At 63.7% G+C, this 93,556-nt stretch carries 89 protein-coding genes; 57 read left to right on the top strand and 32 right to left on the bottom strand.

The features are described from left to right. Nucleotides 1-77: 77 nt before the first annotated feature. Together QBK88_RS20070 and QBK88_RS20075 are read right to left on the bottom strand one after the other, a co-directional pair. Entirely contained in the window at nucleotides 78-428 is a 351-nt protein-coding gene (locus QBK88_RS20070) for an MmcQ/YjbR family DNA-binding protein (protein ID WP_277963480.1), read from the bottom strand. After that, nucleotides 428-1,336 (bottom strand): LysR substrate-binding domain-containing protein, encoded by a 909-nt coding sequence (locus QBK88_RS20075; protein WP_277963409.1) that lies wholly within the window; start codon nucleotides 1,334-1,336, stop codon nucleotides 428-430. The genes QBK88_RS20070 and QBK88_RS20075 overlap by 1 nt, the downstream gene beginning before the upstream one ends. Nucleotides 1,337-1,468: 132 nt before the next feature. On the opposite strand from QBK88_RS20075, the gene QBK88_RS20080 reads away from it, so the two are divergent. Both QBK88_RS20080 and QBK88_RS20085 read left to right on the top strand, forming a co-directional pair. Beyond that, entirely contained in the window at nucleotides 1,469-2,032 is a 564-nt protein-coding gene (locus QBK88_RS20080; protein ID WP_268141009.1) for an FMN-dependent NADH-azoreductase, read from the top strand. Nucleotides 2,033-2,245: 213 nt separating this feature from the next. Then, a complete protein-coding gene (locus QBK88_RS20085; protein WP_277963410.1) occupies nucleotides 2,246-3,283 on the top strand; it encodes a dienelactone hydrolase in 1,038 nt (345 codons plus the stop codon). Here the strand turns inward: QBK88_RS20085 and QBK88_RS20090 are convergent. The 3 genes from QBK88_RS20090 to QBK88_RS20100 all read right to left on the bottom strand — a co-directional run bounded on the left by QBK88_RS20090 (nucleotide 3,277) and on the right by QBK88_RS20100 (nucleotide 7,281). Continuing rightward, nucleotides 3,277-4,476: an MFS transporter gene (locus tag QBK88_RS20090; protein WP_277963411.1), complete on the bottom strand. Its 1,200-nt coding sequence runs from the start codon at nucleotides 4,474-4,476 to the stop codon at nucleotides 3,277-3,279. The two genes, QBK88_RS20085 and QBK88_RS20090, sit on opposite strands and share 7 nt — an antisense overlap. 206 nt (nucleotides 4,477-4,682) lie before the next feature. Continuing rightward, entirely contained in the window at nucleotides 4,683-6,269 is a 1,587-nt protein-coding gene (locus QBK88_RS20095) for an ABC-F family ATPase (protein ID WP_277963412.1), read from the bottom strand. Nucleotides 6,270-6,603: 334 nt separating this feature from the next. Further along, nucleotides 6,604-7,281: a S24 family peptidase gene (locus tag QBK88_RS20100; RefSeq protein ID WP_277963413.1), complete on the bottom strand. Its 678-nt coding sequence runs from the start codon at nucleotides 7,279-7,281 to the stop codon at nucleotides 6,604-6,606. A gap of 222 nt (nucleotides 7,282-7,503) precedes the next feature. On the opposite strand from QBK88_RS20100, the gene QBK88_RS20105 reads away from it, so the two are divergent. The 7 genes from QBK88_RS20105 to QBK88_RS20135 all read left to right on the top strand — a co-directional run bounded on the left by QBK88_RS20105 (nucleotide 7,504) and on the right by QBK88_RS20135 (nucleotide 15,717). Next, the gene (locus tag QBK88_RS20105; RefSeq protein ID WP_277963414.1) at nucleotides 7,504-8,238 is read left to right on the top strand and encodes a hypothetical protein; all 735 of its coding nucleotides are present in this window, start codon (nucleotides 7,504-7,506) and stop codon (nucleotides 8,236-8,238) included. A 587-nt stretch (nucleotides 8,239-8,825) separates the two neighbouring features. Beyond that, nucleotides 8,826-10,010, top strand: coding sequence for a hypothetical protein (locus QBK88_RS20110; protein WP_277963415.1), 1,185 nt, complete (start codon nucleotides 8,826-8,828; stop codon nucleotides 10,008-10,010). Next, nucleotides 10,003-10,620 carry a CDP-alcohol phosphatidyltransferase family protein gene (locus QBK88_RS20115; RefSeq protein WP_277963416.1) on the top strand — a complete coding sequence of 206 codons (618 nt, stop codon included), beginning with the start codon at nucleotides 10,003-10,005 and terminating at the stop codon, nucleotides 10,618-10,620. Before QBK88_RS20110 ends, QBK88_RS20115 begins: the two co-directional genes overlap by 8 nt. A 15-nt stretch (nucleotides 10,621-10,635) precedes the next feature. Then, on the top strand, nucleotides 10,636-11,946 hold the full coding sequence (locus tag QBK88_RS20120; RefSeq protein WP_277963417.1) for an ATP-grasp domain-containing protein: 1,311 nt from the start codon (nucleotides 10,636-10,638) through the stop codon (nucleotides 11,944-11,946). 89 nt (nucleotides 11,947-12,035) lie between these two features. Continuing rightward, nucleotides 12,036-14,396, top strand: coding sequence for a PEP-utilizing enzyme (locus QBK88_RS20125; protein WP_277963418.1), 2,361 nt, complete (start codon nucleotides 12,036-12,038; stop codon nucleotides 14,394-14,396). Then, on the top strand, nucleotides 14,393-14,995 hold the full coding sequence (locus QBK88_RS20130; protein WP_277963419.1) for a gamma-glutamyl-gamma-aminobutyrate hydrolase family protein: 603 nt from the start codon (nucleotides 14,393-14,395) through the stop codon (nucleotides 14,993-14,995). Before QBK88_RS20125 ends, QBK88_RS20130 begins: the two co-directional genes overlap by 4 nt. Continuing rightward, complete coding sequence (locus QBK88_RS20135; protein ID WP_277963420.1) at nucleotides 14,992-15,717, top strand: phosphocholine cytidylyltransferase family protein; 726 nt, start codon at nucleotides 14,992-14,994, stop codon at nucleotides 15,715-15,717. The genes QBK88_RS20130 and QBK88_RS20135 overlap by 4 nt, the downstream gene beginning before the upstream one ends. Nucleotides 15,718-16,094: 377 nt before the next feature. On the opposite strand, the gene QBK88_RS20140 is transcribed toward QBK88_RS20135, so the two are convergent. Beyond that, nucleotides 16,095-17,204: an acyltransferase family protein gene (locus QBK88_RS20140; RefSeq protein WP_277963421.1), complete on the bottom strand. Its 1,110-nt coding sequence runs from the start codon at nucleotides 17,202-17,204 to the stop codon at nucleotides 16,095-16,097. A 206-nt stretch (nucleotides 17,205-17,410) separates the two neighbouring features. Between QBK88_RS20140 and QBK88_RS20145 the strand changes: the two genes are divergently transcribed. From QBK88_RS20145 to QBK88_RS20155, 3 genes are all read left to right on the top strand, one after another. Further along, a complete protein-coding gene (locus QBK88_RS20145; RefSeq protein ID WP_277963422.1) occupies nucleotides 17,411-17,608 on the top strand; it encodes a hypothetical protein in 198 nt (65 codons plus the stop codon). Nucleotides 17,609-18,153: 545 nt separating this feature from the next. Then, complete coding sequence (locus QBK88_RS20150) at nucleotides 18,154-18,987, top strand: oxidoreductase (RefSeq protein ID WP_277963423.1); 834 nt, start codon at nucleotides 18,154-18,156, stop codon at nucleotides 18,985-18,987. Between the two features lie 22 nt (nucleotides 18,988-19,009). Then, nucleotides 19,010-19,948, top strand: a complete 939-nt coding sequence (locus QBK88_RS20155) for an AraC family transcriptional regulator (RefSeq protein ID WP_277963481.1) — start codon at nucleotides 19,010-19,012, stop codon at nucleotides 19,946-19,948. 5 nt (nucleotides 19,949-19,953) lie between these two features. On the opposite strand, the gene QBK88_RS20160 is transcribed toward QBK88_RS20155, so the two are convergent. The 3 genes from QBK88_RS20160 to QBK88_RS20170 form a co-directional block, all read right to left on the bottom strand. Next, nucleotides 19,954-20,274, bottom strand: a complete 321-nt coding sequence (locus QBK88_RS20160) for a hypothetical protein (RefSeq protein WP_277963424.1) — start codon at nucleotides 20,272-20,274, stop codon at nucleotides 19,954-19,956. A 77-nt stretch (nucleotides 20,275-20,351) separates the two neighbouring features. Further along, a complete protein-coding gene (locus QBK88_RS20165) occupies nucleotides 20,352-20,672 on the bottom strand; it encodes a hypothetical protein (protein WP_277963425.1) in 321 nt (106 codons plus the stop codon). A gap of 39 nt (nucleotides 20,673-20,711) precedes the next feature. Continuing rightward, complete coding sequence (locus QBK88_RS20170) at nucleotides 20,712-21,407, bottom strand: SOS response-associated peptidase family protein (RefSeq protein ID WP_277963426.1); 696 nt, start codon at nucleotides 21,405-21,407, stop codon at nucleotides 20,712-20,714. Nucleotides 21,408-21,503: 96 nt separating this feature from the next. Between QBK88_RS20170 and QBK88_RS20175 the strand changes: the two genes are divergently transcribed. Then, nucleotides 21,504-22,697: a DUF2252 family protein gene (locus QBK88_RS20175; RefSeq protein ID WP_277963427.1), complete on the top strand. Its 1,194-nt coding sequence runs from the start codon at nucleotides 21,504-21,506 to the stop codon at nucleotides 22,695-22,697. 106 nt (nucleotides 22,698-22,803) lie between these two features. Here the strand turns inward: QBK88_RS20175 and QBK88_RS20180 are convergent, their stop codons facing one another. Continuing rightward, on the bottom strand, nucleotides 22,804-23,703 hold the full coding sequence (locus QBK88_RS20180) for an SDR family oxidoreductase (protein WP_277963428.1): 900 nt from the start codon (nucleotides 23,701-23,703) through the stop codon (nucleotides 22,804-22,806). A 171-nt stretch (nucleotides 23,704-23,874) separates the two neighbouring features. On the opposite strand from QBK88_RS20180, the gene QBK88_RS20185 reads away from it, so the two are divergent. After that, nucleotides 23,875-24,543, top strand: coding sequence for a glycosyltransferase (locus QBK88_RS20185; RefSeq protein ID WP_277963429.1), 669 nt, complete (start codon nucleotides 23,875-23,877; stop codon nucleotides 24,541-24,543). Nucleotides 24,544-24,591: 48 nt separating this feature from the next. Here the strand turns inward: QBK88_RS20185 and QBK88_RS20190 are convergent, their stop codons facing one another. The 4 genes from QBK88_RS20190 to QBK88_RS20205 form a co-directional block, all read right to left on the bottom strand. Continuing rightward, nucleotides 24,592-24,804 (bottom strand): hypothetical protein, encoded by a 213-nt coding sequence (locus QBK88_RS20190; protein ID WP_268151489.1) that lies wholly within the window; start codon nucleotides 24,802-24,804, stop codon nucleotides 24,592-24,594. 66 nt (nucleotides 24,805-24,870) lie between these two features. Next, complete coding sequence (locus tag QBK88_RS20195) at nucleotides 24,871-26,211, bottom strand: OprD family porin (RefSeq protein WP_268141039.1); 1,341 nt, start codon at nucleotides 26,209-26,211, stop codon at nucleotides 24,871-24,873. Nucleotides 26,212-26,273: 62 nt separating this feature from the next. Further along, nucleotides 26,274-27,815: an MFS transporter gene (locus tag QBK88_RS20200; protein WP_277963430.1), complete on the bottom strand. Its 1,542-nt coding sequence runs from the start codon at nucleotides 27,813-27,815 to the stop codon at nucleotides 26,274-26,276. A gap of 10 nt (nucleotides 27,816-27,825) precedes the next feature. Further along, the gene (locus QBK88_RS20205; protein WP_277963431.1) at nucleotides 27,826-29,034 is read right to left on the bottom strand and encodes an aspartate transaminase; all 1,209 of its coding nucleotides are present in this window, start codon (nucleotides 29,032-29,034) and stop codon (nucleotides 27,826-27,828) included. Between the two features lie 701 nt (nucleotides 29,035-29,735). Here QBK88_RS20205 and nac point away from each other — a divergent pair. From nac to QBK88_RS20265, 12 genes are all read left to right on the top strand, one after another. After that, complete coding sequence (gene nac / locus QBK88_RS20210) at nucleotides 29,736-30,653, top strand: nitrogen assimilation transcriptional regulator NAC (protein WP_277963432.1); 918 nt, start codon at nucleotides 29,736-29,738, stop codon at nucleotides 30,651-30,653. 101 nt (nucleotides 30,654-30,754) lie between these two features. Beyond that, a complete protein-coding gene (locus QBK88_RS20215) occupies nucleotides 30,755-31,177 on the top strand; it encodes an acetyl-CoA carboxylase biotin carboxyl carrier protein subunit (protein ID WP_277963433.1) in 423 nt (140 codons plus the stop codon). 1 nt (nucleotide 31,178) lies between these two features. After that, on the top strand, nucleotides 31,179-32,531 hold the full coding sequence (accC, locus tag QBK88_RS20220) for an acetyl-CoA carboxylase biotin carboxylase subunit (protein ID WP_277963434.1): 1,353 nt from the start codon (nucleotides 31,179-31,181) through the stop codon (nucleotides 32,529-32,531). After that, complete coding sequence (gene pxpB / locus QBK88_RS20225; RefSeq protein ID WP_277963435.1) at nucleotides 32,528-33,199, top strand: 5-oxoprolinase subunit PxpB; 672 nt, start codon at nucleotides 32,528-32,530, stop codon at nucleotides 33,197-33,199. Before accC ends, pxpB begins: the two co-directional genes overlap by 4 nt. Further along, nucleotides 33,196-34,155 carry a 5-oxoprolinase subunit C family protein gene (locus QBK88_RS20230; RefSeq protein WP_277963436.1) on the top strand — a complete coding sequence of 320 codons (960 nt, stop codon included), beginning with the start codon at nucleotides 33,196-33,198 and terminating at the stop codon, nucleotides 34,153-34,155. Before pxpB ends, QBK88_RS20230 begins: the two co-directional genes overlap by 4 nt. An 11-nt stretch (nucleotides 34,156-34,166) precedes the next feature. Continuing rightward, nucleotides 34,167-34,571 (top strand): biotin/lipoyl-containing protein, encoded by a 405-nt coding sequence (locus tag QBK88_RS20235; RefSeq protein WP_277963437.1) that lies wholly within the window; start codon nucleotides 34,167-34,169, stop codon nucleotides 34,569-34,571. An 11-nt stretch (nucleotides 34,572-34,582) separates the two neighbouring features. Continuing rightward, nucleotides 34,583-35,353: a 5-oxoprolinase subunit PxpA gene (locus QBK88_RS20240; protein WP_277963438.1), complete on the top strand. Its 771-nt coding sequence runs from the start codon at nucleotides 34,583-34,585 to the stop codon at nucleotides 35,351-35,353. A 93-nt stretch (nucleotides 35,354-35,446) separates the two neighbouring features. After that, nucleotides 35,447-36,199, top strand: a complete 753-nt coding sequence (locus tag QBK88_RS20245) for an SDR family oxidoreductase (protein WP_277963439.1) — start codon at nucleotides 35,447-35,449, stop codon at nucleotides 36,197-36,199. A gap of 109 nt (nucleotides 36,200-36,308) precedes the next feature. After that, on the top strand, nucleotides 36,309-37,010 hold the full coding sequence (locus QBK88_RS20250) for an amino acid ABC transporter permease (RefSeq protein WP_158153308.1): 702 nt from the start codon (nucleotides 36,309-36,311) through the stop codon (nucleotides 37,008-37,010). A 6-nt stretch (nucleotides 37,011-37,016) separates the two neighbouring features. Further along, nucleotides 37,017-37,760, top strand: a complete 744-nt coding sequence (locus tag QBK88_RS20255; protein ID WP_277963440.1) for an amino acid ABC transporter permease — start codon at nucleotides 37,017-37,019, stop codon at nucleotides 37,758-37,760. 23 nt (nucleotides 37,761-37,783) lie between these two features. Further along, nucleotides 37,784-38,512 (top strand): amino acid ABC transporter ATP-binding protein, encoded by a 729-nt coding sequence (locus QBK88_RS20260; protein WP_277963482.1) that lies wholly within the window; start codon nucleotides 37,784-37,786, stop codon nucleotides 38,510-38,512. A gap of 24 nt (nucleotides 38,513-38,536) precedes the next feature. Beyond that, nucleotides 38,537-39,370: an ABC transporter substrate-binding protein gene (locus tag QBK88_RS20265; RefSeq protein WP_268141063.1), complete on the top strand. Its 834-nt coding sequence runs from the start codon at nucleotides 38,537-38,539 to the stop codon at nucleotides 39,368-39,370. Between the two features lie 117 nt (nucleotides 39,371-39,487). Here the strand turns inward: QBK88_RS20265 and QBK88_RS20270 are convergent, their stop codons facing one another. Next, nucleotides 39,488-39,622, bottom strand: coding sequence for a hypothetical protein (locus QBK88_RS20270; protein WP_267903662.1), 135 nt, complete (start codon nucleotides 39,620-39,622; stop codon nucleotides 39,488-39,490). A 152-nt stretch (nucleotides 39,623-39,774) separates the two neighbouring features. Between QBK88_RS20270 and QBK88_RS20275 the strand changes: the two genes are divergently transcribed. Then, nucleotides 39,775-40,926 carry an aldose epimerase family protein gene (locus QBK88_RS20275; RefSeq protein ID WP_277963441.1) on the top strand — a complete coding sequence of 384 codons (1,152 nt, stop codon included), beginning with the start codon at nucleotides 39,775-39,777 and terminating at the stop codon, nucleotides 40,924-40,926. 51 nt (nucleotides 40,927-40,977) lie between these two features. Continuing rightward, complete coding sequence (locus tag QBK88_RS20280; protein WP_277963442.1) at nucleotides 40,978-41,388, top strand: cupin domain-containing protein; 411 nt, start codon at nucleotides 40,978-40,980, stop codon at nucleotides 41,386-41,388. 55 nt (nucleotides 41,389-41,443) lie between these two features. On the opposite strand, the gene QBK88_RS20285 is transcribed toward QBK88_RS20280, so the two are convergent. Beyond that, a complete protein-coding gene (locus QBK88_RS20285; protein WP_277963443.1) occupies nucleotides 41,444-42,118 on the bottom strand; it encodes an MgtC/SapB family protein in 675 nt (224 codons plus the stop codon). A 188-nt stretch (nucleotides 42,119-42,306) separates the two neighbouring features. Between QBK88_RS20285 and QBK88_RS20290 the strand changes: the two genes are divergently transcribed. Further along, nucleotides 42,307-43,482 (top strand): GGDEF domain-containing protein, encoded by a 1,176-nt coding sequence (locus tag QBK88_RS20290; RefSeq protein ID WP_277963444.1) that lies wholly within the window; start codon nucleotides 42,307-42,309, stop codon nucleotides 43,480-43,482. On the opposite strand, the gene QBK88_RS20295 is transcribed toward QBK88_RS20290, so the two are convergent. Then, nucleotides 43,469-44,362: a LysR family transcriptional regulator gene (locus tag QBK88_RS20295; RefSeq protein ID WP_277963445.1), complete on the bottom strand. Its 894-nt coding sequence runs from the start codon at nucleotides 44,360-44,362 to the stop codon at nucleotides 43,469-43,471. The two genes, QBK88_RS20290 and QBK88_RS20295, sit on opposite strands and share 14 nt — an antisense overlap. A 99-nt stretch (nucleotides 44,363-44,461) precedes the next feature. Between QBK88_RS20295 and QBK88_RS20300 the strand changes: the two genes are divergently transcribed. Together QBK88_RS20300 and QBK88_RS20305 are read left to right on the top strand one after the other, a co-directional pair. Continuing rightward, nucleotides 44,462-45,187: an SDR family oxidoreductase gene (locus QBK88_RS20300; protein WP_277963446.1), complete on the top strand. Its 726-nt coding sequence runs from the start codon at nucleotides 44,462-44,464 to the stop codon at nucleotides 45,185-45,187. A gap of 190 nt (nucleotides 45,188-45,377) precedes the next feature. Next, a complete protein-coding gene (locus QBK88_RS20305) occupies nucleotides 45,378-46,370 on the top strand; it encodes an AraC family transcriptional regulator (RefSeq protein ID WP_277963447.1) in 993 nt (330 codons plus the stop codon). Here the strand turns inward: QBK88_RS20305 and QBK88_RS20310 are convergent. Beyond that, nucleotides 46,358-48,280 carry a tyrosine-protein phosphatase gene (locus tag QBK88_RS20310; protein ID WP_277963448.1) on the bottom strand — a complete coding sequence of 641 codons (1,923 nt, stop codon included), beginning with the start codon at nucleotides 48,278-48,280 and terminating at the stop codon, nucleotides 46,358-46,360. The genes QBK88_RS20305 and QBK88_RS20310 overlap by 13 nt on opposite strands. A gap of 177 nt (nucleotides 48,281-48,457) precedes the next feature. Continuing rightward, a complete protein-coding gene (locus tag QBK88_RS20315; RefSeq protein WP_277963449.1) occupies nucleotides 48,458-49,507 on the bottom strand; it encodes a DNA topoisomerase IB in 1,050 nt (349 codons plus the stop codon). A gap of 212 nt (nucleotides 49,508-49,719) precedes the next feature. Here QBK88_RS20315 and QBK88_RS20320 point away from each other — a divergent pair, with 212 nt between their 5' ends. Both QBK88_RS20320 and QBK88_RS20325 read left to right on the top strand, forming a co-directional pair. After that, nucleotides 49,720-50,346, top strand: coding sequence for a response regulator transcription factor (locus QBK88_RS20320; protein ID WP_268141082.1), 627 nt, complete (start codon nucleotides 49,720-49,722; stop codon nucleotides 50,344-50,346). 10 nt (nucleotides 50,347-50,356) lie between these two features. Further along, the gene (locus tag QBK88_RS20325; RefSeq protein WP_277963450.1) at nucleotides 50,357-53,956 is read left to right on the top strand and encodes a transporter substrate-binding domain-containing protein; all 3,600 of its coding nucleotides are present in this window, start codon (nucleotides 50,357-50,359) and stop codon (nucleotides 53,954-53,956) included. Nucleotides 53,957-53,998: 42 nt separating this feature from the next. On the opposite strand, the gene QBK88_RS20330 is transcribed toward QBK88_RS20325, so the two are convergent. Next, the gene (locus tag QBK88_RS20330) at nucleotides 53,999-54,265 is read right to left on the bottom strand and encodes a hypothetical protein (RefSeq protein WP_277963451.1); all 267 of its coding nucleotides are present in this window, start codon (nucleotides 54,263-54,265) and stop codon (nucleotides 53,999-54,001) included. Nucleotides 54,266-54,479: 214 nt separating this feature from the next. Between QBK88_RS20330 and mhpT the strand changes: the two genes are divergently transcribed. The 4 genes from mhpT (at nucleotide 54,480) to QBK88_RS20350 (ending at nucleotide 60,143) form a co-directional block, all read left to right on the top strand. Beyond that, nucleotides 54,480-55,691, top strand: a complete 1,212-nt coding sequence (gene mhpT / locus QBK88_RS20335; RefSeq protein ID WP_277963452.1) for a 3-(3-hydroxy-phenyl)propionate transporter MhpT — start codon at nucleotides 54,480-54,482, stop codon at nucleotides 55,689-55,691. A 91-nt stretch (nucleotides 55,692-55,782) separates the two neighbouring features. Beyond that, nucleotides 55,783-56,613 carry a p-hydroxycinnamoyl CoA hydratase/lyase gene (locus QBK88_RS20340; RefSeq protein ID WP_277963453.1) on the top strand — a complete coding sequence of 277 codons (831 nt, stop codon included), beginning with the start codon at nucleotides 55,783-55,785 and terminating at the stop codon, nucleotides 56,611-56,613. A 141-nt stretch (nucleotides 56,614-56,754) separates the two neighbouring features. Beyond that, nucleotides 56,755-58,203: an aldehyde dehydrogenase gene (locus tag QBK88_RS20345; protein ID WP_277963454.1), complete on the top strand. Its 1,449-nt coding sequence runs from the start codon at nucleotides 56,755-56,757 to the stop codon at nucleotides 58,201-58,203. A 110-nt stretch (nucleotides 58,204-58,313) separates the two neighbouring features. Continuing rightward, a complete protein-coding gene (locus tag QBK88_RS20350) occupies nucleotides 58,314-60,143 on the top strand; it encodes a feruloyl-CoA synthase (RefSeq protein WP_277963483.1) in 1,830 nt (609 codons plus the stop codon). A gap of 638 nt (nucleotides 60,144-60,781) precedes the next feature. Here QBK88_RS20350 and QBK88_RS20355 read toward each other — a convergent pair. From QBK88_RS20355 to QBK88_RS20370, 4 genes are all read right to left on the bottom strand, one after another. Continuing rightward, on the bottom strand, nucleotides 60,782-61,243 hold the full coding sequence (locus QBK88_RS20355) for a MarR family transcriptional regulator (protein ID WP_277963455.1): 462 nt from the start codon (nucleotides 61,241-61,243) through the stop codon (nucleotides 60,782-60,784). A 181-nt stretch (nucleotides 61,244-61,424) separates the two neighbouring features. Further along, nucleotides 61,425-62,312: a LysR substrate-binding domain-containing protein gene (locus tag QBK88_RS20360; protein ID WP_277963456.1), complete on the bottom strand. Its 888-nt coding sequence runs from the start codon at nucleotides 62,310-62,312 to the stop codon at nucleotides 61,425-61,427. A 68-nt stretch (nucleotides 62,313-62,380) separates the two neighbouring features. Continuing rightward, entirely contained in the window at nucleotides 62,381-62,638 is a 258-nt protein-coding gene (locus tag QBK88_RS20365) for a hypothetical protein (protein WP_277963457.1), read from the bottom strand. Between the two features lie 36 nt (nucleotides 62,639-62,674). Then, nucleotides 62,675-62,839, bottom strand: coding sequence for a hypothetical protein (locus QBK88_RS20370; protein WP_268141100.1), 165 nt, complete (start codon nucleotides 62,837-62,839; stop codon nucleotides 62,675-62,677). 281 nt (nucleotides 62,840-63,120) lie between these two features. Here QBK88_RS20370 and QBK88_RS20375 point away from each other — a divergent pair, with 281 nt between their 5' ends. Next, the gene (locus tag QBK88_RS20375) at nucleotides 63,121-63,537 is read left to right on the top strand and encodes a PACE efflux transporter (RefSeq protein ID WP_277963458.1); all 417 of its coding nucleotides are present in this window, start codon (nucleotides 63,121-63,123) and stop codon (nucleotides 63,535-63,537) included. A gap of 129 nt (nucleotides 63,538-63,666) precedes the next feature. Here the strand turns inward: QBK88_RS20375 and QBK88_RS20380 are convergent, their stop codons facing one another. Continuing rightward, entirely contained in the window at nucleotides 63,667-63,828 is a 162-nt protein-coding gene (locus QBK88_RS20380) for a DUF2986 domain-containing protein (protein WP_268141105.1), read from the bottom strand. A gap of 24 nt (nucleotides 63,829-63,852) precedes the next feature. Next, complete coding sequence (locus QBK88_RS20385; protein WP_277963459.1) at nucleotides 63,853-64,101, bottom strand: hypothetical protein; 249 nt, start codon at nucleotides 64,099-64,101, stop codon at nucleotides 63,853-63,855. Between the two features lie 198 nt (nucleotides 64,102-64,299). Between QBK88_RS20385 and QBK88_RS20390 the strand changes: the two genes are divergently transcribed. Both QBK88_RS20390 and QBK88_RS20395 read left to right on the top strand, forming a co-directional pair. Next, nucleotides 64,300-64,731: a DNA methylase gene (locus tag QBK88_RS20390; RefSeq protein WP_268141109.1), complete on the top strand. Its 432-nt coding sequence runs from the start codon at nucleotides 64,300-64,302 to the stop codon at nucleotides 64,729-64,731. Then, nucleotides 64,728-65,477 (top strand): DUF72 domain-containing protein, encoded by a 750-nt coding sequence (locus tag QBK88_RS20395; protein WP_277963460.1) that lies wholly within the window; start codon nucleotides 64,728-64,730, stop codon nucleotides 65,475-65,477. Before QBK88_RS20390 ends, QBK88_RS20395 begins: the two co-directional genes overlap by 4 nt. 80 nt (nucleotides 65,478-65,557) lie before the next feature. On the opposite strand, the gene QBK88_RS20400 is transcribed toward QBK88_RS20395, so the two are convergent. Then, nucleotides 65,558-66,940, bottom strand: coding sequence for an MFS transporter (locus QBK88_RS20400; RefSeq protein ID WP_277963461.1), 1,383 nt, complete (start codon nucleotides 66,938-66,940; stop codon nucleotides 65,558-65,560). Nucleotides 66,941-67,034: 94 nt separating this feature from the next. Between QBK88_RS20400 and QBK88_RS20405 the strand changes: the two genes are divergently transcribed. After that, complete coding sequence (locus QBK88_RS20405) at nucleotides 67,035-67,901, top strand: LysR family transcriptional regulator (protein ID WP_277963462.1); 867 nt, start codon at nucleotides 67,035-67,037, stop codon at nucleotides 67,899-67,901. 161 nt (nucleotides 67,902-68,062) lie between these two features. Next, nucleotides 68,063-69,280, top strand: coding sequence for a GGDEF domain-containing protein (locus QBK88_RS20410; protein WP_277963463.1), 1,218 nt, complete (start codon nucleotides 68,063-68,065; stop codon nucleotides 69,278-69,280). Between the two features lie 27 nt (nucleotides 69,281-69,307). Here QBK88_RS20410 and QBK88_RS20415 read toward each other — a convergent pair whose 3' ends face one another. The 4 genes from QBK88_RS20415 to QBK88_RS20430 all read right to left on the bottom strand — a co-directional run bounded on the left by QBK88_RS20415 (nucleotide 69,308) and on the right by QBK88_RS20430 (nucleotide 73,978). Further along, nucleotides 69,308-70,411: an MBL fold metallo-hydrolase gene (locus QBK88_RS20415; RefSeq protein WP_277963464.1), complete on the bottom strand. Its 1,104-nt coding sequence runs from the start codon at nucleotides 70,409-70,411 to the stop codon at nucleotides 69,308-69,310. 198 nt (nucleotides 70,412-70,609) lie between these two features. Continuing rightward, the gene (gene poxB / locus QBK88_RS20420; RefSeq protein ID WP_277963465.1) at nucleotides 70,610-72,328 is read right to left on the bottom strand and encodes a ubiquinone-dependent pyruvate dehydrogenase; all 1,719 of its coding nucleotides are present in this window, start codon (nucleotides 72,326-72,328) and stop codon (nucleotides 70,610-70,612) included. Nucleotides 72,329-72,425: 97 nt separating this feature from the next. Further along, nucleotides 72,426-73,130, bottom strand: a complete 705-nt coding sequence (locus tag QBK88_RS20425; protein ID WP_277963466.1) for a cupin domain-containing protein — start codon at nucleotides 73,128-73,130, stop codon at nucleotides 72,426-72,428. A gap of 17 nt (nucleotides 73,131-73,147) precedes the next feature. Further along, entirely contained in the window at nucleotides 73,148-73,978 is an 831-nt protein-coding gene (locus QBK88_RS20430; RefSeq protein WP_277963467.1) for a GNAT family N-acetyltransferase, read from the bottom strand. 594 nt (nucleotides 73,979-74,572) lie between these two features. On the opposite strand from QBK88_RS20430, the gene QBK88_RS20435 reads away from it, so the two are divergent. From QBK88_RS20435 to QBK88_RS20485, 11 genes are all read left to right on the top strand, one after another. Further along, on the top strand, nucleotides 74,573-75,244 hold the full coding sequence (locus QBK88_RS20435) for a haloacid dehalogenase type II (RefSeq protein WP_158153294.1): 672 nt from the start codon (nucleotides 74,573-74,575) through the stop codon (nucleotides 75,242-75,244). 58 nt (nucleotides 75,245-75,302) lie between these two features. Further along, a complete protein-coding gene (locus QBK88_RS20440; RefSeq protein ID WP_277963468.1) occupies nucleotides 75,303-76,577 on the top strand; it encodes an NAD(P)/FAD-dependent oxidoreductase in 1,275 nt (424 codons plus the stop codon). A gap of 81 nt (nucleotides 76,578-76,658) precedes the next feature. Continuing rightward, a complete protein-coding gene (locus tag QBK88_RS20445; protein ID WP_277963469.1) occupies nucleotides 76,659-78,302 on the top strand; it encodes an ABC transporter substrate-binding protein in 1,644 nt (547 codons plus the stop codon). 84 nt (nucleotides 78,303-78,386) lie between these two features. Beyond that, nucleotides 78,387-79,343 (top strand): ABC transporter permease, encoded by a 957-nt coding sequence (locus QBK88_RS20450; protein WP_158153291.1) that lies wholly within the window; start codon nucleotides 78,387-78,389, stop codon nucleotides 79,341-79,343. Continuing rightward, nucleotides 79,340-80,200, top strand: a complete 861-nt coding sequence (locus tag QBK88_RS20455; protein WP_277963470.1) for an ABC transporter permease — start codon at nucleotides 79,340-79,342, stop codon at nucleotides 80,198-80,200. The genes QBK88_RS20450 and QBK88_RS20455 overlap by 4 nt, the downstream gene beginning before the upstream one ends. Further along, nucleotides 80,201-82,045, top strand: a complete 1,845-nt coding sequence (locus QBK88_RS20460) for an ABC transporter ATP-binding protein (protein ID WP_277963471.1) — start codon at nucleotides 80,201-80,203, stop codon at nucleotides 82,043-82,045. Then, nucleotides 82,042-82,350 carry a (2Fe-2S)-binding protein gene (locus QBK88_RS20465; protein ID WP_158153288.1) on the top strand — a complete coding sequence of 103 codons (309 nt, stop codon included), beginning with the start codon at nucleotides 82,042-82,044 and terminating at the stop codon, nucleotides 82,348-82,350. The genes QBK88_RS20460 and QBK88_RS20465 overlap by 4 nt, the downstream gene beginning before the upstream one ends. Beyond that, nucleotides 82,332-83,708 carry an NAD(P)/FAD-dependent oxidoreductase gene (locus tag QBK88_RS20470; RefSeq protein ID WP_277963472.1) on the top strand — a complete coding sequence of 459 codons (1,377 nt, stop codon included), beginning with the start codon at nucleotides 82,332-82,334 and terminating at the stop codon, nucleotides 83,706-83,708. The genes QBK88_RS20465 and QBK88_RS20470 overlap by 19 nt, the downstream gene beginning before the upstream one ends. Further along, entirely contained in the window at nucleotides 83,705-84,874 is a 1,170-nt protein-coding gene (locus tag QBK88_RS20475; RefSeq protein ID WP_277963473.1) for an FAD-dependent oxidoreductase, read from the top strand. Before QBK88_RS20470 ends, QBK88_RS20475 begins: the two co-directional genes overlap by 4 nt. Before the next feature lie 148 nt (nucleotides 84,875-85,022). After that, nucleotides 85,023-86,180 carry an acetylornithine deacetylase gene (gene argE / locus QBK88_RS20480; protein WP_277963474.1) on the top strand — a complete coding sequence of 386 codons (1,158 nt, stop codon included), beginning with the start codon at nucleotides 85,023-85,025 and terminating at the stop codon, nucleotides 86,178-86,180. A gap of 125 nt (nucleotides 86,181-86,305) precedes the next feature. Beyond that, nucleotides 86,306-87,763 carry an NAD-dependent succinate-semialdehyde dehydrogenase gene (locus QBK88_RS20485; protein WP_277963475.1) on the top strand — a complete coding sequence of 486 codons (1,458 nt, stop codon included), beginning with the start codon at nucleotides 86,306-86,308 and terminating at the stop codon, nucleotides 87,761-87,763. 41 nt (nucleotides 87,764-87,804) lie between these two features. On the opposite strand, the gene QBK88_RS20490 is transcribed toward QBK88_RS20485, so the two are convergent. Further along, nucleotides 87,805-88,731: a 2-hydroxyacid dehydrogenase gene (locus QBK88_RS20490; RefSeq protein ID WP_277963476.1), complete on the bottom strand. Its 927-nt coding sequence runs from the start codon at nucleotides 88,729-88,731 to the stop codon at nucleotides 87,805-87,807. Between the two features lie 219 nt (nucleotides 88,732-88,950). On the opposite strand from QBK88_RS20490, the gene gabT reads away from it, so the two are divergent. From gabT to QBK88_RS20510, 4 genes are all read left to right on the top strand, one after another. Continuing rightward, nucleotides 88,951-90,246: a 4-aminobutyrate--2-oxoglutarate transaminase gene (gene gabT / locus QBK88_RS20495; protein WP_277963477.1), complete on the top strand. Its 1,296-nt coding sequence runs from the start codon at nucleotides 88,951-88,953 to the stop codon at nucleotides 90,244-90,246. Between the two features lie 65 nt (nucleotides 90,247-90,311). Further along, complete coding sequence (locus QBK88_RS20500; protein WP_277963478.1) at nucleotides 90,312-90,953, top strand: 2-haloalkanoic acid dehalogenase; 642 nt, start codon at nucleotides 90,312-90,314, stop codon at nucleotides 90,951-90,953. A 45-nt stretch (nucleotides 90,954-90,998) separates the two neighbouring features. Continuing rightward, a complete protein-coding gene (locus tag QBK88_RS20505; RefSeq protein ID WP_158153280.1) occupies nucleotides 90,999-91,487 on the top strand; it encodes an Lrp/AsnC family transcriptional regulator in 489 nt (162 codons plus the stop codon). Nucleotides 91,488-91,608: 121 nt separating this feature from the next. Beyond that, nucleotides 91,609-93,078: an aldehyde dehydrogenase family protein gene (locus QBK88_RS20510; RefSeq protein WP_277963479.1), complete on the top strand. Its 1,470-nt coding sequence runs from the start codon at nucleotides 91,609-91,611 to the stop codon at nucleotides 93,076-93,078. Nucleotides 93,079-93,556 lie beyond the last annotated feature (478 nt).

Genomic DNA, 93,556 nt, shown 5'->3' on the forward strand with positions numbered 1-93,556 from the left:
GGACCGGGCGAAGCTCGGGAAGGGCGCGCTGGGGTCTGCCCGCGATACCGCGTCGCGTGGCTCCAGGGTGCTTGGCCCTACAGGTCCAGCAGCATTCCCACCTGCGCCTTCTTCGGTAACCGCCGCACTACCAGTTGATGCGAGCGGCGCAGCAAGTCCTGCACTTCCTCATCCCCTACCGGCAACGGTAACGCCAGGCTCACCCAACCAGCCCGCGCCAGGTACGGCGCCGGGCGAATGCCCGGACGGTCGACGTAGCCCAGGAACAGCTCTTTGTCGACCTTCAGGGACAGGCTGTCACCGGCCAGGCCAAACACTGCGAACATCTTGGTCTGTGCAACGGACAACACGCGAATGCCGCCCCATTTATAGTCTTCCCGGGCCCCGGGCAGGCTCAGGCAGAAGTCGGCCAGTTGCTGTTCGTTCATCATATGTAGCGCTCCCCGCATTCTTCCAGGCTTTTGACCAGGTGGTCGATCCAGGCGCGCACCGCCGGCAACACCCCGCGCCGGTGCGGGTATACCGCTTGCAGCCAGCCATTGCTCAAGGACCAGTCGGGCAGCAACTGCACCAGTTCACCGCTGGCCAGTTCGGCTTCACAGTGCATGATCGGCAACAGGGTGAAACCCAGGCCGGCTATGGCCGTGGCCTTGCGCACCACAAAATCTTCAATCCCCAGGCGCGCTTCCAGCACCAGGTCGCGCTTGTTGCCCTGTTCGTCCAGCAGACGCAGGTGGACCATGCGGTCGGCTTCCAGGGCACCGAGCACGGGAAGGGCCACCAGGTCGTCGGGGCTGGCAATGGTGTTGCCGGCCAGCAAGGCGGGGCTGGCCACCAGTACCGTGCGCGCTTCGCGCAGGCGGCGGGTGACCAGGCCCGGGTCTTCGTCACCCGGTTCGCGCACACGCAACGCCACGTCGATGCCCTCGGTAATCAGATCCACCCGGCGGTTGAGCAACACCATGTCCAACTGCACGTGGGGGTACTCGTGCAGAAAACTGCTGATGACCTTGGGCAAAAATTCGTGGGCCAGGCCCACCGGGCACGACACCCTCAGGCGGCCACGCGGTTCGCTGGACAGGCTGGCGACTACCTCGTCCGCCATTTCCGCCTCCAGCAGCATCGCCTGGCAGTGGCGCAGATAACGCTCGCCCACGCTGGTGAGTTTCAGTTGCCGGGTGGTGCGTTGCAGCAAGCGCGCGCCCAGGCGGTCCTCCAGCTCGGCAATACGCCGTGACAAGCGTGACTTGGGCACCCCCAACTGGCGCCCAGCCGCGGCGAAGCCCTGAGCTTCGACCACCTTGGCGAAATAATAGAGGTCGTTGAGGTCCTGCATGGCCGTTGCCCTGATCGTCTCATGAGTGGGACAATCTAACGCAAACTCACGGACTAATCATCTATTCCATATCCCGGTAGGATGATCTCCATTCCAGCTGCCCCGGCGGCCTTTTCCAACAGGAGATTCCCCATGAAACTGTTGCACATCGATTCCAGCATCCTCGGCGACAATTCCGCTTCCCGTCAGTTGAGCCAGGCCGTGGTTCAATCCTTCGCTGGCGCTGACGTCACCTACCGTGACCTGGCCACCGACGCCCTGACGCACTTCTCCTCGGCCACCCTGGCTGGCGGCGAAGTGGAAGCCAAACTGTCGGCGGACACCTTGAGCGAATTCCTGGCCGCCGACGTCGTCGTGATCGGCGCGCCGATGTACAACTTTTCGATCCCGACTCAACTGAAGGCCTGGATCGACCGCATCTGTGTGGCCGGCACCACGTTCCGTTACACCGAAGCCGGCCCTGAAGGCCTGTGCGGTGGCAAGAAAGTCGTCATCGTTTCCACTTCCGGCGGCATCCACGCTGGCCAGCCAAGCGGTGTGGCCCACGAAGAGTTCCTGAAAGTGCTGCTGGGCTTCATCGGCATCACCGACATCGAAATCGTCCGCGCCGAAGGCCTGGCCTACGGTGAAGAAGTTCGTGCCAAGGCGCTGGCTGGCGCCCAAGCTAAGATCGATTCGAAGCTGTTCGCTGCCTGATAGATCGAAATACGCTGAACCCGCGCCGCCCGTGGCTGCTCAAAGCAGTCACGGGCGGCGTTTTTTGTGTGTCATGAAAAGTTGGCCCGCGTTATGCTTATGCAACACTGATCAACCTTTCACTCGGTGGGCGCGCGTACGGGACGTACACTAAGCGCACTGCGGTAGCAGCGAAAGGTTCCTATTCAGGCGGGTGGCAAAGGTGGGCATCCCATGATGCGTCTTTGTGCGAATATTCTCATGTGCGTGGCCCTTGGCCTGATTTCAGTGCAGGCTTCGGCCGCGCCGCCCGCTCACTGGAGCGTGGGTTTCCATCGCCTGACCTTTCTCGACCCCCTGGACCATCAGCCCATGCAGGCGCTGGCGTTCTACCCGTCGAACCAGCGCGAGCAGCTGACCCGTATCGAGAACTACAAGGTCGAGGCGACCGAGGATGCACGCATCGCCATGGGCCGCTACCCCATGCTGATGCTGTCCCATGGCAACGCCGGCACCCCCCTGGCGCTGCATGACCTGATCACCTCGCTGACCCGCAAGGGTTTCGTGGTGGTGGCGGTCTACCACCCAGGCGACAATTGGAAGGACCATAGCCGTCTGGGCGCGGTGAGCAACCTCTACGGTCGCCCCCTGCAGATCTCCCAGGCCATTACGTCCGCCTTGGCTGAGCCGATGCTGTCGCCTTTCATCGACCCGGACCAGATTGGCGTGATCGGCTACTCGGCCGGCGGGGAAACGGCGCTGATCCTCTCCGGCGCTCGGCCAAACCTGGACCGCCTGCGCAAGTACTGCGCCGAGTTTCCCAATGACGCCGATGCCTGCCAGACCCATGGCGAATTGCTGGTGGACCGTGACGACCTGCGCCCCGCAGCGGACGCGCGGGTCAAGGCGTTGCTGCTGATGGCGCCATTGGGCCTGATGTTCAACCGCGAGACCTTGTCACAGGTACACGTGCCCACGCTGATCTACAGCGGTGACAACGACAAGCTGCTGGCCCTGGACAAGAACGCCGCCGCGCTGGCGCGCAAGCTGCCCATGGTCTCGGACTACAAGGTGTTGGCCGGCGCCGGACACTTCGTGTTCATGGCCCCTTGCGATGATGAGCAGAAAGCCGCCATGCCGGGCCTGTGCAACGATGCTGACGGGGTCAACCGTGAAGACATCCACCGCGACCTGGTGCGCCAGGCCGGGCACTTCTTCACCCAGACCCTCAGCGAACCGAGCCACGCAGGTATGCAGACGGCTGATCAGTGACCCGCGCGGCGAGTTCGCCGCGCTAGCAGCAGCACCAATCCCAGGCCGCTGATGGCCAATAGCGCGGCGAAGCAGAAAATCCAGCGATAACCCAAGTGCAGGGCAATCGCCCCCATCAGCGGCCCGGCCAGCGCTAGGGCCAGGTCGAAGAAAACCGCGAACGCGCTCAGCCCTGCCCCTCGACTGGTACTGGGCACCTGGCTGATCGCCAGCACGCCCAGCGCCGGGTACACCAGCGACAGGCCGAAACCCGCCAGGCTGGCCCCCAGCAGGGTGAAGGCAGTGGAGGGCGCCAACCACACCAGCCCCAGCCCCACGGCCTCCGTGGCCATGCAAGCGAGTGCCACGGTGAAGCCGCCCAGGCGGTTGATGGCATTGATGAACAGCAGTCGGGCGATAATGAAGCTCACCCCGAAAGCGGTCAGGCAGAAGGCTGCGCCGGTCCAGCCGCGGTCCAGGTAGTACAGGGTAATGAAAGTCGTCAGGGTGCCGTAACCGATGGAGGCCAGCGTCAGGCTCACCCCATACGGCGCGACCCTGCCGAAAGCGGCCCAGAACGGCAGGCGCTCACCGCGTACCAGGGGGGCGGAGGTCTTGCGACGAATGCACAGCAAACCCACGGCCGCCAATACCGTCAACGCCAGCCCCAGGCTGTTGAACCCGCCAAGGTCTACCATCCATACGCCCAGCGGCGCCCCCAGGGCCACCGCGCCGTAGGACGCGATGCCGCTCCAGGAAATCACCCGTGCCGTGTGCTCGGCGCCCACCTCGTTGATGCCCCAGGCATTGGTGGCAACGCCAACCAGGCCCTGGGCAGCCCCCAGCAACAGGCGCGCGACGATCAGCACTCCCAGGCTGATCGCGGGGTCGCCATGCAGCAGCGTCGCCGCCAGGGTCAGTACGCCGCTGCCGCCGACCCCGATCAACCCCAGCACCACCGTGCGCTTGGTGCCAAGGCCATCGGCGGCGCGCCCGGCCAGCGGACGACTGAGCAGCGTCGCCAGGTACTGCGACCCGATGACCAGGCCCGCGATGACCGCGCTGAAGCCCAACTGGTCATGGACATAGCTGGGCAGCACCGCGATCGGCAGGCCGATGCAGAAGAAGGCGATGAAGGTATAGAAAACGATCGAAACGATCTTCAGGGTGACACTGGAGGTGCTGGGCGCAGGTGGCTGTTGGGCGGCAGTCATGGCGGCTCGTTCGCGGGCGGGCGGTTGGAGGTCCGGTCATGATGGCGGGGCAGGGCGGGAAATGGAAGCCGGGGTGAAGCAGTGGTGTGCCTGACGCCGCGCGGCGTGTGCGACGCGGCCAGGTCCGTGTAGCGGACCCGGCCGCATCGGGCCGCGTGTGGTGCAAATGATGCGCCGCAGCGCGGGTGGCCGCTACACGTCGGCTTTTAGAACGTCACGCCCTGGCTGCGCAGGTAGTCGTCGTAAGTACCGCTGAAGTCCACCACGCCGCTTTCGCTCAGCTCGATGATGCGGGTAGCCAGCGACGACACGAACTCGCGGTCGTGGCTGACGAAGATCAGCGTGCCCGGGTAGTTTTCCAGCGCCAGGTTCAACGCCTCGATCGACTCCATGTCCAAGTGGTTGGTCGGTTCGTCCATGATCAGCACGTTGGGCTTTTGCAGGGTCAGTTTGCCGAACAGCATGCGGCCTTGCTCACCACCGGAAATCACCTTAACCGACTTCAGGATCTCGTCGTTGGAGAACAGCATGCGGCCCAGGGTGCCACGAATCATCTGCTCGCCCTGAGTCCACTGGCCCATCCAGTCGAACAGGCTGACGTCGTCTTCGAAGTCATGGGCGTGGTCCTGGGCGTAGTAACCCAGCTCCGCGCTCTCGGTCCACTTCACCGCACCGGCGTCCGGTGCCAGCTCGCCCACCAGGGTGCGCAGCAGGGTAGTCTTGCCGATACCGTTCGGGCCGATGATCGCCACGCGCTCGCCGGCTTCCACGGTAAAGCTGAAGTTCTTGAACAGGGTCTTGCCGTCGAAGCCCTTGGACAGTTGTTCCAGGGTCACCGCCTGGCGGTGCAGCTTCTTGGTCTGTTCGAAGCGGATGAACGGGCTCACGCGGCTCGACGGCTTGACTTCGGCCAGCTGGATCTTGTCGATCTGCTTGGCGCGGGAAGTGGCCTGCTTGGCTTTCGAGGCGTTGGCCGAGAACCGGCTGACGAAGGTCTGCAGCTCGGAGATCTGCGCCTTCTTCTTGGCGTTGTCCGCCAGCAACTGCTCGCGAGACTGCGTGGCCGCGGTCATGTACTCGTCGTAGTTGCCCGGGAACAGGCGCAGCTCACCGTAGTCCAGGTCAGCCATGTGGGTGCACACGCTGTTGAGGAAGTGACGGTCGTGGGAAATGATGATCATGGTGCTGTTACGCGCCGTGAGAATGTTTTCCAGCCAGCGGATGGTGTTGATGTCCAGGTGGTTGGTCGGTTCGTCGAGCAGCAGCACTTCCGGGTCCGAGAACAGCGCCTGGGCCAGCAGCACCCGCAGCTTCCAGCCTGGCGCCACTTCGGTCATCGGGCCGAAATGCTGTTCCAGCGGAATACCCAGGCCCAGCAGCAGCTCACCGGCGCGTGATTCGGCGGTGTAGCCGTCCATCTCGGCGAACTCGGTTTCCAGCTCGGCCACGGCCATGCCGTCTTCTTCGCTCATTTCCGGCAGCGAGTAGATGCGATCACGCTCGGCCTTGACCTTCCACAGTTCCTCATGGCCCATGATCACGGTGTCGATCACGGTGAACTGCTCATAGGCGAACTGATCCTGGCGCAGCTTGCCAAGGCGCACGTTCGGCTCCAGCATCACCTGGCCGCCGGACGGCTCCAGGTCGCCGCCGAGGATTTTCATGAAGGTCGACTTGCCGCAACCGTTGGCGCCGATCAGGCCGTAACGGTTGCCGCCGTTGAACTTGACCGAAACGTTCTCGAACAGCGGCTTGGCGCCGAACTGCATGGTGATGTTAGCTGTGGAGATCAAAGGGCTTACCTATCAATAACTTGGGGCGCAAACGCCACCGGCAGCATGCGGCCATGAGGTCGAGCTGCGGGGAAGGTGGATGCGGGAGTCAAACCGGACTGGCGCTATTGTCTCATAGGTAGGGCGCGAGGTGTATGGCGGTCTGCGCATCATTGGCCTTGGTTTGCCCGCGGCAGGGCGGAGCTGATTGATGAAACGTGATCGAACCAGTAAGCGCCTCTGCGCAGGTGGCAAGTGCCCGCTACTACCGCGATCAAGCCATTCATGCATTTAAAGCCTTTCATGGCTTGATGGTGTGAGCCAGGCTGGAGCGCGAATCTGCTCTATCAAGCCTTCAACGGAGCCCGAAGGGGCGGCGATCCATCCAGCTACCGATGCACACGCCGCAAATAATGGCGCCGTTGGACATTTTGGCAATCCGTTCAGGATATTCGGGGTTGAGGGCCAGTAGGTACAGCCCATCGTCGCCGTCTTGAAGTCGCTTGAAAGTCGTCTTGCCATCCGGCGTCCTTACCACGATGTCATCATCGTGCTCGGCTTGCACTGCGGAGTCGAGCTGAATGATCTCGCCATTCATATACTCTGGCCACATCCCACCCCCGCGCACCTTGAGGCAAAAAGTCGTCGCGGTAGTAGCGAAGGGCGACTCCAGCCATTGTTCCACATCCTCGCCAGGAATCTGGTTGACGGGGCCCGTCAAGGTACTCAAGGTCGCCCACGAGATAAGGGGCACCAGCCCCGAATCGCACCGGGTGTCACGGTTGACGACGTGCAGTTCGCTCAGGCGATCGATCAAGCGTGGGTCGAGTAAATCCCCTGGCTTCAATTTGAATACGGTCGAAAGGTCCTGCACGGTGCCGATCTTCGCTTCTGTCTCAGCCCTCAAGATCCGCCCGATCGTGGTTTGGCCCACCCCTGAACGTTCCTCGAGCTTTGGCTGAGTCGCCACGTCAGGCCGAGTCGCCATCAGGTATTTCAAGTTGTCAGCGAGCACCTGTTCAATTGTCGTCATTAAATGCTACCGGTCAATGAATCCTCGAATTCTGCCATTAACGGCTAGGCATTTACATCTTGACCTGGCAAGCCCTGTGTGGCTAGTTAGCTGTATGCGGCTAGATTTGGCTTCTGAATACTCTCTGAGGCATCCGCTGGGTGATTCGGCAATGCCATGTCGAGTCTGATCAAAGGGGTACCGGGTGCGAGTGGATGATCCGGGCAAGCATGGGAAGGCAGCATGATCTATTCAAGCGTACTCAACGCAGTTATCTCGGTCCTGGCGGCTGAGACGATCAATAACGTCAGCACGCAAGCGTGGCAGAAGGCTTATAACTCGCAGGACGAGGATAGCGGGAGCGACAGGGTGTCCCTGGTGCGCTCATGCAGGAGGGGCGTCATAGACCGTACTCAGGTGGATTCCTGGGTGGGAGCTCGGCTGCGTCACAACCTTCAGCCTGCGCTTTGGCACGCCTTGGTGGCGCGTTACAGCACCCGTCGAAGCCATAAGGTCGAGGCCATTGGGGTTCTCCATTCAGTTTTGGCGCCAAAGGTGCCTGCCGCAATTTCGACGCTCTTCCTTTACAAGGCCATAACGGCTTGGGCAATCCCGAAGCTGGCGGGCGCTCGGCCGAAAGCTGCGACCGCCCAGTCAATTGCTCTGCCACTTGGCGTGCCCGTGTGGAGACGTGAAGCGGTAATCAAGGCAGCGGTAGCGGCCGCGCGGGCAAATGACGTTAAAGAACAGTCCAGGTCTTCCGATGCGATTGTGCTCAAGCACAGTTTTTATGACATGAATACTTGGGATAACACTGGTAAACCCGAGTCAACGCGTCGCCGTTGGCGAAAGCTGATCAACGATGCCGCGTCGGAGTTGGTAAGTGAGGCTCTTGTCTGCGCTGAAGATATTCTCAAAACGGAGGGAGTGTTGATACATGAGGTTACAGGTAGTGTGTTGACTGGCGTGAGCGAATGAGCGAAATTATTCCCATGATGTCATTTTTGTGTGTGAGCAGGCATCGTCGTACTCATCAACCCAGCCAAGGCTGGGTTTTTTATTGGCTGAAGTTTGGCTTCAATTTTTTCAACGGTCGTATGAGCTGCCGCTTGTTCCCTTGCCTGTGAAACATTAAACCTTGCTCGGGGATGAGAAATAGCGATGGTGAGTTGTAGGGCGAGTTGTGTTTGATCTGCTGAGGGCCAAGCTCAATTTATCATGCTGTCTGACGTTGGTGTTACCGATTCTTTCCAATCTGTCGAACGTACTTCCCATTGGAGAAATTCCAGCACTCATTGTAGATGACGCTATACCCCCGATGGGCACAGCTTTAAGCAACTCCATGCTGCGAGACTGCATGCAAATCGAAGCGCGCTCAGGGTGGCGCTAGATTCATAATATTTTAAGTCGAATGTTAATTAACGTGCTCTCGAGTCGGGGTGTGGGATCCTGAATGGATGGGCGAGTAGGATTTTTCCACGGCAGCTTATTGCGGTTGTGAGAGAGGTGGAAATTATATGTCTTGTCCAGGGTCATCTAAGGGGCTTACGGTTCTTGTTTGGATCGTGAATCTGTGCGCTATCTGTGCCTCCACGCTAAGTTATGTTTATCTCTCATATTATACTTACAAGGAAACCGGCAGTCTGCTTTATTCGCAGATCGTGCTATTTTCACCTATGGTATTGCCGGTGCTATTCGTTGGCCAGATTTACAGGCTATCCGATCGGGTGTCTCCGCGAACACTATTGCTTTTATCCAATATCCTGGCATTGCTGGTGGTGGTTGTGGTTTATTCGGTGCTTTCCACTGTCGTGCTTGTTGCGGTGCTGGGAGGTGTCGCTATTGGCACCCTGGACGCGTTGCAGCGGGTGGGTAGAATCGTTGCAATAAAATCCTATTTTAGTTCCGCGAATGTGGAATCCACCATTCCGCTTACGCTGACGGCACAGTTCATTGCTGGCGGGGTTGCCGGGGGGACGATGACACTGGTCAAAGGCGATATGATGCCCTCTCACGCATTGGCAATGACTGCTTTGTTATTCTCCATTGCCTCTGTCGCATCTTTTTTGTTGCCTCGAGCCGAACGCCTGACTGCTACCATCATTCCCGCGCCTCACGCTGGAATGCTTGAAACATTTGCGAGCCTGATGAAATCCAATCCGCCGCTGCGCCGCAGTTTTTGGCATTTCATTATTTTTGTCAGCATTTATCAGGGTTTCTTCAATGTGTCACGGATTGTTTTGCCTGCGTACGTGCTGGGTTTGTCGGAGGGATATGTAGGTGCGCTGCAAGCGGTCAATAGCGTGGCCGCTCTAATTGGTGCAGTTCTTTACTATAAGCTGACCAAGGGTGGTCGAAGTATTGCACCCTTTTCCATGGCGGTCGTCAGCGCAATGTTCATGATGTTGGCTGCCTATGGTGGGGGATTGTCCAGCAGTTACGCAGCCTATTTTCTCTATATATTCTTCTTTGAGTTGGCTTTTTTCAAACTGCAGTCTGACGTGCTGCTGGCAACGCCGTCCACTGCCATGCCGCTGGTCGCGTCCGTCCAGTATGCGGGAGTTTATGCTGGCATGATTTTGACAATATTTGTCGGGTCGTTATTAGTCGAATATCGTGGGCTATTGTGGACTAGCGTCATCTTTGCCGGATTTTACCTGGTGACGGGTCTGCTGCGTCCGTTTGGCTTGAGCCGGTCAAGCAATCTGGCCAATAAGTGGTCACGCGTCGAGCGGGATGAGGATGCTTAAGATTACTGGTGTTTTTCCGTTTCTAAGGTTTTTCGACTTGGCCAACGCTGTGACAGTAATGAATGTAGCCTTGTCTTTTGCAGTGGTGTATGTAGCGTACTTAGGGCTGTTTTCCTGGTCTGCTGGTATGATGTGCCTGGCGACGATACTGGATTTCGTCGATGGGCATATTGCAAGAAGTTGGCTAGCCTACGATGCACCTCGGCGCGCGTTTGGCAAGCATCTTGATAGTTTTGCCGATTTATTGAATTTCAGTGTTGCGCCAGCGCTTGTTCTGTTTCTTCTGATTCCTTTGCCTTTAGCAGTATTGGCTGGCTCTGCCTTGGTACTGTCCGGTGTGTTGCGCCTTGCAGTTTTTGCCATCAAGGACTCGGATGCCCCGGTCGGGTATTGCGGTTTGCCAACTACCTATTCAGGCATCCTCCTGGCGCTTGCTTTTCAGTCAGTGGCGGCAGCAAAGGCCAATGCTACTAGTGTGCTGATACTGATGTTGCTCATTGCCATTCTTCAGGTAACAAATCTGAAGCTGCCGAAATTCAAGGCCATTCCTACCGTGGGTTTCATTGCGACTGTATTTTTCATGAGCAGCTTTTTCCTCCACTACACATAACCATATGGGAATTTTATGAAGCATGTCGTTTTCGTCGATAGCACAGTTAGCGGCCTACTCGCGTTCGAGGCGGCGAAGCGTTTGGGCTGTCACGTAACCTTTGTTCATCAGCGCGATAGATCATTTTTAACGATATCAATCGAGGGGGATTTCTCTAGGGTTGAGTCATACCTACAATATGTTGACGAATATATTCGCGTCGATTCGCTTGAGGGCGAAGAGTTTCACGATCTGCTAGCAAGGCTTAACGCCATGCGGAAAATAGATGCGCTGATATCGACGTCCGAAGCGGCGATCGTTGCCGTTGCGCGAGAGGCTGAGCTATTGGGTACGCGCTACCCAAGCCATGAAAGCCTTTGCCGCGCAGTCTACAAAAATCGTCTACGTGAAACCTTACGCACCAACAACGTACGCTCTCCCGACTTTCAAGTCTTGACACAGTGTCAATTGGTCCAAGGCGTCGTTCCGCGGTTAGCGTTGCCGTTCGTAGTCAAACCCACGCGTGGCTTTTCGAAACAATTTTCAGCGGTCTGCCTCACCCAGCAAGATTTCGACACATTCGCCGAAAATATCCGCCAGGCTCGCACTCATTCCGATCCAGTAATAAATGCTCTGGTGAGTAATGAATACCTGATCGAGCAATACATAAGCGGTACGCTGCACTCTGCCGAAGTTATCGTTCAGGAGGGTGTAGTGTCGTGCTACGCCACGACCATTCGTTTTAGAGCCGATTACAATGAAATCCTCGAGATGACTGCAACCATGCCATCGGGTCTGGACAAGTCCGCCTGCGAGGAAATAAAAGCCTACGTTCAGCAGGTATTCACTGCGTTGAAACTGGATACAGGTCTGTATCATGTCGAGTTGCTCCGGGACGAATCCGGCCCATGGCTCGTAGAGATCAATGCGCGGATGATGGGCAGTGTCGCGCCACAGATGTACCGTATGCTGACAGGTATTGATCCATTTGAAATACTGATCCGTCTGCACTTGGGAGAGGTTATCAAGATTGACGATTCACTGATTGATACGGCAGGTACCGTAGTCACGATAGCCTCACGACGGGGCGGACGAATTGCTGATAATTATGAACCGGAAATGCTGCAGCTACTGCTGAATAAATATCAGATAACGTTCTGTACCGCCCATGTAGTCGCGGGCCAGCAGGTCAGTGTTTATACCGGTAATATCGGAACTATCGGTCATGCAATTGTGTTCGATAGTTGTCCTTATGCTGCCGCTAAAAAGGGTAACCGCTTTCTGGCTGAACTGTCGTTGCTATATGGCAACGAGTTGGCGAAATATAATGGACCTGAACTTGGGTAAGTCAGACCGGGCGAGATATAATTTGTATAGAGCCTAGCGAGCATCGTAGCGCATAACTGAACGAGACTACTAAAATCGAGGCATGGCCAATGCAGTCGAGACCTTTAGCCGATAGATTCGAATTTTCAAGCAAAGCTGGGACATTGGAGCGCCTTTCCCCGCTCCTTAAAACAGGCCGCGTGTTGCCATTACACCGCTTCACGGTCCGTAACTGGCGCAGAAGTCCGCACGCAATTCTAAACTATTGTGCTCAGCGTTTTGGAAGTCAGCTATTGATCGTGCGCTCCAGTAGTTTGTCCGAAGATCAGAATGGACGCTCTGGAGCCGGGATGTACGCTTCGGTTGGTAATGTGCGCGGAGTCGTGGCATTGAATGAGGCCATTGAGCGGGTGATCCGCTCTTACGGACAAACCAATGATTTGGATGAAGTGCTCATCCAGAACATGGCAACTGGAATAACGGCCTCGGGTGTCGCGATGACTCGCGATCCGGAAACCGGCCTGCCTTACTACGTAGTCGATTATGTGCCGGGGGACGGGACCGGTGGCGTCACGGCCGGGGCCAATACTGTCCACTCGTTCGCGGCACTCAAATCTCATGATAGTCCAGAACCTCCGGCGCTTAATGGGTTGTTTGCCTTGCTGGCAGAAGTAGAGCAACTGACTGACCATGACGCGCTGGACATAGAGTTCGCAATCACACAGGGCGGGCCCCTGCTATTTCAAGTACGCCCGATGACGGGTAAAGGTGTAGTGGATATTGATGCTCAAGCCGACCTGACGTTGCTATCTATCCTGAGCTCGGAAGTGGTCCTGCTTGAAGGGTTGGTCCAAAAGGGCCGAGAGCCCGACCATGGTTCCACCGCCTTTTTGGGGATGATGCCCGACTGGAATCCCGCCGAGATGATCGGGGTCAAGCCTCGTCCGTTAGCCTATTCCCTTTATAAAGAGCTTATCACCGATGTGAATTGGGCATCAGCGCGGTTCCGCTATGGCTATCGCGACATGCGCAATACGCCATTGATGTATCAGTTCGGTGGGACACCGTATATTTGCATCCCCTATAGCGTGGAGTCGTTCGTTCCAGCAGCGCTGCCATTGTCTATCGTCAGATCGGTAGTGGCGGAATGTTGTAAGCATCTGGCCTGCCACCAGGCGTTGCACGACAAGATTGAATTCTCAATTATTCCCACCTGCTTTACCCCGCAACTGGCGGCGTTGCCTGCCGCATCAGTTCCAGCTTTCCGTGGGTTGAATGCGGCACAGCATACGCTATACCTAGCTGGGCTGAAGAGCGTAACTGAGAATATCTTAAGCTCCAATGGGCCATTTTTTTCGGACCTCACTCGAATTCCCCGTATTGAACAAAAAGTCGAAAGGCAGGCTTTCCAGCAGCAGACTGAGGATCCGCTTCAACAGTTACGTCATGCCGTAGCCGACGCAAAGGTAGTCGCGGAAGTTTTCTCCGGCGTTGCACGAGCCGCTTTTGTAGCTACCGCAATCATCAAGTCGTTGGAGACCATGCAGCGGATACCAGCAGGTTTCACTGACTCGCTAATCGGTGGCGTCTGTACTGTAGGCCGTAAGATGGCCGGCGACTTCCAAGTACTGAATAAAGAAGCGTTCTTGCTCCTGCACGGCCATATACGTCCTGGCACATATGATTTGCGCGTGGCTCGATACGATGAAACTCCAGACGCCTATTTCGACTGGCACGCGCCGCTCCAGCGGGCCTATCGGGACGAGGAGCCGCTGCTGATCACTGGTGAAATAAGAACTGCTGTGCAACAGGCCTTCGATGAGTGCCGACTCTGCGTATCCGCCGATCACTTTTTCATATTTCTTGACGCCGCTATTGCAGCTCGGGAAAAGGTCAAATATTTGTACGGTGCTTTCGTTTCGCAAGCTCTCAAGGCGCTCGGGAGTTGGGGGGAAGGGTACAATATAAGTCGCGAGGAAATGAGTTTCTCAACGCTTGACGACTTTATCGGAACCCTTGAAGAGGCACAGTTGGGGATGATTCGGGATCGTATTTTCAGCAATCGTACACGCTGGCAGTCCACTCAAGGTATCCGGACCCCCGTTATTGTTTGCAAATCTCAAGATTTGCTATCTCACACTATCGAAATATGCAACCCAAACTTTATCACCCGCAGTACGACTGAAGCGCCAGTTGCGGTATTGCGGCCAGAGGACGCTAGCAAGCGAGAGATCGAAGGCTGTATTGTACTGATCGAGTGTGCCGACCCTGGTTTTGACTGGATTTTCACTCATCGAATCGCGGGGTTCATCACGGCTTATGGCGGAGAGAACTCTCATATGTCGATTCGTGCTCGTGAGTTTGATATCCCTGCTGCAATTGGCATCGGGGAGGCAAGGTTTCATAGCTTGTCATCAACTAAAAAGTTAATTCTCGATTGTGCTGAGCGGCGTATCCAGGTGCTATTATGATCATTATAGCCGTCAGTATGCTACGGCTTTTCGATACGACCAGAGGCGAGTGGAGGGACGCGATTGACGAGCGCTGGACATCCTTTTTGTCTGAGTGTGGCGTGTTGCCCCTTTACATACCCAATGATGCGTCCGTCAGTTACCAACTGTTGGAGCAACTTCAGCCGCAAGGTGTGCTGTTGACCGGAGGAGGGAGTTGTCGTGTGCTGTCGGGTATTGCTGACGCGCGAGATGAAACCGAATCAATGCTGTTGGGATGGGCTGCAGACCGTCGTCTGCCAGTCCTGGGAGTTTGTCGTGGAATGCAGGTGATGCTCAGCCTTTCAGGGGCAACACTAGTGCCCGTCGCTTCCCACGTAGGCGCTCATAGCGTTCTCCATAAGGGTGCTATTCGTCGTGTAAATTCATTTCATAATTATGGATTTTACGCTACGCCGCCTGGCTATGAAGTCGAGGCTATCAGTGAGGACGGTGTAATCGAAGCCGTCAGTAACCTAAGCGTGCGTCATAGCGCCGTGATGTGGCACCCAGAACGCAACCGGTATTGGGATAGCGATGACCTTGCGTTGGTTCGGCAGCTTTATGGAGTTTCACTATGAAAGCGATCATTCTTGCTGCTGGACGTGGTAGCCGCCTGGGGAGGCTCACTGGTGAGAGGCCTAAAACACTGGTGGCTCTGAACGGTATACCTTTGATAGAACGAGCAGTTTGCTCATTACGTGCTGGAGGTGTTACCGAGATCGGCATTGTAGCAGGTTATCGCAGCAACATGCTTGCATCCTACGCGGACAGGCTATTTATGAATTCACGATGGAGCACAACAGGGATTTTTCACTCGCTCAATACTGCCCGTGAATGGCTAGGCTCGCAGCCTTGCATGGTGAGTTATGGCGATATCTTCTATTCGTCGAGACTGGTGGCCGCCCTGATGCAAAAAGATGAAGACATCGACCTTGCATTCGACCCCCAAGCGGTAGAACTCTGGAGTCGCCGTTTCGATCGACCTCTGGATGATATGGAGCGATTTGTCATCGAGAACGGTAGAGTATCCGAAATCGGGCATTGTGCTGCGGCACTCGCGCAAATCCAAGGGCAATACATGGGGCTGTTCAAGCTAACGCCACAGGGTTGGCACTCATTGAATGTAAATTTGGAGCGCTTAAGTATCTCGCAGCGTGAACAAATTGATATGACCTCGGTTTTTGCTTTGTTGATCGAGGCCGGTGTACGCATCGGCGGAACTCCGACAACTGATCCGTGGGGCGAAGTTGACTGCCCTTCCGATGTGCAGCTCTATGAAAGCATTTACCCAAAAATATGAATTCATCATTTTACATGTCGTTGTAGTTGGGTCGGAGAGAAATTTCACCGATTTGTAACTATTATGTTCTTCACCTCCGTGACTGTTGCGCAATTGCGATAAGGGGTATGGTTTATCTAGAGGCAGGCTGCGCCGCCAAAGAGCGCTTTGTTAAGGGGCAAACGATATGGCTCGAAACAGCTGGGGAAAGCAGCGCGATTGGCTTTTATCGAAGCCTCGGTTGGCGGCACGTGGGCAGCCTGCCGGGCTATAACGTGCGTTTGACAATGCTTGGAAGACACCTGAAAAATTTTTGGTTATGAGTTTTTGCGTACCATCTGTGCTGTGGCTGATGGAGCCTAGTTCTGGGAGTCATAAATTGGCTAAATGTTGGGTGGTCAACCGTGCTCGGCGCGAGTCGGCTTCGCTATTTTTGAATGAAGTCGCGTAGCTAACTTCATGGCCAACCGCTTGCCCAGCGCTTTTGATGCGTGCCGGCAAGGCGACTCGATGGTGTGGTAGGCGACGTATGATAGTGCGATGGTCGCGGCGACCAATGCGACCTGTGCATAGGCCGTCGCACTTGTCCCCGAGACTTGAATGATATAACTATCCGCATACCTGATTAAAATAAGGTGGAACATGTAGATGGAAAAACTCAGTTCTCCAAGTTTGACCAGCGGCGCCCAGGATAGCACTGCGGACACCCAGCCCCTCGACAATGAAAACGCATGAATGCATAGAGAAAAGGCGGGTATGAACAAAAGGGTGTAATCCAGTGGCAGTGTTTTGCCAACGCCCCAACGGACCAGCATCACGTAAAGCGCCGCAATGCCCGTCAGTGAACCCACTTCCAGGCATGTGGCTGCCCCTCTGGAGGGGGACCGCGGGCCTGCATTGATATGGTGGAGGCCGATCGCGGCACCTGACACGAATACGAGTGCGTTCAGTGGTGATATCTTGAGTAGCCACCAATATTGGTTGAAAGGCTCCATGCGGTCTACGTATAGCAGGCTGACCGCTGACAGTGCGACGATAGGCAGTAAGTAAATCAAGGCCAAGCCAACACGGGAAGTGTCCAGTTTCAATGATTTTATCGCGTGTAGCATGAACGGGAACGTCAAGTAGAAAGCCCATTCAATCGAGAGCGTCCAGGAAACGGAGTTGTAGCTGAAATAGTCAAGGTCGCTCGGGTACCAGCTATGCATGAGCAGCGCATTGGTGATGAACACAAAGGGGCCCGATGGCGCCGTGGCAATGGGTATGGCGAGTGCGAGGGTGAACAGGTGGATTGGGAAGATGCGCCCGAACCGCGAGGCATAAATGGCTGAAAGCGCCGGCGCACTGAGTGTGGTGGTTCTTGAAGAGTACGTGAAGGCGATAATGAAGCCAGACAGAAGGAAGAAGAACAGAACGCCCAGTCCTCCCGTATGAGAGCCCGTTCCGAGGTGGTCATAGACAACCGCCAATGCTGCAAAAAATCGCAGGGATGTAAGAGGCTTTATCACTCAACGTCCTTAATTCAGAATTCATCAGCGCTTCAAGCAGGGCGCGCGGAGTTTACCAAACAGCCGGCCTGAGCGGCTGTTTTCGTGTAGAACCGGGCGGCTGACGATTGCAAGGGCGCTGCCCGTTCGTCTAACGTGGGGCACTCCCCTGGTCTTGCTCGCCTCCCAATAGAACGCGTATCTGCACGCGTTCAGCGGAGGTAGTGATGGACATCGACGAAAATGCCCCAGGGAATATTTCTCAGCGTGGCGTGGGCGGGACCACGGATAACGAAACGGCCCATGGCCCGAAAGGGGACGAGCATGAGGTGCCGTTGCCGCCCGACGACGAAGCGGCTGTTGAAGAAGACATGTCGGATGTGGACGCTTCCGATTCGGTATCGAGCGAGCACCCAGCCCCTTGACGGGAATAATCACCTACGGATGATGATGAAGGATCTTCGTCAGGCAGCGGCTGATTCGTGCGTTATCGGCAAGGGGCCCGCCGTGACACGAGGGTTTTCAGTGCGATTGCAAGGCGGCACTCAGCCAGATTCCAGGCAAAAAAATGCCCGCGATGGGGGTTAGCGGGCAGGGGAATCAAAGGAGCTGGTTGTACCTTACGCCCCGTGATGTGAAAACTTTGTTAGCTGGCTATTGGATTCTGCGGTGTATCAGTCACTGTTCGTTGGCTGCTTCCCGAGCTACGCCCGGTCCTTCATGGGCCTCCTCACCATCACGGCCATCCTCTGTGGGGCCGGGCGCCAGCTCGGGAAGCAGGCGCCGCGGTATATCAGGCGGACGGGGTTCGCCGTTATCGAGCTTCCCCCCGATGCCACAGGGGCAATGCGCCCACCCGCAGTCGCAGTGAATCATTGATAGGAATGGGCAATCCTCAAACACGAACTGGCATGGGGCTGCTCGCCCGCGGTGCCTATGATGGGCCGGTAACCCTCGACAGGACTTCGCCATGACTACCCTCAAAACCCTTTTCATTACCGGCGTCAGCAGCGGCTTCGGCCACGCCCTCGCGCAGCAGGCATTGGCAGACGGGCATCGCGTCATCGGTACGGTGCGCACCGACGCTGCCTTGCAGGCGTTTGAAGCCCTGAACCATGAACGTGCTCACGGCGTGATACTCGACGTCACTGACGTTGACCGCATCGATGCCGTGGTCGCCGACGTTGAGGCTACCCATGGTCCGGTGGACGTTCTGGTGAACAACGCCGGCTATGGCCATGAAGGTATCTTCGAAGAGTCACCGCTGGAGGAGATGCGCCGCCAGTTCGACGTCAATGTGTTCGGCGCCGTCGCCGTGACCAAGGCCTTCGTGCCGTATTTTCGCCAGCGCCGTGCCGGGCATATCATCGCCATCACTTCCATGGGCGGCACTATCACCATGCCCGGTATCGCCTACTATTGCGGCAGCAAGTTTGCGCTCGAAGGTATTTTCGATACCCTGAGCAAGGAACTGGCGCCTTTCGGCATTTTCGTCACGGCCGTGGCGCCAGGCTCGTTTCGGACCGACTGGGCAGGGCGCTCCATGCGTCGTACGCCGCGCAGCATCAGTGACTACGACGCCAGTTTCGACCCCATACGCCAGGCGCGCGAAGCGAAAAGCGGCAAGCAGTTGGGCGACCCGCTGAAGGCGGCGCAGGCGATACTGCACATCATCGCCAGCCCGGCACCGCCGGTGCATCTGCTGCTGGGCAGCGATGCCCTGGGGCTGGTGAGGGACAAGCTGGCGCAGGCGGCCAGTGAGATTGATCAATGGCAAGACCTCACCCGTTCCACTGACGGTTGAGGGTCGTGCCGAGGTGACTGACATGGTGCACGCCGATACCTGCACTGAGCGCATGGTGCAGTTGATGGGACAGCTGGCGCCGGTCGAGGGCTATAACCTCAGTGCGCTGGACGATGTGCGTTTCCTGCGCTCCAACCGACCGCTCACGCGCACGCCGGTGCTGTACGACCCGGGTATCGTGATTCTGTGCCAAGGCCGCAAGCGTGGCTACCTGGGTGAAGAGGTGTACGTGTACGACGCCCAGCACTACCTGGTGGTGTCTGTGCCCGTGCCGTTCACCATGGAAACCGACGCCAGCGAAGCGCAGCCCATGCTCGCGGTTTACATGCGCCTGGACCTGCAACTGGCCAGCGAGCTGATGCTGCAGGTGGACGAGGCCTTCGGGCCCAGTGGTGCCCCGCCCAAAGGTATGTACGCCTCCCCCATGGACGACGCATTGCGCGCGTCGACGCTGCGGTTTCTGGAGGCCATGAGCGTGCCCGCGGATGCGTTGATACTGGGCCCGGCGCTGGTGAGGGAGATCTATTACCGCATCCTGACGGGTGAGCAGGGTGGTTCCCTGCGTGCCGCCCTGAACCGTCAGGGGCATTTCGGCAAGGTGACCCGTGCCATCCGCAAGATTCACAGCGGCTATCACGAACGTCTGGATGTAGAGGCACTGGCGCAGGAAGCGAACATGAGTGTGCCCAGCTTCCACCTGCACTTTCGCAAGGTGACCGACGCGTCGCCCATGCAGTACCTGAAATCGACGCGGTTGCATCAGGCGCGGTTGCTGATGCTGCGCCAGGCGATGAGCGCGTCCACTGCGGCGTTCAGCGTTGGCTACGAAAGCGCCTCGCAGTTCAGCCGTGAATTCAAGCGCTTTTTCGGGCGCACGCCGCAGGCAGAGGTGGAATGGATGAAGGCCACCTATGCGCTGCCCGCGCCCAGCGGGCCGTCTGCGTACGTGTCATCCCATTGATGGGGTTATTGCTGGGGTGCGGCTTTGTGCGTGGGCGTGGTTTTCCTGTGGGTGCTGGTGCTCTTGCCGGTGCTTTTGCTCGAGGTTTTCGAATCCTTGATCGTTTGCTGGGTCTCGGCCCCCGAATTGTTGCCCGAGGCTTCCTCGCCTTTCTTGTTGGCCCTGTTGGCTTTATCCGCGTCGGCGCTAGGGGGCTGGTTCATCCCCGGTAGCGCGGTGGCCGGTGCCGGCGTCTGTGTCTGCGTTTCGTCTGCAGCGGCCACGGCAAACAGCGGGCTTACCAGTAGCAAGCCCGCCAGTGCGTGTGCCGTCATGAGTCTGTTCATGGCCCAGTCCTCCAGTGCCTGTGTATTGCATTGGAGGAGCGGGCAGGGGGAAGGTGCGTCAGCGCTGACCGACGGTATCAGACAAAGCGCTGAGCGCCGGTAGTACCGCGCGGCAAGCGTGAGCGGCCTGGCAAGTCTGCCAGGCGCGCACGCCAGTCGGCCTTGGCATCGAAGCGCGCGGGTGCCGGTTTGTCCTTTTTGGCCTGGGCGTTCTGCTTGCGGATCTCGGCCAGCGATGGTGCCTTGTTGGCGACCGGCTGGGCGTTGGTGTCGGCCTTGGCCAACGAGCGCAGGCACGATTTGCAGGTAACTTGCTCAGGGCTCGCGCAGCTGACGACGTTGGGTGTGTTGCGACCGCAAGCGATTTCGCTGCCGTTCGATGAGTAGTGAGTAACCAAACCTGTTTCTCCAAGCTTTTGAAAACGAAGCTGATTTTCTCACAATAGACGGCCTTCTGCCGAGCCCGGCGTGCCCAACGGTGCAACCAGCCCCGGTCCTTCGTTCCGCACATTGCCCACTTCACGCCCTACCGGGTACCACCGGAAGTCGCTCACCGGCCGCCCTTCATGGCGGGCAATGGCTTCGGCCTGGGCAGCATCGAGGGCGGGGTCTACCCAGGCGCGGGCAGCATCCGGGGCCAGTACCACGGGGCGGCGGTCGTGGATATCGACCATACCCTGGTCGCTGGCATCGGTGATGATCACAAAACCGTTCCCGGGGCCGCCGACCTGCGCCAGGCCGGCGAAGAACAGCGGTTTGCCGCTGGTCAGCTGGATGAACCAGGGCTGCTTGAGCTTCGGTGCCTGGGGATTCTTGACCCATTCGTACCAGCCGTCGGCCGGCACCAGTACTCGACCAAGGGGCCATAGTTGCTTGAAGAAACGGTTGGTGGCCATGGTTTCGACGCGCGCATTGATCGGCGCGGGGCGCTTGTCCTGCGCCCAGGCGGGCGCCCAGCCCCAGCGCAGTTCGTCGCTGTGCAGCGTGTCGCCGTCACGATGCAGCACGGGCACGCGGGTGGTGGGGGCCACGTTGTAGCGGGGTGTCACGGGTTCCATGCGGGCGCGGTTGATGAAGTCCAGCTCCAGCAGGTATTGCTCCATCCGCGCCGCCTGGGAAAATCGTCCACACATGGCTTCGTCCTCCGATGATGCCTACACCGTATTGGTAATATTTTGAAACATTTGCGCGGGCTGTAGTCCATTGTTCACACCCTAGACGGCCCCTCCATGAAAACACCGCGTCCTTCCGCTCGCCTCAAGCCCCTTACCCAACTGCGCAACCTGAAGATGGCCCGCTCTGCCCACGCTTACGTGCGGGGCAGTACGGTGCAATTCTACCAATGGCTGCACAGCCAGTCTGGCCGGCGCCTGCCCAATGGCCCGGCGGTGTGGATCTGTGGCGACTGCCATGCGGGCAACCTGGGCCCTACGGGTGACCTCAAGGGCCGGATCGACATTCACATTCGCGACCTGGACCAGACCGTCATCGGCAATCCGGTTCATGATCTGGTGCGCCTGGCGCTGTCCCTGGCCACCGCCGCGCGCGGCTCCGACCTGCCCGGCGTGGTTACCGCCAAGATGCTTGAAGAGGTGATGCGCGGTTACCAGTTGGCGTTCACCGACGCCAGCGATGAAGACCCGCCGCGCCCAGCCCAGGTCAAGGCCGGCATGCGCAGCGCCGTGCAGCGCACCTGGAAGCACCTGGCGCAGGAGCGCATCGAGGATGCGCGCCCCACTATTCCGCTGGGCAAGCATTTCTGGCCGCTGTCGCGCCAGGAGCGCACGGCCTTGCAGACGCTGTGCGACAGTCAGGAAATCCATGGCCTGGTCACCTCCCTCAAGGGCCGTTCGAAGAATGACCGGGTAGAACTGCTGGACTCGGCCTACTGGGTCAAGGGCTGCAGCTCCCTGGGGCTGAGCCGCTACGCTGCGTTGCTGGGCGTGGGCGATGACGACGACCCCGATTACTGCCTGATCGACATCAAGCAGGCCGTGGGCGCCGCCGCGCCTCGGGCGGCCCGTGCACACATGCCACGCGACAACGGCAAACGCGTGGTCGAGGGTGCGCGGCACCTGAGCCCCGGCCTGGGCAACCGCATGATCAGTGCGCGCATGCTGGACCAGGGTTTTTTCATTCGCGAATTGCTGCCCCAGGACATGAAACTGGAACTCGACCAGCTAAGCCAGGTTGAAGCCATGCGCGCGGCCGCCTACCTGGCGCGGGTGGTGGGCCAGGCCCATGCCCGGCAGATGGACAAGGGTACCCGCGCCGAATGGATCAACGACCTGCAACTGAACCGCTCGCGGGTGCTGGATGCACCCTCGTGGTTGTGGTCCAGTGTGGTGCAACTGGTGGGCAACCACGAAATCGGTTACCTGGAGCACTGCCGGCGCTATGCGCTGGATGCGGACAAAGGCTGAGCCGCAGGCACCTGATCAAGCAGGCGGGCAGCCGCGGTATCCGCGGCCGCCCAACCATGGCCAACGGACTATAGGTACAAGCCGCGTAGCTCCGGCACGCCTCGCTTCATGGCAACGGGTTGCCGCCCGTCACGCCATACGTCTCACCGGTGATATAGCTCGATTCCTGAGTCGCCAGGAATACATACAACGGCGCGCACTCGGCCGGTTGGCCGGGGCGCCCCATGGGCGTCTGCGAGCCGAAGGTGGGGATCTTGTCCCGCGGCTGGCCACCGCTGGGTTGCAGCGGCGTCCAGATGGGACCGGGCGCCACGGCGTTGACCCGCACGCCCTGGGCGATCACCTGCTTGGCCAGGGCCTTGGTGAACGCCACGATCGCGGCCTTGGTGGACGCATAGTCCAGCAGGTTCTGCGACGGGCTATAGGACTGGATCGACGCCGTGTTGATGATGGTCGCACCGGCTGGCAAATGCGGCAGTGCCGCCTTGCACAGCCAGAACATCGCGTAGACGTTGGACTTGAACGTGGCGTCGAACTGCTCGGTGGTGATGTCGGCGATGGCTTCCACGGCCTGCTGTTTGCCGGCCACGTTCACCAGGATGTCCAGGCCGCTCAGGCGCTCCACGGCCTGGCTGACCAGCGACTGGCAAAAGCGCTCGTCCTTCAGGTCGCCCGGCAGGCAGATGGCCTTGCGGCCTTCGGCTTCGATCAGTTGCACCACTTCCCGCGCGTCGCTTTCTTCCTCGGGCAGGTAGTTGAGCACGATATCGGCGCCTTCACGGGCGTAGGCGATGGCGGCGGCACGGCCAATGCCCGAGTCGGCGCCGGTGATCAGCGCCTTGCGCCCGGCCAGGCGGCCAAAGCCCTTGTAGCTGGTCTCGCCGTGGTCGGCGGCCGGGTGCAATTTGTGCACTGTGCCGGGGGCTGACTGCGGCTGGTCGGGGAACTCGGGCTGCGGGTACTGGGTCAGCGGGTTCTGCATGCTGTACTGGTTGTCGGTCGCCATGTCGGTTCTCCTCGGACGGCATCATTGAAGTCATGGCAGTGGAGGGCGAGGGGCAGGCAAACGTTCAAATTTTCTCCGCGTCCCGCGAAGGCAAAAATTTTTTAAACCTTGTGCGAAGACCAGCAGTCGATAACTCATCAGTCATGGCTTCGGCGCGGCGAGGGACAGTAAATGATCGGTGTCGTGATACCCGCACATAATGAGGCAAGTTACATCGAACAATGCCTGGCGTCAGTTACGCTGGCTGCCGGGCATCCCCGCCTGGCGGGTATCAGGGTCGAGGTGCTGGTGGTGCTGGATGACTGCACCGACCTCACTGGCGACCTGGCCCATGCCGCCGGCGTCACCACCCTGGCCGTGACCTTCCGCAATGTCGGCCGGTCGCGCGCGGTAGGCGCCCAGGTGATGATCGAAGAGGGGGCTCAGTGGCTGGCCTTTACCGATGCGGACACCCAGGTGCCGTTTGATTGGTTGGCCAGGCAGTTGGACTTTGAAGCGGACGCCGTGTGCGGCACCGTGCAGGTAGACAGTTGGGAGCACCACGCCCCGGAGGTACGTGACAGTTACCTGGCGGCGTATCGTTTCGTCGAAGGCCACCGGCATATCCATGGTGCCAACCTGGGCCTGAGCGCCAAGGCCTACCTGAGCGCGGGTGGTTTTCAGCACCTGGCTGCCCATGAAGACGTGCAGCTGGTGGCCGACCTGGAGCGTACGGGGGCGCGAATCATCTGGACCGCTACCCATCCAGTCGTCACCAGCGCCCGCCGTGACTTCAAATGCCGTGAAGGTTTCGGCGACTACCTCCTGTCCCTCGAACCACCGCTGACCGCAACGCTTTGAAACTGAACAGCTCGTTGGCTTGCCAGCGAGCTGTTCAGCGGTATTGGCTCAGTTCCCGTCCGCCACTTTGCGTTCGATCTCGTCGGTCTTGCGGCGAATTTCCTCGGCGTCCTGCTCCAGCACGCGGGTGGAGGAAGGCGTGATCGCCTCATCCACGGCGCGGGTGTCGTCGTCGCGGTCTTGCAGGTCTCGCTCGACCACGTTCACCGGTTTGCCCGCCACGTCGGTGGGCGGGTTGTTGTTACTGTCGCGGTTGCTCATGTCCGTCTCCTCGGTTGTTCTGAACATTGGAGATGCACCGCGTGCAGGAGTTCGGCTTTTCTGAGGTCAGAACAGGTTGATCGGGTAGGTGACGATCACCCGGTGCTCATCCTGGTCCCGCGCCCCTGGAAATTCGGTGCGCAGGGAGGCATGGCGCAAGGCGACGCTCAAATCCTTTGCCGGACCCGATTGCACGGTGTAGGTGAGCGTCAGGTTGCGTTCCCACTCGCGCTTGTCGCCGGTGGCGGTGTGAATCCCCGAGCCGCTTTCATACATGCCCAGGAACGTCAACCCCGGCACCCCCATGGCGGCGAAGTCGTAGCCGTAGCGCACCTGCCAGGTCCGCTCGCCGGCGCGCTGGAATTTGCCGATCATGGACTCGGTCATGAAGTAAGCGGTGGAGCCGTCACCCTGGTTCAGCCACACTGCATCGCTGTCGCCGGTCACTTGCTGGTAGCCGGCGGCGAGGGTGTGCGGGCCCACCAGGTAGGTGAACAGGGCACTGGACAGCTGGCTGTCGACCTTGCCCTTGGTGACGCCGTCGCCGTAGTAACCGGCGGTGTAGTAGTCCGGGTCGTTGTTGTCCTTGCCATCGGCGCTGTTGTTGAAGTAGCGCAGGTCGCTGCGCAAGGTGCCGGGGCCGACCTTCCAGTTGTGCACCAGGCCGAGGAAATGCTGGGTGTAGAAGTTTTCCAGGTTGCCGTAGTAGTACTGCAGCAACAGGTCGGGGTTGGCTTTCCAATCCACGCCAGCGTACTGGAATTTGTGCACGAACTTGCCGGTCAGGCGGCTGTTGGCCCCTGGAATCGACATGCCCATCTGGTTGGTCGACCCACGGCCTTTGACACTGTCCAGCTGGCCTGCGGTGAAGGTGAAGTCGCGCAGGTCCCTGGACTGGATCTGTTCGCCGTTGAAGGTCTGTTGCAGCATGCGGTCGGTGGACATGACGACTGGCAGCATGGGGACCAGCGCACCGGCGCGGATTTCGGTCTTGGCCACACGCATCTTGGCGGTGGCACCCAGGCTGGCGAATTCGTCAGCCGCACGGCCATTGTCGGTGGGGAAGATGTTGCCGTTGTAAGCGGTGCCCGACGGGTTGTAATGGCGGCCCTTGCCCGAGTCCAGCTTGATGCCCAGCATGCCGATGGCGTCCACCCCGAAGCCGACGGTGCCGGGGGTATAGCCCGACTTGAAATTGAGGATGAAGCCCTGGCCCCACTCCTGGGTGTAATTGGGGTCGGCGGCGCCGCTGCGGTTGTCGGCGTTACTGAAGAAGTTGCGCGCCAGGATGCTCGCGGTGCTGTCTTCGATAAAGCCTTCGGCGTTGCTCTGTTGCGCGATGACCAGGCCGCACAGGCCGGCCAGCAAAGTGGGTGCGCGGTTGGCTGCGCGATTCAAAAGCACCATCGGGTTATCCTCATGCTGTAGTCAATGTTGTGGGAGGCAGGCAATGGCGGCAGTCAACGTCGTTATTGTTCTTCAGGAGCAATCGCGGCCGGGGCGCGGGTCAGCGCCACCGGCGGTAGGCGCATCAATACCCACAGGGCCACCGCAGCCAGCGCCGCGCACAGCAGCAGGCCGGTGCCCAGGCCTTGGGCAAGCGCTTGCCGGGCCAGGTCCAACAGGGCGCTGTTATCGTGGGCGGGGCCACGTTGCAGCAGTACCTGCGGGTCGAGGTAGGGCGCCAGCGCGCCGCCCTGGCCGATGGCGTCGAAGGCGTGGCGCAGGTGCACGGCGTACAGCAGTTTGACCAGTGCGCCCATCACTGCGGTGCCCAGCAAACCACCCACCAGGCGCAGCGACTGGGTGAGGGCCGTGGCGATGCCCAGGAACTCGCGGGCGGCCAGGGTCTGGGTGAACACCGTGAGGTTCATCAGGATGAAACCCAGGCCCAACCCCGCCAGCAGGATCAACCCCAACAGCAAGTGGAACGAGGCCTCCAGGCCCACCCACCACAGGCCCAGACAGGCCAGCGCCAGCACGGCGAAGCCGGCCAGGGGCACGCGGTTGGGGTTGCGCAGGTGGGTGATGACGCGGCCGTTGACGATCGCCCCCAGGGTGATGCTCAGGGCCAGCGGGGTAATCAGCAGCCCGGCGTCCTGGGGGGAATAGCCATAGCTGCCTTGCAGCAGCAGCGGCAAGTAGAACAGCAGGGTGAACATGATCGCCCCGGCCAGCAGCGACAACACGAACAACTGGCGCACGCTGCCCGCCTTGAAGAGGGCGGCGGGCAACAGGGCGTGCTGGTAGCGCCGCTCCCATCCGACCAGGGCAAGCAGCGCCGCCAGGCACAGACCGCCCAGCGCGGCACTGGCGGCGGTGGACGACTGCCCCAGCCATTCCACCCACAGTTGCAGGCTGCCCAGCACCAGGGCAATCAGCAGCGCGCCCAGCCAGTCGAGGCGAATGGCCCCCCGACGCAGCGGCCGATACCAGGGCAGGTAGCGCCAGGCGAAGAACAGCGCGAGCGCGCCCAGGGGCAGGTTGATATAGAACACCGAACGCCAGCCGAACGCACCGGTCAGGTAACCCCCCAGGCCTGGGCCCAGGGCATTGACCACGCTGAACAGGGCGCTGAGCAGGATTTGCCAGCGCAGGCGCTGGCGCGTGTCGGGAAACAGCTCGGGAATGCACGCGAACGCCGTGCCGATCAGCATGCCGCCGCCCACGCCTTGCAGGCCCCGGCCCAGTACCAGCACCGGCATGCTGGAGGCCAGCGCGCACACCAGCGAAGCCAGGGTGAACACCACGGTGGCCGCGAGCACGAAGGGCTTGCGGCCGAAGTAGTCACCCAGGCGGCCGAAGATCGGGATGGTGATGATGGACGCCAGCAAGTAACCGGTGGCCACCCAGGCATACAGCTCGAACCCCTGCAGTTGGGCGACAATGCTTGGCAACGCATTTCCGATCACTGTCTGGTCCAGGGCCGACAGCATCAGCACCAGGGACAGGCCGAGCATGGCCAGCAGGGCCTGTTTGAAGCTCAGGGCCGGAGGGCTCGGCAGCGTCATCGTCAGCCCCTTACACCAGCGCCGCGACGGCGGCGGCGATGCGCTGGCACCCGATTTCCAGAGTCTCGATGGCCGAGGCCGTGGACATGCGGAAGAACGGCGCCAGGCCATAGGCACTGCCCGGGATCACCGCCACGCCCTGGCTTTCCAGCAGGTACAGAATGAAGTCGCTGTCGCTTTCCAGCACTTGGCCTTGCGGGGTGCGCTTGCCCAGTACGGCGGCACAGTTGACGTACAGGTAGAAAGCGCCCTCCGGCGGCAGGCAGCTCAAGCCTTCGATGGCGTTGATCAATGCCAGGCAACGGTCGCGGCGCTGGCGGTACACGGCGCGGCTTTGGGCGATGAACGCCTGATCGCCGGTAAGGGCCGCCACGGCGGCGGCCTGGCTGACGCTGCAGGCATTGCTGGTGGACTGCGACTGCAAGGTGGCCATGGCGGTGATCAGGTCGGCAGGGCCGGCGCCGTAGCCGATGCGCCAGCCGGTCATGGCGTAGGACTTGGACACGCCATTGATCACCAGCACACGGTCCTTGAGCGCCGGCTCCACGGCCAGGATATGGGTGGCGGGGCGGTCGTCGTACCGGATGTGCTCATAGATGTCATCGGTCATCACCAGCACGTCGGGGTAGTCCAGCAATACATTGGCCAAGGCGCGCAGTTCGTCGGCGTGGTACACGGCGCCGGTCGGGTTGCTGGGGGAGTTCAGCAGCAGCCAGCGGGTGCGCGGGGTGATGGCGGCGCGCAATTGGTCGGCGGTGAGCTTGAAGTGGTGGTCTTCGTCGCAGGTCAGGGTCACGGGTTCGCCTTCGCAGGCCAGCACCATGTCCGGGTAGGACACCCAGTACGGCGCTGGGATCAGCACCTCATCGCCGGCGCCCAGGGTGGCGGAGAAGGCGTTGTAGATCGCGCTCTTGGCGCCGTTGGTGACCACGATCTGCGCCGGGGTGTAATCCAGGCCGTTCTCGCGCTTGAGCTTGTCGACGATGGCCTGGCGCAGCTCCGGGGTACCGGCGTTCTGGGTGTAGCGGGTGTGGCCGGCTTCGATGGCGGCGCTGGCGGCCTGGCGGATGTGGCTTGGGGTGTCGAAGTCTGGCTCGCCCACCACCAGGTTGATGATCGAGTGGCCGGCGCGGCGCAGTTCGTGGGCGCGGTCGGCGGCAGCGCTGCTGGGCGAGGGTTTGATGCGGTGCACACGGGCGGCGATGCGGGAAGCGGTCACGGGGTTTTCCTCGGGTGGTGGCCTGATGACGGCTACGTTACGAGGCACGGCGGTTTCGCTGATAAGACAAGTTTGTTCTGGTTTGATAGGCACAGCTTATGACCGCCGCCAGCGCAATGCGCACAAAAATAGTGCAATGCCCTGATTGCTAGCCGTGACGAGGGGGGTGGCTGCGTTGTTATGCGTATCCATAGCGAAGGCTTATACCTCCCGGTATGCCTGATACACCGTGGTGCCTGCTTCCCGAGCTGGCGCCCGGTCCCACAGAGATGAACTGCTGGGCCGGTGATGTTGACCCTGTGGGACCGGGCGAAGCTCGGGAAGGCCACGGCGCGGTAGGCCTGATACGCCGCGGCGCCTGCTTCCCGAGCTGGCGCCCGGTCCCACAGAGAACGGCTGGGCCGGTGAGGTTGCTCCTGTGGGACCGGGCGAAGCTCGGGAAGGGCACGACGCGGTAGGCCTGATGCACCGCGGCGCCTGCTTCCCGAGCTGGCGCCCGGTCCCACAGAGAACGGCTGGGCCGGTGAGGTTGCTCCTGTGGGACCGGGCGAAGCTCGGGAAGGGCACGACGCGGTAGGCCTGATGCACCGCAGGGTCCCACAGGGCATGGCCGCACCGACGGGTTCACGCTTCAGGAAGAGCCCGGCTGGCCCGGCTTTTGCTCTAAAGATCTCATCCGCCTTGCCCGAGTGTGTTGTCCAGTGAACCTGCGCCGTTTGAAGTACTTCGTGAAGATCGTCGATGTCGGCAGCCTGACCCAGGCCGCCGATGTGCTGCACATTGCCCAGCCAGCCCTCAGCCAGCAACTGGTGACCCTGGAAGCCGAGCTGCAACAGCAGTTGATTATCCGCACCAAGCGCGGCGTCACCCCCACCGAGGCCGGCAAGGTGCTGTACGGCCACGCGCAGTTGATTCTGCGCCAATGCGAACAAGCCCAGAGCGATGTGAATGCCACCGGCTTCGCCTTGTCCGGCCAGGTCTCCGTGGGCCTGGCGCCCGGCACGGCGGCCTCCGCGTTGTCGCTGCCGCTGCTGCGCCGGGTGCGTGAACGCCACCCCGGTATTCTGCTGTACCTCAACGAAAACTTCGGCACCACCCTCAGCGAACTGATCATGAACGGGCGCATGGACATGGCCGTGCTGTACGGCGGCCGTGAAGTGCATGGCCTGAGCTTCGTGCCGTTGATGCGCGAGCAGTTGTACCTGGTCAGCGCCGACCCCGAACTGCACGCCCGGGATGAGATCAGCCTGGCCGAGCTGGCGGGCCTCGACTTGCTGCTGCCGCGCACCTACAACACCATGCGCCGCCTGGTGGACGAAGCCTTCCTGAAGCTCGGCCTCACCGCTCGGGTGATCGCCGAGGTGGAGTCGTCCACCACCCTCGCGGCGGCCGTCAGTGAACACTTCGGCTCCACCATCCTCCCGGAGTCCGCCGCCCGCGCCCTGGTGGCGGTGCACGATGCACACCTGTGCCGCATCACCCAGCCGGACATCGAGGCGCCCCTGGCCCTGTGCCTCTCCGGGCATTTGCCGCTGTCGGTACCGGCCCAGGCGGTCAAGGCCATCCTGCTGGAACTGATCGCCGACATGCGCGGCAACCTGGTGTCGGCGCAGTCATAAGGGCCGCTTATCTCCCCACAGTCAAACCGTCTTGGCCGTGTTTTGCGCCGCTCGATATCGTTCACCCAGCCACTTTTCTCATTCACGGCAGGGGCTTTTGCATGAACCCGGAACGCATCAAAGCGCTGATCGACCTGATGGCCGCCTCAGACCTCAGCGAACTGAGCCTCAACGAAGGCGATACCCATTTGCGCCTGCTGCGCGACGCTGCGGCGGTGCCCCTTGTTGTCGCCGCGCCTCAGGTAGCGCCCAGCCCTGTCGCCCCCCAGGCGGCGCCCCCCGCCGGCTTCGAAGCCTGCGCGGCCCTGTATGGCGTGCTGCACCTGACCCCCGCCCCCGACCAGCCGGTATTCGTGCAAGTGGGCGACGCAGTGGAAGCCGGCCAGACCCTGGCCGTGGTGGAAGCCATGAAGATGTTCCACCCCCTCAAGGCCGAACGCGCCGGCACGGTGTTGGCGGTGCTCGCCGCCAGCGGCGAGGAAGTCGCGGCCGGCCAAGCCGTTTTTCAGCTGGGGGAGGCGTGACATGTTCGACACTGTATTGATCGCCAACCGCGGCGAAATCGCCCTGCGCATCCTGCGCGCGTGCCAGGGCCTGGGTCTCAAGACCGTGGCCGTGTACTCGGAAGCCGACCGCGACGCCCGCTACGTGCAACTGGCCGACCAGGCCGTGTGCATCGGCCCGGCCGCCCCTGGGCAGAGCTACCTGAACCAGGCCGCGTTGCTGTTCGCCGCCGAAGTCAGCGGCGCCCAGGCCATTCACCCCGGCTACGGTTTCCTCTCGGAAAATGCCGCCTTTGCCGAGCGCGTCGCTCAGGCTGGTCTGACCTTCATTGGCCCCAGTGCCGCCTGCATTCGCACCATGGGCGACAAGGTGGCTGCCAAGCGCGCCATGCGCGAGGCCGGGGTACCCTGCGTGCCCGGCCCTGACACCAGCATGCCCGAAGACCCCGAGGCCATCCTGGCCATCGCCCGCGACATTGGCTACCCGGTGATCGTCAAGGCCGCCGGCGGCGGTGGTGGGCGCGGCATGCGCGTGGTGGAGCAGCAGAGCCAACTGCTCGACGCCATCAACCTGACCCGCGAGGAAGCCCGGCGTGCTTTCGGTAACCCGGAGCTGTACATCGAGAAATTCCTCGGCGAGCCGCGCCATGTGGAAATCCAGGTGCTCTGTGATGCCCACGGCAATGCCCTGTGGCTGGGGGCCCGTGATTGCTCGCTGCAACGCCGCCACCAGAAAGTCATGGAGGAGGCACCCGCCCCCGGCATCGCCCCGGCGCTGCTGGCCCAGGTGGGCGAGCGCTGCGCCGCCGCCTGCCGGCAGATCGGCTACGTGGGGGTGGGCACGTTCGAGTTTCTGTTCGAGCACGACGCCTTCTACTTCATCGAAATGAACACCCGCCTGCAGGTGGAACACCCGGTCACCGAAATGACCACGGGCATCGACATCGTTCAGCAACAGATCCGCATGGCGCGGGGTGAACGGCTGAGCCTGAGCCAGGCCGATATCGGCGTCCACGGCCACGCCCTGGAATGCCGCATCAACGCCGAGGACCCGGCCAGCTTCATGCCCACCCCCGGTGTCGTCAGCCGCTGGGAAGTGCCCGGCGGCTACGGGGTGCGGGTCGACAGCCACGTCAGCCATGGCTACCGCGTACCCCCGTACTACGACTCCATGGTGGCCAAGGTGATCACCCACGGCGCCACCCGTGAAGAGGCCCTGGCCCGCATGCGACTGGCCCTGGGCGAGATGCGCGTGGAAGGCATCAGCACCAACATCGCCTTGCACCTGGACATCCTCCAGGACCCGGGTTTTCGCGAAGGCGGCGTCGACATCCACCACCTTGAACGCTGGCTGCACACGAGGACTTCAGCATGAGTGCCCTGAACATGGACGCCACCCCACGCATCAGCCTGCTGGGCACCACCGCCGTGCTGTTCGAAGCCCCGGGGGCGCTGGACCTGGCGCCGCAGCAACGCATCTGGGCCCTGGCGCGCCTCGCCCAGGGCTGGCCAGGCATACGCGAAGGCGTGCCGGGCATGAACAACCTGATGCTGACGTTCCACCAACCTCCGCGCGACCTGCATGGCCTCAAGAGCCGCCTGCTGGAGGCGTGGGAAGCCTGCCAGCCGCTGCCTCTGGAGGGCCGCATCGTCGAGCTGCCGGTGACCTACGGCGGCGACTTCGGCCCGCACATGGCCGACGTCGTCGCCCACACCGGGCTCGACGTGGAAACCCTCTGCAACCTGCATTGCGAGCCGCTGTACCCGGTGTATGCCCTGGGTAGCCACCCCGGCTACTGCTACCTGGGCGGCATGGACCCGCGCCTGGCCACCCCCCGGCGCCAGGTGCCGGTGCTGAACATCGGTGCCGGTGCCGTTTCCATTGGCGGCGTGCAAACCGGTGTGTCGGCCTCGGCAGGCCCCAGCGGCTGGAACACCATCGGCCACACCGACATGGTGTTCTTCGACGCCCTGCAATCGCCCCCCGCGCTGTTGCAGCCGGGTGACCATATTCGCTTGCGTATCGAGAGGATCATTCGATGATCGAGATCATCAGCGCCACCGCCCTGGCCACCGTCCAGGACCTGGGCCGCCATGGCAGCCTGGGCTACGGTGTCGGCACGTCCGGGGCCATGGACAGCCTGTCGTTGATGCTCGGCAACCTGTTGCTGGGCAACGCCGAGGGCGACGCCGCCATCGAGATTCCGCTGTTCCCTTTCCAGGTGCGCTTCATTGAAGACTGTGCCTTCGCCGTCACCGGTGCCGCATGCGGCGCCACCCTGGATGGCCAGGCGCTGCCGCCCAACTGGGTAGCCCAGGCGCGCGCCGGCCAGGTGTTGAAGTTGAGTTACCCGTCGGCGGGCAGCCGTGCGTACCTGTGCCTGGCCGGTGGCGTCGACGTACCTCTGGTGCTCGGCTCGCGCAGCACCCAGTTGCGCGGTGAGTTCGGTGGCTGGCAGGGGCGCATGCTGCAGCAGGGCGACCGTCTGCCAGCGGGCCGTCCGGGCCTGGCGGGGGCGACTGACTTCGGCGTCGGCCTGGCCGCCCGGGCCTTGCCCCTGGCGGTGGACGGCGTACCCGCCATGCGTGTATTGCCGGCAGCCGAATACGACTGTTTCAGCGAGGCTTCGCAAGCCGCTTTCTGGGCCGGGCAGTGGAAAATAACCACCCAGAGCAACCGCTACGGCTACCGCCTGGAAGGCGAGCCCCTGTTGCCGAAGCAGCCATTGGAAATCCGCTCCCACGGCATCGTGCCCGGCGTGATCCAGGTGCCCCACGGCGGCCAGCCGATCATCCAGATGCGCGACGCCCAGCCCAGCGGCGGCTATCCGAAATTCGCCACGGTGATCGAGGCCGACCTCTGGCGGCTGGGCCAGGCGCCCATTGGCAGCCACGTGCGGTTCATGCCTTGCAGCTACGAACAGGCCCTGGACGCGCTGGAGGCCAACCGGGCTTTCCTCGACGCCACCCGGCGCCTGCTGACCTTGCACACCCTTTGAGGAGCGCCGCCATGAACATCAAGGATATTCGCCAACTGGTCACCTGGCTCAGCGCCGCCAACCTCACTGCGCTGCACATTCAGCGCAGCGGTTTCGAGCTGATGATCCGGCGCGGTTCGGCCAAGGCGCCGTTGCCAGCGCCGGTCCCTGTGGCCCAGGTCGTGCAGGCAGCGGAACCCGTGGCCACGGTGAACGCCAGCGGCCCGGGGCACTTTTTCAGCCACCACCCGGACGAGCGCAAGCCCTGGGTCCAGGTGGGCGACCGGGTGCAGGCCGGGCAACTGCTGGGCGTGCTGCAGATCGGCCAATTGATGCTGCCGGTGCGCAGCGAGCAGGCCGGGCTGGTCCGCGCGGTGCGTGCTGGTGAAGGTGAGCCAGTGGGCTATGGCCAGCCGCTGTTCGAGCTGGCCAACTGAGGAGGCACACCATGCGTATCGATTTGAATGCAGACCTTGGCGAAGGCTTCGGGCCCTGGACGATGGGCGAAGACCAGGCGCTGATGGAGATCGTTTCCTCTGCCAACGTGGCCTGCGGTTTTCACGCCGGCGACCCGCTGATCATGGACACCACCGTACGCCGGGCCAAGGCCCTGGGTATCGACCTGGGGGCCCATGTCGGCTACCCCGACCTGCAAGGCTTTGGCCGCCGCGCCATGAACATCGACCTGCCCGAGCTGGCCGCCTGCGTGGTCTACCAGTTGGGTGCCCTGGCCGGCATGGCCGCCGTGGTCGGCCACCCCATGACCCACATGAGCTTCCACGGCGCCCTGGGCAACCGCGTGGCCGCCGACCCGCGCATGGCCGAGGTGCTGGTGGGGGCGGTGGCCAGGTTCGACCCGAGCCTGATCATCAGTTCGTCCAGCAGCCAGGCCATCGAGGCCGCCGCCGACCAGCATGGGCTGCGCGTAGCCACGACCTTCCTGGCCGACCGTGCCTACGACCGCAACTGCCTGCTGGTGCCGCGGGGTACCCCCGGCGCGGTCATCAAGGACCCGGCCCAGGTGCGCCAGCGGGTGGCGCAACTGCTGCAACACGGCACTGTCACCACGCTCGACGGCGAAGCGGTCAAGGTCAATGCCTGTTCCATCCTGCTGCACGGCGACACGCCGGGCGCAGTGGAACTGGCGCGCCAATTGCGCTCATTCATCGAAGGGCAGGGCGCCGTCATCACCCCTGTCAGCCAACTGGTGCGGTCATAAGCGCACCTTATTGCCACACAACCAATGCGTCTTGGTCGCTGCGAGCCTGGCTCGGTACAGTCCAGAACAGAAGCAGGAATTGAGGAACACAGCATGCCATTCTCCGACTATAAAACCGCGCTGGTCACCGGCGCTTCCTCCGGCATCGGCGCCGCCGTGGTCGAGCGCCTGTGCGCCGAAGGCTTGCAGGTACACGCCCTGGCCCGCAGCGCCGACAAGCTGGCCGAGCTTGCCGAGCGCACGGGCTGCATCGCCCACGCCATCGACGTCACTGACCTGGCCGGGCTGACCGCGCTGTTCCAGCGCCAGCGCTTCGACATCCTGGTCAACAACGCCGGTGTCGACCGTCCGGGTTCGCTGCTCAAGGCCGACGCCGAGGGCATTGACCTGCTGGTGGACGTCAACCTGCGCGCGGTACTGCACCTGGCGCGCCTGGCGCTGCCGGGCATGGTCGAGCGCGACAGCGGCCATATCATCAACATCAGTTCGATCGCTGCCGCCTACAACTTCGGCGGCAACGCCACCTACCACGCCACCAAGGCGGCGGTGAGCATGCTCTCCAAACAGCTGCGCGTGGACGCATTCGGCAAGCGCGTGCGGGTGACCGAAATCTGCCCCGGCCGCGTGGCCACCGACATTTTCGCCCACGTGCATGGCGACTCCGAAGAGGTGCGCCAGCGCTTCATCGAAGGCTTCGAATTGCCCGAAGCCAAGGACATCGCCGACGCCATTGCCTTCGCCATTGCCGCGCCGGTGTCGATGAACGTCGGTCATATGGAGATCACCCCCACCCTGCAGGTGCCGGGCGGCCTGTCCACTGCGCGCCCACAGGACTACCAGGCCTGAGCACCACGCCCCGCCAGAAGAACGGCCCTAGCCGTCACTGCCGTACCCGCGCCGGGGCTGCCCTGGCGCCTTGTATCTGCCCCACGCCGCATGTCGATGGGAATTGACCATGAAGCATGACTTCGATCTTGCCGCCGTTTTCCAGGGCGAATACACCGAGCTGATCCTCAAGGGCATCGGCATGACCCTGCAACTGGCCCTCTTTGCCTGGTGCCTGGCGATGGTCCTGGCGCTGTTGCTGGTGGCCATTCGGTTGACTGGCAACCGCTACGCCGAGCGCCTGGTGGCGGCCTACGTGTCCTACCACCGCAACGTGCCAACCCTGGTGCAACTGATGCTGTGGTACTTCGGTATCCCGACCCTGCTCAGCGACAACACCCAGGTGTGGCTCGCCAATTTCAGTACCGAGTATCTGTTCGCGATCATCGCCCTGGGCCTGTGCCAAGCCGCCTATTTCAGCGAAGACATTCGCAGCGGCCTGCGCGCCATTCCCGGTGGCCAGGCCGAAGCAGCCCGTGCCCTGGGCCTGGGCTATGTGCGCTCGCTGCGCTACGTGGTGCTGCCCCAGGGGGTGAGGAACTGCCTGCCGTCGCTGATCAACCACAGCGTGCTGCTGTTCAAGAACACCAGCCTGGCCATGGCCATCGGCGTGGTGGAACTGACCTACGCCACCCGCGAGGTGGAGAACTACACCTTCCGCACGTTCGAGTCATACCTGGTGGCCACGGTGGTGTACCTGGCGTTCTCGCTGATGCTGATGGGCGCCGGCGCCTTGGTGGCTCGGCACTTCAGCAAAGCCCTGGCGAGGTAGGCCGCGATGTTCGACTTGTTCAAGATTGTCCACGACAACTGGCCGCTGTTCCTCATCGGCCAATACCCCCACGGCCCCTTGGGTGGCCTGGCCAGCACGCTGATACTGGCGGCCTCGGCCCTGGTACTGGCATTCCCGCTGGGCCTGCTGCTGGCCCTGGCCCGGGTGTCGCCCTGGCGCTGGCTGCGTTACCCGGCCACCGTGTGGGTCTACGTACTGCGCGGTATTCCGCTGCTGATGGTGATCTTCTGGACCTACTTCCTGGTGCCCTTGCTGATCGGTCACAACATCACCGGCTTCACCACCATGCTCTGCACCCTGGTGGTGTACCAGAGCGCGTACCTGGGCGAGATCATCCGCGGCGGCATCCAGGCGTTGCCCGGTGGCCAGTACGAAGGGGCCCGCGCCCTGGGTCTGGGCTATGTGCGCACCACGCTGTGGGTGATCCTGCCCCAGGCGCTGTACAACGCGTTGCCCAGCCTGATCAGCCAGTTCGTGTCGATCATCAAGGAAACCTCCCTGGGCTACGTGATCAACGTGCAGGAAGTGACCTTCGCCGCCAACCAGGTCAACAACCAGTTGCTGACCAAGCCGTTCCAGGTGTTCTTCATCCTGGCCATCACCTATTACGTCCTGTGCTACGGCCTGACCCGCCTGGCCGGCGCGCTGGAAGGGCGCATCGCCCGCAAGCGCCTGGGCAGTGCCGCCACCGTCGCGCCGCAGGCTTCCCTGCTGACCACTGATAACTGAAGAGGGTTGCCTTCATGCATCCGATGATCATGTTTTCCAGCATCAACAAATGGTACGGCGAGTACCAGGCGCTCACCAACATCACCGCCGAGGTCAAGCGTGGCGAAGTGGTGGTGCTGTGCGGGCCATCGGGCTCGGGCAAGTCGACGCTGATTCGCACCGTCAACCGCCTGGAGGACATCCAGAAAGGCCAGATCCTGTTCGACGGCCAGGACGTCAACGGCACCGACGCCAACCTCAACCGCCTGCGCAGCCGTGTCGGCTTCGTGTTCCAGAGCTTCAACCTGTTCCCGCACCTGTCGGTGCTGGACAACATCATCCTCACCCCGACCAAGGTGCGCGGCCTCAAGGCCAGCGCCGCCAAGGGTCAGGCCTTGCAGTTGCTGGACCGCGTGGGCCTGGCGCACAAAGCCAACGCCTACCCGGCGCAATTGTCCGGTGGCCAGCAGCAGCGTGTGGCGATCGCCCGCGCCCTGGCCATGGAGCCGCCGGTGATGCTCTTCGACGAACCCACCAGCGCCCTGGACCCAGAGATGGTCGGCGAAGTGCTGAGCGTGATGAAGGGCCTGGCCAAGGAGGGCATGACCATGATGTGCGTGACCCACGAAATGAATTTTGCCCGCGAAGTGGCAGACACCATCTGGTTCATGGACGCCGGGCAGATCCTGGAAAAGACCGCCCCCGAACAGTTTTTCAGCCAACCCAGCCATCCCCGTGCGCAGCGCTTCATCGCCGACCTGCGTGCCCACTGAATCCAACCCTCTGGAGTAAGCCCCATGGCACTGAATAAATTGCTGACCGCCATCGCCCTGGCGCCCCTGGCCATCGCGGTGGCCCAAGCCGACCAGTTGAGCGACGTGATGGCCAAGAAGAGCCTGAGTTGCGGTGTGTACGCCGACGTGCCACCGTTTTCGGCGCCCGACCCGACCACCCGCGAACTGGTAGGCATGGATGTCGACCTCTGCACCGCCCTGGCCAAGCACCTGGGCGTGGCCCTGGAGCTCAAGCCGATGTCGGTGGAAGCCCGGGTGCCTGAGGTGAAGATGGGCCGGGTGGACCTGATCTTCGCCAACCTGGCGTACACCAAGAGCCGCGCCGAACAGATCCAGTTCAGCGACCCGTACTACATTGCCAAGGAAACCCTGGTAGTGCGCGCGCCGAACGCCGACCAGCCGCGCGAGTTCTTCAAGGGCAAGAAAATCAGCTCCACCAAGGGCTCGACGTCGGAGCAATCGATCCGCCTGGCCGATGCCACGCCCGTGACCTTCCAAGACACCGGGTCAGCCTACATGGCGCTGCAGCAGAATAAAGTAGTGGGGCTGGTGACCAACACCATGACCGCCATCAAGCTGGTAGGCCAGGCGAAGGAGGGCGGGGTAAACCTGGCCATCGCCAAGGAGCCCATGGCCCTGGAACCCATCGGTGCTGGCATGCGCCAGGGCGAACCCGCCTTCCTGGCCAAGGTCAACGAAGCGCTGCGCGCCATGGACCAGGCCGGTGAGATTGACGCCATCTGGAACCGCTGGATCGGACCGGACACCGCCTACAAGATGGTTCGTGAAGACAAGGTGCAAAGCCTCGCCGACCTGAAGTTCGATCCGCTGCCGTGATTCGGTAAGGGCCGGGCGACGCTCGGGAACCACGCCGCCCATGTCTGCTGACAGCAGTCAGGCACCGTTCCCGAGCTTCCCGCGGCCTTATCGCGCTTCCTCCCGGGGGCTGGGGGGTTATTCCACGCAACAGACCCAGTGATGGTCGTGCCGGTAAGGCGCGCGAGTGAAGTGTACGTCCGAGACCAGTACCAGGCCGCGCTGTTGCAGGGCTTCGGTCAGTTCTACCAGTGTCTCTGCTTCGATGGTCATGTGTGTTTACCTCGCCAGATTGACTGCATACATAAGTCTTGACCGGCCCCGGCGCGGGTTGATTCATTTTTTCTTCGCTTGCTACCTAAGTAGGATCCGCCCTGGGGTCATATCATGGTTTCATGAAGGCTTTTGCGCACATGGAGTGACCGATGAACCACCTACCGCTACGCTCAAGCCTCGTCCTGGCCCTGCTCACGGCCAGCATCACCGCCCACGCCGCGGGGTTGGCCAGCCAGCGCAGCAGCTTCGGTACCCTGGCCGATGGCACGCCCATCGAGAAATACACCCTGACCAACAGCCATGGCATGCAGGTGGGGGTGATTACCTACGGCGCGATCCTGCAGTCGGTGATCGTCGCCGACAAACAAGGCCATTTCGACGACGTGCTACTGGGCTTCGATAACGCTCGCGACTACCAGGCGAAAAACGGCGATCCGCACTTCGGCGCCACCATTGGCCGCTACGCCAACCGTATCGCCGACGGCACCTTTGCCCTCGACAGCCATGTCTACAAAGTGCCCCTCAACGCCGGCCCGAACGCCATGCACGGCGGCCCCGAGGGCTTCGATACCCATGTCTGGAAAGCGCAACCCACCCGCGACAAGGATTCGGTAGGCGTGACCCTGAGCTATGCCAGCCCGGACGGCCAGATGGGCTTTCCCGGCGAACTCGACACCCAGGTCACCTACAGTCTCAACGAGCAGGATGAGTTGCGTATCCAGTTCCACGCCACCACCAGCAAGCCGACGGTCGTCAACCTGACCAACCACGGCTACTACAACCTGGCAGGCGCGGGCAGCGGCACCATCCTGGACCAGGTGGCCACCCTGCACGCCAGCCATTACACGCCGGTGTCGGCCAAGCTGATTCCGACCGGGGAAATAGCTCCGGTGGCCAGCACGCCGATGGACTTCCTGACGCCTACGGCGATCGGCACCCGCATCAAGGCCGACCACCCGCAACTGAAGTACGCCGAGCCCAAGCAGGGTGGCTACGACTTCAACTACGTGCTGGACACCCAGGGCGACCTGAGCAAAACGGCCGTGGAAGTACACGATCCGAAAAGCGGCCGCCGCCTGCAACTGTTCACCACTCAGCCTGCGGTGCAGTTCTATACCTCCAACTCCCTGGACGGCTCCATCAAGGGCAAGGCTGGCAAGGTCTACGGGCACTGGGGTGCATTTGCCCTGGAAGCGGAGCACTACCCCGACTCGCCCAACCAGCCAGCATTTCCCAGCACCCGCTTGAACCCGGGCCAGTTGTACCAGCAGACCACGGTGATGAAGTTTTCCCACGACTGACGGCCACGACGGTAAGATGGCCACTTGATATTGATGTGATAAGGGAAACCCATGATGTTCGGTTTGAATGGCAAGACCTGCGTGATGCTCGCCACCGTGGCAGCCCTGGCCGGCTGCGCTTCCACCGTCCCGGCGGCCAAGCCTGCGGCCGGCTCGCGCACCGTGTTGCAGCACGTGGTGTACCCGGCGGGTTATGAAGTGAACGTGATTCGCATCATCCTGCCGGCCAACACCAACTCGCCACACCATACCCACCCGGGCCTCGAGTCGGGCTACGTGGCGCGCGGCTCGGTGACCATTGCCATCGATGGCCAGCCGGAGCACGTGCTGCATGCCGGTGACACTTTCGAAACCCCGGCCGGTGCCCCGCACATCGTCAAGAACGGCCCGCAGGAAACCGAGATCGTGTCCACCTACATCACCGAACTGGGCAAGCCGCTGACTCAGGTGCTACCGCAGTAACCGCACCGGCCCCGGCTGAGGAAGACTGACACCCGGTAAGGGGGCGGTCCGGGGTTCACTGGGCCGCCTGGTCTTCCTGCACGCCTTCGATGGTCAGCAACTGCTTGAGGATTTCCTCGGCCTGGGCACCGGAGGTGCGCACCAGTTCGATGGTGACGCTATCGGTGCCCTCATGGCTGCCTTTCTCGACGATGAACTGCTTGACCTTGCTGGAGCGGTTGCCCATCACCTGGTTGACCTTTTTCAACGTCAAGGTGTGAGAGGGCGCTACCAGTTTCAGCACATGCTTTTTCACCTTGTTGCGATACAACCGCTCCACCGGCTTGATTGCCACCAGAATCAGCAAAATCATGAAGGTCGCTGCCGTCCCCACCGCGTACAGCCCGCCGCCCACCGCCAGGCCGATGGCTGCCACCGTCCACAGGCTGGCCGCCGTGGTCAGCCCACGGATCACCTCGCCGCGCAACAGGATCGAGCCGGCGCCCAGAAAGCCGATCCCCGAGACCACCTGCGCCGCCACCCTGGAAGGGTCCAGTTCGGTATGGGCCATCTGCAAGGCATCATGGAAGCCGAACGCCGAAACGATCATCAACAGGCACGAGCCCACGCACACCAGCATATGCGTGCGCAGCCCCGCCGCCCACAGCAGGCGCTCACGCTCAAGGCCGATCAGGCTGCCGAGCAAGGCCGCCAGCAGCAGTCGAATGCACATTTCCCAGTCACTGAGCATGCTGTCCTCCCTTGGGTTGTTCGAGAGTGGACCGGCTGGCACCTGTATTGGTTCGCAGTGCAGGCCTGGCCTCTTTGGTCGGAAAAGTCACGGCTGCGGCAATGTGGAGTGCCTGCGCCCCTGCGAAAAAAACCGGCAAACGATTACAATCCGAATTTTCACCGCAGAATTGGCAGGCCGGTCAGGTTATGACGCTCGATCCACCCACTATGTTGACCCTTTCCGTCGCCCTGGCAGCGGCGGCGGCGCTTTACCTGGCAGTGGAGTGGCGCAGCGTTCGCGAGGCTTCGCTGCTGTTCTGGAGCGGCGGCTTCGCGATCATCACCGTGGGCTGCGTGTTGGCGCTGATGCGCGGCAGTGGCCTGGTGCTGGTGGGAGTATGGTTCGCCAACGGCTTGCTGGTGGTGGCCCACTGGCTCTTTCTGCTGGGGGTGGCGCGGTTTACCGAAACGCGGTTGTCCCGGGGCTGGTACCTGATCGTGGCGGTCTGGCTGGCCATGCTCACGCTCCCCAGCGACCAGGCCTGGTCCAAGGTCATGCTGATGGTGCAGTCCTCGATGATCGCCCTGGTGACCCTGCGCGGCAGTTTTCTGCTGCGCTCCCACGGCAAATCCCTGAGCGTGGGCGCGGTGCAGTTGCGCTATGTGTTATTGGCCCATGGGGTGTTTTACCTGTTCAAGGTGGGCACCGCGGCCATTTCCGGCACGGCCATCGACCTGGTGTCGTTTCGCGGCGAAATCATTCAGATCTCCCTGGTGGAAGGGGCCATCGCGATCATGCTGATCGCCTTGTCCATGACCGGTACCGAGCGCTACCGGCGCGAACAGCAGATCGCTCGCCTGGCCAACCGTGACCCGCTCACGGCGCTGTACAACCGCCGGGCGTTGGAGGTGCGCGCGCCGCGCTTGCTCAATCAGGTTGCCAGCGCTCGGCCGGGGGCGTTGCTGTTGATCGACATCGACAACTTCAAGCCGGTCAACGACCTGTATGGCCACACGGCAGGTGACCGCTTGCTGATCACCCTCAGCGAGATGATCCGCGCGGTACTGCCCGAGGGCGCCCTGGCCGCGCGCCTGGGCGGCGACGAGTTCGTCATCCTCCTGGCCAATGCCTCCACCGAGCGCGTCGAGGGCCTGGGCACCGCCTTGCGCGAGCAGTTCCGCCATGTGGCGGCGCTGACCTTCGATACGCCGGTGCCGGTCACCCTGAGCATTGGCGCCACGGTGTTCGACCAGCCGCCTGTCAGCCTGGCCGCCCTGATCGAGCAGGGCGATCATGCGCTGTACGCCTCCAAGCGCGCGGGCCGTGACAGCATCCGCCTGGTGGACCGCACGGCGGCGGGCGAGGCGGTCACTGGGCGTTGAGGCGCAGAAAATCGACCAGTGCCCGTAACGGCGGCGTCATCATGCGGCTGGGGTAATACAGGTAGAACCCTGCGAAGGCAGGTGTCCAGTCAGCCAGCACCTGCACCAGTGCGCCCTGGTCGATGTAGGCCTGCACCTGGTGGGCGAAGAGGTAGGCGATGCCCGCGCCATCCAGTGCGACACGGGTCAGCATTGCCGGGTCGTTGACCAGGACCGGGCCGTCCACCGTGATTTCCAGCGCCTTGCCATGGGCTTCGAACTCCCAGCGGTAGGGACTGCCGTCGGTGGGCCGTCGATACCCCAGGCACGCGTGGCCTTGCAGGTCGCGGGGCGTGAGCGGTGCGCCGTGGCGCTGAAGATAGGCGGGGGAGGCGACCACCATCATCTGCAATGGCCCCCCCAGCCCCACGGCGATCATGTCTTGTTCGAGGCGTTCGCCCAGCCGCACCCCGGCGTCATAGCCTTGGGCGACGATGTCCACCAGCCGGTCGTCCACGTCCACCTCCAGCCTTATGCCGGGGTGCAGGTGCAGAAACGGCGCAATCAGGGGGGCCAGGCAATGGTTGGCGGCGTCGCGGGTGCTGTTGATCCGCAGGCGGCCAGTAACGCTTCCGGGCTTGGCACCGGCCTCGGCCACGGCGGCCTCCAATGCGGCGAACATGGGCTGCAAGCGGGCGAGCAACTGCGCCCCGGTGTCGGTGAGCGCGACGCTGCGGGTGGTACGGGTCAACAGGCGTGCCCCCAGGCGAGTCTCAAGGGTCTTGAGGGTTTGGCTCAGTGCCGAGGCCGACAGACCCAGGTAAGCCGCTGCTCGGGTGAAACTGCCGCGCTCGGCAATGGCGACAAAGGCCTTCAATTCCGCGAATTCGCTGCCCCGCATTATGCCTCCGTTGCTAAATGACCCTTGGTGATAATAGCGGATTAACCTCTGAGTGCGCCGCTGTCATCGTGTGCCTTTCATAACGGCCAGGGGCGCGAGATGGGCAGGTTTGGTGGCAAGACGGTGATGATCACCGGAGGGACCCGAGGCATCGGGCTGGCGGGTGCCCAACGTATCCGTGCAGAGGGCGGGCAGGTGATTGCCAGCGGGCGCGGCAACGAACGTTCGATCCTGGGTGATGACTGCCAGATAGTGCTCGGCGATGTCTGCGATTGCGCCAACGTGCAGGCGCTGGTGGCGGCGGCCGAGCGGGTCGGTGGCCTGGACGGGCTGTGGCTTAACGCCGGGTTTGCGCGGGTGGGGGCCCTGGAGGCGTTGACCGCCGAGTGTTTCGACGCATTGATGGCCACCAATGTGCGGGCGCCGGCATTGCAACTGGCGAGGCTTTCACCGCTGTTGAAACCGGGCGCTTCGGTGGTGGTGACGGCGTCATCGTCGGCGTTCGAGGCGGCGCCGCTGGTCAGCGCCTACGCGGCCACCAAAGGCGCCCTGCTGTCGATGATGCGATGCTGGGCGGCTAGCCTGGCGCCTCGGGGGGTGCGTGTGAACGCGATTGTGCCGGGGCCGATCGACACCGGTTTTCGCGGGTTCATGGGCGAGGCGGCGCAGGCGCAATTCGAGCGCGGCGTGGTCGACCTCGTGCCGCTGGGGCGTGCCGGGTCGGCGCAAGAGGCCGCGGCGGTAGCGTTGTTCCTGCTGTCGGCAGATGCCGCTTACGTGACCGGCAGCCAGTACGCGGTGGATGGCGGGCTGTTGATGCGCTAGCGCCACAGCTTGCTGGCGAACGGCGGTAGCGTGCTGCGGTTTCAACTGCAGGTACCGTCATGTCGCTGTCATGTTTCATTGCTAGCGTTGCCGCCGACCTCCTGTACAGCGCAGGTTACAACAATCAAGCATTCCGGCCCGGCAGGCTGTCGCGGCCAGGAGCGCGCACCCCGCCCAGGTATCGATAATCATGCAGGCAGCCGCCACGCGCAGGCCGTTCATCATCCGCTCCGACCACATGGGCGGCGAGGCATTCGGCCGCCTTTTCTCGAACGTCTTCGGCAATCTGTATAACGACGTCGCACACGTGGGCAGCCCCTTGAGTATCGCCGGGGTCTACGGCCGGTACGAGGGCGTCAGTTTTCGACGGCTCAGTTACCGCGGTGATTTCACCGTGGAAATTCCCGATCTCAATGATGAAATCACCTTCGTGATTCCCACGGCAGGGCAGATCATCTTCAACCTTCCAGGGGCTACCGTGGGCAGGCCGAATGTGGGCCTGGCCGTGGAGAAAGCTCAGGTACGGTCGATGCAGATCATCGATGGCCACGGGCAGCATGGCCTGTCGGTGCGACGCGCGCTGTTCACCCAGCGGCTATCGACCCTGCTGGGCCGGCCCATCGTGCGCACGATCAATTTCGAGCCCCAGGTGGACTTGAGCCGCGCCGCGTTCCAGGGCATCAAGGCCATCGTCGCGTTCGCCACGGGTGCCGAGCTGGACACGCTGATGAACAGCAGCGCGTTGATGCCCGCGCGGCTGCAGGAAATGCTCGTGGATGCGCTGCTGGAAAACTGGCCGCATACGTACAGTGAGGCACTGCGCCGGCCCGGTCCGGCCATTGCCCCGCGGCACGTGCGCCTGGCCATGGAATACATTCGGGAGCACCCGCACTGCCTGGTCAGCGGCACCGAGTTGGCGGCCCTCAGCCACGTCAGTCTGCGTGCACTGCAAGAGGGCTTTCGGCGGTTCATGGGCACCTCCATCGCCGCCTATCAGCGCCAGGTGCGCCTGGAACGCGCCCATGAGGCGTTCCGCCAGGGTGGGCCGGAGTCAGTGACGCAGGTGGCCCTGGCCCTGGGTTTTTCCAATGTCGGTCGCTTCTGCCAGTACTTCCAGAACGCCTACGGGCTAAGCCCGCAGGACGTTCGCAAAGGCCTGCGCAGCACCACTCAGAACTGGTAGCTGGCCTTCACGCTACCGCTGAAACCCTGGCTGTCGCCGCCCGTGAGGGCGCCCGCTTCGGCCCCCACACTGAACGCGCCGAGGCTGGCGGTGAGGTTGAGCGCACCGTTGAACTGGTCACGGGTGCTGTAAGCCGCCTGCTGTTCGATATCCAGGCCCAGCAGGTGAGCCTCGCTGTTCACCGAATGATCGCCCAGCACACGCTCGTAGCCTACTTGTGCGCCGGGCACCAGTTGCCAGCCACTGCCGATGCCGATTGGTGCCAGGGACGCCTTGAGCTGGCCGAAGGCGCTGCGGCGAGTCTGGTGCGTGCCGTCCACGCCCAGGGCCACTTCGCTGCCTTTCTCATCGAAGCCGTTCAGGTTCAAGTGGCTGACACGCACGCCCAGGCTTGGCTCCAGGGTAACCTGGCTCGTGGGCAAGCGATAACCCAGGGCGACGTTGGCGCTGCTGACGGTACCGTGGGTATCGCCCCTGGCCGTGCCCAGGCCGCCACCGATGTCACGCTTGCTGCTGTAGTCGACATAGCCGGCGGTGGCATCGGCGCTGACGAACAGGCCGCGGTCGAGGCTGTCGGCGCCCAGGCGCGCGCCGGCCGTCAGGAAGGTCAGGTCGGTGTCCACCGAGCCGCTGGCCGCGCCGACGGTGCCGCGGCTATAGCCGAACGCCGCGTGGCCACTGAGCTGTTCGCTGAAGCGCTGGGTGAGGCCCACCAGAGTGCCTTGGGTGTGCTCGTTGCTGCTGGCGGCATGGCCGGAACCGTCGGTGCCCAGGTAGCCGGCCAGGCCTGCCGTCCATACGCTGCGCTGGCCGACCTTGAGGTCGGTCCCGCTGCTGTAGGGCGCCATTGCACTGTTGATCAAGGCGTCCTGGCGCAACAGGTAGCTGGTAGCATCGGCGTGTACCTGGCCGCCCACGGTGGATTGCACGCCACCCAGGTCGCCAGCGTCGATGGCCGCTTGCAGGTAGTAGTTGTAAGCGGTGTAAGTGCCGGAGAGGCTGCTGTTCTGCAACTGTTGCAGCAGCAGGGCGCCTGCGGCGGCGTTGCCCAGGAAACCGGCCTGGCCGGGCAGGCTGTTGTAGTAGACCATCTTGGCGCGCAGCACGTAGATCGTCGCCTGGGACAACCCCAGGCCTTCCTTGAGGTAGTTGTCCATGCTGCCGTAAAGCGCCGTGACTTCGTCCAGCGCTGCCTGCAGGTAGCTGGCATCGACGGTCAGCGTGGGCTCGTAGATGGCCGCGAGGCTGGCTGGCAACGCCGCCAGGGTGGCGTCCACGCGAGTCGCGGTGTAGGCGTTGGTCGCCAGATAGTCGGCCATGATGGTGGCGCTGTCGACACCGGCGATACTTAACAGTACTGCCGTGGCCCAGCCGGTGCGGTCCTTGCCGGCGGTGCAGTGAAACAGCGCGGCGCCGTCCACTGAGGCCAGGTCGTTGAACAGTACCGAGAACTCGCTGCGCACGTTGGCATCACTGACGAACTCGCGGTTGGTTTCCTGCATCAGCGCCACGGCGCTGGCCGCACTGTTCACCGTGATGCTGGACAGCACCGCGCCCGAGGTGAGGTTGCCCAGGATGTCGACGTTTGTGTAGGTAGCGCCATCGAGCAGGGTGTCCGGTGTGGCGGCGATCTCGCTGGCGGTGCGCAGGTCATACACCGCCGTGATCCCCAGGCTGTTGAGGGTGGCCAGGTCGGCCGCCGAAGGGGTCAAGGCGTTGGAGCGGTAGAACACCCCCGAGCGCATGGTGCCGTCATGGGCGGTGGTATAGGCCGTGGTGGTGCCGGCGATGTCGCGGAAGTTGTCGACACTGCTCAGGATGGGCGTGTCGATGGCGTAGGTTTCGGCAGCCTGGGCAGCGGTGATCGACAGCGTCAGGGCAGACAGTGAACAAAGGACTCGGGACAACACAATGCAGCTTCCTTGGGGACAGGTTGGGCTGCCTACTATCTGTATCGAAATGAACGCCAATGTGACAAGTTCGCCGGGCGCAGAAAAGCCGGCGCGAAGTGTCCGCACTGTGCGCGTGGTGTCCGTGCCATGGCCTGAAACAGCTTGCTGGCGAAGCGCCGCGCCCGTGGCACCCTCTCAGGCTGACGCGGCTTGAACGTCCAGCAACCGCTGCAGAAACGTCGCCAATGCCACTTCTTCCAGCCGCAGGCCCTTGCGCTTGCGTGGCTTGGGCAGTTTGGCCAGTTCACCCAGTACATACCGTTCCAGCACGGCCGGGTGAATGTAGCAGCGCCGGCACACGGCGGGGGTGTTGCCCAGGGTGCGCGCCACCGCCTTGACCATCTCCACGATCTGGCGCTTGGCCTCGGGCTCCGGCTGCCAGTGCAGTTCGCGCAGCATCGCCAGCGCCAGCGCGCTGCCGGCCCAGGTGCGGTAGTCCTTGGCGGTGAAGTCGGCACCCGTCATGTCCTGCAGGTAAGCATTGATGTCTGACGAGGTGACGGTATGGCGTTCGCCCTGGTCGTCCAGGTACTGGAACAGGTGTTGCCCAGGCAGCTCCAGGCAGCGCTTGACGATACGGGCCACGCGCTTGTCTTTCACCGACACCCGGTGTTCCACGCCGCTCTTGCCGCGGAAGTGGAATTCAATGGCGCTGCCCTTTATCTCGACATGGCGGTTGCGCAAGGTGGTCAGTCCGTAGGACTTGTTGTCCCGGGCATATTGGCTGTTGCCCACGCGAATCAGGGTGGTGTCCAGCAGGTAGATCACCGTGGCCATGATCTTGTTGCGGTCGAGGCCCGGCAGCGCCAGGTGGCTTTCCAGTTGCTTGCGCAGCTTGGGCAGCGCGTTGCCGAACGCCACCATGCGGGCGTACTTGTTCTCATCGCGCACTTCGCGCCAGCGCGCGTGGTAGCGGTACTGCTTGCGCCCCCGGGCATCGCGGCCCGTGGCCTGAAGGTGGCCGCGCGGGTCTGCGCATATCCACACGTCGGTGTAGGCGGGTGGTACCGCGAGGGCATTGATGCGCTTGATCACCGCCGGGTCTTCGATCAGCGCGCCCTTGGCGGTGAAATAGACGAAGTGGTCGCCTTCGCGCTCGCGGCGAAGGCCAGGCTGGCTGTCATCGACATAGTGCAGGTCCGGCGGTAATTCGGGCAGTTCGGACTGGGCGGCAAGGTCGGCCATGGTGTGGTTTTTCCCTCGGGGTTCTCGCTAATAGACCGCAGGGTTTCCCGGAGGTGCGAAGCAGATCGGGGGTTTCCGTGTTTGGGAAATTTCCGAGGTTTATTCGGAATTGTCCGGCTTTTTCCTACAGCCTCTGGCGCCAATACTGCGGCCTAACGGGCAGGGAGGCGTTTCCATCGCCGCTGCTCTACCGTCTGCCAAGCGAGGATGCCATGTACAGAGCAATGATTGTCGACGACCACCCTTTCATCCGCGCCAGCGTGCGGTTGCTGCTGGAAAAGATGAAGGTCAAAGTGGTGGCGGAAACGGACAATGGCGCCGATGCGGTGCAAATGGTGCGGGACTACGGTGCCCAGTTGGTCATCCTCGACATCGGCATGCCCAAGATGGACGGCCTGGAAGTGATCCAGCGGATCAAGGCGCTGGAACTGCCCGTCAAGATCCTGGTGCTGACCTCCCAGGCGCCCGACTATTTTTCCTTGCGCTGCATGAAAGTGGGGGCCGCCGGCTACGTGTGCAAGTCGGACAACCTGACCGAGCTGGTCAAGGCCGTTCAGGCCGTCACCTCCGGCTATACCTATTTCCCCGACGTCGCTCTCAGCTCCGTACACCGTGGCGACTGCCTGGACACTGAAGCCCAGTGCATCGCCCGCCTCACCGACCGCGAGTTACTGATACTCCAGCAACTGGCCCGGGGCTACAGCAACAAGGCCATCGGTGACGCCATGTTGCTGAGCAACAAAACGGTCAGCACCTACAAGGCCCGCCTGATCGAAAAACTGCGTGTTCAGTCCCTGGTTGACCTGGCGGACCTGGCCAGGCGGCATGCCTTGGTCTAGGGGCCGCGCCATGTTCACACGGATGTTGTGCTGGTGGTGCCTGGTATGCGCGTCGACGGCCCTGGCGGCCCCGAATGCCCCGGTGCTGTATGGCCGTTCCACCTTGCCCGCAGGCCAGGCGGAGCGCCTTGAATTGACCGACGACGACCGCCGCTGGCTATGGCAACGGCGCGTGCTGCGCCTGGGCGTCAGCCAGCCGGACTACGCACCCTTCGATATCCTGGGCACCGGCCAGGAATACGAGGGCATCACCGCCGATTACGCCGGCCTTGTGGCCAGCCTGCTGAACCTCAACGTCGAAGTGGTGCGCTACCCCAGCCGGGCCGAAGCCCTGGCGGCGGTGCGCGATGGCTCGGTGGATGTGCTGGGTACCTCCAACGTGTTCGAAGCCGCGACCTCCAACCTGGTCTTGTCACAGGCCTACGCCCAGGATGAGTCAGTGCTGGCCAGCCGCAGTGACGACCGCACCGCGCTGTTTGGCGGCCTGGACAACAGGCGCCTGGCGATGCAGGAATTCTATCTTCCCCAGGCGGTGGTTCAGGAACTGTACCCGGGCGCGCGCATCCAGTTGTATTCCTCTACCGTGGCAGCGCTGGGGGCGGTGGCGTTCGGGCAGGCCGACATGTTCCTGGGCAATGCCCTGGGCGCTTATTACCAGGTGTACAAAGGGCAACTGAACGGTTTGTACCTCAGCCACCTGCCGCAGGTGCAGAGCAATTATTTCGGCTTTGCGGTCTCGGCGCGCAACAGCCGGCTGCTGACGTTGGTGAACGCAGCGCTACAGGCCATTCCCGAGCATGAACGCCTGGCCATTCTGGGGCGCTGGAGCGTGGGTGGGGTCACCATCGGGCAACGCCACGCCCTGGCCCTGACTGAAGCCGAACAGCGCTGGCTGGCCAATGCGCCCACCCTCAAAGTGTTGATCGACCCGCAGTTCCTGCCCCTCAGCTACCTGGACAGCCAGGGCCGTTACCGGGGCATCAGCGCCCAGGTGCTGGAAGTGATCGGGCAGATGACCGGGCTTGAGTTCGAAGTGCAGACCGGCAAGTCGCTGGCCGAGATGATCAGCCGCGTGCAGCGCGGCGACGCCGACCTGCTGGCCGCGCTGCCACCCAGCCAGGCACGGGAGCAGCAGTTGAGCTTCACCCGCGCCTACATGAGCAGCCCGCGGGTATTGGTCACCCGGGACGGCGAGGTTGCACCGCACTCGCTGGAACAGATGGACGGCAAGCGCCTGGCGGTGATTCACGGCAGTTTCCTGTTTGACGTGCTGCGTGAGCAATACCCAGGCGTCATCCCGGTGCCGGCCCCCAGTGCCGACCATGCCCTGTCGATGGTGACCAATGGTGCGGCCGACGCGGCGATGCTCACCCTGATCGGCGCCCGCTACCGAATTTTCCGTCAGTACGCCGGGCGACTGCACATCAATGCCACTCTGCCGGTACGCCCGGCCAGCGTGGCGTTCGCCACTTCCCACCACGCTCCGGAGCTGCTGTCGATCCTGAACAAGGCACTGCTGGCTATCCCGCCCCAGGAGTTCAATGACCTGGCGGCGCGGTGGCGCGGCGAGGTCGTGCTGGAGGAAAGCTTCTGGGCGCGCCACCGCTGGCACATCGTGCAGCTGATCATCATGGCCGTGGTCGTGCTGGGCCTGGGGCTGGGCTGGATCACCCAGTTGCGTCGCCAGGTACGGCGGCGGGTCAAGGCGGAAGTGGCGCTGACCGACCAGCTGGAGTTCATGCGCGTGATGATCGACGGCACCCCCCACCCGATTTACGTGCGCGACCCGGAAGGTTGCCTGTTGACCTGCAATGCCAGCTACCTGGAGGCCGTGCAGGTGCAGTTCGAGGAGGTGGTCGGCAAACCGGTGGGCCAGAGCATTGCCTTTACGTTCGAGGAAGCCGAGTCGTACCAGCAGGCTTACCTGCAAGCCATGAAGGACAACGTCAAGGTGGTGGCGGACCGCCGGGTGCGCTTGCGCAATGGCGAGTTCAAGACCATTTACCACTGGGCGCTGCCCTACACCACCACCGACGGTGCCATCGCCGGGCTCATCGGCGGCTGGATCGACATCACCGAGCGCCAGCGGCTGTTGCTGGCCTACCAGCAGGCCAAGGAGCAGGCCGAGGCTGCCAACCGCGCCAAGACTGTGTTCCTGGCTACCATGAGCCACGAGATTCGCACGCCCATGAACGCCATCACCGGCATGCTCGAACTGGCCTTGAAGAAATCCGAACAGGGGGTGTTCGATCACCTGTCCATCGAAGTGGCCGCCAACGCTGCCAGCAGTCTGCTGGCGCTGATCGGCGATATCCTCGACATCACCCGCATCGAAACCGGCCACCTGACGCTGGAACCTCAGCCCACCGACCTGATGGGCCATGTGGAAGCGGTGGTGCGCCTGTTCGAAGTGCAGGCCCGGCACAAACGCCTGCGCCTGGCGCTGGACGTGGAGGGCGAGGCCGGTTCGCTGGTGCTGCTGGACCCGCTGCGCTTCAAGCAGATTGTCTCCAACCTGCTCAGCAATGCCGTGAAGTTCACCCACGAAGGCGAGGTGCGGGTCGCAGTGCGCTTGCGTCCGGGCGAGCAGGGCCTTGGGGTGAGCCTGACGGTCAGCGACACGGGTGTCGGCATCCCCCCGGACGAAGTGGCGCAACTGGGCAGTGCCTTTACCCAGGCCAGCAACCATCAGCAATCGCCCCGCGACGGCTGCGGCCTGGGCCTGAACATCAGCCGCACGCTGTGCGCCATGATGGGGGGGCGCCTGGGGCTGCAGAGCACGCTGGGGCAGGGTACCCAGGCGGGGTTTGAACTGACGCTGCCGTGGGCGACCGCCAGGCAGGCGGACGCTTCAGGCGTGCCTGCGGCCAGCCGCCCATTGAACGTGCTGGTGGTCGATGACTACCGCGCCAACCGGATTCTGCTGCAACAGCAACTGGCTTACCTGGGGCATCGAGTGACCTTGGCCGAGGACGGCAACAGCGGGTTGCTGTGCTGGCTGCGCGGGGATTTCGACCTGGTCATGAGCGACTGCAACATGCCGGGCCTGGATGGCTACCAACTGGTCCAGGCCATCCGTGTGCACGAGCAGCGCAGCGCCCGAACGCGTTGCAAGGTGTTGGGCTTTACCGCCAATGCCGTCCCCCAGGAACGGGCTCGGTGCCTGGCCGCGGGCATGGACGGCTGCCTGTTCAAGCCATTGAGCCTGACCGGGCTGGCGCAGGCACTGGAGCCTTCAGGGAGTGACCTGCCGGCCCCGGCGCCCGCGCCACCGCGCGGCGAACATGACCTGGGCGCGTTGCAGGCGTTGACTGGCGCGGATACGCAGGCATTGCAGGCGCTGCTCGATGGCCTGGCCGACTGCTGCCGGCAGGACCTGCTGACCCTCGACTCACTGGACATGGAAGCGGACCGCCAGGCCATCGCCGACCTCGCGCACCGCATCAAGGGCGGTGCACGCATCATTCGCGCAGCGCAGGTGCTGGACGCCTGTGATCAGGTCGAGCAGGCTTGTGCGACGCAGGGGGAACCACTGGAGGGGCTGGTGGGCGCATTGCGCACGGCGTTGAACGACCTGACCGCACGCCTGGAAAGCGGCGCTCAGGCCTGAAGAGAACACGTGGGGCCGGTACGGCGGGCGCCCACGGGGCTATCACTTGTTGTACTTGTCCAGACGGCTTTTGACGCGGTCGGTGATGGTCAGGCATCCCTTCGCATTGCCCTTATCCCGGGCCGCGGTTGCGCTCGCGATGTCCTTCTCCACCAGCTCCTTGACCTTGGGGTCGGTGGTGCCCGCGCTGTTGACCCGGTCCTGCAAGCGCTGGATGTTGGCGTTGCACGTATCCTCGTCCGCCGCGCTGGCCTGGAAGCTCAGCGCCCCCGCCAGTACTAACAGCCCACAGCCTAGCAATCGCTTCATGGATGACGTCCTCGATCAGTTGGATGAACCCTGTCAATGCACAGCACAAGCCAGTGTAGTCGGCTTATAACTACGACAGAGGCCGTTATCGCTTGGTTCAGCACACTATCGCACAAGGCGTGCCGCAGGGTGGGGTGGCAGGTAATTGGTTAATAGATATAATCATTAGTCGTGTTACCTACGTGCCCCACAACCACAACAAGAGATGCACGCCATGCCTGTTTTTTCTGCTGCTTCCCGGCGCGCGGTCCTGACCGTCGCCTTGTGCTTCGCCGTCGCCTTGCTCGAAGGCTTCGACCTGCAATCCACCGGCATCGCCGCCCCCTTCATGGCCAAGGCCCTGAGCCTCAGCCCCGAGCAGTTGGGCTGGGTATTCAGCGCCGGGCTGATCGGCCTGTTGCCCGGTGCCTTCCTGGGAGGCTGGCTGGCCGACCGTGTGGGGCGCAAGCCGGTGCTGCTGGCGGCGGTGGTGCTGTTCGGTGCTTTCACCTGGTTCACCGCCCACGCCATGAGCTTTCCCAGCCTGTTGTTGGCCCGGTTGCTGACCGGCCTGGGCCTGGGGGCGGCGCTGCCCATCATCATTGCCGTGGCCAGTGAAGCCGCCGCGCCCCATTGGCGCAGCACCGCCGTGAGCCTGACCTATTGTGGTGTGCCCCTGGGTGGGGCGCTGGCCGCCCTGATCAGCCTGGCCGGGGTCGGGGATGACTGGCGCCTGGTATTTCAGGTGGGCGGCGTGGCGCCGCTGGCCATCGCCGCTGGGCTGCTGGCCTGGCTACCCGCTGGCCGGCCGGCGGCTGTCGGGCAGGCGCCTGGGTCGTCGGCCGCGCGCCTGTTCTCCGAGGGGCGCGGGCGCCGTACGCTGTTGCTGTGGCTGGCCTGTTTCTTCACCTTGACCGTGCTGTACATGCTGCTGAACTGGTTGCCGTCACTGCTCATGGCCCAGGGTTACAGCCGCGGCGACGCAGGCCATATCCAAGTGTTGTTCAACCTCGGTGGTGCGGCGGGCTCGTTCCTGACCGGGCGCCTGATGGACCGCGGCCGCACGGCGCTGGCGGTGAGCATTGCCTACCTGGGCATGCTGCTGTCGCTGGCCGGGCTGGGCCTGGCCAGCAGCTTCGTTGCCATGGCCCTGGCCGGGCTGGCGGCCGGTTACTGTTGTATCGGCGGGCAACTGGTGTTGTATGCGCTGGCGCCGCGGCTGTACCCGGCTGACATGCGGGGTACCGGTACCGGGGCGTGCGTGGCGGTCGGGCGGCTGGGGTCCATGGCAGGCCCGCTGGCCGCGGGGCAATTGCTGGCCGCTGGCGGCGGCGTGGCCGGTGTGCTGTTGGCTGCCGCCCCGGGGCTGGTGATCGCGGCCATGGCGGCGTTGGCGCTGGCAGGCGGCACCCGGCAGCCAGCAAGCGCGCCTCTTCAGGAAATATAGTTAATAGTATTAATCATTAATTGACGTAATCAGTTGCCCGCGCTACTGTCTGTTCATTCGCAACGCACATTCAAAGAACAAGAGGTGTGAGATGAGCCGTTACCAAAATTGCTGGCAGACCGTGACCGTCGACGTCGAAGACGGCATTGCCTGGGTCACCCTGAACCGCCCGGAAAAACGCAACGCCATGAGCCCGACCCTGAACCGGGAAATGCGCGACGTGCTGGAGACCGTTGAACAGGACGCCGACGCCCGGGTACTGGTGCTCACCGGTGCCGGCAGTGCCTGGACCGCGGGCATGGACCTCAAGGAATACTTCCGCGAAGTGGACGCCGGCCCGGAAATTCTCCAGGAACGCATTCGCCGCGATGCCTCCGAATGGCAATGGAAGTTGCTGCGCCTGTACAGCAAGCCGACCATCGCCATGGTCAACGGCTGGTGCTTTGGCGGCGGTTTCAGTCCGCTGGTGGCGTGCGACCTGGCTATCTGCGCCGACGAGGCTACCTTCGGCCTGTCGGAGATCAACTGGGGCATCCCGCCGGGCAACCTGGTCAGCAAGGCCATGGCCGACACCGTGGGCCACCGCCAGTCGCTGTACTACATCATGACCGGCAAGACCTTCGACGGCGCCAAGGCGGCCGAGATGGGCCTGGTGAACAAGAGCGTGCCACTGGCTCAGTTGCGTGAAGAGGTGATGCTGCTGGCCCGTGACCTGCTGGACAAGAACCCGGTGGTGCTGCGCGCCGCCAAGAATGGTTTCAAGCGTTGCCGCGAGCTGACCTGGGAGCAGAGCGAAGACTACCTGTATGCCAAGCTCGACCAGGCGCAGCTGCGCGACCCTGAACACGGTCGCGAGCAGGGCTTGAAACAATTCCTCGATGACAAGAGCATCAAGCCGGGGTTGCAGGCCTACAAACGCTGATCGAGCATCGCGTTGCCGGGTTCCCGAGCTTCGCCCGGTCCTGCAGAGAATGGTGCAGGCCCGGGCGAAGCTCGGGAGCCTAGCCATGCAGGATCAAGCGTTGACGATCATTCCCCACAACCATAACAACAGGAATGCACCATGTTCGAAGTCCCTCTGCTGATCGCCGGCAAGGCCGTCGGTGCCCGTGACGGTCGCACGTTCGAGCGCCGTTGCCCAATGACCGGCCAGGTGGTGTCGATCGCCGCTGCGGCGACCCTGGAAGACGCCGACGCCGCCGTCGACGCCGCCCAGGCCGCGTTTCCCGCCTGGGCGGCGCTGGGCCCCGGCGAGCGCCGCAACCGCCTGTTGCGAGCCGCGGACAGTCTGCTGGCACGCAGTGCCGAATTCATGGCCATGGCCACCGAAACCGGGGCCATGGCCAATTGGTACGGCTTCAATGTGCAGTTGGCCGCCAACATCCTGCGCGAAGCCGCCGCCCTGACCACGCAGATCAACGGCCAGGTGATTCCCTCCGATGTACCCGGCAGCTTCGCCATGGCCCTGCGCCAACCGTGCGGGGTCATCCTCAGCATCGCGCCGTGGAACGCCCCGGTCATTCTCGCCACCCGCGCCATCGCCATGCCGCTGGCCTGTGGCAATACCGTGGTGCTCAAGTCCTCGGAACTGAGCCCGGCCGTGCACCGCCTGATCGGCCAGGTGCTGGAAGATGCCGGCCTTGGTGCCGGGGTGGTGAATGTCATCAGCAACGCCCCGGCTGACGCCGCGGCCATTGTCGAGCGCCTGATCGCCCACCCGGCGGTGCGTCGGGTCAATTTCACCGGCTCCACCCATGTGGGCCGCATCATCGGCCAGGTCGCGGCACGCCATCTCAAGCCCGCGCTGCTGGAACTGGGCGGCAAGGCGCCGTTCCTGGTGCTGGCCGACGCCGACCTGGACGCTGCCGTCGAGGCCGCCGCCTTTGGCGCGTACTTCAACCAGGGCCAGATCTGCATGTCCACCGAACGCCTGATTGTCGACGCGGCAGTGGCCGATGATTTCGTGGCCCGGCTGGCACGCAAGGTCGCGGGCTTGCGCGCCGGTGATCCGGCGGACAGCAGCTCGACGCTCGGTTCGCTGGTGGACCCCTCTGCGGCGGTGCGCATCCAGGGGCTGGTGGACGATGCCGTGGGGCAGGGTGCCCGGCTGGTCTGTGGCAGCCCTGCCAGCGGCAGCGTGATGCAGCCGGTGCTGCTGGACCAGGTCACCCCGACGATGCGCCTGTATGCCGAAGAATCCTTCGGCCCGGTGGCCGTGGTGCTGCGCGGTGAGGGCGACGAGGCCTTGCTGGCCTTGGCCAACGACTCAGCGTTCGGGCTGTCGGCGGCCATCTTCAGCCGCGACACCAGTCGCGCCCTGGCCCTGGCCCAGCGCCTGGAGTCCGGCATCTGCCACATCAACGGGCCCACGGTGCACGACGAGGCGCACATGCCGTTCGGCGGCGTGAAGGCCAGCGGCTACGGCAGCTTCGGTGCCACCGCGGCCATCGAGCAATTCACCCAACTGCGCTGGGTAACGATCCAGAACGGCCCGCGCCATTATCCCATTTAGGCGCCGCGGCCATACGTCACCGACCCGGTATGGGAGCTGGCTCGCCAGCAAGCTTTGATTCACTGCTTCAACAAAAACAACAGGCAGAGGGATATCACGTGAACCGTTCAATGGAGGCGCCATGGCGCGCCGTGAACATCGGCCACCCGCAGGTGCAGGTCGATGAAGTGCAGGGCGTGCTGCACATGCGTGCCCTGGAACCGCTGCAGGCCCACCCGCACCGCCTGATGGAGCGCCTGCAGCACTGGGCCCGCGTACGCCCGCAGCAGACCTTCGTGGCCCGTCGCGGCGCCGATGGCCAGTGGCTGCGCATCAGCTATGCGCAGATGCTCGAACGCACCCGGGTCATCGCCGAGCGGCTGCTGGACTTCGACCTCAGCGCCGAGCGGCCACTGGTGATTCTCTCTGGCAACGACCTTGAACACCTGCAACTGACCTGCGCCGCGCTCTACGCCGGGGTGCCCTATTGCCCGGTATCGCCGGCCTACTCGTTGGTGTCGCGCGACTATGGCAAGTTGCGTCATATCATCGACACGCTGACCCCCGGCCTGGTCTACGCCGCCGATGCCAGCTACGGCGGGGCCATCGCCGCGGTGCTGCCCAACGGGCTGCCGGTGGTGCTTGGCGAAGGGCAATTGCCAGAGCGCAGCGGCCTGGTCTTCGCCGATCTGCTGAAGGGAACGGGCGGTGCCCGGGCCGACGCCGCGTTCAGCGCACTGACGGCCGACAGCATTGCCAAATTCCTCTTCACGTCCGGCTCCACGAAACTGCCCAAGGGCGTGGTCACCACCCAGGGCATGCTCTGCGCCAACCAGCAGATGCTGCTGCAGACCTTCCCCGAATTCGCTGACGAGCCGCCGGTGCTGGTGGATTGGCTGCCGTGGAATCACACTTTTGGCGGCAGCCACAATGTCGGCATCGTGCTGTACAACGGTGGCAGCCTGTACATCGACGACGGCAAGCCGACCCCGGCGCTGTTCGAGGAGACCTTGCGCAACCTTGCCGAGATTTCGCCCACCGCCTACCTGACCGTGCCCAAGGGCTGGGAAGAACTGGTCAGCCGCCTGGAGCATGACGCCGCGCTGCGGTCGACGTTTTTCAAGCGCATGAAGCTGTTCTTCTTTGCGGGCGCCGGGCTGTCTCAATCGGTCTGGGACCGCCTCGACAAGGTTTCGGTGGCGCACTGTGGCGAACGTATCCGCATGATGGCCGGCCTGGGCATGACCGAGACCTCGCCTTCCTGCACCTTCACCACCGGGCCGCTGTCGGTGGCGGGCTATGTCGGCCTGCCGGCACCGGGTTGCGAGGTCAAGCTGGTGCCGCGCGAAGGCAAGTTGGAAGTGCGCTTTCGCGGCCCCCACGTGATGCCTGGCTACTGGCGTTCACCGCAACAGACCCGGGAAGCGTTCGACGAGCAGGGTTTTTATTGTTCGGGTGACGCGGTGAAGCTGGCCGACCCGGCCAACCCGCAATTGGGGCTGATGTTCGATGGACGAATCGCTGAAGACTTCAAGCTGTCGTCCGGCGTCTTCGTCAGTGTCGGGCCGTTGCGCACGCGGGTCATACTCGAAGGTGCGCCTTATGTGCATGACGTCGTGGTGGTGGGGCCGGATCGTGAGCGCCTGGGGCTGCTGGTGTTTCCACGGCTGGACGAATGCCGCCAGCTCAGTGGCCTGGGCAGCGAGGCGTCGGTCGCCCAGGTAATAGCGGCAGCCCCCGTGCAGGATTGGCTGGCCGGCTTGCTTGCCCACCTGAACGCACAGGCCACCGGTAGCGCCAGCCGCCTGGACTGGGCCAGCCTCGCCCAGGAGGCACCCTCCATCGACCGAGGTGAAATCACCGACAAGGGTTCGATCAACCAACGCCTGGTGCTGCAATGCCGTGCAGCCCTGATCGATGACCTCTACGCCGGCAACATCTCGCGGGTGCTGGCGCCCTGAGTCGGCGTGTTATGCCTGGTCTGCCACAGGGCCATTGCGAACCCGTAGGACCGGGCGAAGCTCGGGAAGGGGCCCGCCAGATCGACCACGTCGTCTGCTTCCCGAGCTTGCGCCCGGTCCCACAACGGCACGCTGCCACAGGGCCATGGCAGTCCTGTGGGACCGGGCGAAGCTCGGGAAAGGGCCCGCCAGGCCGACCGCGTCGTCTGCTTCCCGAGCTTGCGCCCGGTCCTACAACGGCACGCTGCCACAGGGCCATGGCAGTCCTGTGGGACCGGGCGAAGCTCGGGAAGGGGCCGGTCAGATCGAGCGCGTTGTCCGCTTCCCGAGCTTGCGCCCGGTCCTACAACGGCACGCTGCCACAGGGCCATGGCAGTCCTGTGGGACCGGGCGAAGCTCGGGAAGGGGCCCGCCAGATCGACCGCGTTGCCTGCTTCCCGAGCTTGCGCCCGGTCCCACAACGGCACGCTGCCACAGGGCCGTGGCAGTCCTGTGGGACCGGGCGACGCTCGGGAAGGGGCCCGACAGATCGACCGCGTCGCCTGCTTCCCGAGCTTGCGCCCGGTCCTACCAACCAGGTCTCACGAAGATAGTTGCTGCGGGGCCAGGTGGCTTGCAGTAACTTCCAGGCGCCGCTTTCAGCCCTGATACACCTTGCGCAGCAACCCGCGCAGTTGCTCGCGCTCTTCACTGCTCAGGTTCGCCGTGGCCTCCTGGTCGCTGCGCGCTGCGACTTCTTTCAACTCCTTGAGCAGCGCCTCGCCGGCCTTGCTCAAGAACAGTCCATACGAACGCTTGTCCGGTTTGCAGCGCACGCGCAGGGCCAGGCCGCGCTCTTCCAGCTTGTTCACCATCGGTACCACCTGGGGCGGCTCGATTGCCAGGCTCTTGGCCAGTTCCGCCTGGGTGGGGCCCGGGTTCTGGGCAATGATCGCCAGCGCGGAAAACTGCGCAGGGCGCAGGTCGTAGGCGTTCAAACGCTCGACCAAGTGCTGGAAAACCTGAATTTGCGCACGCCGCAAGGCGTAACCGATCAGGTCGTCGAGCACCCCGGTATCGAGGGTGTCGGGGGTGGGGGGCAACGTACTGGGAGTGGCCATGGCATCGGACTTTTTGTTGGAGTAATCGTTAAGCAGTATAACGGTTTCACCCGTCGTGGATACCCGCCTGAACCGGGGTTCGCCGTTCGGATCCCTCGGGCTTGCAGGAAATGCATTCCAGCGAAGGCCAGGCAAGGCGAAAACACGCGCCTGTTTTCAATACAGCATGGCCGAGCAAAGCCTAGGCGCAACCCTCAACCTGGCTGCGTAGCCAGGCGATGAACTCGCGCACAGGCGCGCGCCGCTCCTGGCCTGGCACGCACACCGCGCAATACGTCGCTGCCGGCAGCCGTACCTGCGCACGGTAAGGCGCCAGCAGCCCGCGGGCGACACTGTCAGCCACCAGCACGCTGCTGGCCAGCACCAGGCCGTGGCCCGCGACGGCTGCCTGCAGCGCATAATGTTCATCATCGTACTGGCGCAGCCGCGCCCGTGCTGGCCAGTCCGGTTGCCCGGCCCGCTCGCACCAGGTGGGCCAGTCCAGGACCAGGGGCGCCTGGCTTTGCCACGGCACGCTGATCAGGTCCAGCGGCCCCCGGTCCGGCACAACCAGGCCCGGCTGCAGGTAAACCGCCATGAACTCCTCCAGCAGCGGCTGGGCAAACAGCGTCGGGTCGGGCTGGATGACGGCGCGCAAGGCCAGGTCCACCGCCGCGTCGCGGTGCAGGTCAACCAACTGGTTGTCGGTTTGCACCCGTACCTGGACGTCAGGGTAGCGCCGGTAGAAATCCCCCAGGCGCGGGATCAGCCACAGGCTGGCGAACGCCGCAGTGGTGGTCAGCGTCAGGCTGTGAGTATCACGGTCCGGCACCAACGCGCTCAAGCTGTCCAGCAAGTCGCGCAAGGCATCGTGCACCTGGAGTCGCAGGCGCTCGCCGTCAGCGGTCAGGCGCACGCCCTGGCCGGTGCGTTCGAACAGCAACACGCCCACATGCTGTTCCAGGCTCTTGACCTGATGGGACACCGCCGCTGGTGTCACCGCCAGTTCATCGGCGGCCGCCTTGAAGCCCCCCAGGCGGGCAGCGGACTCGAAGGTGCGAAGGGCGGTCAGGGGCAGTCTGGCAAACACGGTCGGCTCTCGATCATGGGCATTGGCAGCCTATGAAGCGCAAGCCGAACGTGTTTAGTCAAGGTGACTCAGTAGCGGGTGATCCAGCGTTTGAGCCGCGCCAGGCCGCCGCTTGTAGCAGGGGCAGGGCGTTCTTTCAGGGCATCCAGGGTGCTGGCGGCCATGAGGGTGTGTTCGCGCAGGGCGCTGAGACGCGTATGCAATTGCTCTTTCAACTGGTCGCGTTCGTGGGCAGGCGATAGCTGAATGAGTTGGTTGGCGAGGAAGAAATTGAGCTCCATCTGCTGGTCCAGGGCATCGTTGACTTGCTTGATTGCCTTGATCATGTGTGGTCCATCCGCGGCAGGTACGAGACGGCCTGCTCAGTCGCGAGGTTCGGGCATCAGCACGGGTGCCGCTTCCAGGCGGGTCCTGAGCTGTTCGACATAGGCCTGGGCCTCTTCCTCGTTGCGGAAGGTGACCGGGGCATCGTTCAGCCAGACCAGGCAGGTGTTATCGTTGTTGTTTTTTTCGATCTTGATCTTCATCCGTAAAGCCATCTGCAATAGGTGTGAAGCGATAGTATCGTATTCGCCGGGTGCATCAAAATGTATCGTAAGGTGTCTGGAATGGGCTTTTCAGCCGGATCCTGATTTTGGCTAGTAAAAATCCAATTTTAGCTAGCAATAAGCGGGTGTCGAGAAAAGGCTATCGATAGGCCCTGTGTGCAGGCTGAAATCATTTGAGGCAGGCTCAGAAAAGCTCGTTTGAGGCGGCACGCGACGCAGCACTAGGCTACCGGTCTCTCAACGGTTTCAGGTGTTCGATCATGCAAGGCATTTCCCGTCGTGTACTTCAGGCATTGCTCTACGAAGGCATTGCGGTGCTGTGCGTCGGCCCGCTGCTGAACCTGTTTTTTCACCAGGGCATGGGCTACTCCACGGCGCTGGCGGTGATCATCAGCGTGGTGGCTCTGGGTTGGAACCTGTTGTTCAACCTGGTTTTCGAGCACTGGGAGCGCCACCAGCGCCACCCGGCGCGCACGCCCGCACGACGGGTGCTGCACGCGGCTGGTTTCGAGGGCGGGTTGGTGGTGATGCTGGTCCCCTTGATGGCGGCCTGGCTAGGCATCGGGCTGTGGCAGGCGCTGGCGGCTGACCTGGGGCTGTTCGGGTTTTTCTTTCTGTACGCGCTGGTGTTTCAGTGGGGCTTCGACCGGGTGTTCGGGGTCCCGCAATGGTCATGAGCTACAGGCTTGCCACCAGTGGCCACACCCACCACCCTATCGCGAGCCCCAGCACACAGCCGGGCGATCACCGAGGCCACCCCCAGGAACGCTGTGCCAGCGGTTGCGCCAAATAGCGCCTGACGGCATTCAGGCCTCGGCAGGCGCGGTGGCCGCCTGGTCGGTTTCACTGGCCAGTTTCGCCCGGTCAGCCTTGCTGATGTATTGCGGCTTGCTTTTGGGGGCCAGCTTGGCGCTGGCTTTCTTGGCATTGGCTTTCAATAGCTGATTGATCTTCTTGCGACGGTTCATGGTGTTTCGCTCAATGGGGTGAGACTATTTGCACTGTTCCAGCACGACCTTGCACGTACGCGGCGTGCCTCCCGAGCGCTCGGCGTAGAGCGCGCAGTTCTGCAGGGACTTCTTGCGCGCCGCGCCGAGGCTCGCGCCCCAGGCCAGGCTGCCCTCGCCCCGGGTCGGCAGCGCCTTTGCATAGCACCTGGAGGCCGACTGGCTGGAGCACCCGGCCAGCATTGCCAGTCCCAGGGCAAGCACGGCCCAACGCAGGAGTAGGCGAGGCGTCATTTCAATTCCCCTGTCGCAAGAGACGGCTGGTTCTGGCGTACAGCCAAAGGTATGCCGCGCATTATGCCACCAACCTGATTGTGTGGGGGGGCAAGCTCGCGCACCTGGCTTCCCATCGGGCGGCAGGCGTTGTGCAACCAAACCGGCAGCCCTCAGGTCAACAAGCGTATCCTCCCACCGGCCAATAAGGTGCGCACCGTGAAAAGCGTTATCACCGCAGCCGATCTGAATATTCGTCTGGGAGCAGACGATGACCCTGCGCTGTTCAAATGGCTGGTCGCCAGTTTTCTGATGGGCAAGCGCATCCAGAGTGACATTGCCGCCGAGGCTTACCGGGTCATCGTTCAAAAACACCGATGCGATACACCGAGCAAGCTGGCGGCGTGCAGCCATCGTGAGCTGGTGCGCATGCTAGGGGAGGCACGTTATACCCGATACGATGAATCCACCGCCGAGCGGTTGCTCAAGTTAAGCAGGCGCCTGAATGATGAGTATGGTGGCAAGGTGACCAACATCCGCCAGGCCAGCGACGACTGTCCGGCCTTCGAAACGCGGCTCAAGGCGTTTGAGGGTATTGGGCCGAAAACCGTCGAGATCTTCCTGCGGGATGCCCGCGGTGTGCTGTTTTGAACCGCACCGCGCTCTACCTGGGCTGCGCGGGCTGGAAGCTGGGCCGCGAATACTGGCCGGAATTCGCCAGCGTTGGCACCCACCTGGCGCGTTACGCCTCGCGCCTGAATGCCGTCGAGATCAATAGTGCGTTCTACCGCCCGCATCGCCCCGCCACCTATGCCCGCTGGGCGGCCAGCGTGGGGGAGGCGTTTCGCTTTTCGGTGAAAATGCCCAAGGCCATCACCCACGAACAGCGCCTGCAAGACGTGTCGATGCTGCTGGAAGGGTTTCTTTGCCAATGCTCGGCACTGGGGGAGCGGCTCGGTTGCCTGTTGGTGCAGTTGCCACCCTCCCTGGCATTCGATGCGGGCGTGGCGCAGGCGTTTTTCCAGACCCTGCGGGCGCAGTACTCAGGGGATGTGGTGGTCGAGCCACGGCACGAGTCCTGGGTTGAGGCTCACGATTTACTGCTAGCGCATCGGATCGCCCAGGCGGCGGTCGACCCCTCGCGAATCAGCAGCGATAGCCTGCCGGGCGGGTGGCAGGGTATGCGCTACTGGCGCCTGCATGGCGCCCCGCGCATTTATTACAGCGCCTACGGGGATGAATGGCTTGAGCGCCTGGCCGGGGAAATCGAAGCGACCCTCGCCGATGGCGTACCCACTTGGTGCATCTTCGACAACACCGCGCGGGATGCGGCGGTGGGCAATGCAGTGTTCACGGGGCGGTTGCTGGGTGTCGGCGGCAGCGCTGCCAACGGGTAGGACCGGGCGCCAGCTCGGGAAGTGGGCGGCGCGGTGTATCGTGCAGACCGCGGCGTGGCTTTCCCGAGCTTCGACCGCTCCTACCGCGAGCGGTCTCTGCCACTGGCTGGCGGTAGGCCTTTGAAGGCAGCCACTGCGGCGAGCAGCAACGCCGCCACCGCCACGAACAGTGCCTCGCGCAGGCCCGGCATGAATGCCTGGGGAGCCGGCCCCCGGACCAGAAAACCGAACCACGCCACACCGACGATGCCGCCCACCTGCCGCGCCGCGTTGAGCAACCCCGATGCTGTGCCTGCAAGCGCCGAGGGCACCGACATCAGGGTGGCGCTGGTGATGGTGGGGATGGTCAGGGCGATGCCGCTGCCAGAAAGCAGCATCGGGGCGATCAGCCAGCCGAAGCCGGGCATCGTCAGGGCAGGTACCATCAGCAGGTAACCGACTGCCGAGATCAGCAGGCCAGCACTGGCCAGTGAGCGCCGGCCGACGCGCCTCGCCAGCCTGCTGGCGAGGATGTTCATTACCATCAGCACGGCCATCATGGGCAGAAACGCGAGCCCGGTCTGCTCGGGGGTGAACTGTTCGGTGCCTTGGAAATACAGGCTCAGGGTGAAGACCATGCCGTAGAACACCAGGTTCGCGACCAGGCCGATGACGCTGGCGCTGCGCAACGCTGGGTCGTGAAACAGGCCCAGGGGCAGCATCGGCTGAGCCGCGCGCGATTGCCGCCATACGAACAGCATCGCCAGCACCAGGCTTGCGGCCAACGCCCCCAGAATCATGGGGTTGCACCAACCCCACTGACTTGCCTCGGTCAGGGCAAAGGTGAAGCTGGCCAGGGTCAGTACCGCGGCGAGTTGCCCGGGTATATCAAGGCTGCGCTGGGGCTGCGCCGGCGAGCTGGGGGCATGGTGCGCGGTCAGCCACAGGCCGATCAACCCGACCGGCATATTGATGAAGAACAGGCTGCGCCAGCCGAACGCGGCGATCAGCAGCCCGCCCACTACCGGCCCTGCCGCCAGCGCGATGCCACCGCCGGCCCCCCACCAGCCCACGGCGCGGCTACGGGCGTGGTCGTCGACGAATGCTTGTTGCAGCAGTGACAGTGAGGTCGGTACCAGCAAGGCAGCGCCTACCCCCTGGGCCAGCCGCCAACCGATCAAAGCACCCAGGCTGGGGGACAGGCCGCAGCCCAGCGACGCCAGCGAGAACACGCCAAAGCCCAGCATGAACACGCGCTTGGCCCCCAGCCGGTCACCCAGGGTACCGGCCATCAAGAGCAGCGAGGCGAACACCAGGGCGTAGGCATTCACCACCCATTGAAGCGCGGTGATATCGGCATCCAGCCCTTCGTGCAAGGACTGCAACGCCACGTTGACCACGCTGACGTCCATGAGCACCACGAAAAAGCCCAGGCACGTGGAGAACTGCACATAGCGTGAAGTGGGGCGAGTGAGCGCTTGCATCGGTTGACCTCCTGGTTGGGCGACTTAAGCTACAGGGGCACCGACTGTGCGAAAATCCCGTAAAAGTGCACGGCAAACTGGAGAAAACGCACCGATGTTCGAATGGGAAAACCTTCGTTTTTTCCTGGCCGTTGCCCAGGCCGGCACGTTATCGGGCGCCGCGCGGGCGTTGAACGTCGACCACGCCACGGTCAGCCGGCGCCTCAGTGCCCTGGAAACGCAATTGCAGGTGCGCCTGGTCGACCGGTTGCCCCGTGCCTGCCAACTGACCGGGGTGGGCGAACAGGTGTTCAAACTGGCCACCCAGATGGAGGCCAGTGCCTTCGCGGTACAACGTGCAGTGCGCGCCGAGCACTCGCCCACTGCCGGCCACGTGACTGTCAGCGCCCCACCGGTGCTGGCCAGCAACTTTCTGGCGGGCACACTGGGGGCTTTCCGCCAGCGCTATCCCCAGGTGCAACTGTCCCTCGCCGGGCAAAGCCAGAGTGTGTCGTTGGGCCGCCGCGAAGCTGACATCGCCATTCGGCTTTACCGGCCAACCGAGCCGGATAGTGTCATCCGCAAGGTGGGCAGCATGCCCTTTGCCCTGTACGCCAGCCTCGACTATGAACACCTGGACGCGCCGGTCCGCTGGGCATTCATCGCCTACGAGAGCCAATGGGCCGACCGCGCGCATCAGAAATGGCTGCTCGGCGTGGCGGCGGGACGGCCCATCGCGTGTGGTGTCAGCGATATCACCACCCAGCACGCCGCGGCGCGGGCAGGCGTTGGCGTGGCTGGTCTGCCGACGTTCATCGGCGACAACGACCCCCAGTTGCGGCGGCTGGCATGGGACGGCGAAGGGTTTTGCCCGGATATCTGGCTGGTGGTGCACGAGGACTTGCGGCACTCGGCGCTGTTGCGCGCCGTGATGGATTTTTTGGTAGAGGTGTTTGGCCAGCGGTTTGATGCACAGCCGTGACGGTCGTGGCCGGTGCACAGCGCCGACCGGCGGCTTCAGCTTTGCCGGCGCCCGGCCGATACCCTCATGTCCCGCACAAAAACACCAGACCTGCCACGGACATGGGCACGAACACCCCCTGGTACTGTCCCACTGCGACCCAACCCATGATCCGGTGCCGCATGCCTGTTCCCGCTCCCGACAGCTCCAGCCCCGACGACCCTCACATGCTGGCGGAGGTCGAGCTGACCATCGCCGCCGGGGTGCGCACATTGCGTTTCAGCCGTGAACTGGAGCAGCGCTACCAGCGTGACACCCTCAAGCAGCGTCTGAGGTTCATCACGACTGTCGGTATCGGCGGCGCGCTGGTCTACAACCTGTTCCTGCTCAGCGACTGGCTGACCCTGAACGACAAGTTCGCCTGGGTGGCGGCAGGGCGCTTGTGCCTGATAACGCCAATGTTCATCGCCTTGCTGTATTTCGGTCAGCGCCTGACCCAGCGCTGGGCGGTGGAAGTGGTGGCGGCGACCGGCACGGTGGTGTCGTCGCTGATGCCGCTGGTGGTGATGATCTACAGCGACAGCCCCTACCGGCTGCACTACCAACTGGGGATGCTGCTGATCATGGTGTACTGCACCATGATCCAGCAGTTGCCCACGCGTTTCGCCTCGGTGGCCATGTTGTGCATGCTGGTGATTCAACTGGCGACCACCTATCTCGCCGATTTTGCCGACATCAGGATCTGGCAGGCCAACGCGTTGCTGTTTGTGTCCACGGCGGCGCTGTTGCTGATGGGCTCCTACTTTCTGGAGCGCGGCAGCCGGCTGAGTTATCTGTTCGCCTTGCGCGGGCGTTTGCTGCAGGTGCAATTGATGGCCCTGGCGCGCACCGATGCGTTGACCCAGTTGTTCAACCGCCGCTATCAGGGCGAGGTGATGAACTCCATATGGGCGGCCGCGGCGAATGCGCCGGCCAGCGTGGCGGTGATTCTGCTGGATATCGACCACTTCAAGGCCTACAACGACAACTATGGCCACCTGCAGGGCGACGCGTGCCTCAAGCAGGTGAGCCGCGCCGTGCAGCGTACGGCGCAAGCGCATGGTGCCCTGGCGTTCCGTTTTGGCGGCGAGGAAATACTGGTGGTGCAGGTTGATGCCGATGCGGCCCAGGCCAGGGAGTTGGCCGAGGCTTTCCGCGGCGCGGTGGCGTCGCTGGGGGTTCCCCACCCGGTGCTGGGCGAAGGGGCGCGGGTGACGATCAGCCTGGGCATCGCGGCGGCGATGGCGCCGCGGGTTACCGCCAATGCCCTGATCGCCTCGGCCGACAGCGCCCTGTATGACGCCAAACGCGCCGGGCGCGACTGCCTGCGCTGCGCACGGCCCGAAGCCGTGCACGGCTGATGTGGGCGGGCTGGCTGAAGCCCCCTCTCACGGTGCAAGCCGGACCATCTGCCCATGCTGCAATACCGTGAAGGCGTTTTCGGGCAAGCCCGCCGCCTGGGCCGCTTCATGCAACTTCTTCGGCGGTTCATCCAGTGGCTCGTCGGTCAGTTCGAATGTGCCCCAGTGAATGCCCACGGCTTTTTTCGCACCCACGTCCTGGAAGATTTTCACCGCCTGTTCGGGATCGACGTGCTGGGGTCCCATGAACCAGCGGGGCGCGTATCCGCCTACCGGAATCAATGCCAGGTCGAAGCCGCCAAAGGCGGCGCCAATGCGCCGTGAGTCGCTGGAGTAACCGGTATCGCCGGCAAAGTAGAACGAGTAGGGCCGCGCGGCGCCGGGCACGGTTTTGACTGCCCAGCCGCCCCACAGGGTTTCATTGCGGTCGGTGTAGCTGCGGGCGGACCAGTGGGTAGCCGGCACGAACCAGAAGTCCAGGCCGGCGACCCGGGTGTGGTCGCTCCAGTCCAGCTCCTCGGCGTTGTCGATGCCCTTGCCGGCCAGCCAGGCCTTGATGCCCAAGGGCACCAGGAAGCGCGGCGGCCCACCCGGCTGAGCATTCAGGGCCTGGACGCTGGCGGTGTCGAGGTGGTCGTAGTGGCTGTGGGAAATCAGCACCACGTCGATACGGGGCAACTCGTTCAGGGCCAGCCCCGGTGGTGTCCGCCGTTTGGGGCCGGCGAAGGTGAAAGGCGATGCGCGTTCGGAGAACACCGGATCGGTCAGCACATTTACCCCGTTCACCTGCACCAGCGCCGTGGAGTGGCCGACCCAGGTCAGGGTGTCGGTTCTGCGGTTGGCTTTCAGCCAGGCCACGTCCGGGTGGGCCATGGGGAAGGCGTAGCCGTTTTCCGGGGGCGGCGGCAGGTGATGGATAAAGGCATTCCAGCGCCATTTCCACACGGAACCGTGCTGCAGCGGGCCGTCGTTGTTCTCATAGCCATCAGCGGTTCGCGGTGCGGGGTGGATACCACTGGCGGCCAGTCGTTCGGGGGAGGGGCTGAGCGGTGCGTCACTGGCGCCACTGGCGCAAGTGGCGGCGCAGCACAGGGAAAAGCTCCACAGCAGGGGCAGGCCAAGTCGGGGCACGGGATCATCCTTCTGGCGGCATCAGGAAGGCGCCTGCACGGCGCCCGTTCCCAGTGTAGAGCCCTGGCGCGCCCCTGCGTTCCCTGACGGCGCGGCCCACCCTGCAGCAGTGGCCGCAAGGCCGCGTCAGCCTGCACAGGGTGCGCATGATACGCCGCGGCGCCCCAGGACGCGGCCTGGGGCGCCGCTACAGGGGCTTCACCGCCACCAGTTGCCCTTGGCCAGGTTCACCAGTTCCTTGGCCCGCCCATCCAGCACGGCGCGCATCATGAACAGGCCGAAGCCCTTGACGTTGGCCGCGGTGATTTCCGGCGGCATGATCAACTCCTGCCGCTCGCTGACCACGTCCACCAGCACTGGGCCGTCGTGAGCAAAGGCTTGGGCCAGGGCGGCTTCCAGGTCCTGGGGTTTCTCTACCCGAATACCCTTGACCCCCATGGCTTCAGCCATGGCGGCGAAGTTGGGGTTTTCCAGGTCGCAGCCTACATCGACGAAGCCGCTGGCCTTCATTTCCATTTCGACGAAGCCCAGGGTGCCGTTGTTCAGCACGATGACCTTGACCGGCAGCTTGGCCTGCTTGAGGGTGAGGAAGTCGCCCATCATCATGCTGAAGCCGCCGTCACCCGACAGCGATATCACCTGGCGGCCGGGGAGGGTGGCCTGGGCGCCGATGGCCTGAAGCATGGCATTGGCCATGGAGCCATGGTTGAACGAGCCGATCAGGCGGCGCTGGCCGTTCATTTTCAGGTAGCGCGCAGCCCAGGCAGTGGGCGTGCCCACGTCGCAGGTGAAGATGGCGTCGGCGTCGGCCATCTCGCTGACCAGGCGGCTGACGTACTGCGGGTGAATGGTGGAACTGTTCGGCCCGCTTTCGGCGAGGTTGTCCAGGTCTTTCCGGGTTTTGGCGTAGTCTGCCAACGCGGTGTCCAGGTGGGTGGTATCCGTGCGTTCATGCAGCCGTGGCAGCAGTTGCTGCAGGGTGTGGCGCACGTCGCCGATCAGCCCCAGCTTCAACGAACAGCGATTGCCCAGAGCCTCGGGGCGCAGGTCGACCTGGGCCACGCGGCCGTGCTCGGGAAAGAACTGCCGGTAGGGGAAGTTGCTGCCCAGCATCAGCAGCGTGTCGCAGGCCTTCATCGCGTTGAAACCCGAGGCAAAGCCGATCAGGCCGGTCATGCCGACGTCGTAGGGGTTGTCGTATTCCAGGTGCTCCTTGCCACGCAGGGCATGGACGATGGGTGCCTTGAGCAGGCGGGCCAGCGCCACGACTTCCTGATGGGCCCCGGCGCAGCCCGCGCCGCACAGCAGGGTGATGCGCTTGCCGGCGTCGAGAAAGTGCGCCAGCTCGTCCAGTTGCACCGCATCGGGCACCACCACGGGCGGTTTCGGCGCCAGCCACTGGCTGACCGGTGCGTCCAGCGACTCCAGTGCCACGTCACCGGGAATCACCACCACCGCCACGCCGCGGCGGCTGACCGCCACGCGCATGGCGCGCTCCAGCACCTGGGGCAGTTGCTGGGGGCGTGATACCAGTTCCACGTAGTGGCTGCAGTCCTTGAACAGGGATTCGGGGTGGGTGGCCTGAAAATAATCGATGCCGATTTCGCTGCTGGGAATATGGGCGGCGATGGCCAGTACCGGCACGCCGCTGCGGTGGCAATCGAACAGGCCGTTGATCAGGTGCAGGTTGCCGGGGCCGCAGCTACCGGCGCACACCGCCAGCTCGCCGGTCAGGTGCGCCTCGGCGCCCGCGGCGAACGCCCCGGACTCTTCGTTGCGCATGTGCACCCAGTCCAGGCCACCCAGGCGGCGCATGGAATCGGTAAAGCCGTTGAGCGAATCGCCAACCACGCCGTAGACGCGCTGGACGCCGGCCTGCTTGAGGGTGTTGACCATGAAATCGGCGGCTGTGGGCATTGCGGGGCTCCTTGAATGGGGGGATCAAGGGTGTGAGTGCCGGAAGAGGGCGGGTGTTCCGTAGAGGATCATTAAGAAAATGATAGTTTCAAGCGCCTCAGACCACGGCGTAAAACTTGCGCACGTAGCCCTGGCTCAACCATCCGCAACGCGCGCCCTTGGCGACGAACACGGTGTCGCCAGGGTTCACCACCAGCTCGCGGCCCTGGTCCAGACGCAATGTCACCTGGCCTTCGGTCAGGTGCATCAACTCGTGGCACAGATGCCCGCGGCTGCGTCGCTCATACGCAGTGGAGTCCCACACGCCGATGCGCAGGGCGCCTTCCTCAAACGCCCCTTGGGCCCGGCACTGTGGGGCCTGGCTGATGAGGATGTCGTCACCCGGCGGCGCGGACGGGCTCAAGTGGGCGTGCCGGTCCAGTACCGTCAGCCCAGGCTTTGCGCCCGCGTGTGCGCGGGTTGCGCACCAGGCCCACAGCGTCTCGGCACCAGCGTCGAGGGTGAATGCCGTGCCCCGGGCGATGACCACGCTGCCCCCAGCCTTCAAGTGCACCACTTGCTCGCCGCTGACCACGCTCAATTCCCCGGCATGCACGACCAGCATCTCGGTCAGCGGATAGTCCACCACTTCATGCCGGCCGCCCACCCTGACAACACCGGCGGCAAACCCCAGGTCGTCAGTGAAGACGGTACTGCGCCCCGCGGCGAACGGATCGTCGGCCACCCATGGGCCAACCCCTGCCGCGCCGCAGGCAGCGTGCCCCTGTGCAAACGCCAACACCACTGCAATCGAACCGCTCATATCATTTTCCCCTGCAATCAACCAATGGCCTGAGTCACCAACGCAAAGGCACGCGCGTCACCCGAGGGCCGCGGGATTTCCCCGCGGCTCATGCAGGTAACGGTATCCACCCCGGGCAAACCGACGCTGTCCAGGAACCCTTCAAGCCCGCAGCCCACGGGGATGTCGATGCGCACGAAGGCATCCGGCACCTGGGCCAGCAGGTGCTCGATCAGCATTTGCGCCTGCTCGGCGCTGCCGGCCACCACCGGGCCGATGCAGCGGCCGCGGCCGAATGGGCGAAGCACGGCGAAGGCCTGCAGTTGGCCGTCGACATCGATGCCAACCGCCTGTTCGATGTCGGCAAACACCGCCTGCATCACGCTGCCGCGCGCCAGCCCGGTAGCGGCACTGGCCAGTGCGCTCATGCGGGGGTGGTCTGCCGCCGTCAGCCAACGGCCTGGCGTGGCAGGCGCGGTCAGGACACCCACGGTCCCCTGGCGTTGCTGAATATGGCCGAATTCCACGAAACCCATTTTGCGATACAGCGGCGCGCCCGCCACGGTGGCATTCAACAACGCCGTGCGCGGGCCGATGCTTGCCAGCGCCAGGTCCATCAAGCGTCGGCCAATGCCATGGCTCTGGTAGTCGTCACTGACGATAACCAGGCCGATGGTCGACCACGCGCCCTGGTGGCAGGCGAAGGCCGAGCCGATGACGCGGCCGTCGTCCAGGGCGACGAAGCCGTCGGCGACACGCTGCAGCATGGCCCAGTCCTGGGTGCGGTGCGGCCACTTCAGGGCAGCCGACAAGGCATGGGCGGCCGGCACGTCGGCGGCGGTCATGGGGCGGTACGTGTAGTCAGGCATGGGGGGCTCCGATGGGTCGCGATGGCGCCTTGTATCGCACCTGCGCCGAGGGCTGGCAAGGGGGCGCGACAACTTCGGCAGATTGTGCACGGCGGCACGGGGCAGACCACATTAACTGCTTCCACCGCCAAGGTGCCCAGCAGCAAATGCCAGGACCGAGCCAGGTCGGCAGGGTTGTCTTCAGCAGATTCTGCTTGCCGCAGGCCACCTGCAGGCGCGGTGCGGTGGGCCCCTCTATAAGGCAGCGGCGAACCCCCGTTTTTTCAAGGCCCCCACGCACCTGGCGCTCGTCTTGCATTGGTCTTTTCCAACGCAGATTCTGCTGCCGTTCGCCGGCTGCTGCCGTCCAGGTCCCGAATTACGGGGCCAAAACGGCGCACTTTTTCGGCCTTTGCCCGCGTGTGGAGCAGAAAGCACGCAATGCTGCGGGGACGTGTCAAAACGGTTTTTTGTGTTTTCCAGCCTGCGCTTTAAACGCCATCTGCTGATTTCACAGTGTTGTAATGAAGTCGCTGCGCAACGGAGGGTTGCCCTCCCCGGGACTGCAACAACGGGCCTTTGCGCCACAGACTTCCACGAACTCAGGACGGCACCATGAGCTTTCTTCGCCCCAAATACATCACCTTCGATTGCTACGGCACCCTCACCAATTTTCACATGGGCACCATGACCCGTGAGCTGTTCGCCGACCGCGTGCCGGCCGAAAAGATGGACGCCTTCGTCAAGAGTTTCTCGTCCTACCGCTTGGATGAAGTGATGGGCGACTGGCAGCCCTACGACGTCATCCTCAAGAACGCCCTGGAGCGCACCTGCAAGCGCTGGGGCGTAGCGTTCAGCGAAGCCGAGGCGCGCCTCTACTACGACGCCGTGCCCACCTGGGGCCCGCACCCGGACGTGACCGCGGGCCTGGCGAAGATCGCCGACAAGATCCCCCTGGTGATTTTCTCCAACGCCAGCGATTCGCAGATCATGTCCAATGTGGACAAGCTGGGCGTGCCGTTCCACAAGGTATTCACCGCCGACCAGGCCAAGGTGTACAAACCGCGGCTGGCGGCCTTCGAGTTCATGCTGGACAACCTGGGCTGCGGCCCCGAGGACGTGCTCCACGTGTCGTCCAGCTTCCGCTACGACCTGTTCTCGGCCCATGACATGGGCATCAAGAACAAGGCCTTCGTTGCCCGGGGCCATGAGCCTGCGGCCAATGCCAGCTACGAGTACAACCAGATCAGCGACATCGGCGGCCTGCCGGGCCTCGTCGGGTTGTAAGCGCACCCCAGGGCGCCGCCACGCTGGCGCCCGTTCCCATTGCCTGCAGGAGCCGTACATGAGCAGTGAATCCTACTGGTTGGATACCGCCCCGGCCTTCGGCCTCGGCCAGGCCGGGCCGGTCGAGGGGCAGGTTGACGTGGCCGTGGTGGGGGGTGGCTTCACCGGCCTGTCGGCGGCGCGCGCCTTGGCGCTAAAAGGCGCCCGGGTCGCGGTGTTCGAGGCCGGCCGCGTGATCGGCGAAGCGTCGGGGCGCAACGGCGGGCAGTGCAACACCGGGGTGGCCCAGGACTACGCGGCGTTGTCGGCCAAGCTGGGCGCAGGGCAGGCCCGAGCGTTCTACCAGGCTTATGAAAGCGCGGTGGCCAGCGTGGACGAAATCGTGCACAGCGAGGGCATCGACTGTCATTACCAGCGCAATGGCAAACTGAAGCTGGCCGCCAAGCCGGAGCATTTCGCCGGCATGGCCAGAACCTGTGAACTGATTCGCCGCGAGGTGGATGCCGACGTGCAGTTGCTGTCGGCCGCCGAGGTGCGCCGCGAGGTGGACTCGGACCAGTTTCACGGCGGCCTGTTGCAGCGCAATGGCGTGCAGATGCATGTGGGCCGTTTTGGCGTGGGGCTGGCCGAAGCGGCCGCGCGCAAGGGGGCGCTGATCTACGAAAACGCCGCGGTCAGCCAGTGGCAGGCCCGGGCGGGCGGGTACCAGGTGCACACGGCACGCGGCACGGTGCAGGCCAAGCAGTTGTTGCTGGCCTCGGGGGCGTCCCAGGTAGGCGACCTGAACTGGTACCGCCGGCGCATGGCCCCGGTGGGCAGTTTCATCATTGTCACCGAGGTATTGGCCCCTGACCTGCTGGCCCGGTTGCTGCCGGCCCAGCGCTCGTACGTGACCAGCCGCATCATCGGCAATTATTTCCGTGTGACGCCCGACAACCGCCTGCTGTTTGGCGGCCGGGCGCGCTTCGCCATGTCCAGCCCGCGTTCCGACGCCAAGAGCGGCGAGATTCTGCGCGCGGCCCTGGCGCAGATGTTCCCGGAACTGGCCCGGGTGCGCATCGATTATTGCTGGGGCGGGTTGGTGGACATGACCGCCGACCGCCTGCCACGGGCCGGCCAGCATGGCGGTATTTTTCACTCCATGGGCTACAGCGGCCATGGCGTGCAGATGTCGGTGCACATGGGCCGGGTGATGGCCGATGTGCTGGACGGCAATGCCGCGGCCAACCCCTGGCGCGGGCTCGACTGGCCGGCCATTCCGGGGCATTTCGGCAAACCCTGGTTCCTGCCCCTGGTAGGGGCGTACTACCGGCTGCAGGACCACTTGCACTGATTCAACCTGCTTTCGTTCAAGCACGTTCGCGGCCAACCGCGAGCCCTTCGTGTAACCCGATTCTCGACAGGTAGAACCGCCATGACAGACAAGAAGGTCGAAGCCCAGCTCATCACCGGCGCCGACAGTGTGCGTATTTTCGATGGTTTGAACCGTGGCATGTCACGCCGTGACGCCCTGCGCATGCTGGGGGTGGCGGGGATCATGGCCAGCAGCGTCGGCGGCTTGCTGGGAGGCGCCGGTTCGGTGTTCGCTGCCGAAGCCGATGCCGGCCCCGCGACCGTGGGCAAGAAGGGCGGAAAAATTCGCGTGGCCGGTATGTCGTCGTCTACCGCCGACACCCTGGACCCGGCCAAGGGCGCACTGTCCACCGACTACGCCCGCCAGTACATGTTCTACAACGGCCTGACCCGTTTCGACTCGCACCTGGTACCACAGCTTGAACTGGCCGAGAAAATCGACCACACCGATGCCAGCCTGTGGGTCATCACCCTGCGCAACGGCATCACCTTCCATAACGGCAAGTCGCTGACCGCCGAGGACGTGGTGTTTTCCCTGACCCGGCACAAGGATCCGGCCACCGGCTCCAAGGTCATGCCGCTGATGGAGCAGTTCGCCGAGATCAAGGCGACCGGCCCGCTGGAAGTACAGATCAAGCTGAGCGCGCCCAACGCCGAGCTGCCATCGATTCTGGCCGTGTCGCACCTGTTGATCGTGCCAGCCGGTACTACTGACTTCAACCTGGGCATCGGCACCGGGCCGTTCACCGTCAAGGAGTTCCGCCCAGGCGTGCGCTCGGTGGCGGCGCGCAACCCCAACTACTGGAAACCGGGCCTGCCGTACCTGGACGAGATCGAGTTCATCGCCATCTCCGATGAGCCGTCGCGGGTCAATGCGCTGCTGTCCGGCGACGTGCACATGATCAACGAGGTCAACCCGCGCTCCACCGCCCGCATCGCCGCCAGTGCCGGGCACGCGGTGGTGGATGCGCCGTCGGGCAACTACACCGACATGATCCTGCGGCAGGACCAGATGCCCACCCAGAATGCCGATTTCAGCCAGGCCATGAAGTACCTGCTGGACCGTGAGCAGGTGAAGTCGGCGGTGTTCCGCGGTTATGCGGTAGTGGGCAACGACCACCCGATCGCGCCCGGTTCGCGCTACTACAATGCCGACCTGCCGCAGACGCCGTACGACCCGGACAAAGCGCGCTTCCTGTTGAAGAAAGCCGGCATGGCCAGCGTCAAGATGCCATTGGTGGCCTCGCCGGCCGCCACCGGTTCGGTGGACATGGCGGTGCTGTTGCAGCAGTCGGCCAAGCAGGCCGGCCTGGACCTGACCGTGAACCGCTTGCCGCCAGATGGCTACTGGTCCAACCATTGGATGAAGCACCCCATCAGTTTCGGCAACATCAACCCACGGCCCAATGCTGACATCATCTTCTCGCAGTTCTTCCAGTCCACGGCGCCCTGGAACGAGTCGGGCTGGAAGAACGAGCAGTTCGACCAGTTGCTGATGACCGCCCGCGGCGAGACCGACGACGCCAAGCGCAGCCAGATGTACAAGGACATGCAGACCCTGGTGCACGACCACTGCGGCATCGGCATTCCGGTGTTCATCAGCAACATCGATGGGGTGGACGCGCGCATCAAGGGCTACGGTAGCAACCCGCTGGGCGGTTTCATGGGCTACATGTTCGCCGAGCAGGTGTGGCTGGACGCCTGACCTCAGCCTTCGTAGCCGCTGCCGAAGGCCGCGGCTACAGGAACGCGTTGAACCGGGTAAACACACAGGTGCAGGAGACGTACCATGCACAACACTCTGTACTGGCTGATCGCGCGGCGCCTGGGCCTGGTGGCCCTGACGCTGCTGATCGTGTCGATGGTGGTGTTCGCCATCACCGCGATACTGCCCGGCGACGCCGCGCAACAGGCCCTGGGCCAGTTCGCGACCCCCGAGCAGGTGGCAGCGCTGCGCACCCAGTTGGGCCTGGACCAGCCAGGCATCGTCCGTTACCTGCACTGGCTGGGCGGCCTGGTCACCGGCCACCTGGGCGACTCGGTGTCCAACGCCATGCCGGTCAGCGAACTGATGGCCGGGCGCCTGCCCAGCACGCTGATGCTGGCGGCCGTGACCGCGCTGGTGTCGGTGCCCGTGGCGCTGACCCTGGGCATCGTCTCGGCCATGCGCCGCGGCGGCCGCCTGGACAGCGTGCTGAGCTTCTGTACCCTGACCCTGGTAGCGGTACCGGAATTCCTGGTGGCGACCCTGGCGGTACTGATCTTCGCGGTGAAGCTGCGCTGGCTTTCGGCGCTGTCGTTCGCCACCGAGGTGCACACGCCGCTGGCGTTTCTGCGCGCCTATGCCTTGCCGGTGGTGACCCTGTGCTGCGTGATCGTGGCGCAGATGGCGCGCATGACCCGCGCCGCGGTCATCGACCAGCTCGACAGCCCCTATGTGGAAATGGCCCGCCTCAAAGGCGCAAGCCCGGTGCGCATCGTGCTGCGCCATGCCTTGCCCAACGCCATCGGCCCCATCGTCAACGCCGTGGCCCTGAGCCTGTCCTACTTGCTGGGCGGCGTGGTCATCGTCGAGACCATTTTCAACTATCCCGGCATCGCCAGCCTGATGGTGGATGCCGTGACCAACCGCGACATGGCCCTGGTCCAGGCCTGCACCATGCTGTTCTGCGCCGCTTACCTGGCGCTGGTGCTGGTGGCTGACGTGGCGGCAATCCTTTCCAACCCGAGGCTGAGACAGCAATGAACAACGTCATTGGCAAGTCTGCCCGTTTCAAACCGTTCCCTTGGGTGCGCACGCCGCTGTTGGGCCTGGTCGGCGCGGGGCTCTGCGCCTTCTGGCTGCTGGTGGCGCTGTTCGGCGGCTGGCTGGCGCCCCACGGCGTGGGTGACGTGATCTCCAGCAACGTGTTCGATGACATCGGCCGTGCGTTCCCCCTGGGTACTGACTACCTGGGCCGCGACATGCTCAGCCGGGTGTTGATCGGCGCGCGTTTCACCGTCGGCCTGGCCCTGGTGGCGGCGGTACTCGCCAGCACCGTTGGCACCTCGTTGGCATTGCTCTCGGTGGTATCGTCACGCTGGTTGGACGGCTGCGTCAGCCGCCTGATGGATGCGTTGATTTCCATCCCCAGCAAGATGCTGGCGCTGGTGGTGGTGTCGGCGTTCGGCGCCTCGGTGCCCTTGCTGATTGCCACGGCGGTGCTCAGCTATGCACCGGGTTGCTACCGCATTGCCCGCAGCCTGGCCACCAACATCGAAGCGCTGGAGTACGTGCAAGTGGCCCGTACCCGCGGCGAGCCGCGCTGGTACATCGCTTGCGTGGAAATACTGCCGAACATGCTCAACCCGGTGCTCACCGACCTGGGCCTGCGGTTCGGTTTCATCGTGCTGCTGCTCAGTGGCATGAGTTTTCTGGGCCTGGGCGTGCAGCCTCCGGACGCCGACCTGGGTTCGCTGGTGCGGGAAAACATCGGCGGCCTCAGCCAGGGGGCGCCGGCGCTGGTGATCCCGGCGTTGGCCATCGGCTCCATGACCGTGGGCATCAACCTGCTGATCGACAGCATTTCCAGCCATCGCCAGCGTAGCAAGGGAGGGCACTGAATGAGCCATCTCATCCAAGTCAAGGACCTGCGGGTCAACGCCTGCGGCGACAGCGGCGAAACCGAGATCGTCAAGGGTGTGAGTTTCAGCCTGGAGCGCGGCGAAGTACTGGCGCTGATCGGCGAGTCGGGTTCTGGCAAGACCACCATTGCCCTGTCGCTGCTGGGCTATGCGCGCCGAGGCTGCCGCATCGCCGGCGGTGAAGTGCGGGTGGGTGATCAAGACGTATTGACCCTGAGCGAGGGCGAACTGCAAGCCCTGCGTGGCAACCGGGTGAGCTACGTGGCGCAGAGCGCCGCGGCGGCTTTCAACCCGGCGCACCGCCTGATCGATCAGGTGCTCGAAGGTGCGCTGATCCACGGTGTGGGCGGCAGCCGCGAGCAATTGCGGGCAAAGGCCATCGAGTTGTTCCGCGACCTGGCCCTGCCAGACCCCGAACACATCGGCGAGCGTTACCCGCACCAGGTCTCGGGCGGGCAGTTGCAGCGCGTCATGGCCGCCATGGCGCTGATCAGCGACCCCCTGCTGGTGGTGCTCGACGAGCCGACCACGGCGCTGGACGTCACCACCCAGATCGAGGTGTTGCGGGCCTTCAAGCGCGTGGTGCGCGAGCGTGGCGCCACGGCGGTGTACGTCAGCCATGACCTGGCGGTGGTAGCACAGATGGCCGACCAGATCATCGTGCTCAAGGGCGGGCAGATTCTTGAAGACAACGGCACCGCCGCGCTGCTCAAGTCGCCGAACCATGAATACACCCGCCGTTTGCTGGAGGCCGCGCGCCCGGCGGCGAAGATTCGCGTCGACGACGTGGCCCGGGGCAACACGCCGTTGCTGACCCTGCGCGGGCTGACCGCCGGCTATGGCCCTCGCGACCTGCACGGGCTGCCGCGCATCCGCGTGCTGGAAGACATCGACCTGACCCTGCACCGCGGGCAGGCTATCGGCATCATCGGCGAGTCAGGCTCGGGCAAGTCTACCCTGGCGCGAGTGGTGGCCGGCTTGTTGCAACCGGCGCGTGGCGAGGTCATGTTCGACGGCCAGCCCTTGTCCAGTGACCTGCAAGGGCGTTCGCCAGACCAGTTCCGGCGCATACAGATGGTGTTCCAGAACGCCGACACCGCGCTCAACCCCATGCACAGCATCGCCAGTATTCTTGGCCGCCCCTTGCGGGCGTGCCACGGCCTGAAAGGCGCCGCCCAGCGCCAGCGCATCGATGAACTGCTGGACCTGGTGAAGCTGCCGCGCAGCCTGGCTGAACGGCGCCCTGGCGCCCTGTCGGGCGGGCAGAAACAGCGGGTCAACCTGGCCAGGGCCTTGGCCGCCAAGCCGGACCTGATTCTGTGCGACGAGGTGACCTCGGCCCTGGACACGGTGGTGGGGGCGGCCATTCTGGAGCTGCTGGCCGAACTGCGCCGCGAGCTGGGGGTGTCGTACCTCTTCATCAGCCACGACATTTCCACCGTGCGCGCCCTGTGTGACGACGTGGCGGTGATGTACAGCGGCCACATCGTTGAAAGCGGCAGCCGCCAGGCGCTGGGGCAGGCACCGTTCCATCCTTACACCAACCTGTTGATCAACTCGGTGCCGGCCCTGCGCCAGGGCTGGCTGGAAAGCACGGCGGTGGCGTGCAAGCTGCCGCCCATCAGCGCGCCCACCGCCAACCAGCGTGAATTGTGCACGTTCCTCAACCGTTGCCCGCTGCGGGTGGAAGGGTTGTGCAACCACACCGCGCCCAACCGCCGGGTGATCGCCGGTGGCAGCGAGATTCTCTGCCACCTGGACAGCCCGCAACTGGCCGCTGGCCAACCGACCCTTGTCTTGCCCGCTCAGGGAGCCTACGCATGAGTGCCCGTTTTGTCCGCTTGGCCGAGCAGCAACGCCCGGCCGTTCACTTGCTGGTCGATGGCCAGCCGGTTCAGGCGCTGGAAGGCGACACGCTGATGGTGGCGCTGCTGACCAGCGGCGACAGCCTGCGCGGCTCTGAATTCGACAACGGCCGGCGCGCCGGTTTCTGCCTGATGGGCGCCTGCCAGGACTGCTGGGTATGGACCCGCGACGGCGAGCGCCTGCGCGCGTGCGGCGAAGACGTGCGCGAGGGCTTGGATATTCTTACCTCACAACCGGAGGCGGCATGGCCACTGCGCGGGTAACCATTGTTGGCGCCGGGCCCGCGGGCATCCGCTGCGCCGAAACCCTGTTGGCGGCCGGTATTCGCCCAACGCTGGTGGACGAGGGGCGTCGCGCGGGCGGGCAGATCTACCGCCGCCAGCCCGAGGGCTTCACCCGGGACTACCGCCAACTGTACGGCAGCGAGGCCGGCAAGGCCCAGGCCCTGCACGAACGTTTCGACCAGGTGCGCGGGCAGCTGGATTACCGCCCCGATACCCTGGTGTGGAACCTGGCAGACCAGCAACTGTGCTGTGTCAGCCAGGGCCGCCATACGGCGCTCGAATACGACGCGCTGGTGCTGTGCACCGGCGCCACCGACCGGCTGCTGCCGGTGCAGGGCTGGCAGTTGGCGGGCACCTACAGCCTGGGCGGCGCACAGATCGCGCTGAAGGCCCAGGCGGTGTCCATCGGTGCCAGCGTGGTGTTCATGGGCACGGGGCCGCTGCTGTACCTGGTGGCCAGCCAGTACGTGAAGGCCGGTGCCAAGGTGGCTGCCGTTCTGGACACCTCGCCGCTGTATTCGCGGCTGCGCGCCGCGCCAAAATTGCTGGCCCGCCCGGGCGTGCTGGCCACCGGCGTCGGTTTGCTGGCCGGGTTGTACCAGGCGGGTGTGGCCGTGCACCTGGGCGTCACGCCGTTGCACATTGATGGCGACGAACGCACGGGTGTGCAGGGCGTGACCGTGCGCACGGGCAAAGGCGCGACCTTGCGGGTGGGTTGCGACGCCGTCGCCCTGGGCTACCACCTGCGCCCGGAAACTCAACTGGCGGACCTGGCCGGTTGCGCCTTCGCGTTCGACGAGGCATCTGGCCAGTGGCTGGTGCAGACCGATCAAGACGGCCGCACCTCATTGGCCAGCGTCTACGCCGCTGGCGATGGTGCGCGTATTCGTGGCGCGGACGCGGCAGAGGCGGCGGGGCGCCTGGCGGCCCTGGCGTTGTTGAGCGACCTGGGTTTGCCGGTGGCGTCGGGCGCGGCCGAGGCCCAACGGCGGGTCCTGGCGCAGATGGAGCGCTTCCGCCTGGGCCTCACCGAGGCGTTTCCATGGCCGGCGGCGCAGGTTCAGCACTTGCCGGACGAAGCCATCGTCTGCCGCTGCGAGATGATCAGCGCCGGCGAACTGCGTGGCGTGGTGCGCGAAAAGGGCGCCTGCGAGGTCAACCGCGCCAAGGCGTTCAGCCGGGTGGGCATGGGCCGGTGCCAGGGCCGTTACTGCTCCCAGGCCGGGGCCGAGATCATCGCCGCCGCGGCCGGGGTGCCGGTCAAGGAAGTGGGGCGCCAACGTGGCCAGGCCCCCGTCAAGCCACTGACCCTGAAGCTGCAGGAGGTGCAGGCATGAACGTGCAACAGGCCGATGTAGTCATCGTGGGAGGAGGCTTCATGGGCGCAGCCGCCGCGTTTTTCCTGCGCCAGCATGGGCGCTCGGTGATTGTGCTGGAACGTGACCAGATCGGTCAGTACGCCAGCGGCGTCAACTTCGGCAATGTCCGCCGCCAGGGCCGTTACCTGTGCCAGCTGGAGCTGTCCAACCGCTCGTATCACCTGTGGAAGCGCCTGCCGGAATTGATCGGCGAAGACCTGGAGTTTCTGCCCAGCGGGCACATGCGGGTGTGTTATGACGCGGCGCACATCGCCGATCTGGAAGCCTACGCCCAGGCGCCGGAAGCCCGCGAACTGGACTTGCAGATTTTCAGTGGCAAAGCCTTGCACGAGCGCTTCCCGTTTCTGGGGCCGGAAGTTCAGGGCGGTTCCTACGCGCCCCACGACGGTCACGCCAACCCGCGCCTGGCGGCCCCGGCGTTTGCCCGCGCCGCTGTCCGCGCGGGCGCCACGGTGCATGAGCGCACCGAGGTGCGCGAGGTGCAAAAGGTAGGCGGTGACTTCCACATCGAGACCACCGACGGGCGCCGCTTCAGTGCGCCCAACCTGCTGGTGACCGCGGGCGCCTGGGGCGACAGGCTGTCGGCGCAGTTCGGCGAACCGGTGCCGCTGGACACCAACGGCCCGCAGATGGCGGTGACGGAACCGGTGCCTTACGCCTTGAAAACTGTGATTGGCGTGTACACCAAGGTCCCGGAAGAAGTGATCTACTTCCGCCAGATCGCCCGTGGCAACATCGTCATTGGCGGCGGTTACCGCAGCAAGCCGGACATGCTCAACCGCCGCGCCCACGTGGAGCCGCGCAGCATCCTCAACCAGATCAGCCAGATGCGCCGGCTGGTGCCGGGCATCGCGCCGTTGAACATCATTCGGGTGTGGAGCGGTATCGAGAGCTACACGCCGGACTCGTTGCCGATCATGGGCCCCAGCGGCCAGGTCGACGGCCTGTACTACGCCTTTGGTTTCTGCGGCGCCGGCTTCCAACTGGGCCCCGGCGTAGGCGCGGTCATGGCCGAACTGATCGCCACCGGCAGCACCAGCACGCGTATTCATGATTTCCACATCAACCGGTTTGCACCTGCCACCTCCATGAACGCGCTCATGAAACCAGCCAGAACACACTGATGCATTGACATTCAACAGCCGACCCTGTGGGACCGGGCGAAGCTTGGGAAAGGTACACCGCGTGCGCTCAACCGGTGCGCAGCGCTTCATTCCCGAGCTTTGCCCGGTCCCACAGAGAGCATAATGACCTCATCCTGAGTGGCCACTCATGAACCCACGCACACTCGACATTCTCAAACAACTGATCAGCTTTGACACCACGTCGTCCCAGTCCAACCTGGCGTTGATTCATTACGTGCAGCAACGACTCGAGGCCAAGGGTATCGAAACCCGCCTGGTGCATGACGATGCCGGTACCAAGGCCAACCTGTTCGCCAGTGTCGGCCCCAGGGACGTGCCCGGCGTGCTGCTGTCCGGTCACACCGATGTGGTGCCCGTGGCCGGCCAGGCCTGGACCAGGCCGCCGTTCCAGGCCACCGTCATTGACGGCAAGCTGTACGGCCGTGGCGCCTGCGACATGAAGGGTTTCATCGCCGTGGCCATCGATACGCTGCTGACGGCCGCCGACCAGCCGCTCAGCCGGCCGCTGCAATTGGCCCTGTCCTATGACGAGGAAATCGGCTGCGTGGGCGTGCGCCGTCTGCTGGATGTGTTGCACCTGGCGCCCCAGCGGCCGTTCCTGTGCATCGTCGGCGAGCCCACCCAGATGCACTTCGCCCTTGGCCACAAGGGCAAGGCCTCGTACCGCGTGCAGTGCCACGGCCAGGAAGCGCATTCGTCCCTGGCACCACTGGCGGCTAACGCCATTCACCTGGCCAGCGACTTCATCACCCGGCTGCGCGCCACCCAACAACGCCTGCAAGCACACGGCGCCCATGATGATGCTTACGACATTGCCTACAGCACCGTGCACGTCGGGCGTATCGATGGCGGCAAGGCGCTGAACATCGTGCCCAACCTGTGCACCCTGGAATTCGAGATTCGCCACCTGCCGGCCGATGATCCCGAGGTGATGCTGGCGGACCTGGCCGAGCAGGCCGAGGCCATTGCCCGCGAGGCGAAGAAGGTCAGTGGCGTGGCCGACATCCACATCGAAACCCTCAACGCGTACCCGGGCCTGGAAACCTCGCCGACGGTAGCGGCGGTGCGCTGGCTGAAGGCATTCGCCCCGCCTGAAACGGCCCAGGTCAAAGTCGCCTTTGGTACCGAGGGCGGGCTGTTCGCCCAACGCCTGAACGTGCCGGTGGTGGTCTGCGGGCCGGGCTCCATCGAGCAGGCGCACAAGCCCGACGAGTACGTGGAACTGGCACAACTGCAGGCCTGCGAACACCTGCTGCACACCCTGTTGCAGGGCGTGCGCGGCTGAGCAGGCAGCTCATGCTGCCTGGCCGCCGATTTCAGCATTCGGCACTGTTGCCGGGGCGTATTCGGCATCACCCCGGCGGCGCATGTTTTTAGACTGGTCCTACCACGACTCACAGGATCAGCCCCATGTTGCGCAACCGCTTGAAAGACCCCACCCTGCTGGCCGAACGGGCCTATATCAACGGGCAATGGCTGGCGGCCGATGACGGCGCCACCCTGGAGGTGCTCGACCCGGCCACCGGCCAGTGCATCGCCCACGTGCCGGCCCTGCAGGGTACCGAAACCCGCCGCGCCATCAAGGCCGCCGAAGCGGCGTTGCCGGCGTGGCGTGAACGCCCGGCGGCGCAGCGCGCCTTGCTGCTGGAGGCCTGGTACCAGGCGATTCTGGACAACCTGGACGACCTGGCACTGATCATGACCCTGGAGCAGGGCAAGCCCCTGGCCGAGGCCCAAGGCGAGATCCGCTACGCCGCCAGCTTCGTCAAATGGTTCGCCGAGGAAGCCCGACGCCAGTACGGCGAGACCATTCCTTCGCCCAGTGGCGACCGTCGTCTGTTGACGCTCAAGCAGCCGGTGGGTGTCTGCGCCGCCATCACCCCCTGGAATTTTCCCACCGCCATGATCACTCGCAAGTGCGCGCCTGCGTTGGCGGCGGGGTGCACCATCGTGGTCAAGCCTTCGGACTTGACACCGTTGTCGGCCCTGGCCCTGGCGGTGCTGGCCGAGCGGGTGGGCATTGCGGCCGGGGTGTTCAATGTGGTGACCGGCATGCCCCAGGGCATCGGCGGCGAGCTGACCGGCAACCCTGCCGTGCGCAAGATATCCTTTACCGGCTCCACCGCCGTTGGCCGGCTGCTGATGCGCCAGAGCGCCGAACACATCAAGCGCCTGAGCCTGGAGCTGGGCGGCAACGCGCCGTTCATTGTGTTTGATGATGCCGACATCGAGCAGGCAGTGGCGGGGCTGATGCAGAGCAAGTTCCGCAACGCCGGGCAGACGTGCGTGTGCGCCAACCGCATCCTGGTGCAAACGGGGATTTACGAGCGCTTTGCCGCGCGGTTGCTGCAGGAAGTGGCAACGCTGAAGGTCGGCAACGGCCTGGAGGCGGGCGTCACCCTGGGGCCGTTGATCAACCAGGCTGCCGTGGAAAAAGTCGCGCGCCATGTGGATGACGCCCTGGGGCAGGGCGCGCGGCTGTTGTGCGGCGGTGTGCCAGAGGCGGCCAGCCCCTTCGTCGAGCCCGTGGTGCTGGCGGATGTCACGGCTGACATGCTGTGCACCCGCGAGGAAACCTTCGGCCCGCTGGTGCCCTTGATTCGCTTCGACACCGAAGCCCAGGCGATCGCCATCGCCAACGACACCCCCTACGGGCTGGCGGCCTATTACTTCACCCAGAACCTGCAACGTTCATGGCGGGTAGGGGAGGCATTGGAGTTTGGCATGGTGGGCCTCAATACCGGCGCCATCTCCATGGAAGTCGCGCCGTTTGGTGGCGTGAAGCAATCCGGGCTGGGCCGTGAAGGTTCGCGCTACGGGCTGGATGAATACCTGGAAATCAAGGCGTTTCACATCGGCGGGCTGTAACCGCGGCAGGCTCGGTCCCTCCCTGAGGGACCGGGCGGGGGTCAGTAGCCGTCGGCGCGGTCGATCTGGCCGTTCAGAGGTTCGCCGCGCTGGTGGCGGCGGATGTTGTCCAGCAGCACGGCAAAGGCGCTGTCCGGCTGGGTCATGGCAGCGATGTGCGGTGTCAGCACAATGCCGGGGTGCTGCCAGAAAGGGTGGTCGGCCGGGGCCGGCTCAACCCCCAGCACGTCCAGCACCGCGCCGCTCAACTGGCCGCTGGCCAAGGCCGTCAGCAGGTCGGCTTCGTTCAGGTGTGCCCCACGGCCCATGTTGATCAGGGCGGCGCCCCTGGGCAGTTGCTCGAACAAGGAACGGTCGAGGATGCCGCGGGTCTGCTCGGTCAACGGCAGCAGGCAGATCAGGATGTCGCACTGGCCGAGAAAGGCAGACAACTGCGCAGAACCTGCGAAACACTCGACCCCTGTCAGCTGATGCGCGCTGCGCGCCCAGCCCGATAGCGCAAAACCCAGCCCCTGCAGGCACTTGATGATGGCCTTGCCCTGCTGCCCCATCCCCATCACCCCGACGCGACGCTGGCTGGCGGGCACCAGCGCCCGCGCTTCCCATGCCCCGGCCTGCTGCTGGGCACGGTAGCGTAGCATGTCGCGGTGCAGGCTCAGCACCGCCCAGGTAGCGTATTCGCACATGCCCTGGGTGATGCCTGGGTCGAGCATGCGCGCCACCGGCAAGTGCGGGGGCAGTGCGGGCAGGTTCAACTGGTCGACCCCGGCGGATATCGCCAGCAAGGCCTTGAGGTTGGGCAGCAGGGTGGCCAGGTCATCGGGTGCCTGCCACGCGGCCAGGTATTCGATGTCGGCAGGGTTGCCGATGTCGGGCCACTGGCGGAACTCGATATCGGGGGCGTGGGCGGCGAATAGCTGTCGCCAGCGCTCGCCTCGCTGGGGGTCGGCTTTGTAGAGCAATGCCATGGGGGAGTCCTTGTCGGGGGAGTCAGGCTGTTGAAGCGTTTGTTCAATAAAGCCTTCATTCCATTGTGCCCCATCCACGCCAAGCGATTCTGCCGTTTGCGCCCCGCAAAACAGTCGATGTGCCCTTGCTGGCCGGCAACTTCGGCCACGTCGCCTCCGCGCAACCCGTACTCTGGAATACATCGAAACCCACCTCGGGCATGGCCACAGGAAGCTTTCATGAACAGCAAACTCAATGACACCCCTCGACTGCTGCAACAGCGTGAACAATCAGTGCCCCGCGGCGTGCTCACCGCCCACCCGCTGGTGATCGACCGCGCCCAGGGCTCACAGCTGTGGGACGTGGACGGCAAGCGCTACCTGGACTTTGTCGGTGGCATCGGCGTGCTCAATATCGGGCACAACCACCCCAAAGTGGTCGAAGCGGTGCAGGCACAGTTGACGAAAGTCTCCCATGCCTGTTTTCAGGTGGTCGCCTACCCCCCCTACATTGAGCTGGCCCAGCGTTTGAGCACACTGGTCGGCGGTGAGGTACCGCACAAGGCGGCGTTGTTCACTTCGGGCGCCGAGGCGGTGGAAAACGCCATCAAGATCGCCCGTGGCCACACCAACCGTCCCGGTGTCATCGCCTTTCGCGGTGGCTTCCACGGGCGTACGCTGCTGGGTTGCAGCCTGACCGGCATGAGTCAGCCGTACAAACAGAACTTCGGCCCGTTCGCGCCGGAGATCTTCCACACTCCGTACCCCAACCCTTACCGTGGCATCAGCAGCGCTGATGCACTGGCGGCCTTGCAAGACGTGTTCGCCACCCAGATCGCCGCGGACCGAGTGGCGGCCATCATCGTCGAGCCGGTGCAGGGCGATGGCGGCTTCCTCACCGCGCCGCCGGAGTTCCTGCAGGCACTGCGCGCGTTGACCGAGCAACACGGCATTGTGCTGATCCTCGATGAAATCCAGGCCGGATTTGGCCGCACCGGCCGCTGGTTCGGCTTCCAGCACGCTGGCATCCAGCCGGACCTGGTCACCGTCGCCAAGAGCCTGGCCGGCGGCCTGCCGCTGTCCGCCGTGGTCGGGCGCAGTGAGATCATGGACGCGCCCACGCCCGGCGGCCTGGGCGGCACCTACGGTGGCAATGCCCTGGCCTGCGCTGCGGCGCTGGCGGTGATCGATGCCTTTGAGCACGAGCATTTGCTGGCCCGTGGCGAACAGTTGGGCGTGCGCTTGCGCGCGGGGCTGCAGGTGCTGCAGCAGCGTTACCCACGCATCGGCGACGTGCGCGGCCAAGGCTTCATGCTGGCCATGGAAATGGTCAGCGGCGATGCCGGTGCCAGCCCCGACGCGGCCCTGGCTCAGCAGGTCATCGACGCCGCCCGCGAAGGCGGACTGCTGGTGATCAAGTGCGGGGTGCACCGCAATGTCGTGCGGTTCCTCGCCCCCCTGACCACCACCGACCTCGAACTCGACGAAGCCCTGGCCATCCTCGACCGCGCTTTGGCACGGGTCTTGATTGCCTGAACCTCACGACAGGCCCGGGCTTCATCGCCTGGGCCGCCGTTGTCCATCATGGAGATGAAGTTGGCATGCGCCTGACTGATTATCGTGTGTTGCTGCTCGACTGTGACGGCGTGCTGATCGACCGTGACAGTGGCGTCTGGACGGCGCTGCAGGGCCTGCTCGTCGGCACGGGCGTGGTGGCGGAAAAGGGCCCCGTGCTGGACCGCTTCGAACAGGTGCTGCATGGCCTGTACCCGCGGTTCGAGGAGCTGGGCTTTACCGGGCTGTTGTGTTTCGCCCATCGCCAGTTGGCCGAAGCGTTGCAGGTGCGGGCCAGTTGGGAGGAGAGCCTGAGCTTCGCCCGCACCCCCGTGACCTGGCCGCTGTTCGAGGACGCGCCCGGGGCATTGCTGTACCTGCGCAAGTTCTACCGGCTGGTGATACTGTGTGATCGCGATGCCCAGGACCGCGAAGCGCTGTGCGAGCGCCTGGGGATCCACACCGAGGAGCTGGTGGCGCCCGCCCAAGGCCAGGCCTGGCTGGACCAGCAGCAAGTACCGTTCGAGCAGGCGCTGTGGGTGCGCGCCAGCCTGCCTGAGCCTGCGGTGCAGGGCGCCGTGTGCCTGTTGCGACGGGGCCGGCGGCAAGCAGGCCAATGCCCGGTGGACGAGTGCGTCAACAGCCTCGCCGACCTGGTGGCTCAACATCAGCTATGGTTACGCCGTTGAATTGATTGAAAAACCTCAGGGACATTGGCATTCGAGGGCAACTGAATGGAAGGCATGGTCAAACTGGACCGCATCGACATCAATATCCTGGTCGAGCTGCAAAAAGATGGCCGCATGACCAACGTCAGCCTCGCCGACGCCGTTGGCCTCTCGGCCAGCCCCTGCCTGCAGCGGGTCAAGCGTCTGGAAGCGGCGGGCTATATCTCCAGCTACAAGGCCCACATCAACCTGGCGAAGATCACCGAGTCGGTGACGATCTTCACCGAGGTGACCCTCAGCGACCACAAGCGCGAGGACTTCGCCAAGTTCGAGGCCAACATTCGCCAGGTCGACGAGGTGCTCGAGTGCCACCTCATCAGCGGCGGTTACGACTACCTGGTGCGCTTCATGACGCGCAGCATCCAGCACTATCAGGAGGTGATCGAAAGCATCATCGACAAGAACATCGGCATCGCCAAATACTTCAGCTACATCGTCATCAAGTCACCGGTGATGAAAGAGGTGGTCCCCCTGCGCAAGCTGATCCGGCACTAGTGCGCGGAAAACCGCCGCCATTCAGCACAACATCCCACGCAACCCCGGAGAACGGCACGCTGCGCCTGGCCGCGTCTGGTAGCGTATCAGCCATGGATTTTCCTTTTTCGGGGCCACGTGAATGACCGACCAGACCACCCATGTTTTCAGCATCGACCCGGCCCTCACGCGCCGGTTCTATATCAATGGCGACTGGTGCCTGCCGGTGCGCGAGGCGGGCAGCCTGCCCGTGGTCAACCCCGCGACCGAGCAGGTAGTGGCCGACGTCGCCAAAGGCACCGCGCTGGATGTCGACCAGGCCGTGGTGGCTGCCCGCGCTGCGTTTACCCACTGGAGCGTTTCGCCGGTGGCCAGCCGGGTGCGGATACTCACGCGCTTGCATGAGCTGATGCTGGAGCGCAACGAGCAGTTCGCCCAGGCCTTGTCCCTCGAGATGGGCGCTGCCATCGGCTTTGCCCGCACCTTGCAGGTGCCCCTGGCCGCGGAGCACATTCGGGTGGTCCGTGATCTGTTGCCCGAGTATCCCTTCCAGCAGGTTGAGAACGGTACCGCCATCGTCCGTGAAGCCATTGGCGTGTGCGCGCTGATCACCCCATGGAACTGGCCGCTCTACCAGATCACCGCCAAGGCCGCCGCGGCCATCGCCGCAGGTTGCACCGTGGTGCTCAAACCCAGCGAACTGTCGCCGTTGAGCGCGCTGCTGTTCGCCCAACTGGTGCACGACGCCGGTGTGCCTGCCGGGGTATTCAACCTGGTCAACGGCAGCGGCGCCGAGGTGGGCGAAGCCATGGCCAGCCATCCTGACATCGACATGATCTCCATCACCGGCTCCAACCGCGCCGGCGCCCTGGTAGCCCAGGCCGCGGCACCGACAGTGAAGCGCGTGACCCAGGAACTGGGTGGCAAATCCCCCAACGTGCTCTTGCCCGATGCCGACTTCGCCAGGGTGGTACCGCTGGGCGTGATGACGGCATTCCGTAACGTGGGCCAGTCCTGCAGCGCGCCGACCCGCATGCTGGTGCCACGAGCGCGCCTGGCTGAGGTCGAAGCCCTGGCGGCGGCCACCGCCGAGTCGATCCTGGTGGGTGACCCGGCCTCGCCTGACACCGTGCTTGGCCCTATCGCCAACCAGGCCCAATTCAACCGCGTGCAGGCGATGATCGCTTCAGGCATCGAGGCGGGCGCCAGGCTGATCTGCGGCGGTACGGGACGTGTGGCGAGCCTGGAAGTTGGTTATTACGCCCGGCCGACCATTTTCTCCGACGTCGAACCGGGCATGGCCATTGCCCAGGAAGAAATCTTCGGCCCGGTGCTGTGCATCCTCCCTTATGACACCCTTGACGACGCCGTGGCCATCGCCAACAACACGGTCTATGGCCTCAGCGCCCACGTGCAAGGCACGGACCTGAACCAGGTGCGCGCGGTGGCCTCGCGTATCCGCGCCGGCCAGGTGTTGCTCAATCATCCGGCCTGGAACCCGCACGCGCCGTTCGGCGGCTACAAGCGCTCGGGCAATGGCCGGGAGTTTGGCGTGCATGGGTTCGAGGAGTACCTGGAAACCAAGGCCATCATCGGTTACGAGACCACTTAAACCCATCAAGCAGCTTCGCCGAGTCCCGGGCTGACACAGCCTGTGGGAGCACAGCTTGCTGGCGAAGGACGCAATGCGGCCCATCAGGTACACCGCGCTGCCTTTTTCGCTAGCAAGCTACGCTCCCACCCCCGCGCCGACGCAGCCTGTAGGAGCACAGCTTGCTGGCGAAGGGCGCAATGCGGTCCATCAGGTATACCGCGTTGCCTTTTTCGCTAGCAAGCTACTCTCCTACCACCAGGCCGACACAGCCTGTAGGAGCACAGCTTGCTGGCGAAGGGCACAACGCGGCCCATCAGGTACACCGCGTTGCCTTTTTCGCTAGCAAGCTACGCTCCCACCAGGACACCAAGGAGCGCCAGGCTGACCCAGCCTGTAGGAGCACAGCTTGCTGGCGAAGGGCACAACGCGGTTCATCAGGTATACCGCGCTGCCTTTTTCGCTAGCAAGCTACGCTCCCACCACCAGGCTGACCCAG

It is taken from the genome of Pseudomonas sp. RIT-To-2, from assembly GCF_029623465.1.
GTDB lineage: Bacteria > Pseudomonadota > Gammaproteobacteria > Pseudomonadales > Pseudomonadaceae > Aquipseudomonas > Aquipseudomonas silvicola.

Bases quoted from the DNA above. Each gene is read 5' to 3' on its own strand.
- QBK88_RS20070 (WP_277963480.1), bottom strand. From the start codon at position 428: ATGAACGAACAGCAACTGGCCGACTTCTGCCTGAGCCTGCCCGGGGCC.
- QBK88_RS20075 (WP_277963409.1), bottom strand. From the start codon at position 1,336: ATGCAGGACCTCAACGACCTCTATTATTTCGCCAAGGTGGTCGAAGCT.
- QBK88_RS20080 (WP_268141009.1), top strand. From the start codon at position 1,469: ATGAAACTGTTGCACATCGATTCCAGCATCCTCGGCGACAATTCCGCT.
- QBK88_RS20085 (WP_277963410.1), top strand. From the start codon at position 2,246: ATGATGCGTCTTTGTGCGAATATTCTCATGTGCGTGGCCCTTGGCCTG.
- QBK88_RS20090 (WP_277963411.1), bottom strand. From the start codon at position 4,476: ATGACTGCCGCCCAACAGCCACCTGCGCCCAGCACCTCCAGTGTCACC.
- QBK88_RS20100 (WP_277963413.1), bottom strand. From the start codon at position 7,281: ATGACGACAATTGAACAGGTGCTCGCTGACAACTTGAAATACCTGATG.
- QBK88_RS20105 (WP_277963414.1), top strand. From the start codon at position 7,504: ATGATCTATTCAAGCGTACTCAACGCAGTTATCTCGGTCCTGGCGGCT.
- QBK88_RS20115 (WP_277963416.1), top strand. From the start codon at position 10,003: ATGCTTAAGATTACTGGTGTTTTTCCGTTTCTAAGGTTTTTCGACTTG.
- QBK88_RS20120 (WP_277963417.1), top strand. From the start codon at position 10,636: ATGAAGCATGTCGTTTTCGTCGATAGCACAGTTAGCGGCCTACTCGCG.
- QBK88_RS20125 (WP_277963418.1), top strand. From the start codon at position 12,036: ATGCAGTCGAGACCTTTAGCCGATAGATTCGAATTTTCAAGCAAAGCT.
- QBK88_RS20130 (WP_277963419.1), top strand. From the start codon at position 14,393: ATGATCATTATAGCCGTCAGTATGCTACGGCTTTTCGATACGACCAGA.
- QBK88_RS20135 (WP_277963420.1), top strand. From the start codon at position 14,992: ATGAAAGCGATCATTCTTGCTGCTGGACGTGGTAGCCGCCTGGGGAGG.
- QBK88_RS20145 (WP_277963422.1), top strand. From the start codon at position 17,411: ATGGACATCGACGAAAATGCCCCAGGGAATATTTCTCAGCGTGGCGTG.
- QBK88_RS20150 (WP_277963423.1), top strand. From the start codon at position 18,154: ATGACTACCCTCAAAACCCTTTTCATTACCGGCGTCAGCAGCGGCTTC.
- QBK88_RS20155 (WP_277963481.1), top strand. From the start codon at position 19,010: ATGGTGCACGCCGATACCTGCACTGAGCGCATGGTGCAGTTGATGGGA.
- QBK88_RS20160 (WP_277963424.1), bottom strand. From the start codon at position 20,274: ATGAACAGACTCATGACGGCACACGCACTGGCGGGCTTGCTACTGGTA.
- QBK88_RS20170 (WP_277963426.1), bottom strand. From the start codon at position 21,407: ATGTGTGGACGATTTTCCCAGGCGGCGCGGATGGAGCAATACCTGCTG.
- QBK88_RS20175 (WP_277963427.1), top strand. From the start codon at position 21,504: ATGAAAACACCGCGTCCTTCCGCTCGCCTCAAGCCCCTTACCCAACTG.
- QBK88_RS20180 (WP_277963428.1), bottom strand. From the start codon at position 23,703: ATGGCGACCGACAACCAGTACAGCATGCAGAACCCGCTGACCCAGTAC.
- QBK88_RS20185 (WP_277963429.1), top strand. From the start codon at position 23,875: ATGATCGGTGTCGTGATACCCGCACATAATGAGGCAAGTTACATCGAA.
- QBK88_RS20190 (WP_268151489.1), bottom strand. From the start codon at position 24,804: ATGAGCAACCGCGACAGTAACAACAACCCGCCCACCGACGTGGCGGGC.
- QBK88_RS20195 (WP_268141039.1), bottom strand. From the start codon at position 26,211: ATGGTGCTTTTGAATCGCGCAGCCAACCGCGCACCCACTTTGCTGGCC.
- QBK88_RS20200 (WP_277963430.1), bottom strand. From the start codon at position 27,815: ATGACGCTGCCGAGCCCTCCGGCCCTGAGCTTCAAACAGGCCCTGCTG.
- QBK88_RS20215 (WP_277963433.1), top strand. From the start codon at position 30,755: ATGAACCCGGAACGCATCAAAGCGCTGATCGACCTGATGGCCGCCTCA.
- accC (WP_277963434.1), top strand. From the start codon at position 31,179: ATGTTCGACACTGTATTGATCGCCAACCGCGGCGAAATCGCCCTGCGC.
- pxpB (WP_277963435.1), top strand. From the start codon at position 32,528: ATGAGTGCCCTGAACATGGACGCCACCCCACGCATCAGCCTGCTGGGC.
- QBK88_RS20230 (WP_277963436.1), top strand. From the start codon at position 33,196: ATGATCGAGATCATCAGCGCCACCGCCCTGGCCACCGTCCAGGACCTG.
- QBK88_RS20235 (WP_277963437.1), top strand. From the start codon at position 34,167: ATGAACATCAAGGATATTCGCCAACTGGTCACCTGGCTCAGCGCCGCC.
- QBK88_RS20240 (WP_277963438.1), top strand. From the start codon at position 34,583: ATGCGTATCGATTTGAATGCAGACCTTGGCGAAGGCTTCGGGCCCTGG.
- QBK88_RS20245 (WP_277963439.1), top strand. From the start codon at position 35,447: ATGCCATTCTCCGACTATAAAACCGCGCTGGTCACCGGCGCTTCCTCC.
- QBK88_RS20250 (WP_158153308.1), top strand. From the start codon at position 36,309: ATGAAGCATGACTTCGATCTTGCCGCCGTTTTCCAGGGCGAATACACC.
- QBK88_RS20255 (WP_277963440.1), top strand. From the start codon at position 37,017: ATGTTCGACTTGTTCAAGATTGTCCACGACAACTGGCCGCTGTTCCTC.
- QBK88_RS20260 (WP_277963482.1), top strand. From the start codon at position 37,784: ATGATCATGTTTTCCAGCATCAACAAATGGTACGGCGAGTACCAGGCG.
- QBK88_RS20265 (WP_268141063.1), top strand. From the start codon at position 38,537: ATGGCACTGAATAAATTGCTGACCGCCATCGCCCTGGCGCCCCTGGCC.
- QBK88_RS20270 (WP_267903662.1), bottom strand. From the start codon at position 39,622: ATGACCATCGAAGCAGAGACACTGGTAGAACTGACCGAAGCCCTGCAA.
- QBK88_RS20275 (WP_277963441.1), top strand. From the start codon at position 39,775: ATGAACCACCTACCGCTACGCTCAAGCCTCGTCCTGGCCCTGCTCACG.
- QBK88_RS20280 (WP_277963442.1), top strand. From the start codon at position 40,978: ATGATGTTCGGTTTGAATGGCAAGACCTGCGTGATGCTCGCCACCGTG.
- QBK88_RS20285 (WP_277963443.1), bottom strand. From the start codon at position 42,118: ATGCTCAGTGACTGGGAAATGTGCATTCGACTGCTGCTGGCGGCCTTG.
- QBK88_RS20290 (WP_277963444.1), top strand. From the start codon at position 42,307: ATGACGCTCGATCCACCCACTATGTTGACCCTTTCCGTCGCCCTGGCA.
- QBK88_RS20295 (WP_277963445.1), bottom strand. From the start codon at position 44,362: ATGCGGGGCAGCGAATTCGCGGAATTGAAGGCCTTTGTCGCCATTGCC.
- QBK88_RS20300 (WP_277963446.1), top strand. From the start codon at position 44,462: ATGGGCAGGTTTGGTGGCAAGACGGTGATGATCACCGGAGGGACCCGA.
- QBK88_RS20305 (WP_277963447.1), top strand. From the start codon at position 45,378: ATGCAGGCAGCCGCCACGCGCAGGCCGTTCATCATCCGCTCCGACCAC.
- QBK88_RS20315 (WP_277963449.1), bottom strand. From the start codon at position 49,507: ATGGCCGACCTTGCCGCCCAGTCCGAACTGCCCGAATTACCGCCGGAC.
- QBK88_RS20320 (WP_268141082.1), top strand. From the start codon at position 49,720: ATGTACAGAGCAATGATTGTCGACGACCACCCTTTCATCCGCGCCAGC.
- QBK88_RS20325 (WP_277963450.1), top strand. From the start codon at position 50,357: ATGTTCACACGGATGTTGTGCTGGTGGTGCCTGGTATGCGCGTCGACG.
- QBK88_RS20330 (WP_277963451.1), bottom strand. From the start codon at position 54,265: ATGAAGCGATTGCTAGGCTGTGGGCTGTTAGTACTGGCGGGGGCGCTG.
- mhpT (WP_277963452.1), top strand. From the start codon at position 54,480: ATGCCTGTTTTTTCTGCTGCTTCCCGGCGCGCGGTCCTGACCGTCGCC.
- QBK88_RS20340 (WP_277963453.1), top strand. From the start codon at position 55,783: ATGAGCCGTTACCAAAATTGCTGGCAGACCGTGACCGTCGACGTCGAA.
- QBK88_RS20345 (WP_277963454.1), top strand. From the start codon at position 56,755: ATGTTCGAAGTCCCTCTGCTGATCGCCGGCAAGGCCGTCGGTGCCCGT.
- QBK88_RS20350 (WP_277963483.1), top strand. From the start codon at position 58,314: ATGGAGGCGCCATGGCGCGCCGTGAACATCGGCCACCCGCAGGTGCAG.
- QBK88_RS20355 (WP_277963455.1), bottom strand. From the start codon at position 61,243: ATGGCCACTCCCAGTACGTTGCCCCCCACCCCCGACACCCTCGATACC.
- QBK88_RS20365 (WP_277963457.1), bottom strand. From the start codon at position 62,638: ATGATCAAGGCAATCAAGCAAGTCAACGATGCCCTGGACCAGCAGATG.
- QBK88_RS20370 (WP_268141100.1), bottom strand. From the start codon at position 62,839: ATGAAGATCAAGATCGAAAAAAACAACAACGATAACACCTGCCTGGTC.
- QBK88_RS20375 (WP_277963458.1), top strand. From the start codon at position 63,121: ATGCAAGGCATTTCCCGTCGTGTACTTCAGGCATTGCTCTACGAAGGC.
- QBK88_RS20380 (WP_268141105.1), bottom strand. From the start codon at position 63,828: ATGAACCGTCGCAAGAAGATCAATCAGCTATTGAAAGCCAATGCCAAG.
- QBK88_RS20385 (WP_277963459.1), bottom strand. From the start codon at position 64,101: ATGACGCCTCGCCTACTCCTGCGTTGGGCCGTGCTTGCCCTGGGACTG.
- QBK88_RS20400 (WP_277963461.1), bottom strand. From the start codon at position 66,940: ATGCAAGCGCTCACTCGCCCCACTTCACGCTATGTGCAGTTCTCCACG.
- QBK88_RS20405 (WP_277963462.1), top strand. From the start codon at position 67,035: ATGTTCGAATGGGAAAACCTTCGTTTTTTCCTGGCCGTTGCCCAGGCC.
- QBK88_RS20410 (WP_277963463.1), top strand. From the start codon at position 68,063: ATGCCTGTTCCCGCTCCCGACAGCTCCAGCCCCGACGACCCTCACATG.
- poxB (WP_277963465.1), bottom strand. From the start codon at position 72,328: ATGCCCACAGCCGCCGATTTCATGGTCAACACCCTCAAGCAGGCCGGC.
- QBK88_RS20425 (WP_277963466.1), bottom strand. From the start codon at position 73,130: ATGAGCGGTTCGATTGCAGTGGTGTTGGCGTTTGCACAGGGGCACGCT.
- QBK88_RS20430 (WP_277963467.1), bottom strand. From the start codon at position 73,978: ATGCCTGACTACACGTACCGCCCCATGACCGCCGCCGACGTGCCGGCC.
- QBK88_RS20435 (WP_158153294.1), top strand. From the start codon at position 74,573: ATGAGCTTTCTTCGCCCCAAATACATCACCTTCGATTGCTACGGCACC.
- QBK88_RS20440 (WP_277963468.1), top strand. From the start codon at position 75,303: ATGAGCAGTGAATCCTACTGGTTGGATACCGCCCCGGCCTTCGGCCTC.
- QBK88_RS20445 (WP_277963469.1), top strand. From the start codon at position 76,659: ATGACAGACAAGAAGGTCGAAGCCCAGCTCATCACCGGCGCCGACAGT.
- QBK88_RS20450 (WP_158153291.1), top strand. From the start codon at position 78,387: ATGCACAACACTCTGTACTGGCTGATCGCGCGGCGCCTGGGCCTGGTG.
- QBK88_RS20455 (WP_277963470.1), top strand. From the start codon at position 79,340: ATGAACAACGTCATTGGCAAGTCTGCCCGTTTCAAACCGTTCCCTTGG.
- QBK88_RS20460 (WP_277963471.1), top strand. From the start codon at position 80,201: ATGAGCCATCTCATCCAAGTCAAGGACCTGCGGGTCAACGCCTGCGGC.
- QBK88_RS20465 (WP_158153288.1), top strand. From the start codon at position 82,042: ATGAGTGCCCGTTTTGTCCGCTTGGCCGAGCAGCAACGCCCGGCCGTT.
- QBK88_RS20470 (WP_277963472.1), top strand. From the start codon at position 82,332: ATGGCCACTGCGCGGGTAACCATTGTTGGCGCCGGGCCCGCGGGCATC.
- QBK88_RS20475 (WP_277963473.1), top strand. From the start codon at position 83,705: ATGAACGTGCAACAGGCCGATGTAGTCATCGTGGGAGGAGGCTTCATG.
- argE (WP_277963474.1), top strand. From the start codon at position 85,023: ATGAACCCACGCACACTCGACATTCTCAAACAACTGATCAGCTTTGAC.
- QBK88_RS20485 (WP_277963475.1), top strand. From the start codon at position 86,306: ATGTTGCGCAACCGCTTGAAAGACCCCACCCTGCTGGCCGAACGGGCC.
- QBK88_RS20490 (WP_277963476.1), bottom strand. From the start codon at position 88,731: ATGGCATTGCTCTACAAAGCCGACCCCCAGCGAGGCGAGCGCTGGCGA.
- gabT (WP_277963477.1), top strand. From the start codon at position 88,951: ATGAACAGCAAACTCAATGACACCCCTCGACTGCTGCAACAGCGTGAA.
- QBK88_RS20500 (WP_277963478.1), top strand. From the start codon at position 90,312: ATGCGCCTGACTGATTATCGTGTGTTGCTGCTCGACTGTGACGGCGTG.
- QBK88_RS20505 (WP_158153280.1), top strand. From the start codon at position 90,999: ATGGAAGGCATGGTCAAACTGGACCGCATCGACATCAATATCCTGGTC.
- QBK88_RS20510 (WP_277963479.1), top strand. From the start codon at position 91,609: ATGACCGACCAGACCACCCATGTTTTCAGCATCGACCCGGCCCTCACG.